This window comes from Nostoc sp., from assembly GCF_036918245.1.
Lineage (GTDB): Bacteria > Cyanobacteriota > Cyanobacteriia > Cyanobacteriales > Nostocaceae > Nostoc.
Map to the genome: position 1 here is coordinate 57672 of NZ_JBALEF010000106.1, position 101869 is coordinate 159540.

The 101869-nt window shown below is 41.7% G+C and carries 93 protein-coding genes, 1 tRNA gene, 3 pseudogenes and 1 CRISPR repeat array (1 of these 98 running past the window's edge); of the genes and pseudogenes, 47 read left to right on the top strand and 50 right to left on the bottom strand.

The window, feature by feature from the left end; translation table 11 throughout:
* On the top strand, positions 1-243 hold the final stretch of the coding sequence (locus tag V7L12_RS30915; RefSeq protein WP_335090247.1) for a hypothetical protein. Its footprint begins 336 nt before the window's first position; only the last 243 of its 579 coding nucleotides appear in the window; its start codon lies beyond the left edge, outside the window; its stop codon occupies positions 241-243.
* A 227-nt stretch (positions 244-470) separates the two neighbouring features.
* On the opposite strand, the gene V7L12_RS30920 is transcribed toward V7L12_RS30915, so the two are convergent.
* Positions 471-668 (bottom strand): hypothetical protein, encoded by a 198-nt coding sequence (locus tag V7L12_RS30920; protein WP_334820076.1) that lies wholly within the window; start codon positions 666-668, stop codon positions 471-473.
* A gap of 700 nt (positions 669-1368) precedes the next feature.
* On the opposite strand from V7L12_RS30920, the gene V7L12_RS30925 reads away from it, so the two are divergent.
* Together V7L12_RS30925 and V7L12_RS30930 are read left to right on the top strand one after the other, a co-directional pair.
* Positions 1369-2628, top strand: coding sequence for a DUF4912 domain-containing protein (locus V7L12_RS30925; protein ID WP_335090249.1), 1260 nt, complete (start codon positions 1369-1371; stop codon positions 2626-2628).
* Between the two features lie 84 nt (positions 2629-2712).
* Positions 2713-3639 (top strand): phosphodiester glycosidase family protein, encoded by a 927-nt coding sequence (locus V7L12_RS30930; RefSeq protein ID WP_335090251.1) that lies wholly within the window; start codon positions 2713-2715, stop codon positions 3637-3639.
* Positions 3640-3925: 286 nt separating this feature from the next.
* Here the strand turns inward: V7L12_RS30930 and crtR are convergent, their stop codons facing one another.
* On the bottom strand, positions 3926-4987 hold the full coding sequence (crtR, locus tag V7L12_RS30935) for a beta-carotene hydroxylase (RefSeq protein ID WP_335090253.1): 1062 nt from the start codon (positions 4985-4987) through the stop codon (positions 3926-3928).
* Positions 4988-5744: 757 nt separating this feature from the next.
* Here crtR and V7L12_RS30940 point away from each other — a divergent pair.
* Entirely contained in the window at positions 5745-6167 is a 423-nt protein-coding gene (locus tag V7L12_RS30940) for a lysozyme inhibitor LprI family protein (protein WP_335090255.1), read from the top strand.
* A 250-nt stretch (positions 6168-6417) separates the two neighbouring features.
* On the opposite strand, the gene V7L12_RS30945 is transcribed toward V7L12_RS30940, so the two are convergent.
* Genes V7L12_RS30945 through V7L12_RS30955 form a run of 3 tightly spaced genes read right to left on the bottom strand, consistent with a single transcriptional unit; the run spans position 6418 to position 9443 of the window.
* A complete protein-coding gene (locus V7L12_RS30945; protein WP_335090257.1) occupies positions 6418-7125 on the bottom strand; it encodes an actin-binding WH2 domain-containing protein in 708 nt (235 codons plus the stop codon).
* 42 nt (positions 7126-7167) lie between these two features.
* Positions 7168-7872, bottom strand: a complete 705-nt coding sequence (locus V7L12_RS30950) for an actin-binding WH2 domain-containing protein (protein ID WP_335090259.1) — start codon at positions 7870-7872, stop codon at positions 7168-7170.
* A 29-nt stretch (positions 7873-7901) separates the two neighbouring features.
* Positions 7902-9443 carry an FAD-binding oxidoreductase gene (locus V7L12_RS30955; protein WP_335090261.1) on the bottom strand — a complete coding sequence of 514 codons (1542 nt, stop codon included), beginning with the start codon at positions 9441-9443 and terminating at the stop codon, positions 7902-7904.
* Between the two features lie 86 nt (positions 9444-9529).
* Here V7L12_RS30955 and V7L12_RS30960 point away from each other — a divergent pair, with 86 nt between their 5' ends.
* A complete protein-coding gene (locus V7L12_RS30960; RefSeq protein ID WP_335090263.1) occupies positions 9530-10099 on the top strand; it encodes a Uma2 family endonuclease in 570 nt (189 codons plus the stop codon).
* 137 nt (positions 10100-10236) lie between these two features.
* Here V7L12_RS30960 and V7L12_RS30965 read toward each other — a convergent pair whose 3' ends face one another.
* Both V7L12_RS30965 and V7L12_RS30970 read right to left on the bottom strand, forming a co-directional pair.
* On the bottom strand, positions 10237-12225 hold the full coding sequence (locus tag V7L12_RS30965) for a pentapeptide repeat-containing protein (RefSeq protein ID WP_335090265.1): 1989 nt from the start codon (positions 12223-12225) through the stop codon (positions 10237-10239).
* Between the two features lie 75 nt (positions 12226-12300).
* Positions 12301-12522 (bottom strand): hypothetical protein, encoded by a 222-nt coding sequence (locus V7L12_RS30970; RefSeq protein ID WP_335090267.1) that lies wholly within the window; start codon positions 12520-12522, stop codon positions 12301-12303.
* 478 nt (positions 12523-13000) lie between these two features.
* Here V7L12_RS30970 and V7L12_RS30975 point away from each other — a divergent pair, with 478 nt between their 5' ends.
* The 8 genes from V7L12_RS30975 to V7L12_RS31000 all read left to right on the top strand — a co-directional run bounded on the left by V7L12_RS30975 (position 13001) and on the right by V7L12_RS31000 (position 19878).
* Complete coding sequence (locus V7L12_RS30975) at positions 13001-13243, top strand: hypothetical protein (RefSeq protein WP_335090269.1); 243 nt, start codon at positions 13001-13003, stop codon at positions 13241-13243.
* Positions 13236-13346 carry a type II toxin-antitoxin system RelE family toxin gene (locus V7L12_RS33420; RefSeq protein ID WP_442947934.1) on the top strand — a complete coding sequence of 37 codons (111 nt, stop codon included), beginning with the start codon at positions 13236-13238 and terminating at the stop codon, positions 13344-13346. Before V7L12_RS30975 ends, V7L12_RS33420 begins: the two co-directional genes overlap by 8 nt.
* Positions 13347-13358: 12 nt before the next feature.
* Positions 13359-13496: a type II toxin-antitoxin system RelE family toxin gene (locus V7L12_RS33425; protein WP_442947936.1), complete on the top strand. Its 138-nt coding sequence runs from the start codon at positions 13359-13361 to the stop codon at positions 13494-13496.
* A gap of 71 nt (positions 13497-13567) precedes the next feature.
* On the top strand, positions 13568-13753 hold the full coding sequence (locus tag V7L12_RS30980; protein ID WP_334848370.1) for a hypothetical protein: 186 nt from the start codon (positions 13568-13570) through the stop codon (positions 13751-13753).
* Positions 13754-14122: 369 nt separating this feature from the next.
* Positions 14123-16000 (top strand): NAD(P)H-quinone oxidoreductase subunit F, encoded by a 1878-nt coding sequence (locus tag V7L12_RS30985; RefSeq protein ID WP_335090270.1) that lies wholly within the window; start codon positions 14123-14125, stop codon positions 15998-16000.
* Between the two features lie 51 nt (positions 16001-16051).
* On the top strand, positions 16052-16765 hold the full coding sequence (locus V7L12_RS30990; protein WP_335090271.1) for a carbonic anhydrase: 714 nt from the start codon (positions 16052-16054) through the stop codon (positions 16763-16765).
* A gap of 206 nt (positions 16766-16971) precedes the next feature.
* Positions 16972-18468, top strand: a complete 1497-nt coding sequence (locus V7L12_RS30995; protein ID WP_335090272.1) for an NADH-quinone oxidoreductase subunit M — start codon at positions 16972-16974, stop codon at positions 18466-18468.
* A 102-nt stretch (positions 18469-18570) separates the two neighbouring features.
* Complete coding sequence (locus tag V7L12_RS31000; protein WP_335090274.1) at positions 18571-19878, top strand: CO2 hydration protein; 1308 nt, start codon at positions 18571-18573, stop codon at positions 19876-19878.
* 94 nt (positions 19879-19972) lie between these two features.
* Here V7L12_RS31000 and V7L12_RS31005 read toward each other — a convergent pair whose 3' ends face one another.
* The 4 genes from V7L12_RS31005 to V7L12_RS31020 all read right to left on the bottom strand — a co-directional run bounded on the left by V7L12_RS31005 (position 19973) and on the right by V7L12_RS31020 (position 24868).
* Entirely contained in the window at positions 19973-21190 is a 1218-nt protein-coding gene (locus V7L12_RS31005; protein WP_335090276.1) for a glutathione S-transferase family protein, read from the bottom strand.
* A 495-nt stretch (positions 21191-21685) separates the two neighbouring features.
* Positions 21686-22906, bottom strand: a complete 1221-nt coding sequence (gene chrA / locus V7L12_RS31010; RefSeq protein ID WP_335090278.1) for a chromate efflux transporter — start codon at positions 22904-22906, stop codon at positions 21686-21688.
* Positions 22903-23343 (bottom strand): beta-lactamase hydrolase domain-containing protein, encoded by a 441-nt coding sequence (locus V7L12_RS31015; protein ID WP_335090280.1) that lies wholly within the window; start codon positions 23341-23343, stop codon positions 22903-22905. The genes chrA and V7L12_RS31015 overlap by 4 nt, the downstream gene beginning before the upstream one ends.
* Positions 23344-23605: 262 nt before the next feature.
* Complete coding sequence (locus tag V7L12_RS31020) at positions 23606-24868, bottom strand: RNA polymerase sigma factor (protein WP_335090282.1); 1263 nt, start codon at positions 24866-24868, stop codon at positions 23606-23608.
* 172 nt (positions 24869-25040) lie between these two features.
* On the opposite strand from V7L12_RS31020, the gene V7L12_RS31025 reads away from it, so the two are divergent.
* Genes V7L12_RS31025 through V7L12_RS31040 form a run of 4 tightly spaced genes read left to right on the top strand, consistent with a single transcriptional unit; the run spans position 25041 to position 26812 of the window.
* On the top strand, positions 25041-25400 hold the full coding sequence (locus tag V7L12_RS31025; protein ID WP_335090284.1) for a YciI family protein: 360 nt from the start codon (positions 25041-25043) through the stop codon (positions 25398-25400).
* 35 nt (positions 25401-25435) lie between these two features.
* On the top strand, positions 25436-25879 hold the full coding sequence (locus tag V7L12_RS31030; RefSeq protein WP_334928426.1) for a YybH family protein: 444 nt from the start codon (positions 25436-25438) through the stop codon (positions 25877-25879).
* Between the two features lie 43 nt (positions 25880-25922).
* Entirely contained in the window at positions 25923-26312 is a 390-nt protein-coding gene (locus V7L12_RS31035) for a VOC family protein (RefSeq protein WP_335090385.1), read from the top strand.
* Positions 26282-26812 (top strand): VOC family protein, encoded by a 531-nt coding sequence (locus tag V7L12_RS31040; protein ID WP_335090285.1) that lies wholly within the window; start codon positions 26282-26284, stop codon positions 26810-26812. The genes V7L12_RS31035 and V7L12_RS31040 overlap by 31 nt, the downstream gene beginning before the upstream one ends.
* Positions 26813-27216: 404 nt before the next feature.
* On the opposite strand, the gene V7L12_RS31045 is transcribed toward V7L12_RS31040, so the two are convergent.
* From V7L12_RS31045 to V7L12_RS31060, 4 genes are all read right to left on the bottom strand, one after another.
* Positions 27217-27657: a hypothetical protein gene (locus V7L12_RS31045; protein ID WP_335090287.1), complete on the bottom strand. Its 441-nt coding sequence runs from the start codon at positions 27655-27657 to the stop codon at positions 27217-27219.
* Positions 27658-27740: 83 nt separating this feature from the next.
* On the bottom strand, positions 27741-28595 hold the full coding sequence (locus V7L12_RS31050) for a DUF72 domain-containing protein (protein WP_335090289.1): 855 nt from the start codon (positions 28593-28595) through the stop codon (positions 27741-27743).
* Positions 28596-28962: 367 nt separating this feature from the next.
* Positions 28963-29634 carry a pentapeptide repeat-containing protein gene (locus tag V7L12_RS31055; RefSeq protein ID WP_335090291.1) on the bottom strand — a complete coding sequence of 224 codons (672 nt, stop codon included), beginning with the start codon at positions 29632-29634 and terminating at the stop codon, positions 28963-28965.
* 166 nt (positions 29635-29800) lie between these two features.
* Entirely contained in the window at positions 29801-30295 is a 495-nt protein-coding gene (locus V7L12_RS31060; RefSeq protein ID WP_334825788.1) for a hypothetical protein, read from the bottom strand.
* An 848-nt stretch (positions 30296-31143) separates the two neighbouring features.
* Here V7L12_RS31060 and aroF point away from each other — a divergent pair.
* Positions 31144-32013 carry a 3-deoxy-7-phosphoheptulonate synthase gene (aroF, locus tag V7L12_RS31065; RefSeq protein ID WP_335090293.1) on the top strand — a complete coding sequence of 290 codons (870 nt, stop codon included), beginning with the start codon at positions 31144-31146 and terminating at the stop codon, positions 32011-32013.
* Positions 32014-32378: 365 nt separating this feature from the next.
* Positions 32379-32681, top strand: coding sequence for a hypothetical protein (locus tag V7L12_RS31070; RefSeq protein WP_335090294.1), 303 nt, complete (start codon positions 32379-32381; stop codon positions 32679-32681).
* Positions 32682-32896: 215 nt separating this feature from the next.
* Here the strand turns inward: V7L12_RS31070 and V7L12_RS31075 are convergent, their stop codons facing one another.
* On the bottom strand, positions 32897-33655 hold the full coding sequence (locus V7L12_RS31075; RefSeq protein WP_335090296.1) for a sterol desaturase family protein: 759 nt from the start codon (positions 33653-33655) through the stop codon (positions 32897-32899).
* 606 nt (positions 33656-34261) lie between these two features.
* Here V7L12_RS31075 and V7L12_RS31080 point away from each other — a divergent pair.
* Complete coding sequence (locus V7L12_RS31080) at positions 34262-34666, top strand: NIL domain-containing protein (RefSeq protein WP_104905189.1); 405 nt, start codon at positions 34262-34264, stop codon at positions 34664-34666.
* A gap of 68 nt (positions 34667-34734) precedes the next feature.
* On the opposite strand, the gene V7L12_RS31085 is transcribed toward V7L12_RS31080, so the two are convergent.
* Entirely contained in the window at positions 34735-35802 is a 1068-nt protein-coding gene (locus tag V7L12_RS31085) for a DUF3616 domain-containing protein (protein WP_335090298.1), read from the bottom strand.
* Positions 35803-36082: 280 nt separating this feature from the next.
* On the opposite strand from V7L12_RS31085, the gene V7L12_RS31090 reads away from it, so the two are divergent.
* On the top strand, positions 36083-37066 hold the full coding sequence (locus V7L12_RS31090; RefSeq protein WP_335090300.1) for a CHAD domain-containing protein: 984 nt from the start codon (positions 36083-36085) through the stop codon (positions 37064-37066).
* A gap of 297 nt (positions 37067-37363) precedes the next feature.
* On the opposite strand, the gene V7L12_RS31095 is transcribed toward V7L12_RS31090, so the two are convergent.
* Both V7L12_RS31095 and V7L12_RS31100 read right to left on the bottom strand, forming a co-directional pair.
* Entirely contained in the window at positions 37364-37897 is a 534-nt protein-coding gene (locus V7L12_RS31095; RefSeq protein ID WP_335090302.1) for a hypothetical protein, read from the bottom strand.
* Positions 37898-37997: 100 nt separating this feature from the next.
* Positions 37998-38459, bottom strand: coding sequence for a hypothetical protein (locus tag V7L12_RS31100; RefSeq protein ID WP_335090304.1), 462 nt, complete (start codon positions 38457-38459; stop codon positions 37998-38000).
* Between the two features lie 1362 nt (positions 38460-39821).
* Between V7L12_RS31100 and V7L12_RS31105 the strand changes: the two genes are divergently transcribed.
* A complete protein-coding gene (locus V7L12_RS31105) occupies positions 39822-41411 on the top strand; it encodes a B12-binding domain-containing radical SAM protein (protein ID WP_334825769.1) in 1590 nt (529 codons plus the stop codon).
* Between the two features lie 246 nt (positions 41412-41657).
* Here the strand turns inward: V7L12_RS31105 and V7L12_RS31110 are convergent, their stop codons facing one another.
* A complete protein-coding gene (locus V7L12_RS31110; protein ID WP_334825767.1) occupies positions 41658-42257 on the bottom strand; it encodes an arsinothricin resistance N-acetyltransferase ArsN1 family B in 600 nt (199 codons plus the stop codon).
* Between the two features lie 95 nt (positions 42258-42352).
* On the opposite strand from V7L12_RS31110, the gene V7L12_RS31115 reads away from it, so the two are divergent.
* The 8 genes from V7L12_RS31115 to V7L12_RS31150 all read left to right on the top strand — a co-directional run bounded on the left by V7L12_RS31115 (position 42353) and on the right by V7L12_RS31150 (position 51522).
* Positions 42353-42508, top strand: a complete 156-nt coding sequence (locus V7L12_RS31115; RefSeq protein WP_334825764.1) for a hypothetical protein — start codon at positions 42353-42355, stop codon at positions 42506-42508.
* Between the two features lie 756 nt (positions 42509-43264).
* Positions 43265-44629, top strand: coding sequence for an LLM class flavin-dependent oxidoreductase (locus V7L12_RS31120; RefSeq protein ID WP_335090306.1), 1365 nt, complete (start codon positions 43265-43267; stop codon positions 44627-44629).
* 233 nt (positions 44630-44862) lie between these two features.
* Positions 44863-46401, top strand: a complete 1539-nt coding sequence (locus V7L12_RS31125; protein ID WP_335090308.1) for an amidohydrolase family protein — start codon at positions 44863-44865, stop codon at positions 46399-46401.
* Between the two features lie 127 nt (positions 46402-46528).
* Positions 46529-47197 (top strand): dienelactone hydrolase family protein, encoded by a 669-nt coding sequence (locus V7L12_RS31130; RefSeq protein WP_335090310.1) that lies wholly within the window; start codon positions 46529-46531, stop codon positions 47195-47197.
* A gap of 151 nt (positions 47198-47348) precedes the next feature.
* Positions 47349-47969: a GDSL-type esterase/lipase family protein gene (locus V7L12_RS31135; RefSeq protein WP_335090312.1), complete on the top strand. Its 621-nt coding sequence runs from the start codon at positions 47349-47351 to the stop codon at positions 47967-47969.
* 166 nt (positions 47970-48135) lie between these two features.
* Positions 48136-49134, top strand: a complete 999-nt coding sequence (locus V7L12_RS31140; RefSeq protein WP_335090313.1) for an aldo/keto reductase — start codon at positions 48136-48138, stop codon at positions 49132-49134.
* 111 nt (positions 49135-49245) lie between these two features.
* Positions 49246-51126: an ABC transporter ATP-binding protein gene (locus tag V7L12_RS31145; RefSeq protein WP_335090315.1), complete on the top strand. Its 1881-nt coding sequence runs from the start codon at positions 49246-49248 to the stop codon at positions 51124-51126.
* A 180-nt stretch (positions 51127-51306) separates the two neighbouring features.
* Complete coding sequence (locus tag V7L12_RS31150; protein ID WP_335090387.1) at positions 51307-51522, top strand: type II toxin-antitoxin system RelE family toxin; 216 nt, start codon at positions 51307-51309, stop codon at positions 51520-51522.
* A 110-nt stretch (positions 51523-51632) separates the two neighbouring features.
* On the opposite strand, the gene V7L12_RS31155 is transcribed toward V7L12_RS31150, so the two are convergent.
* The 9 genes and pseudogenes from V7L12_RS31155 to V7L12_RS31190 all read right to left on the bottom strand — a co-directional run bounded on the left by V7L12_RS31155 (position 51633) and on the right by V7L12_RS31190 (position 60920).
* Complete coding sequence (locus V7L12_RS31155; RefSeq protein ID WP_335090317.1) at positions 51633-51995, bottom strand: hypothetical protein; 363 nt, start codon at positions 51993-51995, stop codon at positions 51633-51635.
* Between the two features lie 20 nt (positions 51996-52015).
* A complete protein-coding gene (locus V7L12_RS31160; protein WP_335090318.1) occupies positions 52016-52315 on the bottom strand; it encodes a tetratricopeptide repeat protein in 300 nt (99 codons plus the stop codon).
* Positions 52316-52924: 609 nt separating this feature from the next.
* Positions 52925-54292: a hypothetical protein gene (locus V7L12_RS31165; RefSeq protein WP_335090319.1), complete on the bottom strand. Its 1368-nt coding sequence runs from the start codon at positions 54290-54292 to the stop codon at positions 52925-52927.
* 358 nt (positions 54293-54650) lie between these two features.
* Positions 54651-55367: a hypothetical protein gene (locus V7L12_RS31170; RefSeq protein ID WP_335090321.1), complete on the bottom strand. Its 717-nt coding sequence runs from the start codon at positions 55365-55367 to the stop codon at positions 54651-54653.
* 768 nt (positions 55368-56135) lie between these two features.
* Complete coding sequence (locus V7L12_RS31175; RefSeq protein WP_335090323.1) at positions 56136-58415, bottom strand: pentapeptide repeat-containing protein; 2280 nt, start codon at positions 58413-58415, stop codon at positions 56136-56138.
* Between the two features lie 9 nt (positions 58416-58424).
* Positions 58425-59432, bottom strand: coding sequence for a zinc-dependent alcohol dehydrogenase family protein (locus V7L12_RS31180; protein WP_335090325.1), 1008 nt, complete (start codon positions 59430-59432; stop codon positions 58425-58427).
* A gap of 126 nt (positions 59433-59558) precedes the next feature.
* Positions 59559-59636: pseudogene (locus V7L12_RS33430) on the bottom strand (IS1 family transposase); the annotation flags it as partial.
* 35 nt (positions 59637-59671) lie between these two features.
* On the bottom strand, positions 59672-60505 hold the full coding sequence (locus V7L12_RS31185) for a hypothetical protein (RefSeq protein ID WP_335090327.1): 834 nt from the start codon (positions 60503-60505) through the stop codon (positions 59672-59674).
* Between the two features lie 292 nt (positions 60506-60797).
* Positions 60798-60920 (bottom strand): hypothetical protein, encoded by a 123-nt coding sequence (locus tag V7L12_RS31190; RefSeq protein WP_335090329.1) that lies wholly within the window; start codon positions 60918-60920, stop codon positions 60798-60800.
* A gap of 78 nt (positions 60921-60998) precedes the next feature.
* Between V7L12_RS31190 and V7L12_RS31195 the strand changes: the two genes are divergently transcribed.
* Together V7L12_RS31195 and V7L12_RS31200 are read left to right on the top strand one after the other, a co-directional pair.
* Entirely contained in the window at positions 60999-61679 is a 681-nt protein-coding gene (locus V7L12_RS31195) for a HEAT repeat domain-containing protein (protein WP_099104155.1), read from the top strand.
* A 75-nt stretch (positions 61680-61754) separates the two neighbouring features.
* Positions 61755-62321, top strand: a complete 567-nt coding sequence (locus tag V7L12_RS31200) for a phycobiliprotein lyase (protein ID WP_335090331.1) — start codon at positions 61755-61757, stop codon at positions 62319-62321.
* 75 nt (positions 62322-62396) lie between these two features.
* Here the strand turns inward: V7L12_RS31200 and V7L12_RS31205 are convergent, their stop codons facing one another.
* A complete protein-coding gene (locus V7L12_RS31205) occupies positions 62397-62900 on the bottom strand; it encodes a 2TM domain-containing protein (RefSeq protein WP_335090333.1) in 504 nt (167 codons plus the stop codon).
* A gap of 330 nt (positions 62901-63230) precedes the next feature.
* Between V7L12_RS31205 and V7L12_RS31210 the strand changes: the two genes are divergently transcribed.
* Complete coding sequence (locus tag V7L12_RS31210) at positions 63231-63947, top strand: ROK family protein (protein WP_335090334.1); 717 nt, start codon at positions 63231-63233, stop codon at positions 63945-63947.
* 734 nt (positions 63948-64681) lie between these two features.
* Positions 64682-65236 (top strand): peptidoglycan-binding domain-containing protein, encoded by a 555-nt coding sequence (locus V7L12_RS31215; protein WP_335090336.1) that lies wholly within the window; start codon positions 64682-64684, stop codon positions 65234-65236.
* Positions 65237-65303: 67 nt separating this feature from the next.
* Here the strand turns inward: V7L12_RS31215 and V7L12_RS31220 are convergent, their stop codons facing one another.
* Entirely contained in the window at positions 65304-67724 is a 2421-nt protein-coding gene (locus V7L12_RS31220) for a sucrose synthase (protein WP_335090389.1), read from the bottom strand.
* Between the two features lie 735 nt (positions 67725-68459).
* Positions 68460-68532 (bottom strand) — tRNA-His (locus V7L12_RS31225).
* Positions 68533-68656: 124 nt separating this feature from the next.
* Here V7L12_RS31225 and V7L12_RS31230 point away from each other — a divergent pair.
* The 10 genes from V7L12_RS31230 to V7L12_RS31275 all read left to right on the top strand — a co-directional run bounded on the left by V7L12_RS31230 (position 68657) and on the right by V7L12_RS31275 (position 78289).
* Positions 68657-69040: a DUF4359 domain-containing protein gene (locus V7L12_RS31230; protein ID WP_292786681.1), complete on the top strand. Its 384-nt coding sequence runs from the start codon at positions 68657-68659 to the stop codon at positions 69038-69040.
* A gap of 288 nt (positions 69041-69328) precedes the next feature.
* Positions 69329-70075 (top strand): sirohydrochlorin chelatase, encoded by a 747-nt coding sequence (locus V7L12_RS31235; protein ID WP_335090338.1) that lies wholly within the window; start codon positions 69329-69331, stop codon positions 70073-70075.
* Positions 70072-70851 (top strand): uroporphyrinogen-III C-methyltransferase, encoded by a 780-nt coding sequence (gene cobA, locus V7L12_RS31240; protein ID WP_335090340.1) that lies wholly within the window; start codon positions 70072-70074, stop codon positions 70849-70851. The genes V7L12_RS31235 and cobA overlap by 4 nt, the downstream gene beginning before the upstream one ends.
* Before the next feature lie 336 nt (positions 70852-71187).
* A complete protein-coding gene (locus tag V7L12_RS31245; protein ID WP_335090342.1) occupies positions 71188-71607 on the top strand; it encodes a DUF1636 domain-containing protein in 420 nt (139 codons plus the stop codon).
* Complete coding sequence (locus V7L12_RS31250) at positions 71604-72344, top strand: cobalt-precorrin-6A reductase (protein WP_335090344.1); 741 nt, start codon at positions 71604-71606, stop codon at positions 72342-72344. Before V7L12_RS31245 ends, V7L12_RS31250 begins: the two co-directional genes overlap by 4 nt.
* Before the next feature lie 93 nt (positions 72345-72437).
* Entirely contained in the window at positions 72438-72932 is a 495-nt protein-coding gene (locus V7L12_RS31255; protein ID WP_335090345.1) for a PEP-CTERM sorting domain-containing protein, read from the top strand.
* Between the two features lie 990 nt (positions 72933-73922).
* Positions 73923-74792, top strand: a complete 870-nt coding sequence (locus tag V7L12_RS31260) for an inositol monophosphatase family protein (RefSeq protein WP_334825718.1) — start codon at positions 73923-73925, stop codon at positions 74790-74792.
* 50 nt (positions 74793-74842) lie between these two features.
* Positions 74843-75820: a 2-dehydropantoate 2-reductase gene (locus V7L12_RS31265; protein WP_335090347.1), complete on the top strand. Its 978-nt coding sequence runs from the start codon at positions 74843-74845 to the stop codon at positions 75818-75820.
* 251 nt (positions 75821-76071) lie between these two features.
* Positions 76072-77562 (top strand): ABC transporter permease subunit, encoded by a 1491-nt coding sequence (locus V7L12_RS31270; protein ID WP_335090349.1) that lies wholly within the window; start codon positions 76072-76074, stop codon positions 77560-77562.
* Positions 77555-78289, top strand: coding sequence for an amino acid ABC transporter ATP-binding protein (locus V7L12_RS31275; protein WP_335090351.1), 735 nt, complete (start codon positions 77555-77557; stop codon positions 78287-78289). The genes V7L12_RS31270 and V7L12_RS31275 overlap by 8 nt, the downstream gene beginning before the upstream one ends.
* A gap of 125 nt (positions 78290-78414) precedes the next feature.
* Here the strand turns inward: V7L12_RS31275 and V7L12_RS31280 are convergent, their stop codons facing one another.
* Complete coding sequence (locus tag V7L12_RS31280; RefSeq protein ID WP_335090353.1) at positions 78415-78666, bottom strand: hypothetical protein; 252 nt, start codon at positions 78664-78666, stop codon at positions 78415-78417.
* 117 nt (positions 78667-78783) lie between these two features.
* Positions 78784-80334 carry a cytochrome P450 gene (locus tag V7L12_RS31285; protein WP_335090355.1) on the bottom strand — a complete coding sequence of 517 codons (1551 nt, stop codon included), beginning with the start codon at positions 80332-80334 and terminating at the stop codon, positions 78784-78786.
* A 182-nt stretch (positions 80335-80516) separates the two neighbouring features.
* On the opposite strand from V7L12_RS31285, the gene V7L12_RS31290 reads away from it, so the two are divergent.
* The gene (locus V7L12_RS31290; RefSeq protein ID WP_335090357.1) at positions 80517-81101 is read left to right on the top strand and encodes an NADPH-dependent FMN reductase; all 585 of its coding nucleotides are present in this window, start codon (positions 80517-80519) and stop codon (positions 81099-81101) included.
* 43 nt (positions 81102-81144) lie between these two features.
* Positions 81145-83183: a CRISPR direct-repeat array (repeat unit 37 nt; unit sequence GTTTCAATCCCTAATAGGGATTTTGATGAATTGCAAT).
* 268 nt (positions 83184-83451) lie between these two features.
* Here the strand turns inward: V7L12_RS31290 and cas2 are convergent.
* From cas2 to V7L12_RS31335, 9 genes are all read right to left on the bottom strand, one after another.
* Positions 83452-83739: a CRISPR-associated endonuclease Cas2 gene (cas2, locus tag V7L12_RS31295; protein WP_322713634.1), complete on the bottom strand. Its 288-nt coding sequence runs from the start codon at positions 83737-83739 to the stop codon at positions 83452-83454.
* A gap of 31 nt (positions 83740-83770) precedes the next feature.
* Positions 83771-84775, bottom strand: coding sequence for a type I-D CRISPR-associated endonuclease Cas1d (gene cas1d / locus V7L12_RS31300; RefSeq protein ID WP_335090359.1), 1005 nt, complete (start codon positions 84773-84775; stop codon positions 83771-83773).
* A 216-nt stretch (positions 84776-84991) separates the two neighbouring features.
* A complete protein-coding gene (cas4, locus tag V7L12_RS31305; RefSeq protein ID WP_335090361.1) occupies positions 84992-85585 on the bottom strand; it encodes a CRISPR-associated protein Cas4 in 594 nt (197 codons plus the stop codon).
* 31 nt (positions 85586-85616) lie between these two features.
* Positions 85617-86462 (bottom strand): CRISPR-associated endoribonuclease Cas6, encoded by an 846-nt coding sequence (gene cas6, locus V7L12_RS31310; RefSeq protein ID WP_335090362.1) that lies wholly within the window; start codon positions 86460-86462, stop codon positions 85617-85619.
* Positions 86452-87072 (bottom strand): 2OG-Fe(II) oxygenase, encoded by a 621-nt coding sequence (locus V7L12_RS31315; protein ID WP_335090391.1) that lies wholly within the window; start codon positions 87070-87072, stop codon positions 86452-86454. The genes cas6 and V7L12_RS31315 overlap by 11 nt, the downstream gene beginning before the upstream one ends.
* Positions 87073-87142: 70 nt before the next feature.
* The gene (gene cas3 / locus V7L12_RS31320; protein WP_335090364.1) at positions 87143-89839 is read right to left on the bottom strand and encodes a CRISPR-associated helicase Cas3'; all 2697 of its coding nucleotides are present in this window, start codon (positions 89837-89839) and stop codon (positions 87143-87145) included.
* A complete protein-coding gene (locus tag V7L12_RS31325; RefSeq protein ID WP_335090366.1) occupies positions 89832-90656 on the bottom strand; it encodes a hypothetical protein in 825 nt (274 codons plus the stop codon). The genes cas3 and V7L12_RS31325 overlap by 8 nt, the downstream gene beginning before the upstream one ends.
* 3 nt (positions 90657-90659) lie before the next feature.
* On the bottom strand, positions 90660-91556 hold the full coding sequence (locus V7L12_RS31330) for a hypothetical protein (RefSeq protein ID WP_335090368.1): 897 nt from the start codon (positions 91554-91556) through the stop codon (positions 90660-90662).
* A gap of 5 nt (positions 91557-91561) precedes the next feature.
* A complete protein-coding gene (locus tag V7L12_RS31335; protein ID WP_335090370.1) occupies positions 91562-93730 on the bottom strand; it encodes a hypothetical protein in 2169 nt (722 codons plus the stop codon).
* 995 nt (positions 93731-94725) lie between these two features.
* Here V7L12_RS31335 and V7L12_RS31340 point away from each other — a divergent pair.
* The gene (locus V7L12_RS31340; protein ID WP_335090372.1) at positions 94726-95595 is read left to right on the top strand and encodes a helix-turn-helix transcriptional regulator; all 870 of its coding nucleotides are present in this window, start codon (positions 94726-94728) and stop codon (positions 95593-95595) included.
* 95 nt (positions 95596-95690) lie between these two features.
* Here V7L12_RS31340 and V7L12_RS31345 read toward each other — a convergent pair whose 3' ends face one another.
* The 5 genes from V7L12_RS31345 to V7L12_RS31365 form a co-directional block, all read right to left on the bottom strand.
* The gene (locus V7L12_RS31345; RefSeq protein WP_335090374.1) at positions 95691-96005 is read right to left on the bottom strand and encodes a DUF5615 family PIN-like protein; all 315 of its coding nucleotides are present in this window, start codon (positions 96003-96005) and stop codon (positions 95691-95693) included.
* Positions 95986-96261 carry a DUF433 domain-containing protein gene (locus V7L12_RS31350; protein ID WP_335090376.1) on the bottom strand — a complete coding sequence of 92 codons (276 nt, stop codon included), beginning with the start codon at positions 96259-96261 and terminating at the stop codon, positions 95986-95988. Before V7L12_RS31350 ends, V7L12_RS31345 begins: the two co-directional genes overlap by 20 nt.
* Complete coding sequence (locus V7L12_RS31355) at positions 96258-96551, bottom strand: DUF433 domain-containing protein (protein WP_335090378.1); 294 nt, start codon at positions 96549-96551, stop codon at positions 96258-96260. Before V7L12_RS31355 ends, V7L12_RS31350 begins: the two co-directional genes overlap by 4 nt.
* Before the next feature lie 20 nt (positions 96552-96571).
* Positions 96572-97435, bottom strand: a complete 864-nt coding sequence (locus tag V7L12_RS31360; protein WP_335090393.1) for a fructosamine kinase family protein — start codon at positions 97433-97435, stop codon at positions 96572-96574.
* 95 nt (positions 97436-97530) lie between these two features.
* Complete coding sequence (locus tag V7L12_RS31365; RefSeq protein WP_335090380.1) at positions 97531-98841, bottom strand: M16 family metallopeptidase; 1311 nt, start codon at positions 98839-98841, stop codon at positions 97531-97533.
* Between the two features lie 302 nt (positions 98842-99143).
* On the opposite strand from V7L12_RS31365, the pseudogene V7L12_RS31370 reads away from it, so the two are divergent.
* Positions 99144-99305, top strand: a pseudogene (locus tag V7L12_RS31370) (IS5/IS1182 family transposase); the annotation flags it as partial.
* Positions 99306-99376: 71 nt separating this feature from the next.
* On the opposite strand, the gene aspS reads toward V7L12_RS31370, so the two are convergent.
* Together aspS and V7L12_RS31380 are read right to left on the bottom strand one after the other, a co-directional pair.
* Positions 99377-101164, bottom strand: a complete 1788-nt coding sequence (gene aspS / locus V7L12_RS31375) for an aspartate--tRNA ligase (protein WP_335090382.1) — start codon at positions 101162-101164, stop codon at positions 99377-99379.
* 366 nt (positions 101165-101530) lie between these two features.
* Positions 101531-101869: pseudogene (locus tag V7L12_RS31380) on the bottom strand (hypothetical protein); the annotation flags it as partial.

Consider the following 101869-nt stretch of genomic DNA (forward strand, 5'->3'; position numbering starts at 1 on the left):
CAAACTCTTGCTGATGTATTATTTGAAATACAACGGCTTCTAAAACAGTTTGAGCAAAATAATCCTACTGCTAGTGAAACGGAGAAAATTGCTTATGTAAATGATGAAACTACTCCTAGTTGGAAGCGTCGTGTTATTGGCGCATTACAGGGACTTAGTGACACTGCAATTGAAGAGTTTTTGGATAATTCTTATATCAACATTGGTAAAGCAATCATTAAAGGCTGGATCAAACCAGATTAAATAGTAATTCGTAGGTTGCGTGAAAATTAGCGAAACCAATATAATCAATTGTTTGGTTTTGCAATCGTTTCACCCAACATACATGAGAAGCGAGCGGACTATATAATTGAGTCAAGTAATGTACTATCCCCATACCATTACACCGAAAGGTTTATGAATAACAAGATTCCCGACTTCTCTAAAAAGTCGGGAATCTGAGCTTTTCAATTTATCTTTTGCAAACCTAATCAATCATCAGCTGGATCGTCAATCATTTCTGGTACTAAAGCTGGGTTACTTCTACGTTCTTGTGGTGATTGCTCTCGAATAACATCGTCTATTCTGGCAGGGTGTTTGATTTTGTCCAATACCTCTGGACTTAATTGTGATGCATCACCTTCTGGATTAGACTTTTCAGCTTGACTAGGAACTGTTTCCTTATTCATAACTATTTCCCTAAACCCTAAACTTATACGCCAAGCTTAAGTTCTTCTATGGTGGGGTACACACTATCTTGGGACTTAATTTCACATACCGATGGGTAAGAAAGGCGATCGCTCAACAAGCAATTAACTAAGTTTGCCCCACGTTTAAGTTTGCGATCCTTTGGAGCCAGTCAATGGACTGGCTCCAAAGGATCGCATTCCTTGCTGCTTCATAATTGTTCACGTATTCCCTGCTAAAGAAGAGGGCGGTGTCCAATCCCTTTGAATCCTACTCGTTTCTTTATGATTGTGGTTTTTGGCTAACCCAGAGGGCAATGTCATGAAAAATTGATATTGTTACCATTGCTCAACACGTAAACAACTAACAATGTCAGGAAAATATGACAATTAGATCCCGGAAGGGCTGATAAATTCGTAAAATAGGCAAAAACCTACTTATTACCCCTTGATCCCTAGATATGCTTAGTGGTTAATATAGACTTAACAAATAGAAATCCTCCGATCCCAAAGAAATGCTGATTTTGGCATCACAAGGAATTGAAAGGATGTTGGCTCAATTTAAAAACAGATTAAAAAACTTAAAAACTGGGCAAAACCAGGAGTCAGGAATAAGAAATTCATCTGGAATGGATGAGATTTTACATAGCATTCTTTAACCAGGGGAAATCATTTACCGCTTAAACTACTGGAGGCCAAATTAATGGCAAAAGAACGCCCGCCACTAGAGGAGATGACCTTACGCCAACTACGCAAAGTTGCTAGCGAATATAGTATCTCTCGCTATAGCCGAATGCGTAAATCACAACTACTGGCATCAATACAAGAAGTCCAGCGTAGCAAAAACTTACTCAGTCCATCTCGTTCATTGGAGGCACAAGAAACCGTGGAAGCTGCAAAGTTTGAGTTAGGTCAGGAAGATCGTACTGGCGGATCTTTAGCTGATATTGATGAAGGACTGGCAGATTTGCCCACTGGCTATGGTGAAAGCCGGATTGTACTTTTACCGCGCGATCCTCAATGGGCTTACACTTACTGGGATATTCCCAATGAACACAAAGAAGAACTGCGTCGGCAAGGCGGACAACAACTGGCACTACGGATTTATGATGTCACCGATATCAATATCGAATACCAAAGCCCCCATAGCATTCAAGAATATCCTGCTGATGAACTAGCTAGAGAATGGTATCTACCAGTTCCAGTTAGCGATCGCGATTATACGATCGATATCGGCTATCGTGCTGCTGATGGTCGCTGGTTAGTACTAGCTCGTTCTAGTAGAGTACACATTCCTCCTGTCTATCCTTCTGACTGGATTGAAGATGTCTTCATCACTGTAAATTTTGAAGAAGATTTGCGTGGCCAGACACAGTACGAACTAGTTCCCCCTGCCAAAAAGGTTGCAGCTACTGCCAATGGTAATACTGTTAATGCTGTGAATGGCAACGGCAACCCTATCTACGACGAAATCTTTGGTTTAGCGGAATCTGCCGAAGCACAACGGGTTGCTGGTTCTATCTTTGGCTCCCAACAAGGTGCAGTGCGTCCTGAACAAGCCATTAGCTCCTACATTTTCCCATCGGGTGTAGGTCTGTGGGCAACTCCTACCGTGTCTGGCTTAACCGCTTCCGGTGCAGGAATGTCAGGTGTTGGCTTCTCGGCCTCTGCCGTACCAGTGCGTCCGCGCAAGTTCTGGTTAATTGCCGATGCTGAGTTGATAGTCTACGGTGCAACTGAACCCGATGCTACTGTAACCATTGGTGGCCGTCCAATTAAGCTAAATCCAGATGGAACATTCCGCTTCCAGATGTCCTTCCAGGATGGTTTAATAGACTACCCAATTTTGGCTGTAGCTGCTGATGGTGAGCAAACCCGGTCAATTCAGATGAAATTTAATCGTGAGACACCATCTCGGAATACTAACACCAAAGAAGAAGCTGTCTTAGAATGGTTTTCTTAAATATTGGCTCTGAGATTGACTCCAAACTGAAATTTTAAATTATTCCCCGCTATAGTAATTCTGTAGCGGTTTTTTTATATTATTATGTCTACAAAAAAATTATTTTTGTTATTTATCTTGATAATCAGTGCAAGCTTATTATCAGGTTGCCAAAAGATTGAGGCAAATTTAGTCCCAAAAGCGTCTAAAAGTTGCCCTGGCAAAGATCCCAAGTTCAGTATTGATTTTTTTAAAACCAATAATCAAGGTAAAAAAAATCCCAAAGGTATTAACAATGTAATTATTTTTGATCCCAAATCAGTAGAATTAGATTTCAAAGTTAATGTTGGTCTATCTCATAAGCTTTACGCCAAAGATAGTAGAGGTAAACTACGTAAAGAATATGTAGCAAAACAGTTTCATGAACTCATCGCTGATGAAAATGCCAAGTTAAACGGACAGCTACCCATTGCCGCAATTAATGCCGACTATATAGATACTGATGATAAACCCCAAGGCTTAAATATTTCTCGTGGCGTAGAGTATTCAGGAGCATTTAAAAATAAACGTTCTTCCTTTGGGATATCAGGAGGTACACCCCAGCAGCGACAGGCTACTATTCAAGCTGGCAGAAGAGAAAATGATATTCTCAATTACAATTTAGTGGGCGGTAATGGCAGATTCTATCGTCAGGGTAAGTTTAAAGATATTTGTCAAGATTTGGGAGAATTTGCTTGTAAAAATGCGACTAATCGCTCTCTGGCAGCTATCACTAATCAAGGCTATGTAATCTTATTAGTTAATGACTTGAAAGCTAATTCAAATATTGAATTATCTCAACTTAATCAAGAGTTACTGCCAGATATGTTTGATAATGTCCTAGAAGGTATTGCTAGCAATAACTGTTTAGGTAAGATTCAAGAAGGGATTTTATTTGATGGAGGTATGTCTCCAGGATTGTATTACAACCAGAAAACTTATGTAGAAAACCTTGGGCCGATTGGTTCAGTTTTTTTGATTTACAAAAAATAAAATAGTTATAATTCCCACAGTAAGTGAACCCCTCCCCGATGCTTTGGCGGGGTGGGGTGATTCGGGTTTAATAAGTCATTAGACCTCTTGCATAAGTCGAATAGACCCCCCTTTATCCCCCCGATATATTGGGGGGAAACTTGAAATCTTGCCCCCTCCCCAACACATCGGGGAGGGTTGGGGAGGGGTGATTCAAGGATTTTTGCAAGAGGTCTATTAAGCGGACATGATATCATTGGTTATTTACAAATGACCAATAACTAATGACTAATTCACGAATTAATGCTTATTTACGACTTTGTGATTCATCTGGATTTTTAGTTTTTTGATGAGAAAAGCGAATTCCTACAAAGATATCGTAAATAAACTCTAAAAAGTCTTTCTTTTGTAGTAACCCTGAAGTTTGATAACAGCCTTTTTCATCTAATAAAGGCTTCATCAGATAGTATGTAGACTGATACTTGTACCAGGGAATACAAGTCCATAAATGATGAATTAAATGGTAGTTCTGACCTAAAATCAGGATGTTAAGAATTGGGTTGGGGTATACACGAGCATTTTTCCAGCGATCGCGTTCAACAAAGGGACGATGGGGTAAATAATCAAAAAACAAGCCCAGTATTAATCCCACTATACCAGAAGGTACAACCCAAAAATTGAGAACGTACATTAAAAAATGATATTGAACTGAGATATAAACAATTGCAACAACAATTAAACGGCTAATGAACCATTCTAATAGCTCATATTTGCGCCACAGTCGCCGTCGAAAGAAAAACACCTCATGGGACAAGAATCGAAATGCAATCAGCCACAGCGGGCCACCTGTAGAAACAAAATGATCTGGGTCATCTTTGGGATGGTTGACATGAGCATGATGCTGCAAATGTACTCGTGTAAACACTGGGAAAACGAACCCTAGCATTAGGGCGCTACCATGCCCTAGCATGGAATTAATTACTCGATTGCGGTGGGCAGATTGGTGACAAGCATCATGAATTACTGTTCCAGCACAATGCAAAGCAATAGTGTTAAAACTAAAACACAGCCAGTCTGGCCATTGCCAAAGCCAGTAACCACAATGAGATGACACCAGTACTGTCACAGATGTAAAAAACAGTATTAGTGTAGGATTGAAATCACCGGGAGGCGCTAACAATTCCTTCGGTGGAGCTTTCAGCAGTTTTTGTGCTTCTGAAGTTACTGTTCTTACTTCTGTATCTACTACGTCTTTAAAGATGACTTCCAAGTTGTTGCCATTTCGCTTTTTATAGTCATCAACGGCTGGGTCGATGATGATTAGGCTTTTGTCCGGAATGTCAAAAAAATTAGGATCTAAAGAGGTCATAATTTTCCTGGTCGTGATTCGTTGATAAAATGAGCTTGAAATCCCAAACTCAGCCAGCACAGAATAGATTTCTTGCCCCGATTAAAGAGATGAAAAGATTGAAAATTTAGCCAATACTCTTCTCTATTCAAATTAGGTATGGACTGTAAGAGATAGGGAATAGGAAAAATTTTGAATTACTTGCTACACTAGATACATAAACAAAATATTTGATTTTTCATTTCGGGAGTGAGTCCTGTTACTCATAATGCCAGCGACAACGGCATACATAGATTTTGGTTTGATATCGACATTTATCGATTTGCCCAGGCAATGTTTTTTCCGATGTGCTGAAATGACACTTTGTTATTGGTTTTGTAAAAAACAATTTTCAACAATATAAAGAATACAGTTATTTGAACGATCAACGCAAGAGTTTTGTCGGAATTTGACGTATAATAAAAATATTTTAGGAATAGATATCATACTTTTAACAAAAATGCATATTTTATTTGCTTAAATAAAAAAATCATCTTTTTCCTAACTGATGCCATAAGTATATATACTAGCGATCGCTTACTCCCCTTCGATTCCTTGCAGTTGCTGTCTTCTTCTTTTAACCAAAACTCTATTGCGGGAGTATACTGGTAGCCAGAATAGAGAAAACTTAGCGCGAACCATAACACTGATTTGTGGAGCATACCACTTCCTAATCTGATTCTGAGTTCGACACTAGCTAAAATATCAAATTTCTATACTTAATAATAAAAGTTTTGCTATGCGTCAATTATTACTAGTTTTGTCCAGTATATTAACTCTTAGCAGTTTCAATACCTCTGCCATAACAATAGCAGGCATAACGCCTGATTTATCTGAGATGCGCTTAGTTCAAAAGCTCAACTGCAATAATCCTCAAACTCAAGCAGCAATTAATGAATGTACGAAGTTATCTTATCAGAATGCAGATAAAAAACTGAATCAAGTTTATCAACAATTGATATCTACATTAGAAAGACCTAGAAAACAGAAATTGATTGCTGCACAACAAGCATGGCTCAAGTTTCGAGATACCAATTGTGAGTTTGAGAGAAGCAAATATGAGGGCGGAAGTATTGCCTCTAGCATTTATTTTGGTTGTTTGGAAAATACCACAAAACTGCGTACCCAAGAATTACAAGAATATCTCAAAACTGACCCATAAGCTTAAGCTGAAAGTCAGTCTAGAACAATAGAGTTAGACTTCTTGCATGAATCAATGAGCTTTCACCCTAAATCCCTCTCCCATGCTTGGGAGAGGGACTTTGAAATTTGTATTTGTGCAAGAGTCTATTGAGTCAGAGACTCAATGAATGCATTCCCAGGTAGCAGCCTGGGAAGGAGGGAAGTTCAAGCTAGGTTTTTATTAACTACTAGTTGTCACTGGGAACTAGACTAATTATCTTTTTCTGAGATTAACGCAAACCTAAAATTTCGGAAATCGCCGCTACAATATCCAAATAAAAGTTGCCTTTCACCGCCCGAAACAATTCAAATTTAGAGTCAGGGGCACCAAAAAATGGTCTGAGAAACCATCCTAACTGCATACCAACAAAGGCATAAAGCAATAACCAGGATCTTAAAATAGTGGTGCGGGTTTTTTTGCCAACTTCATCTTGTTGAGAAAGTAACTGCATTCCTTCATACAGGAATTTAACGCCAAATATGCCTGTAATCCCAAAAATAAACACATTCAACAGTTTAAAAAATTGATAAGAATCGGGTGTAGTAATCAGAAAAAATAGCGTAACTGGTGCCAAGCTGAATAAAAGCACGCTAATTACTGATACAGATGTAAGCAACACCACAAAATGTTGTTGAATACTGCTCCGAGAACCAAACAAAACATTAAAAAAGAACAAAGTTGGGAAACAAATAATTAGTGTTAATAAATAAAATGCCGGAAGCTTAATCGCACCCGATAATGCCTGTCCCCAACTGTGGGATGCACCGATAATTGCTCCATAAAGGGCAAAGAAAATGGAACTAGATACGAACAGAGAACTGATTTTATTTTGTAATCGCACTCCCTGACGAATTTCTTCTAAGAATGACTGACGATCGCGCAGTAAATTAATCAAAACACCAAATTGTTGAATTCCGCGATTTTGCTTTCCCAGCATAATTTTATCTGTTGTATATTTTGTGAAATTACTAATGACTAATTAACGAACTCCCAAGAGATAGCCAATAGATTTAATGACGCTTAAATAGAAATTACCTTCTCTTTCCCGGAATAGTTCAAAGACAGAACCAGGTGTGCCAAAAAACGGTCTGAGAGTCCATCCTAACTGACTGCCTACGAAAGCATAAAGAAATAGCCAAAATTGTAAAATTTTCTGGCGTGTCTTGCTACCTTCATTATCTTGTTCTAAAACTAAACTTGTGGCTTGATATAAAGACGAAACACCAATAAATCCAGTTATGGCAAAGATAAAGACATTTAACAAAATCAAAAACTGGTAATTATTGGTGGTAATCAAGAAAAACAATGTGATTGGGGCAAAGCTAAATAAAAGTACGCTCGTGACTGAAACCGCAGTTAAAACTAATGCTAAATGCTGGGCAAAAGTCCGCTTTGAACCAAAAATAATATTAGCAAAGAACAACGTCGGTATACAAATCAAAAGTGTGATTAAATAAAGGGCTGGAAGTTTAATGGCAGAAGACACAGCTTGCATCCAGCTATGGTATGCACCAATGATTCCGCCATAAGCAGCGATAAATAAGGAACTGCAAACTAGCAAAGAAATAATTTTGTTTGGTAATCTCGTACCTTGACGAATTTCCTCTAGAAATCCTTGGCGATCGCGCAGGAATCCAATCAGCACTGCAAAGTATTTGATTCCTGATGATTTCCGTTCAATCATGTTATCCTCACACCGATGAAATTCTAAGTTTAATCTGAGTAATCACCGCCAGAACCATACTTCCAAGCATCAATCAAACGATGCCAATAATATTGTTGTTCATTCGGTTGATTCTTAATCCATGTTTCTAGCATTGGACTTAACGAAAGCAAGGCAGTGTATACACCTAAATTACTGTAATGTAACATCCAATCTAACAAACTTGCCAAACCTACTTGCGGAATTATCTTGGCAACTATTCCAGGATAATATAAACCAGTTTTTAACAGTGTTTGCGTTAGTGCCGAAAACTGCACTATATCTTGTAAAAATGGTTTTAACACTGGTGTACCCAACTGTTGCATTTCCTGAAATACTGCCGAGAGTAATTGGTTAATTTGATCTGGGGCAATTTTCTGATTTACACCAACACTCATCGCCCTTTGAAACAACCAAGTGACAGTCAAACTTGGCTGATAAGGTTGCAGCAGTGTTAACGCTTTTGCAGATAATTGTTCTGTTTCTAGCGCTTCGTAAATGCCAGAAGTTAAACGCTTCAGGTGACGCACCATTGCCCCAAAACCACCAAAACTTAAAGGAGATTGACTACCACTGCTATCTCCGGCTGGTAGAATGCGATTCCAAGGGGTTTTTAGCGGACTTTGGCGATAGGTGGGAAAGAAACCAAATAGTGCCCGTTGAAATTTCAGTTTGCTCAATTCCACTCCCTGATATTCTGGTAAAAGACGCAGATATTCCTCAAATAGAGCTTCTAAACTCAAGCGTTGAGGATGTGCATCCATGTAGGTAAATAAATAAGTGGTTCTGCCATCCCTAGCTGGAAAGGCTTCCCAGAAGTACTGGCATTGATTCTGCAAAGATGTGAATGATAATAATAAATCGCCTGAGTTATTTTCTGGAAAACCTTGGGCACAACTTCCTACAACCAAGCATAAAGCGTCTGGTTTTTTGCCTTGGCGTGCTTGTTGGGTGATCGGTGAAAAATGTCCCATCGCGTCGATTAATAAGCGAGTTTTGAATTGGTTATTTACCATCACCGCGTCGGGATGAACCACTGCTTCGCTAAAAGGTGTGTTTTCTAACAACTTTCCCCCGGCGGCGAGAAATCGGGTTTTCAAGGTAGCTAGTAGATAAACTGGATCTACGCCGATATTCAAGACATCCTCTACCCAAACTTCTGTACCACCAGCAAAACTAACTCGCGCTGGGTTATATTGAGTAGCGATCGCACTTGCTAATTCTTCCTCACTCAGCAAGTTCAATTCCACAAATACATCTAATTCTTTGCGAGAAATATTCCATTCTTGTTCCCTTCCCCGCAAAATTCCCCGTTCCAACAACGCCACCCGCAACCCCTTCACCACCAAGGCGCAACCAATTAAAATGCCCAAAGTGCCACCGCAGATAATTACATCGAAGTCTACAACGCCTAAAGGCTGTTGACTTTCTTTAACTAGCGTTGGCACTGGTGCGGTGTTTTCGCGCAGAGATGTGAGGATGCGATCGCCTTGGCGCAATCCTCCTAAAACATCGCCGGGTAATTGGGAAAGAATTTCTTCAGTTAAAGACATTTTGGAAAAACTAAACTCTACATTCCAAAACTACCTGAGAATGAAGAAAGTAGATATGATTATGGCCAATTACGAATTACAAGAGTATGTCTACGACAAAACCTGTAAAACGTCTGTATACTTTTGAGGAATATCTCACCTACGATGACGGAACTGACAAGCGTTATGAACTTGAGGATGGGGTACTGCTAGAAATGCCTCCAGCCTCAGATTTGCATGAAGCTATCATTACTTTCTTGTTGATCCGCTTCTATCTGGAAATCCAACGACTAGGGTTAGACTGGCAGGTTCGCCCTAGTGGGACTGGCGTTCGTACCTCCGTCAAAAAATCCCGTCTCCCTGACTTAATTGTGATGACTGAAAAACAGCGACAATCTATTCAGGGTAAATCGGCTGTGCTTGAGTTACCTCCACTGTTGACAATAGAAGTGGTTAGCGCTGAGTCTGTGAAACGAGATTACGAAAGGAAACCACTTGAATATGCAGCCTTCTCTATCCCTGAATACTGGATTGTTGATCCTCTTGAAGCAAAGGTGACAGTCTGCTTGTTGAATCAGGGACGTTATAACCAAACAGTATTTACAGGAAACCAGCAAATATATTCTCCGACTTTCTCTGAGTTAGTATTGACAGCACAGCAGGTGTTAACGGCTTAGAAATTGTTTATCGAATTAGTTGAATCAAAAGACCTCTCCCTGGTTTTACTACGCAAAACCGTCCCTCTCCGACTCGGAGAGGGACAGACTTGAACTTTAGTTCAAGGCAGGGAGAGGTTTATCGAACTTATGTTAAATTATCCCAAACCGAATAGTTTAGAAATCGCAGGCAATAATTTATTAGTCGCTTCAACTAGAGAAGCAACAGCAGGTAAGCCTGTAAATATCCCTTTCAACATGGTGATTGCAGTTTTCGCCGTCTTCTGCTTGGTGGATTCTTGAGGATTTTTACCCGCTTCTGCCAAAGTGTTCACCTGTTCTAGGGCTTCGGCTTTGTCTTCTTCTGGCAAATATGTGGATTGGATGATTGCATCTTGCAACTGCGACAATAATTCTTTAATTCCTGGTTTCTCGGCATCGGTTGCATCAGGTAACTGATTGAGGGCAATACTCACATTACCGCTAATGGTTCCCAGATTAGCAATAGAATTATTGCCAGCGATACCGCTGACATTACTGCTGCCTTGAATATTGATGCCTCTGATATCAGACATATTTGTATCTCCTTGTGTATAAAATTTCGGCTGCTTGAGAGCAGTATCTACCATATTTTCTAAACTAATAATGCGCTTATCTTTTTCTACAAGCAATAATTGCTGACTCTGCGATAAAGCTTTGAGTTGATTATAGTTATCAAAATATTCTGCACTCAGTTGAGATTTATCGGTACCTGCTGCGGTTTTGGCTCTGAGCAAGATTTTATCATCGCCGCGCTTTTCCATTGCCACGATTTCTAACTCGGCTTCGGGATGGTTTTCGGCAAGGTTTTTGAAAGCTATGGCAACAGCGCGGGGGTCAACGCCTTGATTGTGGTAAAGGTCGAGGGTGTCAAAAATTGGCTGGATAAAGTCGGCAAAGTCGCCGTCTGTAAATATCTCTTGTTTATTATCAGGTTTGCGGAGGGGATCGGGGTCTTCTTTTGTGGGTAAGCGCATGAAGACATATTCACACCTCACCCCATGCAATTTAGTTGTATTTGTAATGCCCCAATCTTCAATGTACGCGCCTGTGAGTGTTGCACCTGTTAAATCTGTGCCGTCTAGTTGCGTTTGCTTCAGCTTTGCTCTTGACAAATCGGCATCTTGCAAGTTGGCTTCACTGAGATCAGCGCCAATAAAGCTGGCATCTGCTAGATTTGCTGATTGTAAGTTGATACCCCGCAGGTCTTCACGGTAAAAATTCTTATCCTGTCCCTGTCCTGTAATCAGCAGTTGACGTACTTGTGAGTTTTGCAGATAAGTTAAGCCAGGGCGAACACGGTCAAGCATTTTGGCTTGATGCCAACGGCTACAGATAAGAATAGTGTTTCGCAAATCTGTACTTTTGAGTGTCGCTTGGGTGAAATCAGCATTGGTTAAGTCAGCGCCACGAAAACTTGTACCTCCCGTTGCAGCAAAGGCGATCGCAATATTGCGAATTAAGGAGTGTTTTTGATCTCCTTTCATGGCTCGCCAGCTGATGTAGATACTAAATAACGTTCCGACTCCGGCTCCGGCGAAGGCGACGGCGAAGGCTCCGGCTCTGGCGAAGGCGAAGGCGAAGGCGAAGGCGACGGCGAAGGCGAAGGCGACGGCGAAGGCGACGGCGAAGGCGAAGGCGACGGCGAAGGCGACGGCGAAGGCGACGGCGAAGGCGACGGCGAAGGCGACGGCGAAGGCGACGGCGACGGCGACGGCGAAAACGACGGCGAAGGCGACGGCGACGGCTCCTAAACCAGCTATTATTCCTTGGCGAATCGTGATGAAGAAAAAGGCAATCAATGTGATTAGAGCAGCCCAGCCCACAATCTGGTTCTCACTGGATGAGCTAAATATCAGCGACACCAAGTAACCATTGAAAGCCCAGAGAAATCCTGACAGTCCCGACAATAAGAATGAGATAATAACTAAACCAATTGCCCAACGTCGTTGCAGTCCAGCTTTGGCATGGCTGAAGTTTGCCCCTGTCAGGTTGGCGTTGGTGAAGTTTGCGCCTCGGATGTCGGCATAGCTAAAGTTTGCAGCCGCAAGGTCTTGTCCTTTGAAGTTGCGTCCTCGGAGATTTTGACCGGAGAAGTCTATAGCCATGTTCCACTTTACGGAGGTGAGCAAATTTTACTACACGCTCACCCCTGTAAATTCAGGAATGGTTAGATATATTTGTTAGTTGAGGATCAAAGGTGCAATTTCGAGGTTCAAAAGTGCAATTTCGAGGTTCAAAAGTGCAACTTCGAGGCTCAAAAGGTCAACATTGAGCCTCAGAAGGTCAACATTGAGCCTCAGAAGGTCAACATTGAGCCTCAGAAGGTCAACATTGAGCCTCAGAAGGTCAACATTGAGCCTCAGAAGGTCATCGTCGAGCCTCAGAAGGTCAACATTGAGCATCAAAGGCTCATTTTTTGCCCTTTTATATTAAAATGCGATGTGCAACTTAATATTCTCACTTCTTTCCTAAAAGGCTACGGTGTACACACAAGTCAAATTACCCCCCTTAATCCCCCCTTATAAAGGGGGGAAACCAGAAAATCCAGTTCCCTCCCCTTTCTAAGGGGAGGGTTAGGGTGGGGTAAAACTGACGTTTCTGCTCCAAACAACAGTTTTGCAACAACAGGTAATGGCAGGACAATTGTTGGCAAGGCTATCACTCTTGCAACTGCGTAGCTTGCCGCCGTAGGCATCGCATCACCGTTGAGATAGCGAATAGCAATCTAATTCCTACTCAAAATTCTATAACGGTTTACAGGTGCGATTTCTGTTATTTTAGCGATCGCCAACTCTAGGGCGATATCTGACGACAAGCTGCCCTTAGCATATAAAGGAGGGAGTAAATCGACAGTGAAAAACATTAGCTATAGAAATAACTATGGAATCAAAGCAAGATGACATTACTATTCTTCAGGAAGCTGAGAAGCGTTTACGGCGACTGTCTCCAGAAAAGCTGCGGGTAGTGAGTGATTTTCTGGCGGATCTAGAAGAAAGAGAAGAAAATGAGGCGACAACGGAACTTTTGAATGTCCCTGGTTTTGAGCAAGCTTTGCGTGAAGCTATGCAGGAAGCTGAGGCTGGGGAAGTGGTGCCATTTGACAGTATTCGTCGTCATGTATGAACTGGTACTAACTCGCAAAGCACAGAAGTTTTATCAAGAAGTAGATGCATCACTAGCCCAACGACTAAACCGTTGTTTTGACCAACTGCGACAGAATGCTTAGGAACATCCAAACATCAAGCGGCTCAAAGGTGATTTCGCAGGTCTTTTTCGCTATCGAGTTGGCGACTGGCGAGTTGTTTATCAGGTGGATGAAGAACAGCAATTGATTACTATTTTACTAGTAGCTCATCGGAGCGATGTATATCGGTAAGTGTGTGGTGTGTCTCAAGTATTAATGTGGATATAGGCACTGCACAATAACTTGCATTACAGGAAATACTGATGGAACGCTCGAAAATAATTGCCATTCTTACAGGTGCGATTTCGATCATTTTAGCGATCGCCTACCTCATCCTAGTCCAACTCCTCGACTACCGAGACATGAAACCTGCCCCCATCAGCCAAGTTGTCTCGCCACCTGCCATTACTATCTCTCACTGGCAAGTTGACAAAATCACCCAAATATAAATTACATTTAGTCGATTTGTAGAGACGCAATCAACCGCGTCTCTCGTCATTTATATCAATTGATAAAACTAATGATAACTATTGATTTATCCCTGAACCAATGTATAGATAAGAATAAATACTTATATTCTTTGCTGGAATAGTTGATTATATAAGAAATAATTAGAGTAGTTATCTCAAATTTATTTAGATAAATTAATTCAATTTGGACAGATATAACGGTAAGCTATTTCTAAGAAAATTAAATAAAGATAAATTTGCTGTTCTGCGACGCCAAATAGCGCGTCGTGGACATCGTTAGGTTAACTGGGATCAACGTCAGTTGATTTAAAACCCATAATTTTTGATGACAATAATAGAGGTGAGTTGATGGCTCAGTTTCTACTTGAGACTGTTTGGCTAGTTCCGTGCTATGCCTTAATAGGTGGCTTGTTAGCCGTGCCTTGGTCGCCGGGGATCATTCGGAAAACAGGGCCAAGACCGGCGGGTTATGTAAACTTGGTGATGACATTTTTGGCATTTGTACATAGTGCGATCGCCTTACAAGCAACTTGGAATTATCCAGCCCAAGAAGTATTTATTCCGTGGTTATCTACGGCTGGTTTAGACCTGACTATTGCTTTGGATATATCCTCAGTCAGTGTCGGCGCTTTGGTTGTGATTACCGGCTTGAATTTGCTGGCGCAGATTTATGCGATCGGCTACATGGAAATGGATTGGGGTTGGGGACGCTTCTATTCTTTATTGGGATTATTTGAAGCGGGATTATGTGCCCTTGCTTTGTGTAATAACTTGTTTTTCAGCTATGTAATTTTGGAAGTCCTGACGCTGGGAACTTACTTACTAGTTGGTTTATGGTTTAGTCAGCCGTTAGTAGTTTCAGGTGCAAGAGACGCTTTCTTAACCAAGCGGGTGGGAGACTTATTCTTGCTGATGGGCGTGTTGGCATTATGGCCTTTAGCTGGAACTTGGAATTACACAGAATTAGCTGAATGGGCGGCTACTGCTAACGTCAACCCGACAACTATGGCACTGGTAAGTTTAGCTTTAATTGCTGGGCCGATGGGTAAATGTGCCCAATTTCCCCTGCATCTCTGGCTAGATGAAGCGATGGAAGGCCCTGTTCCCAGTACGATTTTGCGGAACTCGGTAGTAGTAGCTAGTGGTGCATGGGTGCTAATTAAATTGCAACCTGTGTTAACCATCTCGCCCATAGCTTCCTCGGCGATGGTTGCGATTGGTGCGGTGACAGCCGTGGGTGCTTCTTTAATTGCGATCGCTCAAATCGATCTTAAACGCTGCCAATCCTATTCTGTCAGTGCATACATGGGCTTAGTGTTCATTGCTGTGGGGGTACAGCAAGACGAAGCAGCGCTGTCGTTAGTCTTTAGCAACGCCATATCCGCAGCATTATTGGTGATGAGTACTGGCGGAATTATCTGGAATAGCATCACCCAAGATGTCACCCAACTTGGTGGACTGTGGACACGCCGCCCAATTTCCGCAATCGCCTTTATTATTGGAAGTTTGGGGTTAATTGGTTTTCCACCATTTGGTGGCTTTTGGGCGCTGATGGAATTAGCAGATAGGTTGTGGGAAACCCAACCTTGGTTAGTGGGAGTATTAATAGCAGTAAATGCTTTAACAGCCGTGAGTTTAACTAGAGAATTCGGTTTAATCTTTGGCGGTAAACCTACACAAATGAGTCAGCGATCGCCTGAAGCCCACTGGCCGATGATTCTACCAACAATGATTTTACTTGGCGTAAGCCTACATCTTCCTTTAGTGTTGCAAAGCTTATCACTTTTACCCGATTGGGCAAGCCTAAATAAAGATGTCGCACTACTTTTAATTATGTCGAGTATTTTCAGTTGCGGCATCACTGGCGTAATTTATTTAGGCAATATTCCTAAACCAATTCGTCTCCCTTGGCAAGGATTACAAGATTTACTGGCATACGACTTTTACACCCCCAAACTCTATCGGATGACGATAATTTTCAGCGTTGCCAAAATCTCGCAACTTGCCGATATGATTGACCGCTTTGTGGTTGATGGCATTGTTAATTTCGTTGGTTTATTTTCGCTATTAGGAGGCGAAGGTCTTAAATACAGCACCTCTGGACAAACCCAGTTTTATGCATTCACTGTTCTTCTAGGAGTGAGTCTTTTAGGAATATGGGTAACTTGGCCATTTTGGGGAGTACAGTTTTTAAATTTGGTTTTTCAAATCTCGACACTTGGGTAGCAGTAACTATCCGACTAAAAGTTAACAGTTTAATATTGTGAAGATAATTCCATGAGTATACAACATCCGCAGATAAATCTTTCCAGAAGAAGTTTATTCAAGTTTGGTGCAGGTGCGATCGGTACAGGTGTATTGACAGCCGGACTTGGTTCAAACTTACTTGCAGCCGAAAAAAAACCAGTAGAAGAAGATATCACGCCCGATAAGGCACTGCAAGAGTTATTAGATGGAAATGAAAGATTTGCCAAAAGAAAACGTCGTAATCCCGACCAAACATATTCACGTTTAGTCGAAGTTGCCAAAGGTCAAAAGCCCTTCGCTTCTATTCTCGGTTGTGCAGATTCACGAGTACCTTCAGAGATTGTCTTTGACCAAGGGCTTGGAGATTTATTTGTCTGCCGGATAGCTGGTAATATTGCCACAACACAGCAAATTGGTAGCTTAGAATTTGGCAGCTTAGTATTAGGCTCCAAAGTCATCATGGTAGTAGGGCATGAAAGATGTGGGGCGGTAGAAGCGGCGATTAAAGGTGCTCCAGTACCAGGACAAATTGGAAGTTTGCTTGCAGCAATTAAACCAAGTGTAGAAAGCTCAAAAGATAAATCAGGAGATAAGTTAGAAAATGCTTGTAAAGCAAATATTTTGGCGCAAGTTCAAAGATTGAAATCATCGGCAGTTTTATCTGAGTTAATCAAGGCAGAAAAGCTGAAAATAGTCGGTGGTTATTACGATTTAGATACTGGAGAAATTAGTATAGTAAGTTAGCTTTTTTGCCCTTTATCATTAGTCATTGGCTAAGAGTAAGTCATAAGGGACAAAAGACAAAGGACGAAGACGTAGGTTGGGTTGAGGAACGAAACCCAACATTATCGAGACTTTGTTGGGTTACGCTATCGCTCAACCCAACTTACTATTTTCTTAATCCAAGCGTATTGAGTCATAAAGGACAAAGGACAAAGGACAAAATTCCCATGTTAAGTGTTTTGATTTGGCTGCCAATTTTCGTTGCTATTTTCATAGCAGTCTTACCTGTAAGTATTCCTAAATATCGCATTCGTTTAATAGCATTAATTTTTTCAGGGATAGTTTTCTTCTGGAACCTTTTTATCCTGCTAAAATTTGATATCAGCAATCCTGGAATGCAATTTCAAGAGTATTTACCTTGGAATGAAACCCTTGGCTTGAGCTATCAATTAGGTGTTGACGGGCTTTCTATCTTGATGTTGGTGTTAAATAGCCTGCTCACCTGGATTGCTATTTACAGCAGTAGTAAAGAAACTGAACGCCCCCGGCTGTTTTACTCCATGATTTTATTAGTTAGTGGAGGAGTTGCAGGTGCTTTTCTTGCAGAGAATTTGCTGCTATTCTTCCTATTCTACGAACTAGAATTAATCCCCTTCTACTTACTAATTTCCATTTGGGGAGGGGCAAAACGAGGTTATGCTGGGATTAAATTCTTGATTTATACTGCTGTTTCGGGAGCATTAATTCTGGCGACATTCTTGGGTATGGTGTGGCTGAGTGGTTCTACTAATTTTGCTTTTGATGCAGTCTCTACAGAAAACCTGTCAACAACAAAGCAAATCCTTTTACTAGCAGGAATAGTGTTAGGTTTTGGAATTAAAATTCCCTTAGTTCCCTTCCATACTTGGCTACCCGATGCTTATGTTGAGGCTTCAGCACCAATTGCCATTCTTCTCGGTGGCGTGTTAGCAAAGCTGGGAACCTATGGACTGCTGCGATTTGGGTTGGGTATGTTTCCCCATGCTTGGAGTATTATTGCACCGACTTTGGCAATTTGGGGAGCAGTCAGCGCCATCTATGGGGCAGTAATTGCGATCGCTCAAAAAGATATCAAGCGCATGGTAGCATACAGTTCCGTTGGTCACATGGGCTATATCTTGCTAGCTGGTGCTGCTAGTACTCCCTTAGCACTCGTTGGTGCAGTCGCCCAAATGTTCAGCCACGGTATCATCCTAGCCATTCTTTTCCACTTGGTAGGAGTTGTAGAAGCCAAAGTCGGTACACGCGAGTTAGATAAACTCAATGGTTTAATGAGTCCCATACGCGGTTTACCCTTAATTAGCGCCTTACTAGTTTTAAGCGGTATGGCTAGCGCAGGTATTCCCGGTTTAACAGGATTTATCGCGGAATTTATCGTCTTTCAAGGCAGTTTCTCTATCTTTCCCCTCCCGACAATTTTGTGTATAGTCGCTAGTGGATTAACCGCAGTTTATTTTGTCATCCTCCTTAACCGCACCTGTTTTGGCAGACTGGATAACTTCGCCTACTATCCCAAAGTTCTTTGGTCTGAGAAAATCCCAGCTTTAATCTTGGCAGCTTTCATCATCTTTTTAGGAGTACAACCCACTTGGTTAGTACGTTGGAGTGAATCCACAACTACAACAATGGTGGCTGCAATTCCTTCTTTGGAAAAAACTGTTATCTCTGAAGTGGTAAATAATTAAGAGTTTTTAAACGCAGAGGAACGCAAAGTTTAACGCAAAGTAGGGCAGAGTTTTTGAATTCTATTCGCTAGAAGTTTACGCAATTGAGTAAATATCATTACCATGACTGCAATTAAAACAGCAATTAAATTACCTCCTTCCAAGCACGAATTTGCTGACGTAATTCATCGTCTAGAAGCAGGCGGTGCAATGTTACCCGATACTCCAGAAAATTTGATGCAAATCATCGGTTTGTACAAAGCTTATGCTGTGCCGATGGATTTTTACTGGCGTGACCTACTTTATGTTGCCGAACGCGAATTTTTAAACCCGTTACCATTCTTTAAATATTTTTTACCCAAAGAGTATTTAGAACTGCATAATCATTACGCTGGCGATGATGCCGATTTAAGAATTTGGCGCGGCGAAGCTACTGCACATCCAGAACTTTTGGCATTTATTGAGAAGGGTGAAACTTTCAAAATGCCGAAGTTGTTGCATCACTTGTTGCACGATCGCATTAACATGGAATTTGCGGAAGCTTGTTTGCGGGCGATGTTGTGGCACAGAGGGATGGGTGGACAATTTGACCCTTACCTAGATTCAGACGAATACAAAGCCAACGCTGACCGAGCAATTAAAGCTTACTTCCAAGGAAACCCCGTAATGCTGGGACTTTACAAGCTGTTCCCCGATATGTTTTTGGAACAGTGCCGCCAGATGTCATACTACGCTAATCTGGGCTTATTCTGGGAAGTTATGGCCCCAGTATTCTTTGAAATGTCCGATCGCTATGACGAAGGCACCATTAGCAGCGTCCCAGAGGCGATGAGCTTCTTAGTTAATGGTATATTTGCGATCGCAGGTCGTCCGATTTACCATCACGTTTATATTCGTGGTGAATGCTACGAAATTGTCCCCAAATCCAAGGGTTTCATGTGGCTATATGAAGCCGCATTACCTTATGTAGAAGCAGTTTTCTACCGTACTGCACCCTTTAGAGGAACAAAATCTTATAATGCTCAAGCGCGTCAAGTACCGGAAGACCAGAAAGACTTTCACTATGGTATTCTTTACGCTGATGTATTTCCAGTGGGTACTGCTGGCATTCCCCCGACATTATTAATGCAAGATATGTTGCATTTTTTGCCACCATATCTTGTTGATTATTACAGCCAACATTGCCGGGGTGAAGAAGATATGTTGATTCAGTTAGGAGTTAGTTTTCAACGATCAATGTACTGTGTCACTTCTGCGGTAATTCAAGCCTTGCGAACTGCACTTTTATATCCTTTAGATGACCAAAATCCCAAGCATTTACAAGCCAATCGAGAGTTTTTTGAAATGCAGCTAAATCGCTTTACCCGTGCTGACTACAATATTCGTGATGCTGCTCGTTTGGGGAGCATTCAAAGTCAAGATTATCGATAAGATATCTCCATCTAAAACCTTTGTAGAGACGTATCACTGCTACGTCTCTACATTCTTTTATACCAGATGTCTAATGTACCTGGAAATGCGATCGCTAATAAAGAGATGCCAACACTTTATCTGCTGCTCCTCGGAATGCAGTTGCAGCACCAGCACTCATATCCCGTGGCGCACAGATGCGATTTCTCACATAGGCGAGTGTGATAGCACCAATCGCGGCCGCAGTCGGGTCGGCATTATCTTTACCACCCACGCGTCCCCACGGTAATGCTGCACCATTGCCATTGATGAGATAGTCAGCCAGTAATCTGAGGTGAAAATCAACCACTTCTTTAACGGCTGTTGTGTCGCCATTGACCGCCAATGCTTGCACCCCGGAGTTTTTTAGAATATCTCCTAAAGCAACTTCTCGGTTATCAGTCAACCTCTCAGCCGCTTCTGCCCGAAATTGGATTTCTTGGCTAACAGCTGGGTCAGGGGGTAAGGGATTGCCGATTGGTGTCACGCCCCATCGACGACGCAAAAGTAAATTGTTGGTGGTATCATCCGATTTGACGCGGTGATAAGCGGGGCGCTGTTTGAGCGCTTCAAACCAAGCATTGATCTGAGGATACCGGGGATTTCCCTTGAGTTGATATCCCCGATAAACGGGTAAGTTAGCTGCCAATCTGTCTAAATGGGGACTATAGGTAATATCTACGACGCTAAATGTTGACAAAAAGTAGGGTCCAGGATATTTTCCGAGAAGTTGCTCCAGTTCGTCTAATTTCGCTTCAAAAGCTGCCTGTAAGCTTGCTAATTCATTCGGATCTTCCGGGGCTTGTCTGAGAAATTTGTAAGCGATATCTCTCACACCATTGGTTTCAGCATCCTCAAGCCACTGCCTAGCAACGGCGTTTTCCTCTGGGTCTTCAGGGAGCAAGGTTGGCCCAAATCGTTCTTCTAAGGCTAACAGAATCTCTTTGGATTCATAAACTAACTTGTCCTCAATTTTCGCTGCCGGGACAAGGGTTGTGGGAACTAAATCGGTATACCATTTAGGCTTGTTGCTCAAGTCGATAAACTCTGTTGCAAAGGGAATTTCTTTTTCTTCGAGAGCAAACCAAACCCGTTCGCAAAATGGACACCAAGAGTTAGTATCGCGGTAGAGCAGTACTGGCGGTTCTGTATCTGGTGGCAGTTTATGAAGACTGCCAGGGATGGGAGCAGTAGAAGGAGATTGTCCTGGTCTACGCACCCGTCGAGCCGGAGTATTTTTTTGGGCAATTTCTAACAGTTCTTCCCAATTAGGTACTGTGTCTTGAATTGACATATTTCACCTTAGTTTAAGTTAACTTTATTTGAACAAATGAGTCAGGAGTTAGAAGTTATATCATTGATTATTAAGTTTCTTATCTCTTGAGGATAGTAATTTAGACAGTCGAATAGAAATATAAAAATTGGCATGAAAAATTTATCCGTCACTGTTTATAAGTTCAATCTAAAGTATGCATATATCTGTGCTATAACGCAAAGCAGCAAACTTTTTCTAGATAGCAGACTTCAGGCTATAGACTAGTATGTTTACAGCTTTTAAATAGATAACAATCTGAGCTTTTGAACTTTCATTATAAGTAGGTGGGCGTAAATATTTGTCGTTGGGATAAAGCAGGAGGCAGGAGGGAAGAGGGTTTTAGCCTCGTTCATTTTTGTTAACATAGTTTGGTTTTATTCTGCCGACATACTTAAGCTACGGTAAATACATAAATTTACCGGAGTTAATGGTAATTATCACATGAAAATAGTTTGAAAGCAAGATTTTGCAATTTTATCGAGTGTAGCCCAAGAGTGAAGCACCCCATCCAATGAAGGCGCTACCAAAGACTAGCCATGCAGCATTGATGCGAAAGTGAATAGCTAAAATAGCTGAGACGATCGCGATCGCTAAACCGAGAAAATCTACAAATGGGTGTTGTGGTAATGTTAAAGTCGCTGCCCCCAGTTGCAGAGTAGTAACAACCATTAGCGCTACAGCACTAACATTCACAGCATCCAAAAATGCTCTAGTCCAAGAAGAGGCTCGTAAGCGGGGGATTAGGGGATTTAGGGCAGCAACGAAAACAAAAGAAGGTAGAAAAATTCCAATGGTGGCAACAATTGCGCCAGGTATGCCAGCAATTACATAACCGATAAACGTAGCAGTGGAAAGTACTGGCCCAGGGGTAAATTGGCCAATTGCGATCGCATCTAATAATTGCTGTTGTGTCAGCCAGCCGTGTTCTTGAACTAATCCCCCTTGCAGAAAAGCTACTAAAAGGTAGCCACCACCAAATAAGACACTACCGACTTTGAGAAAAAACCAACCCAATTGCCATAAAGAAACGTTGTTTACAGTAGATGCAGTAGCTAACGATGCCGCAAGTACAGTTGATGCTTTCAAAGTTGCACCTGTGCTGAGACTAGCAATCAGAAAGTTGGCTTTATCTCCTGGTTTGTCGTTTTTCTCGCCAGAATGTAACCAAACCATACCCAGCAATCCCCCAATTAATAGGGCAATTACTTCATTTAATTTAAATAACAATGTCAGCAATGCCACAGCGAAAGCGATTACTAGTAATTGGCGAGTTTTCACAGCCTTTTTTGCCAAGCCCCACAGGGCATTGATAATGATTGCTAAAACAGCCGGTTTAATGCCATAAAGTAAAGGAGCTACTTGGGGTAGAGTGCCGTAAGCAACATAAACCCAAGCAAACCCACCAGTAATGAGAACCGCAGGTAAGACAAAACAAACGCCTGACACAATCAGCCCCAGCCATCCTGCATAGATGTATCCTATATGAATAGCCATTTCTGTAGAATTTGGCCCAGGAATTAGGTTAGTAGCGCCCAGCAAATCCAGAAAATGCTCCCTTGTCAACCACTGACGCCGCTTAACCACTTCATCTTCAATCATGGCAATATGGGCAACCGGGCCCCCAAAGCCGATAACACCCAGTTTAAAAAATAGGTTGGCGAGTTCACCCAAACGACTTGGTGCTGAATTAGTCATTTTTGCTTGGCAATATACTTTTCAAGTAGGAATTGCTTGAGGTGCGGTTGTTCTAAATTTAAACCAAGCTCTTGAGCTTTCTGACTAATTTTCTCATAGGTCAGACCTTCACTAATAGCATTGGCAATCAAGGCAATACCACCAGCCCTTGCTCCAGCAGCACAGTGAATTAAGATTGGTTTAGGTAAGTTCTCAATCTCCTGAATTGCTAATTCTGTTTGCTCTTGATTTGGTTCTGAAGGCTTTAATGGGACATTGGCATATTGCAGTCCAGCCGCTTGAGCTTGCTGCTGTTCGTCACTGAGAAAACCTGCTTCATCGGGAGAACGTAGGTTCAGCACTGATTTAAATCCCTCTTGGGCTGCCTGTTTTAACTCTTCTGAAGTGAGTTGTCCAGCGGCGCTCAAATCATCACTAACTTTTTTAGTGTTGCTCATAATCTTTAAACACACTTTTTCGATAGTTTTATCGTAGTTTATTCTGTAATGGCTGGCTATATGCCTACTGGGTGCGATCGCGTGAAAAATACTGACCGACAGCAAAATCTATAACAACGGTTTAATGTTGCTACACTTGAACCGAGCAGACTGGCATCATGAAAGTGCGATCGCATCGCAGTCGGGCATAGCCAGCAAAAGCAGAACGTTTTCGTCAATATAGTAAGTAAATAATTCTTCGCCTGTCCGGTGATGCTGGACGTTAGGGCTGAACTTGGCGCAGCCGACGCTCCAGAAAGCGGCGTTCGCTGTCATTACTGACTAGCATGAGCGCGAGCGCGTAGCTCTGTGCGGCTGACGCTGAGGCTCCGATGCGGCGCAGCATCTCGGCACGGGTGGCGTGAAATAGATGGTAGCCATTAAGTTGGGGAGCAAGCCCATCAATGAGTTCGAGGGCCGTCTGAGGAGTCTCTATCATTGAGATCGCCACCGCCCGGTTCAGCGAAACAATCGGCGAGGGCTGCAAGCGTTCGAGCAAATCGTAGAAGCGGACAATTTGTAACCAGTCTGTTTCTTCTGCTTGTGCTGCCTGACAATGTAGTGCCGCGATCGCTGCTTGCACTGCAAACGAACCAATCTCGCCCCGCAATGTCTCTTCAACGAGCGGTAGCGCCTCAGCAATCTGCTGTTGGTTCCAGCGACGACGATCCTGATCTTCGAGCAACACCAGATCGCCTGCCTCATCCAAACGGGCATCGCGCCGGGAGTCGTGCAGCAACATCAGCGCCAAGAGTGCAGTCACTTCTGAGGGCGGTTGCGGTGCCATCAACGTCCTCACGAGGCGACCCAGCCGAATCGCTTCTGTGCAGAGGTCAGCCCTCACCATCGTCTCACCTCTAGTCGTCGCGTAGCCTTCATTGAAAATCAGATAGATCGCCGTCAGCACTGCGTCTACCCGCACAGACAGATCGGTTGTGTCCGGCACTTTATAGGGAATACCTGCATCCCGAATCTTGCGCTTGGCACGCACCAGCCGTTGCGCCATTGTTGCCGTGGGCACGAGAAACGCCCGCGCAATTTCATCTGTCTCAAGTCCGCCCAACAGCCGCAGCGTCAAAGCAACCTGCGCCTCGATCGCCAGTGCTGGGTGGCAGCAAGTAAAGATCAGCCGCAACCGATCGTCTGGAATTTCGTCTGTGTCATAAGTTGGCTCCTCGCGGGTTGGAATCAACCCGGAGGCGGCGTACCATTCCAGTTTTTCCGTCAGCCGTGTTCGCCGTCGCAAGCGATCGATGGCTTTGTATCGGGCTGTTTTGATGATCCACGCACAGGGGAGATCGGGCACGCCGCTGGACTGCCATTGATTCACGGCGGCTATAAAGGCTTCCTGTACCGCTTCTTCAGCCACGTCGAAATCCCCCACCAACCGGATGAGGATGGCGACGATCCGTCCCCATTCAGCCCGGTAAAGGGAGGCGATCACTTGGTTTACGTCTGTTTTTGCGTTTGGGATTATACCTGACATAAAAAATTTTTGGCGAGGTGTCGATTTGAGTCAGCACCGTTCGACTTACTAACAAAGGGAAACAACGGAGGTATACCCCAATCGTACTAAATGATAAAAATTTTTGGTGGAGTGTCGATTTGAGTCAGCACCGTTCGACTTACTAACAAAGGGAAACAACGGAGACAACCCCATGAAATATTTGCTGCTGATTTACCTGGAGGAAAATGCCCTGAGCCAAACCGAACGGGAACATTGTTATGTAGAATCCGCGCAACTGGCACAACAACTCAACTCGAAGGGGCAGTATCTTGCGACCGCCCCGCTCCACCCTGTCGCAACTGCAACCAGCATTCGGGTGCGCGATGGCAAATCGCTAGTAACTGACGGGCCGTTCGCAGAAACCCGCGAACAATTGGGCGGTTTTTTTCTGATTAATGCTCAGGATCTCGACGAAGCGATCGCGATCGCCGCGCGGATTCCAGGCGCGCGCTTCGGCACCGTTGAAATTCGACCTGTGATTGAAGTTGCTGGCTTGCCAGAGAATTCGTAACTGCACTCAACCTCAACCCAAAAGGAGAGATTCCCATGACAACCAAAAGCACGATCGCAACTAACGAAGTTCAGATTCGCCAACTAATTGCCGAGCAACAACGTGCCATCTGTACCAAGGATGTTGAGCAAATCATGTCCCATTATGCCACTGAGGTCATCGTCTTCGATGTTAAACCTCCCTTCCAAACCCAAGGGAAAGATGCTTGGGGTCAAGTGTGGTCAGAATGTTTGCCTTACTTCCCCGACACCTTTGAGATTGAAACACGAGACCTCAAGATTACCGTCAGTGAAGACTTAGCGGTTGCACATTGGCTATTTCGCTTCACAGGAACTCAAGACCATCCAGCAATGCAGACGTGGATGCGCGTCACAGCTGTCTGCCAGAAAAATCAAGGCGAATGGCAGATATTACACGAACATCTCTCGGTTCCATTCGATCCAGAGACTTCTCAAGCTGTATTCACGCTAAACCCATAAGCTAATCTACTGAGCCAACGCCATGAAACTCAATCCTTATCTTATGTTCAACGGCAACTGTGAAGCAGCGTTCAAGTTCTACGAACACTGTCTTGGCGGCAAAATTGTCATGATGATGACCCACGGAGATGCACCCTCAGCCGAGCATATACCTGCCGGATGGCATGACAAAATCATGCACGTCTGCCTCGATCTGGGCGATCGCCTCTTGATGGGATCTGACAGTCCGCCTGGATATTTTGAAACACCCCAAGGCTTTTACGTGCAAATCAGCGTTGACGAGCCAGCGGAGGCAGAACGCATTTTTCATACCCTGGCAGAAAACGGAAAAGTGAAGATGCCGATCGATCAAACCTTTTGGTCTGTCCGCTTTGGGATGTTGGTCGATCAATTCGGTATTCCGTGGATGGTCAACTGCCAGAAGACTGCTTGACTTGTGGGGAGGCGCTTATGGGCGTCTTCCCTGTAAAACCTCAGCGCTTTTTCGCCGATCTTTCACTGTGGAATAATTCAAAAGAAGAACCCATGAGTACTCAAATTTTTGTTAATCTGCCAGTCAAAAACCTCAATCAATCGATCGAGTTCTTTACTCAACTTGGCTTTGAGTTTAATTCTCAATTTACTGACGAAACTTCCACCTGTATGATTGTGTCCGAAAACATTTTCGTCATGCTCTTGACCCATGAGAAGTTTAAGACGTTTACTCCCAAAGAAATTTGTGATGCCACAAAAAGCACAGAAGCGCTTGTGTGTTTATCTTTTGATAGCCGAGAACAAGTTGATGAAATAGTTCGCAAGGCTGTCGCCGCTGGTGGAACAACCTACAATGAACCGCAAGATCACGGTTTTATGTATGGACATGGATTTGCTGACTTAGATGGCCACATTTGGGAAATTATCTACATGGAGCCAAGCGCAATAAGTCAAGGTTGAAAATGCAATGTTTAAGGAATTCCCATTCCGATGCTGTACAACGTTATATCGCATCTGAATGGGAACCGCTATAGCTGTAATCATTGGTGTCAACTTAACGTGAAAGCCAGCCTATAAGAAGCTTTTAGATATTGTCTCGTTCCCAGTCTCCGACTGGGAATGCCATCCTAGAGGCTCTGCCTCCCTTGCTGGCGGCAGAGCCATCAGGAGCAGCATTTCCAGCCAAAGGCTGGAAACGAGGTTTTAAAGGAGTTTCAGCTTACAGCTATTTTCAGGTAAATAGACCACGCGGTAGGGGCGCAAGGCCTTGCGCCCCTACAACAAATGTGGTTCAAATATATGAAAACTGCTGTAAGTTGACACCTATGAGCTGTAATACAAAAATGCAAATACTCCTACCTTCTTCAAATAGCTCTTTGCCGCACATGTCGCCCATCAAACCCTTGCTTAATCCAATTCAGACATTCATATTCAGATTTGAATAACTTTGGAGCTGCAATATTATTCAATAACTCTGGTGGGTAATGGTCATAAAAATATTTATCTCCTTCTTGGAAGATGATAATCAAATTGTTCCGATAAATGTAGCGAGACTTAAAACTATCCCCTCGATGAACAAACTCGGAATTTTGATCGATATGCTCTTTAGCAATATCAATGATATTACTAACGTCACTACCACAGATTCCTGCTGGATTTCCTGCTTTGTGAAATTGGCTTCTGTGCCCAATTTCAGATAGCATTTTATACGAATAAATTTCGTAATTATCCGCCTTACCAAAAACAAATGGAATTATGAGATATCCTTTATATGAGACTGATTTTTCATAAAGAAGACGACTCATCTCAACCTCCTTTTGTGGAATTGCTCTGAAAAAATTCGCTTTAACAGAAAAGTATTACAACACCAATTGTCTACTAAATACGATCACCATAAACTGAGCTGATTAGGGGGATGCTCAAGGTTATTCCAAGGTAGGGGTAGAACTAGTGTACCACTTTGTTCCAATAGCTGTTGGAAGTGACGGGCTGTGTTGGGCGATCGCGCTTCTATTGGACAATGGACAAAGAAATAAATTTGCACTCCCATCTGTAACCATTGCTGAATCTGCCTCACCCACTCTTCCATAAATGGCTGATTCACTGATAAATTCGGATGAGAAATAAACCGAATCAGAGTAAAAGGTGCTGTTACACTCAATTGCAACGGTAATTTAGGTTTGCGTCGTTCCGATTGTAATTGGGGATTGTCATCTCCAGTATAAATGGGGCGCGAGTCTAACAGTACCCTTCCGACACCTAACTTTTCTAAAAGCGCCGTCAAATTACTAGCATGGGGTTCCTTGAACCAGTCGGGATGGCGAACTTCCACTGCTAGGGGTGCTTCTGTACGTGGCCAAGCTTCCAGAAAGTTGGACAAATCGTCAAGTAATGCAGGTGCATAGCTGGGTGGTAACTGGGCAAAGATTGGGCCAAGATGCTTACCTAAAGGGCGCATCCCCTCCAGAAATTTTAAAGCAGCTCGGATATAAGGTTTCAGCAACCCTTGATGGGTAATATCTCGCGGTAATTTTAGACAAAATTCAAAACCTGCTGGTGTTTCAGCAGCCCAACGGGTTACAGTTTCTTGGTTAGGCACGGCATAAAAGGTGGTATTACCTTCTACAGTAGTGAAGCGACGACTGTAGAGATGGAGAAAATCGGCAGTGCGAGTACCTTGGGGATAGAGTTCACCTACCCAACCTTTATATGCCCAAACAGCACAACCGATAAAAAAGTTCACAGTGCCTACAACCCTTGATGTATCATATTCAATTTTACACGTAGGTTGTAGGGATGGATGAAGCGAGGTCAAATTCCCGACTTGTTAAAATCACAGATTTTTTTCTCAAAATGCTTGATTGCTTTCTCATTTCAGTAGATTTAGCAAGCAAAAAGGCATATTGCTTTCTCTTTTCAGTAGATCGCGTATTCATTTTAGTGTTTTAGGCAAGCAAATAGGCATATAGCAGTTTTCAATTGCATTGCATAGGAGTAATTTATGCACCAATACGTTTCAGTTAAGGGTTATTGGTGTAGATAATAGGTTTTTTAAGACGCGATAAATCGCGTCTCTACATGAGGATTTTGGTGTTATGGCCCAACCTCACTTATTGATAAATTGAACCATCAGGCATAATTGCCCCTGCTAAGTTAGTACCAACTAATTTAACCAGAAGACGCTCACCAGAGCGAATCCGCGCTCCCGTCAAGTCGGCTCCTCGCAAGTCGGCCCCACTGAGATCCGCTCCAATCAAATTAGCTGCGCGTAAATTCGCCTCCCTGAGATCGGCTAAAAGTAGGTTTGCCCGAAATAAATTTGCTTCAGATAAATTTGCACCTCTGAGGTTGACTTTGTGCATAAAAGTATCACTGAGATTAGCACCACTCAAATTCGCATAACTCAGATTTCTGCCAGATAAGTCTTTATTGCTCAAATTTGCCCGACTGTAGTCTTTGCCGCTTAAATCTGAGTTTTGTTTTGGTGGTCGCTGGGTTGGTTGAGATGGTTTTTCCTGTTGAGGTGACGGTGAGTTCTGTGTGGTTTGATATGTAGTTTGATGTGTGGTTTGAGGTTTGGTTTTTAAAGAGCGCAACTTTTCACGAGCTTCATTTATAGCTTTCAGCTTGTCTTGTGCTTTCTGCTGTAAACGGAGATTGTCTTTGGGAATGCGATCGGGATGCCAAACAAAGACTAAATCTTTGTAAGCCTGGTTCACTTCTTCAAGTGTTGCTCCAGGCTCTAATTCCAAAACTCTATAGTACTGCTCCAGATCGCTCATACGATATTTTGGTGGACAATCAACTTAATTATGAGTGATGGAGTCATCTATACGCTGCATGATTTGTTATGGATTATGGGGCATGGGGAAATAGGAGGCAGGAGGCAGAAGTTCTTTAATTTTGAATACTTCGACACGCTCAGTACAAGTTTTGAATTTATTTCTCTCATCTTCCCATCTCTCCATTTCTCCATCGAGCGATCGCTCTAAAATATGCTGCAACTGGAATCTGATAGACTTCAATATAAATCCAAGCAATAATTGATAAATGTGATAAGAAGGTTAATATTGTCCAAATATATGGCATCCAGGTAATGGGTTCCTTCAGATTAGCAGGAAAATAGTAAGCTACTATGCCAATTAGAGTAGTGGGAAGAATTATAAAAATTGCTGCTGCTAGTCCATAACCCCAACCTAATTCCACACCTTCCAACTGGCCTTCTGCCCAACTCAACCCATTCCAACGCCAAGTTAAAGGTGGTTGCCTAGAAGGCATCTTGATTTGCTGTTGTTCTAAGTTGACTGTAAAAATCTCTTGGCAAAAGTCACAAGCCATAGCTTCCATCAATGGCATGTGAGAAATCTTACCTATTCGACAGACTGGGCAGGGGTAAGCTCCATAATAGTCGAAAGATTGGGTTAAGATTTTGGAACTGGGCATAATGAGACAGATGATCCTAAAAAGTTGATCTGGTCAATGAGGACTTGGGTAAGAATAATGTATGGCGGTTGTCAATTCCCTGCAATAAGCTTTCGCAAGATGAAGTCATAAGTCAGGAGAATTATATATTTTAACTTCTCAATCCTGGCTTTTTAAGCTTCTGAGGTTATATAACTATCGTGATGTCTAATGACAAGCCGCTTTTTTCGTCTACGCAAATAAGTAACTAGTACAATCAGAACAGGGCGTGATTTTGAATTGTGCAAAGCGTTATTAGTCTTAATCCCCAGAGTTGTACTGAGTCTATCGCTTTTTTATAGTTTGTGCAGGTCTTGACAAAGCCTCCTCTTCCTGCTAATTTAACGTTAGATAGGTATATTTCTTAAGTTTTCCAGCAAAAACGCCGCAAATGTTTAACACAAATTCTTACTTTTATTTTTGGTTTAGGGTGGTTCACCGGGAGTGAATTAAGTTTCCTAATGGAAACCGCCCGGTGAACCGCAGAGCAAATTCTGCGGTTTTTGTTTTTTTAAGGAGAATTTCATTGTCATGACTTATTTCAGTAGTTGGTTTTATGGTTTTTACTTTTGGCCCAGAATAAATTCCGGGTAAATAGCGTCATGCCAATGAATTCAGAACGCGCCCGGAACTTTTAAAGGTTTCGGGCTTTTTTGTTATTTGGAAATGGGAATGGGGTATGGGGAATTGACGGACAAGGGAGGCAAAGGAGACAAGGGGAATAACCAATGCCCAATACAACTCTTGGAGAGGCTGCGCCAACGACTTTGCTCAATGCCCAATGCCCAATCCCCAATACTTAATACTTAATTTTTCAGGAGAATGTAACCATGATTAATGCCAAACTTGCTGTACAATCCCATTTAAATCACCAGACAATCGTTAAAATCTCGAAAGAAGTTGCTTTCGGCGGTAAAGAATTGGTAATTATCGGCGGTCCCTGCACTGTTGAAAGCTTAGAACAAATGGAGATAGTCGCCCAAAAGCTATCTACTGCATCAGTACAGGGGTTGCGTGGCGGTGTCTACAAACCCCGCACATCTCCCTACGCTTTCCAGGGTATGGGAGAGTCAGGATTAGAGATTTTAGCCAGGGTGCGATCGCATTACAATATGCCAGTTGTTACGGAGGTAATGTCAATTTCTCAAATTGAAGTAGTCGCCGCCCACGCTGATATGCTTCAAGTTGGTAGCCGTAATATGCAAAACTTTGACTTGCTCAAAGCTTTGGGACAAGCCGGTAAACCAATACTACTTAAACGTGGTTTAGCAGCGACTATTGAAGAATTTGTCATGGCTGCTGAATATATCCTTAGCCACGGGAATCCTGATGTGGTGTTGTGCGAAAGAGGTATTCGCAGTTTTGATGATTACACCCGTAACGTCCTAGATTTAGGGGCAGTGGCAGCACTCAAGCAAATAACTCACTTGCCTGTAATTGTAGATCCTTCTCATGCCGTCGGGAAACGGGAATTGGTCGCACCTGTGGCTAGGGCTGCGATCACTTGCGGTGCAGATGGATTAATTATTGAATGTCACCCAGAACCAGAAAAATCTGTTTCTGATGCCCGTCAAGCACTTTCTTTAGAAGATATGGTGCATTTAGTTAATAGTTTAAAGCCTGTAGCAACAGCCGTTGGGCGTAGTATATCAGATGTCGGGGCGGGTTTGGAACCTGCCCCAATTTTTTGGGCTGCTTAAATTTCATACAAGGCGATTGCTTGAATGTCTCAGTCAAAATATTTCTTTTGGCTTAAGTACAAATAGCGATCGCCTTCATAAAATAAACTTGTTACTTCAGCTATTCCATTTGTTCTCAAACAATTTTTGCAACACAATCTTCTATATATAAATCTAAATTATCATTTTAACAAATAAGACTACTTGATTTTATTCCCCAAGTCGTTTTATTCTGAAATCAGTAGATATTTTAACTTTTGCTAAATTGCCTAAAACAGTTTTGAGTATACCGAACTTTCAACTTTGAGAACCTAAAGAAGGACAATAACTAAATGCTAGAGCAGCAGATTGATTGCCCCATCAAACCTAAGACAAGTGCAATGATTATGAAACTTTTTCAAATCACTATAGTGGTCTTAGTACTTTTGATTAACTTAGCAATTGCTTTCCCCTCTTGGGCAGAAAGTACGCCTTCTTTAACGAGCAATTCTGACAACTTTCAAGTTGGGCAAAAAGTCATTTGGCTTTACAAGCCCCGCACAGATTCTGGCGATGTCCAAAAAATTCCTGCCGAAATAGTCAAGTTAAGTTCCAAGCAAGTGCAAATCAAGATTTACAAACATAACAACGAATTTGTCAATCGTTGGGTGAATCCAAACAAGCTTGAGAATTCGACAAAAGTTAAATAGTCAGTACTCTAGAATTTCGCTAGCGGGACTTAAACATTTTTGATGCATAAACAAGACTCAAATCCATACAAGGCAAGGAAAATACACCAAACGCTCAAGAATGCTTGAAACCCAGATATATCAAGAAAGTAGGCAAAACGATGTCAAAGTCTCTCTGCATATAGATTTAAGGCTCTTTTTATGGCTATTTTTTGTCTAAGTCCCACTAGATGGAGTTAAAACTCCCTTGTGTGGGTTTCGTTTTCATAATTAGGATCTTCAGTACCAAGCAGTTTGTCCCAGAACGTAAAATACAAACCGTAGTGTACTTTATACTTGCGATGATGTATGGAATGATGCATAGAACCAATAAGCCACCTTCCAATCCAGTAACTTTTAGATGAAGAAGGAAATAGCTCAAATCCGAGATGGGTAAACACTGCCCATACTGTCATAGTTATAAGTGCGGCAACTAAGGTGACGAAATGTAGCGGAACTATGAAGCTTACACCTACAAAGAAAAGTGCTTGTACGATCGCTTCTGGTAAGTCGAAGGCAGAGGAACTCCAGGGTGTTGGCTCGCCTGAACGGTGGTGTCCATAATGCATCCATCTAAAAATTAGAGGGTGGTGAAACATCCGATGGATAAAATAAAAGTAAGTATCCTGAAGAATTAGCACTGCAATAAAGCTAACTATTAAATACCACAGTCCGTATTTCCAGATGTCAGCGTATAACAGCGTTGCTCCCAAATTATACTCTGAGATCATAAACGCTCCAGAAATAGCAAAAACTACTGTGGAGATTACTGATAATTCAATATCCTTTTTAATCGAACAACTCATCAACGGTTTCAAACGCAAACTCTTGTTAGCGAGAGACTTCCCTAAAACTAAATAAAAGAGCAAGTATGCTCCCCCAGCAATCAGAAAGTATCGGGCAAGAGTGATACCGAAGAAGAAAAAGCAATAATACCAAAATGAGTGGTTCGTCAATTAGACCCATCCGTAATATTAATTCAGTGAAATGAAAATGCTGATTATGTCCAATTTTTTTGGTCTTGATTACCAAAAATAACCAAATTAAGATTTAATTTGTTAATCGACAAAATCCATTGCTTATTTTACAGCATCAAGTAGTTCAGATAATATATATTAACTTTTGTTAAGAAAAATTAAACTAATTTTATTGCATATATAAATATAAATTACTACTATTCATAAAAAAAACGTTCTTGGTTAACTTAAATTGTAGTAAATAGCTAATTTTGCAACTAGGTTACAATTTATTTAAGTCGTCCGTTTATATGATGTATTTGAACAACAATTGAATTGATTTTTACCCATTGTGTTTTTTAACACCTAAAAAAACTTTTAAATCACTTTTCCCTACGTCTACTTTTGATAAATTAATTTACTATAGATTTTGTTTTACTTTTCTAGACTCCAGCCCAACGCTACGGCTACTTCAGCAGCTAATTCTAGAGGATTGAATGGTTTAGCGTGTCCTTCTCTTGCCTTGTTCGTTCGTGCAACTTACCGTAGGGAAGGACTGATAAAACTCTCAATACGCTACAACAGAAAAAATCTTCTGCTAAACCTGTGAAAAAACGAGTAACACTCACCTTCCCGAAAAGGGCCGTGCAAATGCCAGTCACTTACGTACTGGCCAAAGAGTTCAACGTCGCCGCTAATATTATCCGCGCCCAAGTTGCCCCAAATCAAATTGGCAAACTGGTAGTGGAATTATCGGGAGACATCGATCAATTAGATGCGGCGATCGAGTGGATGCGATCGCGTAATGTTAATGTTTCTTCTACATTAGGCGAAATTGCGATCGACGAGGATGTGTGTGTCCACTGTGGCTTGTGTACTGGGGTTTGTCCTACCGAAGCCCTCACCCTCCACCCAGAGACATACAAGTTGACATTCACGCGATCGCGCTGTATTGTCTGCGAACAGTGTATCCCCACCTGTCCCGTACAAGCAATCTCTACTAACATTTAAAATTATCGTACACACTACAGACAATTGCCCATCCAACTTTCTCAGCAATCCAAAATCTAAAATTGAAGTTACCCCAACTTAAACACATCCGCGATTACCCCACCATCACCAACCAGCCTACTTTTTGCTGGAGAGTCATAAACTACCAATAGCGAAGGTATGCCAGCTACATCCTGAAACATCGTCATACCCTCAGCGTGTTCTTCTCGATTTCCATAAGGAATATCTTGCACAAAATCGGGATTGCTGAAGACATTTTCTCGTAAATTAACGCCATTTATCCAGCGATAAACTTGCACGGATCCATCTAAATCCATCGTTGGCCCGGCTAAAATCAACAAATCTTTATCATCTATATACAAATCCCGAATTCCCAAACCATTCAACCAGATAAAATGCTTTTTATATAACTCCTTTAATTCCCCAATTTGCTTTAGTTTCATAAGTCCAGGGGTAGAATCTTCTAACTCTATTTCCAGCACCACAGCCCAACCCCGCAATACAGGGCCCCGCAAACCCAGAAAGACGCGGTTTTGATAAATGCCTATTCCTTCAATATCAAAGCCATTATCCTTTCCGGGAATTCCTGCTTGAATAAACAAGCCTAAATGGGCATCATCTGCTAAAGCTGTGATCAGCAAATTACCCTGATTCGTCACTTCTAGTTTAGCGGCATTCAATTGCACATCTGGCTTTTCGGGGTGTGGGCAAGATGAGAATAGCTTACCGTCTATCAGAGGAATTCGTCCTAAAATGTAACGGTTAGGTTCCGATTCAATTTTTGCTAGCCTTTTAGAGTTTTTGGCATCTGTATTTTCAGGTTTGAATTTTTTGCGTTTGTAACTGTGAGAACCAACAAACCATAAGTAATTATCAGCGTAAGCCAGTCCTTCTATATCAATTTCTTCCTCTTCTGGTGCAGGTAAATTGATAAATTCTGCTACTCTAAATTGTTGATGTTCTGTAAATTTATCAGTATCAACCAAAGATAGACGCTCAATAGTTGAGGTTTCATCTGACCCCAACCATAAATACTTCTGATGTGTTAGCAGCAATGCTGATAAGTCTTCTCTATGTTCTTGAAAAGAATCTACAAAAGTCAATAAAACTTGATTTAGCAAATGTAAGTTTGGCATTTTGAATCATATTAAGAGTTCCAAAAACATTAGATATGCTATTATAAGATGTGATTTGATTTTCTAAAAATATTTATCTCAAAACTATAACTTATATCAACTTGACGGTGTGAAGTACCCTTGACAAATATTGCATATTTATAGCAGATGATGCAACTATCAATCGTCATAAGCATAGTTGAAAATCCTCATACCATAAAAAATATCGAAAGTAGATGCAAATTTTTAAATAATATTGTTATTATGCAATAACTTCATGAGGTAATCATTCAGACCCATTATGAAATTAGCTACACAACCTACAGTAAAAACTCTTGGTGACTACGCCTACCAAGCGATTGAAAAACACTGTAAGAAAACCTTTAAGTGGGAAAAATCAGTAAAGAAAGATGAAGACCCAGAAGCGCTGCACCAAATGCGAGTGGGAATGCGCCGCCTACGGACAGCGGTAACTCGGTTTGGGCTAGCAGTGAATGTGTCGAAACCAGTCAGCGATAAAAATATTGGTAAAATAGCCCGTCGTCTTGGTAATCTGCGAGATTTAGACGTACTCAAAGAAAGTTTGGAAAACAATTACAAACCAAACTTACCCCGCAAAGAACAGGAATCTCTACAAACAGCTTTTATAGCTTTAGCGAAACAACGTGAAGATGTACAATCGAGTGTGCAGAAAACATTAAACGATGAATCTTACAAGTCTCTAAAAGATGCATTAGATAAGTGGTTAGAGAAACCCAGTTATCAACCTTTGGCATCTATTGCCATTCAGCAAGTGCTACCAGACTTACTTTTACCAGAACTGAGTAACTTCTTACTGCATCCAGGTTGGCTAGTTGGTACTGAAGTTGTAGAATCAGAAGTGAAAATCCAGAAAAACTGGAAACCAAAAAAGATAGAAAAACAATTGACAACAGAAGGTGAAAGTCTTCATAGTTTGCGAAAAGAAGCTAAACGTATACGCTATCAAATGGAGTTGTTTACTGACTTATATGGCGATTCTTACGAAGCTTATATTACAGAAGTGAAAAATATCCAAGAAATTTTGGGTACGATGCAAGATAGTGCCGTTTTAACTGACTGGCTTGCAGATGTATACAAGTCAGAAATTCAGACTGAGTTGCCCATCCTTGCTAATTTGTTAACTGAAAATCGTTACCAGTCGTGGCAGCAGTGGCAACCTTTGCAAGAACGGTATTTGAAAACTGAAACCAGACATAGTTTTCATTTAACAATATTGCACCCGCTTTCAGGAGTAATAAGTTAAAAGTTACTCTTTATTGAGAAAGCATTGGACTAACGAACAGATAATTGAATAGGAGCTTCTAGAGACAAAACATAAACACTGCTCTAGGGAATTTATACAATACGAGTCTTTTCGGCGGAACCCAAACCTGAAATTAGTCTAATAGTGCTTTCTAGTATTGCTCCTTGCTCAGTTTGACCGGGGAGCGCCTTGGCTGAAAAAGTTCAAGGTGCTTCCACCAATCCTGCCCCAAACAGAGCCATTCTTGACGGCTTTATCATTAACTTGCATGAATTTAGATGAACTTAATATCTGAATCTAGCGGTATCTAGCAGTTCCCTTAAGTGGGAAAGTCTCATATAATTGTAGTTGCCCAAATATTGGTCTTCGGATTAATCCTGATGTTTTTTCGGTAATGAGAATTGCTTGAGTTTGGACAGGAGTTTCTCTATCACTAATAAGTAAGTTAACAGTGGGTAACAAAAAACTGAGTTTGACTGTATTGCCTCCGACAGTAGGATTTGGACTGCTAATAATTACTGTAATCAGTGTCCCGATATCAGTAGTTAATGTCTTAATGTCATCGCCACTGAAATGAAGGGAAGTATTTTGAGTTTTGTAATCAAGCTGTGAAACTTCGTTAAAGATAGAATACTTAATCTGAGTACCATTGCCATTAAGTGTAAACTCATTTGGTCGTTGCACAACAATTGCTTGTGCTTTTTTCGTAGATTTGGTCATCAACAAAGATACTAGTGATGTCGTAGTTAAGCCAGTCACAAAGGTGAGAGCAGCTTTGAGAATTTGACGGCGGGGCAAATTTGAGGATATATCTTTCAAGTTAGGATTCATAGTTTTTTCTTCTGATGCTGATTGTGACTTGTTGAAAGCTACCTAATTTTATTGCTTTATTTTTGTGATTGTTTTTCGTCTTCTTTACACCCTCAAACGGTTACAAATTTTTAGAAGTTGAAAAGTTCAATTCCTCTTGAATACTTTTAGCGTCATTATACAAATTTGTGACTTTAGAATCATTACTTGGACAGCTAATATCTGGAGATTTCTGCCCAGAATAATTGACTTGAGTTGATGTCCCGAATGAAACAGATTTCGGACACGATCTATATGGTAATTTTGACAGTGGTTTAGCTGCTGAAATATCATTGAAAAGTTTAGTAGCTGTGTTCAGTTTAATTTCACCTGTACCTTTTGTATTGCAAACAGTGTAAGTTGCCTTTCCTGATGGCAATACGGAAATGTTATACTTGCAAGTATTCGTAGAACCGCTATTAATAATAATAGCTGGCTCTTGAAGAATTGCAGCTTGTGCAAGTATTTTAAGAGAAAAAATACATAAAGGTGTAGTTAGTAAAACTGAAGCCAAGCTAATTTTATAGGATGCAAAAAGTTTCATTATCACCTCACATTTATTTTTTTAGTTATTTAGACTTATTTAACTGCTTGAAAAAAAAATTACAAGAAAATTATCCAATAGTAATTTTTTGGTTAATGCTTGATTAAGAAAAACTAGATTCATAAGTAGCACAGTGTGAAACAGAAATTATAGATAATATTTAAAACTATAGTTTACTGTATACTTTTTAGATATGTCATTATTGTGTCAACTTTGTGTCAGAAAAATATCTGATTTTAATCTGGTATCCCTATTAAATATATGCTTAGGGCTTTGCAGCAAAAAAATTCAGTGACGTAACTTTGACAGGAATGCTGCACAGTTGAACCCTACGGTTCTCGGTAGATGCTGACCTCTGCTTTGGGGTACAGGACTTTTATTTGTGTAAAAAAATTCTCTCCGAAAGCGGATTGTTTATTTTCAAGTTTGATAAATCGATACAAGACAGGCGTGATATCATGTCCGCATAATTAGTTATGATTCCCACAGCCATTGCACCCCACCCCGCCAAAGCTACGCTTTGTCTCCCCTCCCCGATGCTTTGGGGAGGGAGGGGATTAAGGGGTAGGGTTCTTCGGGTTTAATAAGTAATCAAGCGGACATGATATGAGATTGTTGGCTGGATGATTGGTAACTTTTTTCATCATATATACTACTATCATAAAATACATATAAATAGATATCTGAAACTGTTGGTTAATTAGTTTTTCAGATAAAAAATCTGTCGGCATTAACTCGACAGTGTAAATTTTATCTGCGTCTACCTCATAATCAATAACAACACCACGAGAACTTTTCCTTCTTAGACCGGGAAACAATAATTTATAAGATTTAAAAAAGTCTGGCCATAAATAAAGACGGGTTGCAGCCCGTCTAAATAGCTTGAAAGTGCAAATACACCTTGTATAGGATTGAAAATAACACAATTGATTTTCTCAGAGTTGCCAATTTGCCAATTTATAAAAAAACATCTCCATAAATTAAATATACGTTATCCAAAACCTTTGTAAAGACGTAGCAGTTCTACATATCTATATTTTTTTCACTCATATCTATTCTATAAAGAACAGATGTTAGAATCGTCCTAAAAGTCTTGGTATTTGCAGCTAAATCATTTATCCATACATATTTGAGGCTTTTTAGAAATTCCGATTGCACTCCTCACACTCATGAGCAATTTTCAGCTACTCCCTGCTCTCAAAACAGTAATAATCGCCCTAACAAGATATTGCTATGTCTAAATCAGTCATAGTAGAAGTTACAGCTAGTGGATATAAAAGCTCCTCTAATGTGTTATGACGACTGGTTTAGTTTGACATGAACTCAACCAGCAACAAAAATCAAGGTTTATAACCATCAAATATGAACGTTTTACTTCTATACCCCCGCTTTCCAAAAAGTTTTTGGTCTTTTGAAAAAACACTAGCTTTATTAGACCGTAAAGCAATGCTACCGCCTTTAGGCTTGGTAACTGTAGCAGCGATTTTACCGCAAGAATGGGATTTCAAGCTAGTAGATCGAAATGTTCGTGTCTGTACAGAAGCCGAATGGGCTTGGGCTGATTTGGTTATTATGTCGGCGATGATTGTGCAAAAAGAGGATTTGCTCTCTCAGATATTGGAAGCAAAGCAGAGAGGTAAGCAAGTCGCTGTGGGTGGGCCTTTCCCGACAGCGCTACCGAATGAAATGACATCCGCAGGAGCTGACTATTTGATATTAGATGAGGGGGAAATTACCCTACCCTTGTTTGTAGCAGCGATCGCACGCGGCGATCGCACTGGCATCTTTCGCTCTGACGGTGAAAAACCAGATGTCACCAATACTCCAACTCCTCGCTTTGACTTGCTAGAGTTTGAAGCCTATGCAGAGATGTCAGTGCAATTTTCCCGTGGATGTCCCTTCCAGTGTGAATTTTGTGACATTATTGTGCTATACGGTCGCAAACCCCGCACCAAAAACCCAGAACAACTATTAGCAGAACTTGATTATCTCTACAAACTGGGTTGGCGGCGCAGTATTTTTATGGTGGATGACAACTTCATCGGTAATAAGCGGAATGTGAAATTATTTTTGAAGTCCCTTCTACCCTGGATGGTGGAGCATAATTATCCCTTTTCCTTTGCCACAGAGGCTTCAGTTGATTTAGCCCAAGATCAAGAACTGATGGATTTGATGGTAGCGTGTAATTTTGGAGCCGTTTTTCTGGGAATTGAAACCCCCGATGAAGAAAGTCTTACTTTCACTCAGAAATATCAGAATACCAGAGATTCACTCAGTGAGGCGGTGAATAAAATTACCCGTTCCGGGCTGCGAGTCATGGCAGGCTTTATCATTGGGTTTGATGGCGAGAAAGTAGGAGCCGGCGCCCGAATTGTCAAGTTTGTGGAGCAAACAGCAATTCCCACAGCCTTATTTAGTATGCTGCAAGCACTTCCAGATACAGCCCTCTGGCATAGATTAGAAAAGGAAGGACGACTCCGCAATAAATCTGCCAATATCAACCAAACCACGTTGATGAACTTTGTCCCAACTCGACCTTTAGAAGACATCGCTCGTGAATATGTGCAGGCGTTCTGTGATTTGTATGAGCCAGAGCGGTTTTTGGAGCGTACATATAAACACTTCCGGCTTTTGGGCGAAGCAACCTACCCGAAAAAGGGCAAAGCTGCTAAAAAACCATTGAACTGGAAAGTACTCCGAGCCTTTCTGATTATTTGTTGGCGTCAAGGTGTACGTCGTCAGACACGCTGGCAATTCTGGCGCAACTTGTGGAACATGTATCAGCATAATCCGGGTGGGGTGAGTAGCTACTTAGCTGTTTGTGCCCAAATAGAGCATTTCTTGGAATATCGCCAAATTGTTCGGGATGAAATTGAGGCTCAAGTAGCTGAATTTCTGGACGCAGAAGCTAGGGTAAAACCGCAAGCAGAAGTGATGGAAGTATACTCGTAGCATTTAGAGCAAGAGTTTAAGACCTCCACTGAATAGACATCTTGCAAAAGTACTTTTGCAAGATGTTGGGGAAAGTTTAAAGGGTGAATGGCACTAAGAAAACGTGAGTTCGACGGGTTAAAAAGGTGCCTTATACCTACTTACCTAACAAACCGTCTATTGATATTTACCCTAAAGGACTGCCTGCACTACCTCCTGCCCTTTTTTAGTCCCATCGAACTCACGTTAACTAAGAGCAACACCAAGTTAAACGCGAAGTAGCAAGAGTCCACTTCTTAAAGCTTGATTCCACAGAGATAATTTTTGAACTTCTGGCAAAGAAAGAGGCTGATTTACTGATAGCGGTGGCTCTTGTTGCAGAGATAGTTGCCACCAACCGACATTGTGCCACTTACTAAATTTATACCCAACTCTGTAAAATACACCTACAGGGGAAAAACCGACAGCCTCATGCATGGCTACACTTGCTGGGTTGGGTAGAGCGATCGCAGCAAAAACGTTATAAAATCCTTGGAGTCGCAGCAACCCAAAAAGGGAAGTGTACAAAGCTTTGGCAACTCCTTTTCTGCGATATTCAACATTTACGTACACAGATGATTCTACAGACCATTGGTAAGCGGCACGAGTCCGGTAGGGAGTAGCATAGGCATAACCTAGAATCTCATCGTTAATTTCACACACTAGCCAAGGCATCTGCTGTTGATAGTTATTGATGCGTCCTTCAAATTCCGTTTTGCTGGGAGGCTCTATCTCAAAGGAAATTGAAGTTTCCCGCACAACTGGTGCATAAATTGCCAGCATTTTTAAGGCATCACTTTCATTAGCTAGTCTGATTACAACATTCACAACAGATTCTTTTTGGGTCTTAATAATTTCTTGCTAGAAACGAGGTTTGAAAAGGATTTTGGCACAGAGGGAAAAAAGAGATTTTACGAGTCACCTTGAAAGGGCTGGTTCTGAAACTTAGCCAAAATCGCAGTCATTCTGACCAGAGTAATGTTGTAGATGCTTTGCTACAAAGTACAGAGCCAACTATTCATGCCATCGGTGCTGCCATGAAACATAATCTTGAAACCAATGAACAATTGCCAGAATGAAAACCAGCGCTTTCTAGTACAGGTCGGCGGAAATAAACCTACCATTATTCAAAACAGCCAGAAAGTCCAAAATTTAAGCATACGTGACTTTTGACTTCCGCTTTGCGGTACTAGAGCATTGTTTAACAAGCCTTAAGTATCATATATAATTATTTAGCGAATTAATAATTTGCAATACTTAATGTTCGGTTAGCTAATAATTAGTAATTCATGATATTGTGATTTCCAACACATCTTTTTTTGGATTGATCGTGTAGGCTCATATCTGCTGGGTAAAATTACTAGATAAATTTATGGTAATTCAAGCACCAAGCAGCAGAATCCTTAATTCTGCTGTGGTATTACACTTGCTCACAGTTCGATTATTTGATTTTTGAGCAATTAATAAGCAACTGAACCGCAAGTTTGGTTGTTAGAGAGCATTCCATGATTACATTCAGTGTGTAGCACAGGGTGAATGCCTGAGTGCCTGACACGAATACCTCAAAGTTTTATGAGGAAAAGATTTTGTCGATATGCTATCCGAGTATTTTTTGGACTTATATCAGCGGTTAAAACCCTAATGCTGTCGTCTTGTCATCAGTCACTTGCCATGTAGGCATCTGGATTTGAGCTAGATGTGTCAGGCATTTGAGCAATTAGGAATTAGCCAACCTATCGTAGCAGCAGTCAAATAATAACTGACGTAGCTATATACAAATCAGCGATACCAACCTTAGAGCTACTGCTAAGGCAATTTTAAGAAAAGAAAAAAGCATGAGTACAACACGCAAAATTCGTTTAGGTGCATTTATTCAAGCTACCGGACATCATGTTTCTGCTTGGCGACACCCCGATACACAAGAAGATGCTGGACTGAATTTCGAGCATTACAAAGAAATTACCCAAACTGCTGAACGCGGCTTATTCGATGCAGTTTTCTTGGCAGATAGTCCAGGAGTCTGGGGCGGCGCTCCAGAAACTCAGCATCGCAATGGTAAAATCGCCCATTTTGAGCCTGTCACCCTCTTCTCGGCCTTATCCTCTGTAACCCAAAAAATCGGCTTCATTTCCACCGCTTCGACCACTTATGAAGAACCCTACACTTTGGCACGTAAGTTTGCTTCCCTAGACTACTTGAGTAAGGGCCGGGCGGGGTGGAATGTAGTCACTACAGGCAATGAAAATGCTGCACGTAATTTCGGCCTTGAGCATCACCCGGAACACAGCCAGCGTTATGAACGCGCTGAAGAGTTTGTGGAAGTGGTGAAAGGTCTATGGGATAGCTGGGAAGACGATGCTTTCATCCGTGACAAAGAGTCTGGTATTTATTTTGATCCAGACAAAGTGCATACATTGAACCACAAAGGCAAATATTTTTCTGTAAAAGGCCCTTTAAACGTCGGTCGTCCGCCCCAAGGTTATCCGGTGATTGTTCAGGCTGGAGCCTCGGAATCGGGACGGGACTTAGCCGCACGCACTGCCGAGGCGATTTTCACTGCCAATCAAACCCTAGCTGATGCCCAGGAATTTTATGCTGATATCAAAGGTAGGCTAGCACAATATGGGCGATCGCCAGACGATCTAAAAATTATGCCTGGTGCTTTCCCAATCATTGGCCGTACCGAATCAGAAGCTCAAGAGAAGTACGAATTTCTGCAATCGTTAATCCATCCCGATGTCGCCTGGGAGATTTTAAAAAACTATTACAAAGGTGTGGATTTGTCGAAATATTCTTTAGATGATGTAGCTCCCGAACTACCCAGCGACACCAACACTAACAAAAGTCGTCTCAAACTAGTCAGAGATTTGGCTACTCGTGGCACTCTCACGCTGCGTCAGTTGTATCTTTCTCTTGCTACTGCACGAGGTCATCGTACCATACTCGGTACTCCTGAAACCATTGCCGACCAGCTAGAAGAATGGTTTAACAACGGTGCAGCAGATGGCTTTAATATCATGCCACCAATCCTTCCCACAGGATTAGATGACTTCGTTAACCTAGTCGTTCCCGTCCTCCAAAAACGCGGACTGTTCCGTACTGAATACGAGGGCAGTACCTTGCGTGAAAACCTGGGATTGCGTCGTCCGGCCAATCGTTTTGCTGCTAAACAACTAGCTGAAAGATTGGTGTTGGCGTAAATAATTTTTCATATCTGCACTGTGCTTATAGTGCTGTGGCATAAATGAATTTTTCACGGATGCTTAAGCCATACTTTTTAAATTGCACCTTCTGTAGATCGCCGCCTTACAGAATTTGAAAATTGTCGAGAGACGCGATAAATTGCCGTCTCTACGGGAAATGTATTTGTTAATAGCAGCATTGGATGCTGAAAAAAACCCTGTAATTTTTGTGCCGTAGGCAAGGAAAAAATATGACTGAATATAGCCGATTAAAGACCTCACGTTCTGCTGCAATCAGAGCAACCCTTGATTATCCGGTAATCGACACCGACGTTCACACCAATGATTTCACCCCAGCTTTTGAGGATTACATCGCTAAGTACGGCGGTGTGAAACTTGTAGATGAGTTACGCAAGACTGAAGCCTCGCGCCTCAACTCCAAGAGCAACGGTAAAGACTGGTATCAACAAACTCCTGAAGAACGTCAATACAACCGCACAATTCGATCGCCTTGGTGGGCTAGAGTTACCAAAAACACATTGGATCTCGCTACTTACACCCTCCCCGGACTGCTCTATGAGCGTCAGGCGGAGCAAGGGTCAGACTATTCAGTGTTGTTTCCAAACAATGTTTTAGCACCGGCTGGAGCGAGTGCAGAGAATCGTCAGGCCCTGCAACGCGCAGTCAATCACTATCATGCTGATATCTACCGGAAATATAGCGATCGCTTGACACCGGTAGCTGGTATCCCATTAACTACTCCTGAAGAAGGCATTGAGGAGCTAGAGTTTGCTGTGAAAACACTGGGCTTAAAGGTGATTAATATCACTGGCGGTGTGAAACGGCCAATCAAAGCGATCGCTGATAAATATCCAGCCGATAAATTTCCCGAAATCGCCAAGTATGCTTCTTATATCGACTTCTACGGACTAGATAGTGAATACGACTACGATCCTTTCTGGGCTAAAGTTGTGGAACTGGGAGTACCCGTCACCACCCATTACGGCAGTCAGGGCTGGACTGGTCGTTCCTCCATCAGTAATTACATGAACAACCATATCGGTCACTTCGCCGATGGTTCGGAAGCATTTGCGAAAGCGCTGTTCTTCGGCGGTGTTACCAAGCGTTTTCCACAGTTGCGTGTAGCGATGCTGGAAGGTGGTGCAGATTGGGGTGCCCGTGTCTACATCCATTTAGTAGATCGGTTCTCCAAGCGCAATGTCAAGGCACTGCAAAACTACAATCCAGCATTGACAAATGCCGATGAGTTGTTTGAAATATTTGAGCGCTACGGTGCAGAAATTACTCAAGGACATTCCCTCGATAAAGATGAATTGACCAAGACTGTACTGGGAGCTTCATTCAGCCGTTTTAGCCGTGCGCCCATTGATAGCGAATTGGATGATTTTGCCGCCGCAGGCATTGAAACCATTGAAGATATCCGCGATCGCTGGGTGAACAGTTTCTTCTTTGGTTCCGAGTCCGACGATCGCACGATCGCTACGGCATTCAATGACAAAGCTAATCCCTTGGGAGTCAAGATCAACGCCATCTATTCCTCCGATGTTGGTCACTGGGATGTACCAGACTTGACTTCACCCTTGGCTGAAAGCTGGGATTTGGTTCAAGAAGGCGTTATTTCCGAAGCCGACTTTAAATCCTATGTATTCGCTAATCCCTACAAGTTTTACACCCAAGCTAACCCTGAATTCTTCAAGGGTACAGCGATCGAATCTAAAGTAGGTAACACCGAATTTAAACAAGTGGACAAGAACCTAGTAGTGGCATAAAAGGCGAGATGAGGAAGTAGGGCGACATGAGGGAGCAGGGAAGAAGTTGCAGTAAGTTTTTCCCCTCTGCTCCTTTCTCCCTGCGCCTCTTGTGCCCAATCCCCAAATCAAATTAGGAGTCACAACAATGCCTGTCGAACAACGCTCTCATGACACCAACAATGGTTCCTTGCCTTATCTTTTCTCGCCTGTTTCTGACAATGCCAACAAACCTGCACCCTTAGTACTTTTTCTACACGGAGGACGCGATCGCGGGACTGATCTGAATGTGCTACTGAAATGGGGTCTACCTCGTTTCGTAGATTTATCCGACTCCTTAGCTTATGTCTTTGCTGCACCCCAGATTCCGGCTGAACAGACTTGGGCAGATCGAGCAGATGATGTGCTTACTTTGCTTGATGAACTGATCGTTTCTCAACCTGTCGATCCAGCGCGGGTGATATTGGCTGGGTTCAGCTTAGGCTCGGCGGGTATCTGGCATCTCGCTGCTTTACATCCCGATCGCTTCGCAGCTCTAATACCTGTGTCTGGACGTGTACCCAAAACATTAGTAGAAAGCGAACTAGCTGCACTCAAAAGCATTCCCGTTCAGATATTTCAAGGTGGACAGGACAAAAATCTGCCGATTGAGGATACAGAGAATTTTGTTGAGCGCTTACGCAAAGTAGGTGGGAAAGTTGATTTGACAGTGCTGCCGGAAGGCGATCATTTTATTGCAGATGAAGTATACGGCGATCCGAAGTTACAACAGTGGCTAATTTCCCAGAACCGTCGTGAAATTTCTGTAGTCGCTTGAGGTGAAATGTTCAAAAACTAACTTGCAATATTCTCGGAGGTAGGCATCCTGCCTGCCTAACATAACAATATATTAATATCTTCTAGAATCATGAACAGAATGCTTCTTCTCAAGTCAAAACCGAACTTTTTCGCCAAAATCCAGTTGACTTATGTCAGATTCTCGCAAAGAAATCAGAATTTGCTTTATTGGTGAATCCTTTGTCAATGGTACAGGCGATCCAGAGTTTTTGGGTTGGACAGGTAGAGTGTGCCGGAATGCTGAGTCAAGAGGATACGCTATCACCCATTACAATTTGGGGGTGCGGGCAGAGACAAGTCGGTATCTCAAACAACGTTGGTACTCGGAAGTCTCCTATCGTCTCCCAAAAGAATCCGATGGTCGAGTAGTGTTTTCCTTTGGGGCAAACGATTCAGGATGGGCGGGTAAACAGCAAGGAATCGAACTTTCAGAGTCGATCGCAAATGCTCGCAGTATCTTAAGCCAAGCAAAGCAACTCTATCCGATCTTGATGGTTAGTCCGCCACCCTGTGGTGATGTCGATCAAGAAAAAAGAAATCAAATTCTCGCAAATCTCTCAGAGGAATTCGCATTGGTTTGCGATCAGCTAGATGTTCCGTATCTTGATGTATTTTCTAGTTTGGTAAAGTCACCGATTTGGCTAGCAGAAGCAAAAGCCAATGACGGCGCTCACCCAAAAGCTGATGGTTATGCCGAATTTGCCGCGATCGTCCAAAACTGGGAAGCTTGGTTAAATTGGTTCACACCTTAAAAATGCCGAAATCGCGCTAATCATAGCTTAGTTAATATGTCCTATAGGTTTTTAGTTCTGCGTTAGCGTTAGCGAAGCGGTAGCGACGTTAGGAGCGTCAGCGGGGCGGAACGCACGTCGCATTTTATTTAAAAATTTCCACACTTTCTCAATTAACAACATCTTTATGACCTTACCAACCACTAATCTCGGTAAAACTGGATTGACCGTTTCGCGCCTCTGTCTCGGCACCATGACCTTCGGATTGCAGACCGACGAAGAAACTTCCAGGGACATCCTCGACACTGCTGCTGATGGCGGGATCAACTTTTTGGATACAGCCGACGTTTATCCCCTCGGCGGCGGGCTTGCTACTGCGGGACGCACCGAAGAAATCATTGGGCGCTGGCTGAAAGGCAAACGCGAACATTTTATCTTAGCGACCAAGTGCGTCGGTCGAGTTGGCCCTGCACCTTGGGATCAAGGGGCTTCCCGGAAACATATTTTGGATGCGATCGATGCTTCCCTGCGGCGGCTGGGAACTGATTATATCGACCTATATCAATTACACTCCGACGATGCCTCCACCCCCCTTGATGAAACTCTGGAAGCGCTGGACGCAGTGGTTCGTGCTGGCAAGGTGCGCTATATAGGGGTTTCTAACTTCTTAGCCTACCGACTCGCCCGCGCCTTGGGTCGTGCCGAGACGCGCAATTTAACCAAGTTCATCTCAATTCAACCCCGCTACAACCTGTTGTTCCGTGAAATTGAGCGAGAACTGTTGCCTCTGGCGAAAGAAGAAGGACTGGGTGTAATTTCCTACAATCCCTTGGCGGGTGGTCTACTTACTGGCAAACATATTCTCGCTCAAGGCCCCACATCAGGTACACGTTTTACGCTAGGTGCTGCCGCAGAACGTTATCAAGATCGCTACTGGCACGATCGCGAGTTCAATACTGTCGAAGATTTACGCACAGTAGCGGATCTCGCTGGATTTTCCCTCACCACCCTAGCAGTGGCTTGGGTTTTGTCTAATCCCATTATCACTGCCCCCATCATTGGCGCTAGCCGTCCAGAACAACTTGCTGACAACCTCAAGGCACTAGAACTAAAACTTGACGATAGTTTGAAACAAAAGTTAGACGACCTAACCGCCGAATACCGAAGGGGAGATTCTCTTCGTTAGTTTCTATTTATAAAAAATGATTTTCATAATTACGAATTACGTTAGCGCAGCACTAGCGATGTCGGAGCGTCATTACGAATTGGTATTAGACGTTTGCAAACCGGAACTTTCATGACAAAAAAGACCAGACAATCCAAATTTTTTCAACGTGCTGCTGATGCACCAGATTTGCCATCAACTCCATTCAGGTTCATTTGCTATTTCGTTAACCAGTTTCGCTGGTGGTATGTGCTAGCAGTTCTCTTGGAGATTATACACGCAACCTGTGGCATTATGTTGCCTTATGCCATTGGCGAGATCGTTCGGGGTGTAACGCGATCGACGGGCGACAGCAAACCCATTTTTGATGCCATGAAGCAACCCCTGATGCTGTTCATCGGCTTGAGTGTGGGTGAAGTGGTATTCGGGCGATCGGCTGGACTCTTGCAGACGATTCTCCATCCGATTCATCGACAGCACATTGTGCGATCGCTATATGCCTACTTGCAGCACCATTCGCATCGCTACTTGAGCAGTAGTTTTTCCGGGGCATTGGCACATCGGATTAGTGAAACTTCTCTGGGTGTTACCCAGACGATGCAAATGATGATTACTGAATTTATGCCAGTAATTGTTGTGTATACCGTCGCTACAACGATACTGTATCGCGCCTATCCTCCGCTAGCTGCACTTGTGGGAATATGGGCAGTTCTCTTCATCAGTATTTCGTTCTGGCTGGCAACTCGCTGCCGATTTTACTCCCGGAAAGCCGCAGCGGCAAGAAGTGAGACAACTGGGATCATCGTAGATGCGGTAACAAATCTCACTAGTAGCCGACTATTTGCTCGCTTTGGTTTTGAACGACGCTATTTGAATGAGCAATTAAGGCGCGAAATTAAAGAGGTAAGAAAGTCCAACTGGTACTCGGAGCGAATTCGCTGGTTTCAATTCATCTCAGCAGCCATTCTGAAAATCAGCACCCTGTATTACTCGCTCTCCCTTTGGAGTCAAGGAAAGATCGCTACTGCTGATTTCGTTGTCGCAACCAGTCTGTCGCTGTTGATTATTAGTGAAGCCCGCAATTTGAGCCGCCGCTTTCTGGAATTTTTTGAACATGTCGGTAATGTCGCCAATGGTGTCTTTATCATCATTCAACCGCACGAGTTGATCGATCGCGATCAGGCGATCGCCCACTCAATCACTCAAGGTAAGATTGAGTTTCGACGGGTGAATTTCAACTACACAGAAGAGAAGAAAGTTTTCAACAACCTTTCTGTCACCATCCAACCCGGACAGCGTATCGGATTGGTGGGCTTGTCCGGCTCTGGAAAATCCACCTTTGTCAATCTGATTCTGCGTTTGTTCGACCCACAATCTGGAGAGATTATCATTGATGGGGTCGATATTCGAGACATGACTCAGGATGCCTTACACGCTCAGATCAGTTTGATTCCTCAAGATCCGTCTCTGTTTCATCGCACTTTGCTGGAAAATATTCGTTACGGACGCTTAGATGCAACTGATGAGGAAGTAATAGAGGCTTCACGAAAAGCTCATGCTCACGATTTCATCGTCCAAAGTAAGGATGGTTACAATTCTCTCGTGGGCGAACGTGGTGTCAAGTTGTCTGGAGGACAGAGACAGCGCATTGTAATTGCGCGGGTAATCCTCAAAGATGCGCCGATTCTGATTTTGGATGAAGCCACCTCTAGCCTCGATTCAATCACCGAAAAAGCGATCCAAGATACCCTCGATTTAGCAATGAATGGGAAAACGGTGATCGTGGTAGCTCATCGATTATCTACCATCGTCCATCTAGATAGGATTCTGGTGTTCGACAAAGGTCGGATTATCGAAGATGGTTCCCACGCCAAACTACTAGCACTCGGCGGCGCTTACTACAGATTATGGAAAATGCAAGCAGGTGGATTTCTCCCGGAAAATCTTGACGAGGAACGCATACGCGAGGTTCGTACTGGCACAGATAACGTCGAAGAGGGAATGATCGCTTGACATTTGCCGCTACTTGAGGTTTATTTGCAAATTCAATTCAAGAATTGTCCGGGAAAGAGTCCACAAAACTAAAGTAATGTAATTGAAGTAGGGTGTGTTATCGCGTAGCGTAACGCACCAAAGTCTTCAGATGGTGCGTTATGCCTCTGGCTAACGCATTCTACGAAGTAACTTAAAAAAATACTGTCAGAACTTCAAGAACGTATACAAATTCAAATTGATGATTTAGCTACAGAACCACGTCCAAATGGGGTTATAAAGCTAAAAGGTGAAGAAAATACTTACAGAATTAGAGTCGGTGACTATCGCGTTATCTATGATATTTTCGACGATCTTCTAGTGGTGAATGTTGTGGAAGTCGGACATCGTAAAAATATTTATAAAGATGAAAGTTGAGAAGCAAGAAAAACTTAGAGCGATCGCACCTCCACAAACCCAAACGCGATTCCTACTGTAAGCTTTATAAAGTATAAATTTCCCCCACAAATAACGTATCAACAAAGATTTTATTTATCACTCTCATCCCCAGCTAGATAAGAATCAAGATTGCTAGCAAAATCCTCTGGAGCATTTATCTTGATTTGTTTCAATTTTGACATGAAACTCGGTTTTTTCAGATGTTGTTTAGATTGGGCAAAATCTTGGATTAAAAGATATAGTTCATCTAGATATTCTTGGTTAAGGCTATCAATTTCAGCGTGAATTTTGTCTTTTGCAGTCATTTCTGCCTTTCCTGTAAATACCATACTCATTGTAACTTTTAAGGATAACTGGAGAGCGATCGCTCTGCCAAACCAATCAAGCAAACGCGATCGCCCTTCCCCACAAAACCCAAATGCGTAGACGCAACGCGGCTTGTCGTTAGACATCGCACATCGCCCATATCCCCCTACTCCGGTAAACCCTCTAAATTTTCTCGCGTCAACGTAGCCATATATTCATCCTGATACTCAACATATATCTCCAACGCTGTCTGTAAATTAGCCTTAGCCTTTGCGTAATTCTCCTGCGTTTGTGCAAGCAATCCTAATTGTCCGTAAGTGCTAGCACTCGAATAGCGATCGCCAAATTCGATATCTATTTCCAGGGCTTGTTGATAATAATCCCGTGCCTGGTCGTATTCCCGCAACTCTTGGGCAACCATTCCCAAGTTGTGGTAAGTCCTAGCACTCGAATAGCGATCGTCCATCAAATTTAGCAAATACAGCTATAGCACTCATAAAACTCCGCGCGCAAGGAAAGGAAATTAGTTATGATTCCTACAATCATTGCACCCCAAAGAGCCAAAGCTATGCTTTGTCTCCCCTTTCCTTGGTATCAGCACTCGTAACTCGCTTAACCCTGAAAACTAGTTGCCAAAATTAAAGCGTTTGCAACAATTGCTCCTTCATGTATAAGAAAGGTTTAAGTATTTCCAAGAAAGGTATAAGCAGTTGCTGCAAATGCTTCATGCTTTGCAACAATTACTTGTTCATGTATAAGAAACGTTTAAGTATTTCCAAGAAAGGTATAAGCAGTTGCTGCAAATGCTTCATGCTTTGCAACAATTACTTGTTCATGTATAAGAAACGTTTAAATCATTGCAGCAATCGTTGTAATTAACTTATCAGTTGCTCTATAGTGCGTAGGCGTAGCCCGCACTTCGGCAAGCTCAGTGACCATCGTAGACATCGCAAACCGTCTCCATGAGGATGGCTTGGTGCACACAGCATCAATTCTCGCTAATTACTGCTGTAAGTTAACCTGGTAAAGAAACAGAAAGTGCGATCGCAATCAGCTTAGAAGGATTGAATTTACCTTAACAGTGCTGTTGTTTTTTGAAGAGTGACAACAGCAAACACACCAGTCCCATTACTACCAACGACACTGAAGAAGCAGATTCTGGGACAGGTTGAGGGTTTTGCACAGGCTGATAATTGATGAAATTTCCTTGAATTGGGCTGAGTGATGCCAAAAGTTGCTCAATATCCTTAGATATATTAGTGTCATTACCAACACTTTTAGAAGAGATGAGGCGGTTAAAGGTTTGGCTACTTGATACATCAAAATCTCCTGTAAACCCAAGAAAATTTTGACCTATTTTACCTATAAGAGAGTCAATCAGATTGTTGACATCAGTTTTGATCCCTAATGAGGATAACTTTAAACTGCTGGTATTGTTGACGTTTCCAATCGTTGTGTTGTCAGTCTTCGTTAACCAATTGCCATTACCAATAATTTCATTTCCATTGGTAAAAACCCAGTTACCATTACCAATAATTGTGTTATCAGTGCCGAAATCCCAATTGCCGTTTCCAATGGTTGCATTGTCACTGCCGAAGTGCCAATTACCATTACCTAGTGTTGAATTCTTACTTCCGTTGTCCCAATACCAGTTGCCGTTACCAAGGGTTGTGTTATCCTTTCCAAATAGCCAGTTGCCATTACCAATCGTTGCGTTGTCATTATTAAAGTTCCAGTTACCATTCCCAATGGTTGCACTGTTACTGCCATAATCTGAGTTAAAATTACCAATAGTTGCGTTATTATTACCAAAATTCTTGTTACCATTCCCAACCGGTGCGTTGCTCTGATTAAAGGTTTGGCTACCTGAATTAGATGTATTCCCAGTGTTACTAAAGGGTATATTGTTACCAAGGACTTCTTTCAACGGATCGAAAGGCGATTGTTGAAGCAGACTTCCAGCACCTGCAATCGGATTACTGTTACCTGCAAAAGGGTTGGTAGCCCCACCTGCGATCGGATTGCTGTTACCTGCAAACGGATTGGTACCCCCACCTGCAATCGGATTGCTGTTACCTGCAAACGGATTGGTAGCCCCACCTGGAATGGGATAACCACTGCCTGCAAACGGGTTACTACCTCCTGCTAATGTGTTATCAATACCCTTGAAATAGTTATCACCCACAACTAACTTTAATCGCTCAAAGATTAATTTCTGAAGCCCACTGCCACCATCACCTGCAAACGGGTTAATACCGCCACCTGGAATCGGATTGCTACCGTTACCTAATAACAGATTGCTACCACCCGTCAACAGGCTGCCCTTAACAGCAGACAAACTGTCATTGGCAGCAAAGGAATTACCGCTATATAGGTTGCTAGCGCCACCTGCACTTAAGGGGTTAACTCCACCATTAATAGGATTGACAGCAGACGCTTCCATTGGCACTAATTCTCCTATTTATTAGTTAAAAAATTATGGGGTCTTCAGTACTTCTTATACAAATTATGAATTTGTTAAACCCAAAATCTCTCTAAAATAAAGGCTTTAATCATCTTACCGTCAAACTAACAGAAAATATTGCTTAAATCTTTACCTGTAAAGAGTTCTAGGGCGTAAAATAGCAAACTAGTACAATAAGGCAGAAGGCACATCACCAATAATACACGCTTTTGAGCTTTATCGAATGGTATGTTTATTCGTGCCAAACCGTACTAGCATACTATGTACTGAAGAACTCATTATTGTTGCCTTTATTTATCTGCTGATTTTTGCAATAATTCTATTAAGCAAACGGGATTTATTGACCGCCAAATGGTAAGGTTTGACCACCGCCAAATGGGGAGGTTTGTCCCTGTCCACCACCAAATGGGGAGGTTTGTCCATCACCACCAAATGGGAGAGTTTGTCCTTGTCCGCTACCAAATGAGGGGGTTTGTCCTTGTCCGCTACCAAATGATGGGGTTTTTCCATCACCCAGTTCCTTGTCAAGCTTTGAGTCAACTATCTTGTCAATAGTAACCCTCAAATCGAACCCGTTCGGTATTTCACTTGTGCTAATACCATAGGTCTGGCTACCAGCACCAGTCAAAGGATCGCTACCACTACCTTGGTTACTACCACCTGCGGGTGGCTTACCACCGCCTGCGAATGGGTTACTACTGCCACCAGCACCGGTCAAAGGGTCGCTACCACCACCTGCGGATGGGCTACCACCACCTGTGGATGGGCTACCGCCGCCTGTGGATGGGTTTACACCGCCTGCAAAGATATTCCAGAAGTTATCGCCAGCGAAAGGATTACCACCGTAGGGTAAATCAGGCTGACTGCCACCGCTACCGGCACTACCACCAAATGGGCTACTGCCACCTTCTCCATTACCAACACCACTGAATAGATTTTTGACGCCTTCTTTACCGACAACTTCTTCTAAGCGACCGAAGGGTGATTGTCCAAGCGGATTGTTCCCACTAGTAGAGGAGTTACTGCTACTACTATTACTCAAATCTTCTGCCATTAGGATTAATCCTTCTATTATTTTGATGAAAATTTTGCTAGCATCGCAACATAAAATAGACAAAATATAAGTTTATTTTGTGACTTTATTATTGTTTTTTTGTTAGCAAAACTAGTCAGTAGCTATTAGATTATTTGGTTATCTTTATTAAGTGGAGATAATCAACTTTTTCTCAAAACTACTTACACTTTACAATGTATATGATTGAATTTTTAAGGACAATGAAAAATATTTTGATATATTTATCAAATTTGTAGATATTTTAAGACAATAGACCTCTTGCATAAGTCGAATAGACCCCTCTTAATCCCCCCTTATAAAGAGGGGAAACTTGAAATCTTGCTCCCTCCCCTTCACAAGGGGAGGGGTGATTCAAGGATTTTTGCAATAAGTCTAATGATTTAAAAAAATAACTAAATTTTTTGGATAATAAAATTAAATTTGGATTAAGTATTATATTGCAATGAATAATCTTTTGATAAATTTACCAAATTTTTAGATATTTAATTTATCTGTATTTATCCAACGTTATAGCGCAAGACTGATAACAATAAATAGCACAGTTAGTTATAGCTTACAATAATTAATTCGGCACAATAAAAGCAAACTATGTGAATAAAAGCAAACAAGGTTGAAACGCTTTTTATCCTTGCCCTCTGCCCCTGCTCCCTACCTTATCCCAACGATAATTATTTACGCCGACCTAGTTACCTTGCATCATATTAGCACCACTACGAAGTGCAGCGAAAAAAGGTTCAGGTACAGGGATTACTTCAGATAAATCAGCAAATTCAATCCCGGAATTGTACGCGAAAGTGTCCACAAAACTAGGGTGATGTAAATTGAACCCAAACTCCATTGATACCAAGCAAGTGCAGAGATGATACCTGGTAAGTGTTCGTCTCGCAGGCGGATGTCGTTAAATCCTAATTTAACTAGGTTGTTGAGGCTAAAATCATAGTAGTTGAGCCAGTTCCAACGCCGATCGCACAACAAGGGCATATATCGTTCCCGAAATGTCTCATTCCTTGGTATGACTGGCAAACGTCCAATCAATAATCGTAACTGGCGAAATGTGCCGTCTTCTGTGAAGTAAGAAACGTCCATTAAGTCATGATAACGACCTTGTTGGTAAAGTCGGATTAATAAAGCCATTGGGACGGGGACAATAATTATTAACAGACATCCCAATGTCAGCCAAGGTTGTTCAGCATTGCGAAAGATCGCTAGTAAGCTGAAGAATTCTAAAACGCTAAAACTGACTAATATCGAAATGGTTTCGTAAGATGTGGGAATAATTGGTATGGGATGCAGGCGACGATAACGATCCACCAGCCAAAATAGTAGGCCGAAATAAGCGATCGCTAATCCTCCCACGCCAAAGACTAACCAAAAATTTGTCCCATAGCCACTCAACAACAGCAATACACTCAACGCCAACCAACTCCAAGCTTGCAGTAACCACCCAACTATAGAAAGGGTTTCGCCAACAATTAAGCGATCGCTTAGTTGGGTATATTTTTCTAAATCGATGTCTGCTATAGTGAGTAACTCACTGCTGTTGCGAAAAGATTTTACCAGACGACGCTGGGCGATCGCTTCAGCTTGAGTTGCAGAAAAACCCAGGTTAATCAAACTTGCAACAGAAGCACTATTAATATTTGTAGCCGTCAAACGATGGCCAAACTCTATTAATCGCAGTCGTTGTTTTGTGTATTCCAGTTCATTAGCATCGGCAACTTGCTGTTGCTGACGGAAATTTTGCCCCAAATTCCGCAAAATGTTTTGATTACCTTGCAATGTTGGGATGCAGAACATCTGACCAATCTGACCGGGATTACCTAAAATTTTCGCTTGGTTAGAGTTAAAAGTTAAACCAGGTACGCTTAAACAAGCCTCTTTAGAAAACCTCGCATCACTAAAATCTGCTTGGTTCAGAATGTTTGCACCTTGCAAATTTACTAATTGGTTAAACTCCGCTTCTCGAAAGCTTACAGCTTGTTCAAAAGTCGCTTCTGTTAAAAGGAGAAACTGATTAAAATTTGCTTTAGTAAACTGGGCTTGATTGGCAAAATACACTTCTGAAAAATCAGTATTTCCTTGCCATTGGACACTACTGAATTTAGCCAACTGTTTAAAAGTTGCTTGGTTGAAGTTTGCAGTTTTCTCAAAGATACTACCTTGAAAATCAGCGAGTTCCCGAAATTTAATTTTTTTAAAATTAGCTTTTTCAAAAAATATACTGCCCTGAAAATTGCTTGGTTGTTGGAAGTTAGCACTGGTGAAATTAATGGGACGAGCAAATCTGGTTTCAGTCCAGTTAGTGGGTTGGAGAAAAGTTGCACCTTGGGCATCCACAGACTGAAGAAAAAATGTATTGGAAAACTTCACTTCGCCGTTGAAGCGAGTTTGCACCAGTGTTAAGACACCACGAAAGACGGCGATTTCAGTGTATGGAGTTGACTCTGTTCCCAGAAGCGCTCGACAATCTTTGGAGTTGGGTAAAGCGTAGGTGTAGCCCGTCGTAGACATCGCGAGTGACTCTAGACAAACGAAGCGCAAACGTTCTAGTTTTTCTTGTTCGGTAGCGGTGAAAATGGGTGCAATGGCTTTTGCATACAATGGTGTTCTTAAACCCAAATCGCTGCCGACAAAATCCCCCAAAATCAAAGCATTGCTGAGGTCTAAACCTAGAGGTTTTGTACCGAGTTCTTTTCGCAGTAGTTGGTAAAAAGCATCACGAAAGCTGGCGTTTTCTGGGCGCAAATCAATCGCCATTTTCTGCAAATCTATGGTCAAATTTCCTTCGCGGAGTATGGGTGTGCGTAGTCGTTCTTGCAATAATTCTAGAGTTAGAGGTGTGCGTTCTGGTTGTGTTTGTGCTGCCCAAGCAGGTAGGGGGAGGAAGAGGAGAAGTAAAACGCAAAGGAACGCATTCGCAAAGCGTCTCGCAGAGAAGGGAAGCGCAGAGGTACGCAGAGAAACTCCTCTGTGTACCTTTGCGTTTAACCTCTGCGTGCCTCTGCGTTTAAAAGATAAATTATGCAAATTGTTCGATCATTCGTCGCTAATCAGCAGAACAATTTTACCTGCCACAGACCCGTTTTCAATCAGCTGGTGGGCTTTAGCTGCTTCTTTTAAGGGAAATTTGTGACTCACATGGATTTTTAACTTGCCTTCATCGATCCAGGTGGCAGATTGTTCGAGAATTTCTGCATGATGCTGGAGACTCTCTTGTAATCCTAGCAAGGCTGGTGCCAACATGAATTCTAAACCAATGCGGAGGTTGCGAGTTCTAGCAGTTTTCCAAACAGTATTGGCATCTGGTTCGAGAATGGTAACAATATCACCATAGACTCGCACTGCGGGGAAGGTTTTGTGAAAGGTTTCGCCGCCTACGGTATCAAAAGCCAAGTCTACGCCTTCGCCGCCAGTCCAATCTAATACCGCTTGCACAAAGTCTGTTTGTTTATAAAAAATTACACTATCCGCACCAAGTTCTTTGACGAAATTAGCTTTTTCCTCAGAACTTACTGTGGTAGAAACAGTAGCACCTTTAAGTTTCGCCAATTGAATTGCTACATGACCGACACCACCCGCACCCGCATGAATCAAAACCCGATCTCCAGGTTCTAATCGTCCGCGTTCATATAAAGCTTCCCAGGCGGTGATTAATACCAAAGGCGCTGCTGCTGCTTCGGCAAAGGAAATAGAGGCGGGTTTACGTGCCACAAACCGCTCATCCACAACGGTATATTCAGCGTAATTTCCTTGGTGTGCGCCCAAGCCACCATAGCAAAAATATACTTTATCACCTACGTGAAAACGCTGGACGCCAGCACCCACTGCTTCAACAATACCTGCACCATCACATCCTAAAATTGTTGGCGTGCGATCGGGGTAGAAACTGCCTCGACTACGAAGTTTAGTGTCAATGGGGTTAATGCCAGCCGCCACCAAACGTACTAAAAGTTCAGTATTCCCTACGGGAACAGCAAGGTTTGGCACATCCTGTACTTGCAGAACTTCGGGACTGCCAGCTGCTGTCATCAAGACTGCTTTCACAACTCTTTCCTCCTGGCTTTAGATGCACATTCTTATGCAACTTTAGCGCAAGAGGGTAGATACAGATATGTTTCTGAGCCAAAACTGCAATGTCTTCCACAGGCGTTGCTGAATCACAATATGAATACCGATTTGTTTCACCCAATAGATTACCGTTGTGTTATGCACTTTTTTTACTCTTTCTATGGCACGGAAACCAGAACCATAATTCAGTGCTTAGACAAGTATCAGAGGCTCCCCTAACTACTGCTAGTTTTACTAGTTTGTAATAAAGTCAATTCTGAACGAAGTTTTGCAATATCTAGCTGAAGTTTCTGATTTTTTATTTGTAGTGCTTCTACTTGTGCTTTATAAGTATCACGCTCTGCTACCAATTTTTGCAGTTCATTCTGTTGAAGTGGAGAAGAAAGTGGCAGATAATTAGTGTTTGTTTGTTCAATACTAGAAACCTTAGCCTTGGGTAAGACTAATGCCTCTACTTGATTTGTATCTCTCTGCTGACTAACTGAAGAGGCTTTTTGTTGCTGTTCTTTTACTGTTTTAGGAGTTTTATATTTTTTAATGAGATTTTTAACAACCTTTGGATCAACTACTTCACCTGTTTTCAAAATATTTATTGCTTCATCTATAGCAGCTTCAGATGTACTAGGAGCGGCTAGTTTATAGAGAGCAGTAGGAGTAATACCATTAATTAAATTTCCGATAATCGGAATTCTGGACTCAAATGCTCTAGCAACATGAATAAACTCATAGGCTGAAGTTTTTCCCATTCCGAACTCCTGTCGTAACCAAGGTAAAAACTCACCATGTCCGCTAATTTTTTGAGCTTCTAACAAGTTGACACCAATGCAATAAATGTCCATAGCACTTCGTTTCAGCCTACGTCGTGTGTCTTCTGCTAGAATAGCTAGACGTTGTTGTTTTTCCTCTTTATTCTCAAAGTCTGAATTGTTCTTAGATTCTGAAGGCTGATCAATAATTTTCTCTGACTGTTTAGGTATTACTTGGATTTCTATAGGAAAAGCTGTTGACTCATGCTTACTAATTTTCATACAATCTATTCCTGCTAGCATTTGTATTTTTCCCAGAGATATTTTTGCAAAGCAGTTTTTTAGGCTTGTGATTTTATGTTTAAGGGAACTTATATTAAGTTACTCAAGTCAAGCTAATAACTTTACGCAACTTCTTGTTATATCTTTACAAAAATACATAATCGACTACTACCCCAAATACTATTTTAAAAACGCTAATATGTTGTTATTCGCCAGTTTTGCGGCTTTTTTGCAATCGGCAGAACTACTCGTACCAATTCACGATGAAGATGTACTTAATATTTATTAAACGAATTGGTAAGTACGCCTTCTCTTAGAGAGGGCTATGGATGCGGGTGATTTTCCCAATTGGTAGACGCTTTACACCGACTTCCTTCACTGGTATAAGCGCGATCGCATTTTTATTCATAATTGAGCCATTTTGTAAAGTCGCCAAACTCCTACTTCACTATGGCGACAGCCTGATCAACAAATCGGGTAAATTAAGATAAGTAAAGAAAACGCTTTGAACTAAATGGCAGCTCTAAGCTTACAAGAAATTTCTACTCAGCTAGAAAGTCCGAATTTACGCGATCGCATGGTAGCCCTTGCTAATCTGCGTCACGTTGCAGCTGAGGATGCAGTACCTTTGATTAAAAAGGTACTAGACGACGAATCTTTGCAACTGCGATCGATGGCAATATTTGCTCTGGGAATCAAGCCAACACCGGAATGTTATTCTATTTTGGTAAAAATTCTCGAAAATGACCCTGATTATGGTATACGCGCTGATGCTGCTGGTGCTTTAGGATATTTGGGTGATGCCAGAGCCTTTGAGGTACTTTCACGGGCATTTTATGAAGATACTGATTGGCTAGTACGTTTTAGTGCAGCCGTTTCTCTAGGTAATATTAAAGATCCCCGTGCCCGTCAAATTCTTCTTCAGGCATTGGATAGCAAAGAAGTAGTATTACAACAAGCTGCAATCTCTGCACTGGGAGAAATTCAAGACATTGAGTCTGTAGACAAGATCCTGCGCTTTGCCGAATCAGATGATTGGTTAGTCAGGCAGCGTTTGGCAGAAGCCTTGGGAAATCTTCCCACTCCCAAGAGTGTCTCAGCTTTAAAATACCTGGAAAAAGACAATCATTTCAACGTTGCTGAGGCAGCCAGAATTGGCCTCAAAAAGCTTGAGGAAATAGGCAATCAAGCTTAATATTAAAGCTTCCTGCTACCTTTTAATAATAATTAAGTGGGAATTTTAGCATTTTGATGCAGGGTAATTTCATTCATGAATATTGAAGAGTTTTTTCAGTTAAGTGCTGGTAAATGGTTTTCTCATCGTACTAGTCAACATTTGGCTTTTAACCAATCGGAACATAGCAAGTCAGATATTATCATTGAGGCGCTGGCAGTAGATCATCCAGAAGCAGTTAAGCTGTGTCAAAATTACAATATTAATCCTAGTTCTGCTTCCTGTGCTACCAAAATTACCTGGAACGGCACAATGGACAAGGATCAAGCAAAACATAGTGGTTCAACTGTGTTAGTTTCGGTACCTGATGCGGATAATCCGGCCCAAGGCAGGTTACTGAGAGAAATAGTTGATGCCAATAAAACTCCAGTTGCCGGACGCTATAAAACTGACAGTGATGGTGCTTTGATCCTAACTATAGAGGATGAAACCATCTTCTCAGAGGAACGCCTGTGGTTTGCTAGCCCCAATTTGCGAATGCGGGTAAATGTCCTCAAGAGTTTTGGTGGATTTAGCATCACTTCCTTCACTTCTGAGATTCGTATGGGTGGCTTTCCACCAGCCGAGAAGGCTTCTGAGGCGGCTAATTCAGTATCTAATTAAGTTCGATCGCAAAACATTCCCCCCAGAAATGGGGGGAATTAAGTAGAGATGGGTTAGGGTTAGGGAAAGTTTTGATTAAGCCTGTAATACCTTAAACCACTTATTCAAAACTGTGCTGATAGTTTTCTTAATCTGATGGTTACGACTCCACTTTTGGAATGCCATTTCATACTCTTCGCCTTTAATTTGAAAGGTATTCCAGATATCAAGCGCTACAGGCAATCCGCAGAATAGCAAAATGTACAGCGACCAAGAAATTCCGCCACCGGTGATTAAATCAAGCAGTATAAAAAAGCCATTGAAAATTGCATATTTGCTTAAACGCTTCTGAAATCTTCTGATGCGGTAGGCGTCAAAAGCTTTTCGCTGTTGAACTTGGCCCTGTTGTAATACCCAATCGCGTTCTGCTAATTTTAAAGACTCAGGTGAAATTTCTAACTCAGCAGCAATTTCTAATATATGCTCATAAGAAAATTCTGTGTCTTTATCATCTGCTTGACGAGCGATCGCTAAGTGCAGAATTTGTTGGACATCTTCTTGGCTATACGAGCGGATGCTTTGAGGTTCAAACGCCGTCATAATTCTTTCTCTTATATTACTTTCAATAGAAATTTGCTGCCCGATAGATTTTAAGCAGCTACGCCAGTACTATCTCTATTATTCTTAGATTAACAAATCTAGATGTTGTCGGCATCGAATGTATGGGATTTTTAACTTTGGGCATGGGGCATGGGGCATTGGGCATTGGGTACAAGAGGCAGAGAGAGGTGCGGAGGGGAAAAACTTACTGCAACTTCTCCCCTGCTCCCCCACTCTCCACCAATATAAAGACTCTCCAAACATCCAGATATTATCAAATGCAGCAGAGCATAATAACGAAATAACAAGTATTAACAAGGATGTAACTCAATGGTTGAAGAAAATGGATCGATTCGTACCCTATCAGTTGATATTGGCGGTAGTGGCGTTAAGGCTATGGTTTTGGATATTACGGGGAATCCTGTAACAGAAAGAGCGCGTTTAGATACACCGCAACCTGCGACACCGGAGGTTGTAATTAATGCAATTGTGGTGTTAGCCAGCGCTCAAGGTGAATTTAATCGCGTTTCGGTCGGTTTTCCTGGTGTGGTGCGGTCTGGAGTCACGGAAACAGCGGTAAACTTACATCCAGATTGGATCGGATTTGATTTGGAAACAGCATTATTAAAACACTTAAACAAGCCTGTACAGGTGATTAATGATGCAGATATGCAGGGTTTTGGTGCGATCGCAGGTAAAGGTGTCGAATTGGTGATTACTCTGGGTACGGGGTTTGGTTCGGCTTTATTTGTAGATGGGAAGCTAGTACCAAATATGGAAATGGGACATCATCCGTTTCGCAAAGGGGAGACTTTTGAGCAGCAGTTGGGGCGTGCAGAGTTAGAAAAAATTGGTGAGAAAAGATGGAATAGGCGTTTAGAAAAAGCGATCGCATCTTTGCAACATCTGTTTAATTATGACTACCTTTACATTGGCGGTGGTGAAGCTGTGAGAGTGAATTTCCAGCTACCATTAAATGTCAAACTCATCCCCAATATCACTGGTTTATTAGGCGGTATTGCTTTGTGGCGAGATGAAAAAAGGTAAAAAGTTTTTCAATATCCACAACTGGGCGTACTAAGCGATATCTAAGGGCGGCCTACGCCTACATCCTTTTTGATTAAGGTGCATCCTTTCTCAAAGTTTCAAAATGATATAAAAATTAACACAGATTAGACAAGAGAATTGCACAAACATTATGTTCAGTGCCCCTGTGTAATTTTGTCATGTAATATCTAAACTTTAACTCAAATTTAATACCGTACAACAAGGTTGTGCGGTTTCATTCTTTTGAGATTAAAGTGTGCGCTTTCCGAGAATAGGTTGAAAGAGCGACATAAGTTGTGATTGATAAAAAGTTTATAACTTCCTGTAAAATAGGAAAAAGTGTTGGAAATTAAGAGCTTTTAATCAATAGTTAAAAAACTGACTCGATGAATTCAGTAGTATTTTTAATGGCAGTATAAACATGATAAAAGCAACATCAGCATACCAAGCACGCTCCAAATATAACTGGGTAAATTTGTTTGATGACATTCCCAGATGATCGTATAGTATGTTATTGTCTAAACCATTGATTTAGATAGTATGTCTGATAACTTGATGGCTTGATTAATGATATTAATCTGATTAAATGGAATCGGAGGTGAGCAAACATGAACATGAAAATATTATCTGGAAAAATTAGTACATGACTTTTTTGTTTGGTCAGTATGTACTATCCCAAACAACAACAATGTTGTTGGTTAAAAGAAATGTTGGTTGAAGTAAAATAAACTAAAATGACTGAAATTGGCCTGATGATGACGGGCGTGTTAACAATAAGACAAGCATCTGGGAGCAATTTGCCACAGCAGCAATTATTTCAAATGGAAAATGACGTAAACCAGTCAAAACAGAGTCAGTTAGAGATAACTGCTAAAGTTACACCACCTGAATTCATGCAGACAGATGGTATTTCCCAGGCTTCTCTCTCAGCGCTGAAACTAGAAAAAGAACACATACTTCAGAAAATCAGCAAAAAGAATCTGGGACTAGTTTCTTCTAACTTAGGTAAGCCTAAGAAGTCTTTTCAATCTGGAGGTAAAGTCCGTACAAAGGCTACAGGAAAGTTCCAAAAGTTTAGTAGCCAACCTCTACCGACTCTTTATTTCGGTAGTTCTGGTATTGCTGTCAGAGCCTTACAACAGCTATTAGTGTCTAACGGTTATGCTGTGAGAGTGGATGGGATTTTTGGCGCACTAACAGAGACTGCTGTCAAAGCCTTTCAAAACCAGCGAAATTTAGGTGTAGATGGAGTAGTTGGTCAACGAACATGGAGTGCGTTGACAATTTAGTTATTTGTTTATTCTCCTTAGTCATTTGTCTTTAGTCTTTAGCTAATGACAAATGACAAATGACAAACTAACGGTACTTATGCTGCTCTAATAACTGTTGCGCTCTTGGCTTGTAAATTAAATAAAACAAAGCCTCGATATAACGCAATAAATCTTCCCGATTTTCCTTTGAGGTAAAGTTCCAGAAGCCATAAATTCGTGCTAATGATAATAGCTTGCTAGTGTGAATTTTCCAAGTATAGGTGCTGTAAACTCGGTCAATTCCTCGCTGGGAAATTTCATTCCAATAGTTAGGATTTTGTTCGGATTTAGTGATAAATTCCACAATTTTGGTGGCTGTCTCCTCTAAATTTGTCGGGTTAATCAAAAAGCCATTCACCTTATTTTGAATAATCTCCAATGGCCCACCAAACTGTGTGGCAAAAGTCGGTAATCCTGAAACCATCGCTTCTAAAATTGTCAAACCAAAAGCTTCAAATAAAGCTGGTTGTACAAAAATTCCCTGATGATCGGCAATGACTCGGTAAATTTCACCGGAATCAGTTTTGGTCAGGCGCACACCCAGCCACCGAATCTTCCCGTGGAGATTGTACTGGTCAATTATTTGGTAGAGTTTGATAATTTCGTCACGTTCTTCGTTGTCGCCTGATTCTTCGACGCGCAATTTACCCGCTACCAAAATTAAGTTGCAATGCTCTTGTAATTCTTTACTTTGACCATAACATTCAGCTAAACCTGTGAGGTTTTTGATGTGGTCAAGACGCGCCATTGAGAAGAGAGGGCGTTTGTTAGGATCGTCAAGTTTGCCAAAGATTTGTGTGGGGTCTTCCAGAGTAAAGAGTGTTTCTGCAAGGCGTTGGCGATCGCTCTCCACCCGGTCTTTATTCCGGGTGTAGGGGAAGTAATTATTTTCGTTTACTCCAGGCGGTACGACATTAAATTTGGGACTAAATAATTCAATGCCATTGGTCACATGGTACAACTCTGGCATGGTGAAGCACTTATAAGACTCGTACTGTCCCACACTATCCGGTGTTCCCACAATTTCTTGGTAGGTGCTGCTAATCACAAAATTAGCAGCATTCATCGCAATCAAATCAGCAGTGAATTGCAATGAAAAATGATATTTCTCCTCTAATTCTTGCCAGTAGAGGTTACTGAACAAGTATTTAGATTTTTCTAAAGCATGGGCAACATTGCATTGAGTAACTTTTAGCCGTCGCGCCAGCAAGAATGCAACTAAATTCCCATCAGTATAGTTTCCAACTATTAAGTCAGGTGTGCCGTGAAATTCTGCCCGTAGTTCTCTTTCGGAATCAATCGCGAAAGTTTCTAGATAAGGCCAAAACTCAAACCGAGAAATCCAGTTTTGAGTCATGTTAGGGTTAAAATCCCGTAAAGGCACTCGCAAAATCCAGGCATTTTCGGTACCAAAGACTTTTTCTAGGCGTTGATTACAAAGGGTTCCATCACTATTGGGAATCAAGCGGGTGAGAATAATCACCTTTGGCTCGACATTCAATCCCTCTAAACCGGCCAGCAGAGCATCTTCTTGTAGCTGCTTCTCTAGGCTCTTTGCCTGGTCAAGGACGTAAACTACCTGACCGCCGGTATCGGGACGCCCTAAAACTCCCTCTTGCCCAAACCAACCGTGAGCTGACACCAAGACGATTTTAAAAATCATCGGAACACGAGAAATGAAAGCTTCTAGGGTCTGAGGATCGGCAGAATCAATCAATTCATCAAGAATATTTAAGGTTTCCCGCACTCGCGCTGCGGTGTTACCCCAACCCGGCTCAAAACCCATTGTTTGCAATTGGAACCGGAATTTTTCGTAGGGTTCATCATCGGGGCGATCGCTAACAAATGTTATGGCTTTTTTAACTTGCTGGGAAAGTTGCTGCTGCGATTGAATGCGATCGTTGAGCAGCAGTTGAACACCGTTGTAGTGGTGTAGGCGCAAGAAATTCAACAAGCTGTCCAGCAATTGTTTAGAGTCTTGAAATAGTTGGCTGGAAAGATAGCGGTTGAGGTATTGTACCCCTTTACCAATATTTTTTGGGTCGCGGATGACTGGGGAGTAGTCATAAAACGGGCCGAAGTCCAATTCTAGCAGGCCGCCCTCGTTAGGATGATATTTGTTCACCAAGCGATCGCGCAGATCCAACAAATCCTGCACCGTCATCGGCTCAATGCTTAAGTCTGATGTCAACCAATAAACTTCTTGGCTGGCAATCTTAGAACGGATGATAAAACAGAAGTTTGAGTCCTCCTGAATAATTTCCTGAGTATAGTAAATGAGTTTGCCTAACTCCGAGGAAGTGTAAAAAGTCTCAGGTTTCTGGGACTTGGAGCAATACTCACTATATACATTGAGTATGTCGTTCCGCAGCAAGTACTTCTTTTCTTGTTGGCGTAATTCACTAATAAAGGAACGTAAATCACTTCTTTCTTCACTATCTAAGACTGCTTGAAGCAATTCAGACATAGCAACTCCACTAAATGACGATGTTTGCATTGTTAACTTTTTAGGCGAGACAAATAAGCCTCCACCTTTTCTGAGATACATATAAACACGAAACAACACAGATAAATTATATTTATCTGTGTACATACAAGTATCAACTTTTCAGTAGGCACTTATATCATGTTCTACTTTACTTAAAGTATCTATGACTCAGTATTTTTGGATCTCACTAAAGGAATACAATTTTTATTTCTTTTGATAGATGTTAGTAAATAACTGCATCATGATATTTTGGGCACAAATTATCACGCCCTCAACTGCTTGATTTAATCTTTACAATATTATTGACCATTCTTCTAGGCATTTTTTAACAGTTAAATGTGCGTTCAAGAACTTCTGACACTCAAATTCCCGACTTTTCTAAGAAATCGGGAATCTTAATATAAATAGCTCATGCTCCAGAGAAGTATGAGCATCTGCTTAGTTCGATAGCATAGTAACAGGTTCTCTATCCTTAGCCAGTATCGTAGAGAAGTAGCTGATCATAAGACATTGCACACCTAATTTTCATTTAGAAAGTAGATTTGCTTATAAACATCAACTTATTGATAAAATAATGAATTGTCGTAGGTTTGTAATCTTTCCAAGTCTATGAACTCGTAGACGACAGATCGTTGCTAAAGTAATGGTTATGAATGTTCAGAACCACAACCGATCTTTATATAGGAATCTATATATCAATATGAAACTATCTAGGGCGAACGATGGGAATTGAACCCACGAATGGTGGTACCACAAACCACTGCCTTAACCACTTGGCTACGCTCGCCATTCAACAATTTGAATTATAGCAATAATTTGGCAATCGATCAAGAGTTTTTGTTCAAGGAACGGACTTAGTTGATTTAGAGTCTCTGGAATCTAACGATTACAATGAATTTTACTTGGGAAATATGAAACCATTGACCATCATCGCGTATACTGGAGCAGCAGTAGGCCTCGCCGCCTTGGGTGTGACAATGGCGAAAACCAATCCCGGTCAGGTTGAATATGAAGAATATGCAGTTCAACGCCTGACAAAATACTTAAAAACTGATGTATGTAAAAAAACTACGAATATTATAGAAAATTTAATCCGTTTTAATTGCGATAAATTGGTTGACTCGGCTAGCCCGCAAATCCAAGAAGTTATTGCCAAGACTACAGAAAGACAAAATTACGTTATTTTTAGTGTTTATCGTACAGATTTAAAAATAAATTCTTGGATACCTTCGTACAAATTTGAAACGGTAGGAGCTTTTAATCAATTTTATACTTACACTGCTGAAGAACAATAAGGTAAGCAGTAGGGGAAGAATATACAGCAGAATTCAGGAGCAAAGCCGGAGACTCCGAAGCTCCGGTCAGAATGGGCTACGCCCCGTTGCGCTAACAGAAGAAAAACAGGCTTTATACCCGGTTTTGAAACGAATAGGTGTGTAGTTTACAACTTGTAATCCGCTGTCAAAGTGATTAAGAATACTTCTGTTTAGTAATTGATAATAGTTTCAATAATTACCAGAGTACTTATGAACCCCAGCTTAATGTTAAGTAAGATATAGTAACTGAGAGTTCAAGCTTTGCCGATGTCATCTGCCTATCTGCTATTATCTCACGGAAGTCGCGACCCGCGCCCAGAAATTGCTATGCAGCAACTAGCTAGGCTGGTATGTCACAAATTGCCAAAAAATCACAACTCAGTAAATAGCGAACATTTGGTTGGCATCGCTGCTTTAGAAATGAGTCCTCAGCCTTTACACGAGCAAATTCAACAATTTGCTAAAAGCGCTTTTGGCGATTGCCCACTGTCTCAAAATGAAAATCGCCTCAAAATTGTACCGCTATTTCTACTGCCGGGAGTGCATGTGATGACAGATATTCCCGCCGAAGTAGCACTAGCACAACAGGCTATTGGTCAAGATATGATCATTGAGTTGCAACCATATTTAGGTTCTCATCCTAATTTAGAGAAATTGCTGGCAAAACAAATAGCTGCTATAAAAGCAGAAGCATGGATTCTCTTAGCTCATGGTAGCCGTCGCCCAGGTTCGCAAAAAACTGTGGAAGCAATGGCGGCGAGTTTGGGAGCCGTGACTGCTTATTGGGCTGGGCCTCCTAGTTTAGAATCACGGGTGAAAGAGTTAGTAACTGCTGGTTATCGGGAAATTGCAATCTTGCCATACTTTTTATTCGCTGGTGGAATAACCGATGCGATCGCCAGCTCAATAGAGGAGCTAAAATTACAATTTTCTGCGGTGAATTTCCAATTGGCAGAGCCACTGGGAGTAAGTGCAGAATTAGCCGAGCTAATTTGGGATTTAACAGATAGATGAACCGCACAATAACAGAGAGGAACAAGTATTTGGGAAAGGTTTATTTAGTAGGTGCGGGGCCAGGTGATCCAGGACTAATAACTCTGAAGGCGAAAGGTTTGTTGGAATGTGCAGATGTAGTCATCTATGATGCCTTGGTGAGTCCGGCAATTCTGGCAATGATTAATCCCCAAGCAGAGCAAATTAATGCTGGTAAACGTGCGGGGAGACATTCGTTGTTGCAGTCAGAAACAACTCAATTGCTGATTGATAAAGCGCAGGATCATGCAATTGTAGTGCGCCTAAAGGGTGGCGATCCGTTTATTTTTGGTCGCGGTGGCGAAGAGATGGAAGAATTAGTCAAAGCTGGAATATCAACGGAAGTAGTGCCTGGTATCACTTCGGGAATTGCAGCGGCAGCATACTCAGGTATTCCTTTGACTCATCGGCTCTATAGTTCATCAGTGACATTTGTCACTGGTCATGAGGCGGCGGGTAAGTATAGACCGATTGTAAATTGGAGTGCGATCGCTCACGGTTCCGAAACCATTGTAATTTATATGGGAATTCACAATCTGCCTTATATTGTGGAAGAATTAAGTGCAGCTGGGTTGAATTTAGAAACGCCGATTGCTTTGGTGCGCTGGGGTACGCGACCAGAACAAGAAGAATTGATTGGTACTTTAAAGACAATTGTCAAACAGGTAGAGGAAACTGGATTTAGTGCGCCTGCGATCGCAGTTATTGGACAAGTAGTGAATATGCACAGTATTTTATCTGGCTGTCGCCCAGTTTGATGGTTAGCGCAAAGCTTGTTGTTTCGTATTCTCCGATAACCCTAGTGTATGATCGATAAGGTTATTCGGTTCTGGTGGGAGTCAGCTACCAGGGGTAACTCTTAAAGTTCGGTGCAAATCCGGCGCTTGGGAGCAACTGTGAACCAATTTGAGATTAACGGGACTTACAGCTATTTTCAGGTAAATAGACCACGCGGTAGGGGCGCAAGGCCTTGCGCCCCTACAACAGATGTGGTTCAAATACTTGAATTCTGCTGTAATCGAAAATCTCAAATTGAGTGAGTCAGGATGCCCACCGAAATAGATTTATTAGTTTCACATATCTGCGAGGTACAGATGACTACTACTGTAAATATTTCCCCAACTAGTCCTTTGGGTGTTACTGAACATACTTTATTTGTTTGCAAAACCTGTGCCAGTGTTTGGCAAAATGGAAAACGCTTAGGTGAAAGTGGTGGTGAAAAACTTCTACACGAACTTCAGCAGCTTGCACAAGATTGGGAATTACGAGATCAATTCCCGATTCAGGAAGTTGAATGCATGAGTGCTTGTAATCGTTCTTGTGTAGTCGCCTTTGCTGCCAAAGGTAAATTAACATATTTATTTGGTGATTTAAGCGTTGATGGTAGTGCCTCTGCGGTACTGCAATGTGCTAGTCAATACTATGCCAAAGCAGATGGTTTACTGCCTTGGTCAGAACGTCCAGAAGCAATGAAAAAGGGCATTTTAGCAAAGATTCCACCTTTATCTAAATGATCCGCGTTTTGATTCTGGGTGGGACGGGTGATGCAGCAGAATTAGCTGCCAAAGTTACGACTATCCAAGGGTTAGAAGTAATCACCTCTCTAGCTGGTCGCACCCGTGAACCATCAGTACCGTTGGGCGATTTACGGGTTGGAGGCTTCGGTGGCGTGGCTGGATTGGCTAGCTATCTGCGAGTCATGCAAATCGACTTATTAATTGATGCAACCCATCCTTTCGCTACTCAAATTTCTTTTAATGCAGCAGATGCAGCAATGGAAGTTAGAGTACCCCGTCTGATGTTAATCCGTCCGCCTTGGGAAAAAGTAAGTGGCGATCGCTGGATTGAGGTTGATAATGTTGCAGCCGCAGCAACAGCCCTGCAAAACCAGGCACAGCGGGTATTTTTGACAGTTGGTAGACAAGAACTCGCTGCTTTTGCTCACTTGGAGAAAATTTGGTTTTTGATGCGGATGATTGACCCTCCTGGCGATGATGCTTTAGTACCGCCGGGGATGGTATTGTGCGATCGCGGGCCCTTTACCCTCAATAATGAGAGACAAATTCTGATTCAGAATAACATTGATACCATCGTCAGCAAAAATAGCGGTGGTGATGCCACAAAGCCCAAGATTATTGCAGCGCGAGAACTGGGCGTAAAGGTTGTGATGGTAAATCGTCCAGCCATACCGCCAGGGGAACAGGTTAGTAATGTTGATGCTGCTTTAGCGTGGTTATTCGATCGCTACTAAGTAAATAGGCAAGATTGATAATACGATCTTTGTTAATTTCCGTATAATACACCGGAACCTTCTACAAGAAGCGCGATCGCACTAACGAGTTCCATGAAAAATCTAGCTCTATCTGCCATAGCCCTCGCCACCACATCTGGATTAGTTTTCGGGACAATGCCAGCAGCTTCTGCTTTAAGTTGGAACTGGAATTATTCTGGTACTGGCATAGAGGCGAACGGTACTTTCACCACTAATGACACCCCTAACAATTTGGGTTTTTACCTGATTACTGGAATTACTGGTACACGAAATGGTGAAACAATTACTGGTCTGCAACGCGCCGGTACTCCAATACCAGGAAACGAACCTTTTAATGTTGATAATTTAATTAGTCTTAATACTCAGCAGTTAACGGGTGACGGTTTTGGGTATTCCACTTCTGGAGGAAATTATTCAAGTCCATTTTTCGCGAGTTTTTTGCCGACACCAGGATATTTAGAGGTATTTTCTGCGCCGCCAATGATACCAGGTTTTGAAAGTTTGGGATTGGAAGATAGTGAGTTACCCATTAATTTTTCTGCAACTATATCTAATCACCGTTCCTAAACCCACTTCTATCCTTAGCTTACTTATTCTTGGCACTCTTGGCACATTTTCAGTACTCAAAGGCCACAAGCTATCCAAATTTACTCAGAAGAAGCTTGAAAAAGTTTCCTAAAACCATCAATAACAATTCTAGGACTTACGCACAGGTAACGGAAAACGAACCACAGAGAAGCCAGTGCGTTAGGCGGGTTTCCCGACTTGTTCGCGCAGCGTCTCCCCTTGGGAGAAGCAACTGGCGCGACACAGAGGTAACAGAGAAATGAGAGTTTGAGAGGGTTTTTGCGTAAGTCCTAAATTCAAAATTGTACCCTTACAGGAAAACAAGCTACGCGTAGCGTCTTGTAGAGAAGAGAGTTTCAAATGGGAATTTAAAGCCCGATTGTAGCTTGCTTTTTGTATGGTAAATTTTACTAAGTATAGTTTTGCGTAAAAGCGTAGCGTTTTTAATGCAGAGGAACGCATTAACAATGTAAGCCGCCGCATTAACAATGTAAGCCGCCGCATTAACAATGTAAGCCGACACATTAACAATGTAAGCCGCCGCATTAACAATGTAAGCCGCCGCATTAACAATGCAATCCTACACATTAACAATGTAAGCCGACACATTAACAATGCAATCCTACGCATTAACAATGCAAGCCGACGCATTGGCATTGTAGAGTATTGCCTTTCTTTAATTCGCTATGAATTAATGAAATGCTGTACTACGTGTTGACGTTCGGTCTTAAACCCTTACAGCAGTTTTCATGTATTTGAACCACATCTGTTGTAGGGGCGCAAGGCCTTGCGCCCCTACTGCGTGGTCTATTTACCTGAAAATAGCTGTAATTTTACTTGCGATTTTTCCATAGGCTCTTTGAGATACACGGGTTAAAGTAATATAGCAACGGTGGTATCATTGCATCCAAATGATACCGTGATTTTGTCTAGAGATAAAATTCTATCGCCTTGTCAACGGTAGATTATTTATAAAAGGAGTTTGCTGCAATGTCCACAACACCAACTACTCGATTAATTTTAGAGACTTTACTCCCTCATCTCAAAGTAGCAGCAGCCTATGCCCATTTTCTACAACCAAAAATTGCTGCACTTCCTGCCAAACAACAAGGAAATAACTTTTTTAGTGCTGCACTTACTGATGCAGATGTGGCTATTCAAAATCTGGTAGAAGTAGTATTACTAGGCACTTTTCCCGATATTCGCTTTTATGGTGAAGAATATGAAAGTTCTAACAACACCAAATATTTTCGCGCTACCGACCTTGGTTCAGAAGGTGATTACTTAGTCACACTCGACCCGATTGATGGCACAAAGTTTTACATGGATGGACATTCTAATTACCAAATTATTCTCAGTATTCTAAATTCGGATGACTTTGAAGCAGTAATTGCCATTTCTCCTGCCCAAAACGTTTATTTTTATGCCCTTCGAGGTGAAGGTGCTTTTAAAGGGACGCTGGAGATGAACTTAGCAGCTTGTGCCCCATTAGATATAACATCCGCCAAACCTGCTATTTTGTTGGGATGGGGAATGAATTCCATCGCACATTTACTAAAAGATAGATATAAAGTAATCGATATAGCGAATGATTACTCTAGTGATATTCAAATTCCCAATCTCAATGGTATTCTCAGTGGCGACTTGAGTGGAGCAGTGATCAAATCGGGCAAATTTATTGATGGTGCTGCACTCGCTTTTATTGCCAGAGAAGCTGGCTGGATTGTAACTACTCTTGACGGTTCAACTTTACCGCCACTGCATACTTGTGAAAATTATAGTCTGCCTGGATTGATAATAGCTGCCTCAAAATCTATTTATCAAGACCTACTGAAAGCGATGCAAAGCGTAACTGTTTGATGTAAAAGCAATTGGATACCGTCTTCCACGACTCATATTCTTTTGACAAAATGAAAATCTGTATTGTTGGCGCGGGTGCGATTGGTGGATATTTAGGGGCAAAACTGGCACTAGCAGGTGAAGAGGTGATACTGATTGCTCGTGGTTCTCATTTGGAGGCAATTCAAAGAAATGGGCTGAAGTTGCTCATGGCAGATGGTTCCAGCCAAATTGTTACTCCGTTGGCAACTAGCGATATTCAGTCAGCGGGGACGCAAGATGTAGTAATTTTAACTGTCAAAGCTCACAGTGTACCTGCGATCGCACCTCTTCTACCTGCACTCTACAATCCTCACACGATGGTGGTGACAGCCCAAAATGGCGTTCCTTGGTGGTACTTTCGCAAGTATGGCGGTGAGTATGAAGGTACGTGGATTCAATCTGTTGATCCAGATGGGATTATTGAAGCTAGTATCGGTGCTGAACGTGCTATTGGTTGTGTTGTTTACCCAGCAACTGAGATAATTGCACCAGGTGTAATTAAACATATTGAAGGCGATCGCTTTACTCTTGGTGAAATCGACGGTGCTAAAACAGAACGTATCCAATTATTAGCACAGACTTTAAAACAGGCAGGATTCAAAGCACCAATCCGCAATCAAATACGCACGGAAATTTGGATCAAGTTGTGGGGAAATGTGGCATTTAATCCGATTAGTGCCCTGACTGGTGCGACTCTAGAGGATATTTGCCGCTATCCCCTCACCCGTGAACTAGCGTGGCAAATGATGACAGAAACCCAAGCGATCGCAGAAAATTTGGGTATAAAGTTTGGCATTACTTTAGAACAACGAATTAATGGGGCAGAAAGTGTTGGTGCCCATAAAACCTCAATGCTACAAGATATTGAAGCTGGACGCGCTACGGAGATAGACGCTATTGTTGGCGCGGTGGCAGAATTGGGAAAACTTACTCAAATTCCTACACCTTATATTGATGCGATTTATGCCAGCGTCAAGTTACTGGAGGCAACCAAAGTCAGAATTTGACAGTCGCTAATTACAACATTTCATTAATTCATAACAAATTCTCTGCGTACCTCTGCGCTTACCTCCGCGCTCCTCTGCGTTTAAATTTCAACCCTCAATTCGCCACATTTTACGTGTTTACAACTATTTTCAGGTAAATAGACTATGCGGTAGGGGCGCAAGGCCTTGCGCCCCTACAACAGATGTGGTTCAAATACATGAAAACTGCTGTAAGGTGCGGAATTTAAATTATTTATATAATGATCAAGTTTATGAAGAAAAAGAAAGTATGGCTATTAACGATACTGGTTCTAACAGTAATAGGAATCAGCATCATCACAGGACATAGTAATTCTCTAAAAGCTGCTTCATCTTTAGGCAAAGACACGCTGACGATGATTACTTCCCCAGATTATCCTCCTTATGAGTTTTATGATACTAAAGGAGGCGATCGCCAAATCGTTGGCTTTGATATAGATATTGCCAAAACCCTTGCTGAAAAACTAGGGTTTAAACTTAAAATAATGGAATCCGATTTTAATGGATTAATTCCTGCACTCCAAGCAAATCGTGCTGACTTTGTAATGGCTGGGATGACTCCGACTCCAGAACGTCAGAAAAATATTGATTTTTCAATTATTTATTACGAAGCCAAAGATACAATTGTCGCTCCTAAAGGTAGCAACCTGAAGCAGCCCCAAGACTTATCAGGAAAAAAGGTTGGGGTACAACTAGGAACTATACAAGAACAAAATGCTCAGAAAATTGCTAAAAAAGTTGCAGGTATTCAGCTAAAGCAACTCAACAAAGTGCCGGAAGTAGTTCAAGAAATCAAATCTGGGCGAATTAATGCAGCAATTGTTGAAGATACCGTCGCCAAGGGATTTGCCCAAGCTAACCCAGATTTAGAATTTAATATAATTCCCTCAGAGGAGGCAAGTGGATCGGCGATCGCTTTTCCTAAAGGTTCTTCTTTTGTAGAACCGTTTAACAAAGTCCTTCAACAAATGAAAGACGACGGCACATTGAATAAGTTTGTCGCCAAATGGTTTTCACAGAATACTACCGCCAATCCTGCATCTTCAACTCCTGCCAAAGGCGGATTGAATCTTGACTTCACCAGAATTCTTGGAGATATTCCCTTTATTCTGCGGGGAATCCCTTTAACTTTGTTGTTCACGCTATTATCCGTATCCTTGGGGTTAATCTGGGGAACAATACTGTCTCTATTAAAAATTCTCGGCATCAAGCCGCTTACCTGGGTTGCTAACGCCTACACCTCTGTTTTTCGAGGTACACCTTTGTTATTACAGTTGGCGTTGGTTTACTACGCAACACCTCAGCTTACAGGCTATGACATTTCTGCATTGGAAGCTGGGGTGCTAACTTTTACCCTGAATTCTGGCGCTTATATGTCGGAAACCATCAGGGGTGGGATTCAGGCGGTAGATAAAGGGCAAAGTGAAGCGGCGATGTCTATGGGTGTTCCCTATTGGTTGATGATGTGGGATGTGATTTTGCCCCAAGCATTAAAGAACATTCTCCCCGCATTGGTAAATGAAACTATCGGATTGCTCAAAGATTCCGCGCTGGTTTCAACGATTGGGGTAGTGGAAATATTACGCAGCGCCCAAATCGTTGGTGCAAATAAGTATATTTATTTTGAACCACTGCTATTTGCAGGATTAATCTACTATGTTTTGGTAATGGGTATGACCTTGGGTGCATCCGCTTTAGAAAGGAGGTTACGGGAAAGTGAGTAATGTAGTAATTCGCACGGAATTCTTATCTAAATCCTTTGGCAAACTCGACGTACTCAAAGATATTTCCACTGAGTTTTATCAGGGGGAAGTGGTTGCTATACTAGGCCCTTCTGGTTCAGGTAAGTCTACCTTTTTACGATGCATAAACTTACTAGAACAACCCACCAGAGGCAGAATCTACTTTCACGAGCAAGAAATTACCAATCCCAAGGCAAACATCGCTAAAGTACGTCAGCATTTGGTGATGGTATTTCAACATTTTAATTTGTTTCCCCACATGAATGTGCTGCAAAATGTCACCTACGCACCCATCAAGGTGAAAGGAATAAACAAGCAAAAAGCAGAAGAATATGGCTTAGAATTGCTTGCTAAGGTAGGTTTAGAGCCAAAAGCTAATGTGTACCCATCCAAACTATCTGGGGGACAGAAACAGCGAGTAGCGATCGCTCGGGCATTAGCAATGGAACCTGAGATGATTTTGTTTGATGAACCCACCTCTGCCCTAGATCCAGAAATGGTCAAAGATGTGCTGGAAGTGATGAAAGCTTTAGCGCTATCTGGAATGACAATGGCGATCGTTACCCATGAAATGGGCTTTGCCAGAGAAGTTGCCAATCGGATTATGTTCCTCGACCAGGGAAGTTTAGCAGAAGATACTACTCCTGACGAGTTTTTTCAAAATCCTCAGTGCGATCGCGCCAAGCAATTCTTAGAAAAAATGCTTTAGAACAATTGAAATTTGCCGCTTTTCTTGTATTCTTGAACTTACGCATTGACAAAAAATGCTAAATATACATAAGTTTCAAAACTACATCTTTTCGCAAGGGCACAGCATTCCTCATTGGTGTCAACTTAATGTGAAACCCTGGCAATGGCAATGAATGCGTTGGCTTGCATTGTTAATGCGTTGGCTTGCGTTGTTAATGCGTTGGCTTGCGTTGTTAATGCGTTGGCTTGCATTGTTAATGCGTTGGCTTGCATTGTTAATGCGTTGGCTTGCATTGTTAATGCGTTGGCTTGCATTGTTAATGCGTTGGCTTGCATTGTTAATGCATCGGCTCGCATTGTTAATGCATCGGCTCGCATTGTTCTAGCCGTAGTCACACAGATTAGGACAGTATTGATTGCTCAAAGTTTTGAAACAACTGGGTTTTGACTCAGCACTCAGCTATAATGCATCTCAATGCAATGCCAATGCGTTCCTCTGAAATGGTATTATCCCTACTTTCTCAACCGAAAGCGCACAGGCATTCTATCAGGCGGATAAATCAAAAGGTTTTGCTGTAACTGTTCCAGAGATGATCGACCGTTGACTAACTCCCAGTCAAAGTAGTGAAGCAGTAGTGCCAGCATCATCGTTCCTTCCAGCATTGACAAATGCTCTCCCAAGCAACGATGAGAACCTGAGCCAAAGTCTAGCATTGGCAGTTGACTACTTTCCTTACTTTTGTCTAACCAACGCTCTGGCAGAAATTCATCGGGATGAGAATAGACTTCTGGATCTCGTCCAGCAGCAAGCATTGACCAGAATATTTTCGTGCCACGAGGAATAACCGTACCCTCAATAACAGTGTCACGTTGAGCCTCCAATGAAGTCGAGCCGGAAGCGACTGAATAAAGGCGCAAAGTTTCCTTGAGAATAGCGCGGATGTAATTCAAATCCTTAAGGCTTTCTCCATTAATACTGCCTTGACTTTCCCAAGCTTGGTCAACAACGGACTGTGCCTGCTGCAAAACCCTTTGATTTAAGGTCAACTCTCCTATTGCAAAGGATAAAGTATGGGCCGTGGTATCAGTACCAGCGATTAAAAGTTCAATAACTTCTGCTATCAGTGTTTCCCGATTGTATTTTGGTTCTTTGGCAGCTATTTTCACTAACATTGATTCCTGGAACAAAGGACTTACCTGTGGTAAATCGGTCTGATTTTGTTCTCTCATCTGTAAAGCTAAGTCTACACGGGGAGTAATAAACTCCTCTAAATCTCGCCTTGCTGCCCAATAATCTCGTGAGTTCTTAGTTGGCAGATATTTCATCCATATCTTCTCGCCAGTAGCTACCCGTAGGAACCGATAGCCGACAATAGCCATCGCCTCATACACCTTGAGAACATCAAGGGGTTGTCCTTCATGACTAGTAATGTTTCTATCCACAGGAATGCCCAGTACTAAAGAGCAAATCACCCTCATTGTTAGTTCTACAAACAGAGGATCTACCTGAACTTCTGGTGAGGCAGCTGACTGAATTTTCTCAATTACTTGTTCGCAAGCTTGGCTAATAATTTCCACATATTTGGAGAGACCGCTAGAACTGAATTCAGGGTTCCAAGCCTTGCGTCTGTACTGCCACTCACTTCCGTTTTGACCTAAAAGAATGGGCCCACTAATGTCGTTCCAAGCTTTGCTCGCTCGCTGTGACCTAATTAGGCTACCGTCTCTCATCCCATTAACAATGGTGTCTTCAATAACTTTTGGCTTACTCAAAACGAGAACTGGCTGGCCAGTCCAGTAAACATACATTGGCCCTAGCTGCTGGCTCCAATCAAACAATAATTGGAAGAATTTCTTCTCTTTCACTGCTGCTAATACTTGAGGAATATTTCCTAATAGCCAGTGTCTCTTAGGAGAGGGAAAGGACTGTAGAGATTTGTAAGTATTTTTTTGTTTCCACCACCGCCAACCAAATATTCCCGCTGTGCTAGTAATGCCTAAGACTGTAACTAAATATGGAAATGAGTCAGAAAAAGCAATTTGAGCAGCAATCTCTTGGAACATAAATCCGCCTTTGCCCAACAAAACTTAGGTTATTCAGATACTACCGTATTGTTTCTAGATTGGTTCAGCGCGGTTCTCAGTTGAGTGGTTTCTAAAGAAAATCTAAAGGTAGCAAATAGCGATCGCCTGAAAACAGGATAATGCAGCTGAACAGGTTAATCCTTCCCATTCAACCTAGAATTATGGCGTCTACACCCAAAATCCTCGCCTTTGCCGGCAGCACCCGGATTGATTCTTACAATAAAAAATTGGTAAAAATCGCGGCAGCTGGCGCTAAGGCAGCAGGCGCAGAAGTGACTTATCTAGACCTCCGCGATTTACCTTTACCTCTGTATGATCAAGATTTGGAAGCTCAAGAAGGACTACCTGCCAACGCCCGCACGTTTAAGGACTTGATGATTTCTCATCAAGGATTGCTGATTGCTTCGCCGGAATATAACAGTTCACTCACAGCAGTTTTGAAGAATGCCATTGACTGGGCATCTCGTCCATCTCCAAATGAAGCACCTTTGGCTTTGGCTGCTTTTGCAGGGAAGGTTGCTAGTATTATGAGCGCTTCCCCAGGCGCTCTTGGTGGTTTGCGGGGGTTAGTTCACCTGCGGTCTATTTTGGGAAACATCAAAGTTTTGGTACTTCCCGACCAAGTAGCCGTACCCAAAGCTTATGAAGCCTTTAATGCTGATGGCACATTAAAAAATCCGAAACAGCAAGAATCTATTGAGCGGTTAGGCGATGGCTTAACAAAGATATTGCTGAAGCTTAACTAAATTCTTCAGGTGTTCAGTAAATAACGAACACCTATAAGTAAATGTTTGAATTCCTAATAGGGATTTTGATAAATTGCAATATCCAATATTGGGTAAGAAAGCGAATTTGCTTATCGTTTCAATCCCTAATAGGGATTTTGATAAATTGCAATGAAAATCATAGCCTGTGAGTTTTTCTAATTCGTCGTTTCAATCCCTAATAGAGATTTTGATGAATTGCAATCTTTAGGATAAGCATCTTTCTTACCACGCCACGCAAGTTTCAATCCCTAATAGGGATTTTGATGAATTGCAATTTGGAGGCAGAATATTGCCCCCTGTGGCCTCAGTTTCAATCCCTAATAGGGATTTTGATGAATTGCAATCTTCAGGGAGGATTAGCAGCAGCAGTAATCCACGTTTCAATCCCTAATAGGGATTTTGATGAATTGCAATTCGCTTGCAAAAATTTCCAATGGGATTCTTATTTGAAGTTTCAATCCCTAATAGGGATTTTGATGAATTGCAATCCGGTTTGCCCAAGTCGAAATCAACCTTAAACCCGTTTCAATCCCTAATAGGGATTTTGATGAATTGCAATCCGTGCCGGAACCCAGATGGAGGTGATCGAGTGTGTTTCAATCCCTAATAGGGATTTTGATGAATTGCAATTAAAGCACAGACACCAACAGCCTCTGATGAGTCGTTTCAATCCCTAATAGGGATTTTGATGAATTGCAATTCAACAGAATTCATCTCTGATGAATCATTGCCCGTTTCAATCCCTAATAGGGATTTTGATGAATTGCAATAGGTTTCGCCATTTCCTCAATTGGCTTTTTAGGGTTTCAATCCCTAATAGGGATTTTGATGAATTGCAATTAGTGCAAGCATGATTAATAATCGTCGGGGTCAATGTTTCAATCCCTAATAGGGATTTTGATGAATTGCAATAGCTCAAAACGCGGTCAATGACGATTAATCCAGGTTTCAATCCCTAATAGGGATTTTGATGAATTGCAATAAATATCCTGGTCTATTGTCCGGTGGTGGGGCCGTTTCAATCCCTAATAGGGATTTTGATGAATTGCAATCTTACCGTTCCTATCAATCGGAAAGCGATCGCCAGTTTCAATCCCTAATAGGGATTTTGATGAATTGCAATTCTGATTGCGATTTGCTGATTACTTTATCAAAATCGTTTCAATCCCTAATAGGGATTTTGATGAATTGCAATACCTTCAAGCCACAAGTTAAACTGTACTTTTTAGGTTTCAATCCCTAATAGGGATTTTGATGAATTGCAATTCGGCGATTCTTCTATCACTGTTCCCAGTATTAAGTTTCAATCCCTAATAGGGATTTTGATGAATTGCAATTATGAATGTGAAGGCACACCGGATGACTGGGCAGGTTTCAATCCCTAATAGGGATTTTGATGAATTGCAATTGGGATGCCAATTCGATTGGCGATCGCTTGGGCTGTTTCAATCCCTAATAGGGATTTTGATGAATTGCAATAATGGCTAATGCCTGGGCTTAATAAAGGTGCGATCTCGTTTCAATCCCTAATAGGGATTTTGATGAATTGCAATTTTTGTAATTGGCACTGTTTGTGATTTTGGTACTGGGGTTTCAATCCCTAATAGGGATTTTGATGAATTGCAATTTGAAATATCCTGGTCTATTGTCCGGTGGTGGGACAGTTTCAATCCCTAATAGGGATTTTGATGAATTGCAATTTTGCATAATGCTTATATGCTTTCTGCTAATTTGGGTTTCAATCCCTAATAGGGATTTTGATGAATTGCAATTGGGCAGATGCACTTTTACGCACTGCGGTTGACAAGTTTCAATCCCTAATAGGGATTTTGATGAATTGCAATTTGGAGTTGAGGATAAACTGAAAATCCCAATTTCAAAGTTTCAATCCCTAATAGGGATTTTGATGAATTGCAATAAACTGGAATCTGCTTCAAAATCAGCATTTTCACGTTTCAATCCCTAATAGGGATTTTGATGAATTGCAATTTTGTCGTTGAGAAACAGGAGTTGCCTATGAAATAGTTTCAATCCCTAATAGGGATTTTGATGAATTGCAATGGCGGTAGCCTGAAAGCCAAGCTGTATTTAGTTTTCAAGGTGCGGTTGCGCGATTCAAAAGCAATCATAGCATTAGAGAATTCGTTTGGAAAGAGCGCCAGGAAAATTTAAAGGCTGAAATCGTATTTTGATAAGCATTTCAGAGATTGCGCGGATGAGGATTAGGCGACTAATGGCTTGAAAGCCTTACTGGAGTTGGGATAGAAGCACTTTTTTATGGCTGTGAAATTTCTACACCTACCCCTCCGCGCATTTGAGATGCAGGAACCTAGCTAGAAGGAGACTCAGCAAAGAAAATTGTTTCGTCCCGTGGCTGTTCTCCGCCAATGCGTTCGACTTTTCGTTGACAACAGCCACAGAGAAAATAAAAGCGAACGCTGTCTGTGTCGGGTTTAATCAATTTAGCTAAACGCGATCGCAGTTTAGCATACTGAGTGGAAGTGATATCGCACTCAAACACACTCAGTTGCATCCATTGTCCGTAAGACTTGAGAACCGAATGGATTTTAGTCCGACGCTTATCTTCTGGAATGTCGTAGCTGACAACAATATACATGGAAAAATAGGGGAGAGGGATAAATGACTAATTACTTGAGAATTAAAGGAGGATATTTATCGATTTCGTTCATCAGGTACTTACTTAATAATCTCGCTTGAATTTCAAAGGATTCTTGGTAAGTGCATTTGTTTCCCATGACTGGATGCTTGAAACTCGATTGTTTCTTTTGTTCGTAGGCGCGAAGAAATGTATGCAGTCCTTCTTTGGTTAAAGACACAGCACCACTGAGCGGTTCGGTGGTAAAGTCAGTTAGAGTTAGCGATCGCTTGTTAATCAGCGACAACACTACAGCATCCACTATTAAAGGGCGAAATTCTTCCATCAAGTCTAAGGCTAGGGAAGGTCTACCATAACGCTCGACGTGTAAATATCCTAGATAGGGATCGAAGCCAACAATATTTAAAGCACTTTGCACATCATGACGTAGCAATGAATACCCAAAACTCAGCAGGGTATTAACTGGATCGGTTGGTGGGCGGCGGCGTCTGGCTTCAAATCTAAATTCTGAGGTTTTGATTAGCTGTTGAAAGCAACCAAAATAGGCTGCACTACCGGCACCTTCTAAGCCTCTGAGGGAATCTATACTGTTAGTTTTTTCTATTGGTGCGATCGCGTGTTCCAATCGAGTGATGTTATTATTCAAATCAACATCAGGATGTTCTCGCTGAGTGCGAAGTAAGCTATGGCGGTAATTTTTCAATTTACCCCGTACAAATCCTCTGACTAAGTGTATTGCTGGTTGTGATTCTCCCACAGCTTGCCATTGGGCTTTACGAACAAAGATATTTTTGGTAACTTCTGGTTCTAAACGTCCTAAATATCGGCCGTTTTGTGTGAGAAAAGTTAAACAAATGTGACGTTCTAAAAGTTCACTGACAACGGAGGGGGAAACGGTAGCCCGACCTAGTACTACAATTCCCTCTATTTTAATTAAAGGGATATCCAAAATTGTTTTTTGTTCAGCTTTGACGGTGAGACGTTCGTCAACTTTACCGATAAAAGCATCGGCTTGTGTTACGTAAACTGTTCCCATGATTTCATCCTTAATTAATTGAAAGTTATCAAACTCAATACAATACGGTTTGGTTAGCTTGTTTACTGCGCTAAGATCCCCCCAACCCCCCTTAAAAAGGGGGCTTATCTTCCTCCTTTACCCCCTTTTTAAGGGGGTCGCCACAGGCGGGGGGATTTTATTTAAACAGTGTTGAAAGTCAATACATGCTCAAACTAGAAGTTACCAGAGTATAATTTAATTAACTTCTTGATAACTTTTGACTTTATCAGTTGCTTTAGGCAAACATTGCGAATAAAGACTGCATCCTTGGCAACGTTTGCTATAAACTGGTTTTGGCATTGTTCCTGTTTCTAGGAGATTTGTGACAGATTCAATAGTTGCGATCGCACTTTGCCTTAACTCTTGATTAATCTCTACTAATTGCCGTTGATGGGAGTGGGCATAATAGATATATCCAGTGTTAACTGGTTGTCCTGTCATTTCTTCTAAGCATAAGGCTTGAGCGCAGACTTGCAACTCATCGTTATCCCATTCGCCTTTGCGTCCACGTTTGTATTCCACGGGATAAACTTGACCTGATTCGGCCTCAATTAAATCAGATTTTCCGATGAGTTTGTATTGCTCAGACTTTAGCCAAATTGCCCGAATTTGCCAAGTTTCTCCTCGTTGTACATCGCTTGTAGTGTGGACGCGATCGTGTAAACTTGTACCTTCAATGGTGTATTGATTATCAGTAAATTCGCCTGCACAAAACATCCGCCAACAGCGATGCGGACAATAGGCATATTGGTTCAATGCCGCAATGGAAATATATTCGGTTTGATTCATAACTGAGGTGGTTTTTAAATGATTATTAGAATTATGGAGAATCTAGCCGCCGTGTCATTCCCATTCCCATAGTTGTTTTTCGACCAATTCCTGCATACAAAGCAAAATCAGCTAAAGCATTAAGTTGCTTAATTTGGATTGGTTCAATTTGTCCCAAAATCTTATAGGTAACTTCGCCAATAATGCCAATAAATTTACTGCGGGAGTCGGTTAATATTTCTGTGTGAATATTGACAAATGAGGGAAATATTGACTCGATCGCAATATGAGATAATTCTATACCACTGTATTTATTCCACCGCGAAAGTAGGGAATTAAAAACAGATTCTCTGGTAGGAAGGGTAGTATCATACTGTCCTTGACGGAAGGCGGTAGGTGTGCAGAAGCTAAGGTTAATGGAAGAATTACGCTCGCTAGCTTCTTCGTATAATTGAGCATAAGTACTGGCATTTGCCCAAGGTTGAATAGATTGGGGTGTGCCTTGAATGCTGGTAATATACAAGTCAGCCGGGCCAAGATGCCAAGGGCGATTGGGATTAAGATTTAGCCAGAGTTGGGTAAGTTTGCCAAATAGAGTGTCATCTAATAAAGAGATGCGCCACCAACAAGGTGTTCCGGCGGGAATGGGTTGTTGATGTGAATATTGCAATTTAGATCCCCCCTTACCTCCTTTCAAAAGGGGAGAGTTTGTATTGCTAATTTGTAGAGGAGAGAGGGTGAAAGCTTTGTCAGCAGTGGAATCGTGCAAGCGATCACCTAATGTGGTATCTACAGAACTAACAAGGGTGAGAAATAGGGCGTGGAGATGTCTACCTGTGAGATACTGGGGTGGAATGGGCGATTGAGGTAGCAAATTCAACACTAAACTATGAGGCATACTTTCTCTTTTTGGTTGTAGACTGAGTGCTTCTTGACTCTACAGTGAACTCAGGGATTTCCTGGAGTTCAGGTTCACTCAAACTATACTGCTCACAAACTAAACTTAGGCGATTTCCTGGGGTTTTGACAGCGTTAACCGAATGGGTTAAATCACCTTGAAAATAAACTAAAGTATTGAATTGGGGCTTAATTTGCCCAAGTTGGCGTTTGTGCGATCGCAATACCAGTTCTCCCCCTTCCATATCCGCAGGTACGCGCACATAGAGGACACTGACAACCGCAGGCGGTTCAATGGTTTTGGAGTAGGAACGTAAGGAGCGATCGATATGCGGATCGACGCGGGAGCCTTCTTTCAGCAGTAAAGGATTGAGGTAAAAAGCATTACAGTTAGGCTGGAGAGCCAAATCGAGGTAAGGTTTGAAGTAGGGAAACTGCTGTTTTACTTTTGCTAATCCAGAACGCTGAAATACTACGGAAAATCCTTTAGTGGCGACAAAATCGCGGTTGAGGTTGTTGATAGCAAAGTAAGGACAAGCTTGGATTTCTCCCCACAAGTTGTTTAGGTAGTCGCTGGGGAAGGCGTTGGATTGTTGTTGATAGTGTTTCACAGTGGATGTAGTGGGAGAATACTTCAAGACTTCATCAGGTTAAATAGTATAAGGGGAAGTAGCTTAAGAACTAATCAGTATTTAAAGATTTTGTATATGTTATAATTGACGATTTCTTGTCATTATGCTGGTAAAGTAACTTTTCCTCAAAGTCAGATGTTTTTAGTTTAATAAAAACTCCTGGTAATTCAACAAAACCCAATTCTGGGTTATACGGATATTCATCTTTACCATCAAACGTCCCTGCACCTTGGTTATTGGGTGAAATTTCAATAAATATATCTTTTAAGTACGCAGAACCCCACCCTATATCTCTCAACTCCCATCGTGTATTTTCATAATTGTAGTAACGCTCATAGACATAGGTATTAGCATATTGATTATTTTTATTTTTGACTAGACGATCAATAGGAACTGTAATTTTTTGTTCTTCGCCTGTACTCTGATCTTTATAAATCAATGTTGCTGATGGCTTCCAGCTACGAGTAATTACTAAACCCTTTTCATGAGCGGGTTGACAAGTTAAGTCTGCTCCATAAACATAGTCATGCAGCATTGAAAAAAGTTCTACTACTCGATAATCATCTACTTGTTGGGTTATAGAAATACATTTAGCAATTAGTTGAGTATCAAAATCTTCTAATGATTGGAGAGTTTTTTGATATTTTCGCCATCCAAAAGAATCTAAGCTATTGGCAAAATCGGGAATTTCATCACCTACTAAAATTACTTTTGCATCTGAAATATTTCCTTTACGGTTACAGCGTCCTGCTCTCTGAATCAAATTTTCAGGTGGGCAAATTTGAGATATCAACACCTCAGCATTCAAGTCACAACCAACTTCTATTGCACTGGTTGTAACTAAAATATAAGGCTGACTGTTTGCATTCCGTTCTTGTATTTGTTTGTAGATAATTGGCCTAATTTTGTCAGCAATTCTACCGTGATAGAGAAATATAAATCGTCCACAAGCATCAGTATTAGAACCAACATTTTTAATTAAATACTGGTAAATAGCTGCTGCGTCTTTAACAGTTTCAACTACAGCAATAATTCGGCGATTAGCTTTTGATTGCCATTCCTTAAGAATAATTTTCGCAATCTCATTTTGGAACAGTTCAGGATTATCTTGGTCAAGTTTAAGATGACTATGCCATTCAAAAGCTTTTTTATTGAGATGAGGTTGCTTTAAGGTTTGCTGCTGAAATTGATTGAGTTCTTCTAAATACTGAGAGTTATCTACAAAATCAATTAAATCTTCTAAATAGTTAAATCGCTCATAATGCTCTATTGGCATAGTAGCTGTCATTAAAACAAGAGAGCGTCCAGCTTCATAGAGAGACTTGACCAAGCTTTGAAAGTTCGTAAATGATATTTCATCATAAGTATGAGCTTCATCAAAGCAAATTAAAGTGTTTTCTCGATGAATCCTTAAAGGGAAAATGAAAGACTTTTGTTTATCACCAAAAGCAAAATAACGATATAGAAACTTATCCAGGGTTGTTAATATAACATCCCCTTTATATAAATGACGGCGAGAATTGATATTTAGTGTAGAAGCGATATCTTCCCCATTGCGATAAACGCATCTGTACATCTGCGCTCCTGTGTCCACAACCAGAGATATTTCACGTTCTGGTTGTAATTTTGAAAATATCTTAAGATATTTCTCAATTCTCTCTTTCTGGTCTTCTAATAAACTACGAGCAGGTAAAGGTAGAAACAGACGATATCCTCTCGCTAATGCTGGAAATAAAATAGCTTCCATTTTCCCAGAACCCGTAGGAGATTTCAGCAGAACTGCGGGATGGTCATTATTAGCTATAGCTTTAAATACTCTGTCTTGCATAGGATTAGGAACAAAATTTTCTCCTCCCAATGCCTTATAAAAAGAGTTGCAATTCCAATCTTTTAACTTATCATCTGATTTATAGGCACTCAGGGTAATTGATTTAGGCTCTGATTTTTCAGGTTTTCCATGCTGAGACTGCCACCAGTTCTTAGCAATTTGATTTAACACTTTACCTAAGTTATAATCTTGTTCTGTATTTAGACAGTTTTGCAAACTATCTTTATCAGCTTGGCTAAGTTCCATTGACCAATATTCAAAGGTAAGTGGAGTACTACTTTTATTAAAAGGACAAGGATCAATCAAGTAAATCTTGTCATCTAACTCAGATTTTGCAGTTGTATAATCCATAAAAGCACGAGATTCTGCTTGCTCGTCATCTCCAATCACACGACAAGCTAATTCTGCTTCTATCTGGTCGCACATTTCTAAAATGTAGAGTTCACGAGCATAAGTAAGTGGGTCTTTGGCTAGAATGTCAGCATAATATTGAGATTCTTGCTTTAACTTGTAAGTATCTCGACTAATATCATTTACGGAAAAATCATGATGTCCTATAGCTAGAGTTTTTGCCCAAATATCCGAGCTATTAGCTGCAAATCGATGCCCTTTAAATGAATAAATATATTCTTTAAATTTTCTATATTGAGTAGTTTTAACTTCAAGATTAAACTTCTGAGGTTTACCCATATCATGAATGTCAGCGGCTTTTAGAACTCTCTGAAACGATTCTTGACGTTCTTCTAGTGTTGCATCTGGGAAGTCGTCGTCAAAATTCCAAGCTTTGACTAGTCTTCTAACGTTACCTACATGATTTCCCAACGGCTGAAAGTAAACCCTATTAGGTATAGGGTTAGATTTTTCAGGAAAGAATACTCGACCAAAATTAAATGGATGTTGACGCTCTGACTTAGACATAGACTTCTCCTTTCAACAGATTTATGAGAGATACAGGAATATGAATTTTTCCGTTGGTGTAATAATCTAAAGTTGGAGGATCACCAATTGGATGAGCAAAATAGGCAGTAACAAAAGGGACAAACCCATTTACCTGAGTGGGGTTCTGATCTAAAAAACCCTCCCCTTCTGACACAGGTTGAGTATTTGCTGACCAGTTGTAGCGATACAGGTTATAGATATCGCAACCTTTAATAAAGTGATTGCTTTGTAATAAGTCTTCCATTGGGACAATTGTTGATGGGTTAGCCGCAATTATTTTACGTTCCATCTCAATTAATTCTGAAACTTCTTTAACTACGGCATAACCTTCTTTACCTAATTTGCAGCCGTAGCCTTCCAATTTTTGAAAGTATTCTAGACCTGCTTTAGATTCGCTGATTACATAACCAACTAATTCTTCTGCAATGAAATATTCCCATGTGTGAAGTTGAAAATTTGCCTTGTCTTCATCCAAGTAAAGCCTAGAGAAAGAATCATGGTTAAACTCTCGCATTCCCTTTCGATAAGTCCGATGTACTCCGCTCCACTTTCCTGAAACTGGGTATGCACCCAAAGCTATATAACTAGGTGGTAGAGCATAAATTGGTGGATTTTTGTTGTTCACGCGAGTCTCAGGAATCTCTAGCTCGACGCTCATCATACCGAGTCTGCGTAAAAATCCAGATAGAGTAGTTGGCGGTACAAAAGGATAAGTTGCAATGTTAAGAATTGACCCAGGCAGGATGCGAAATGTCATCGCTGCCGTAGGCTGAATTGTTAATTTGAGGCAGTACATGACTTATGCCTGTAAAACGTTATCAACGAAGTTGCTAGAATATTCCTGCAATTTTTCTAGAGCCGCATCACCAATCCACCGCTCAAAGTGTGTTTTTTGAATATGATCAGTTGCATCTTCAGGTTTTCTAGAAAGTCGGATAAATTCTGCGATCGCTTCTTCTGGATTATTGATAGCAGGAGATACGATTGGACGTTTACGTTTTGGTACAAGGTAGCGATCTACTACTAGCAATGGTTGCCTGTCTGAGGACTCAGCGATCGCAATTCCCTTCGGATTACCAGAACCAATACGAGGTAAGGAATCAAGAAACGCATAAGCAACAGCAGCAAATTCACTATCCTTTATACTCAATGCGTGGTTTAAGACTGGATAAAGAATACCTGGTTGGTTATATTCTCGTTTGAAGGGAATTGGCTTTTCTTCCTTTTTAGATAAATTATTGGAAATTATTGCTGGATGCATTGCTCGCTGCTTTTCTACTGCAAACATTTCTTGCACTGCAACACCTCCACCATGTGTCACACGACCAATTAATGTTTTCTTTCCTGTTATTAAACCACCATAAACTGCACAAATTGGACATTCTGGTATAGCGCAGGTATTAGGAATACCACAGTCTTGTTTATCTCCTAATAATTCCCCTGTTGCTACTGGTGCCCAAATTAAGCAACGTCTTTCTACTCCCTTTCTTTTAGTTGGGGAAAGATAACATTTTTCGATTGAACGAGCTTCGCTAGAGAGATCATCTTTTATTTTGAGCTTAACTGTTTCAACTAAATTGACATTGACCTGTACTTCATGTCCAAAATATAGTTCTTGTGAACCTTCGAGCATTGCATAAATGTCAAAATGTACGCGAGGGTTATTTGCATCAGTTTTAGGAAGTCCACTTGCCATAATTATTACTCCTTTGTAGATTTTTGTTTGCGAACTAATTCAGGAAAACGAGTGTAAAGAGATAGTTTTAGTTGATATGTCAAATCTTTCCATTCTTTTTCTTGAGAATATGCCTTATTCTCTTTAAAATGCTGATAAATATTTAGAATATCGTCAGCATATATGCTAAGGTATTTTTTACCTTTTTCATCTTGTATTTCCCTGTTAGATAGTTCTAATCTATCTAATAGTTCCTTGGCTTGATCGTAGATAAAATAGTTTTCTGGATTACTGTAAAGTCGAGATTGAACACTTCTTTTTGTTTCATCTCCCAGTGTTGCGTAATAGCAGAAAGCTACAGGATCATCAACTTTTTCAATTAATTTACTTACTTCTCTTTCTACATAATCCTCTCCTTTCTTTGCTTGTCTGGCTGTAATTTCTAGAGATTGAGCAAAAGCGTAAGTTATACCTGTTAATGCAGCAATATCTATATATAACCTTGCTTTTGGTGCTGGTTGTTTATCTGAATCCATATCGACTCCTTTTGTTTTTAAATCATTTTGTATTGCCTGCCAATACATTTCACGGATTTGTTCTAATTGGTATTTATTAGACCTACTCGCAACTTTAATGAGAGTATAATCAGCCAAATAAGGTAAATCTTGTTGGATATAACGGACTGCATCAGCTAAAGGAAGATTTACTTTTTGCTGATTTTTTTCTTTGTCGATAGTAATAATTGATTGTCCATAGCTATCGATCAATCCCTTAATAAAAATTAGATGTCTGCTACTTAAGGTAATTTTTTCGCTACCTTGGATAATTAGTGAAAATTTAAAATCTGCCAACACCTCAACAGGAAAATTTTTGGCTGTTTTTACTATTGCATATTGTACTTGACCCATTTTCTGAGATGCTAAATCTCCTGTGCTTGTCTTATCTTCATTAGAATTCAAAATCAAATAACGGTCTGCACTCAGATGCATCTCTTTATTTGTCAGCATTCTGAGATAATCTTTGATTTTTAGTTTTTTTAGCTCCAAATCTGTACCATCATTTGCAGGTTCAAGCATCAAAACAACACTTTCATCTGTGACTTTCAATGGAGATGCAAAAGCTAAAGCAGAGCATGAAGAACAAATATATGGTCTACCTTCACTTGATGCTGACTGACGACGTTGAGAAGGACGCTCAAACATAAATCTGAGAACTTGCCAGCGTGCGGTTTTTGCGTCAAGTTTAACACCGCAGGAATAGCAATATTCTTTACTATCATCTCCAGGCGATCGCATTTCTCCTAAAATAGCTTCTTCTGTCAGTAACGGTTGTGGTAATGGGTCATTTAGCTGATTTTCTTCTAGCAGCCGATACATCTCAGATATACATTGAGTGAAAATATCGCCACGAGTTGAATTAATTTGGTCTGTTGCAGTTTTGGTAAAGTATTTGGAAATTCCACGAATTTCGCTAAATCTCTTAGGATTATTTTTTTCATCTAGTTTAACAAACTCAAAAGGTTCTCCTTTAGATTCATTAAATATTTGCAACTTCTGCTGAATTGATTTTTGAGTAAAAATGACTTCAGCCCTTAAGTTTTCTTGCTTTTTTTGCAGTTTATTCTGTTCTGATTTAGTCAGTTTAGCTACCGATATTTGAGTTTCTATTTGTCCCAAGTCTTGCCATGCAGCATATTGTTCTTTTAAGCTTTTACCAAAAGATTTTCGGAAATATTCAGTATATTTATTAGCTTCCTTGATTTGCATTGCTTTCTTGTCTTGCAACTCTTTTATTTTGGATTTGTCCGTTTTATCATCCAAATCAGATTCAGCAAGTTCTTTTTCTAATGCATAAATCTGTCTTTGGCGGTTATTTTGACGTTCTCCAACATCACGTATAACCGCAAAATACCAAGCTGCTAATACATTCGATTGCTCTTTCGTCAAAATTGGTACATCCAAAGTGCTAAATCCCCGTCCAGAAAGAGTAACGGAATTTAGCATCTGAATGAAAGTCTGTACTAATCCTGGTAATTGATGTTTTGTATTGCCATAATCAGAAAAAGCTACTTTTTCTAGAAACTCTTGCCAAAGTTCTGCAAAGCTCGATATTTGCTTGTTAGGAATGAAAACTCTCACATGGCGATCGCTCTCGTCAAGCACAACAATTTGATGCAGCTTTTGCAAGTATTCCAAAAATCGGTCAATTGCGCTTTCAGTCGCTAACCTTGCTTGCAATTCACCAGGTAAGGGAGATTTGTAGAGAATCTGAACTTTACCAATTTCCTGACTTTGGTAAATTACTTTATGTGCATCCAACTCAATCTGTAGTGATACCCCTATCGTTCGATTTGGCTTGGCTAAACTTAACTCTCGCTTGAGCCAAGGTGAGTCAAATTGTGATGCAAGAGCAAATGTCTCAGCTTTACTTGCTAATGTCGAAATTAAAGCCTTGGAATCTGGTAAAGGCACTTTCGCAGCAAGCGCAGCTGTTAATATCTTCAGGTTAACAGCCGTGTTCATGATTTTAAATTTGAGCAAATTTCATTTGCAGGAGCAGGTTTTGATATACCCACTCCCGACAGTTATAACCTTCTGAAACTAGAAGTTCCAGTTAGCAAAAGAAATTACGTTACCCTCGTGATCACAGATCCAAAGACACATCAACTCTGCAATCCATCGCCTACGCTTTTGGATTTGCATTGTGAAGTCATTTATCTCATCCTGATACTGGGCTATCTTCCTTGCAATCTCATTAGGATCGCAGTCCATATATTCACCTCCTCTAGCGACAAGAAAATCGCCGGAGGACATCTAGCTGTGTTACCCTAGAAACTGCGAGTTTAAAGGATATAACTGGATTCACCTCCGGTTATATTTAACACTACCAGAAATTTTCATTGTCTTACAGATATAGATTAAAAAAGCCTCTTTTGGACTATAATATCTATTAGCCTCTAAATTCCCCTAATCCCTTATCAGGGATTGAAATTTACAGGATATAGATTATAGAGGTTGAAGGTTTTCCTTCTATTCAAAACTAATCCCTATCAGGGCTTTCAAGCTAGAGCGTTGCTCTGGCTTTTTTTATACCTCCATTTTTGTCACTGCATTTAAGAAGAAAGCTTTAATTGCATTTACAATTTAAATATTGACATATATATTTCTAAATTGCAAGTACATTTTGGAGAATGCCAAGAAAAAAAGACACGATTACACTGTCAATTCCGCCAGGAACTAAGGAGCAACTAGAAGCGATCGCTCGCCAACTCAATATCACTTGGGGCAAAGAACCCAGTATTTCGGGCTTAATAGTGGCGATCGCACAAGAGTCTATAGAAGTCGGAAAGCCTTTCACTCTTGACTCAAACAAAATTAACGCATTACACAAAGCTATCAAAGCCCTGAGTGATGCAGGTCAGATAGGGGAAGCTCAAACTGTACTTACACTTTTGTTGGAGCGTAGTAATCTTGAAGCTCCCTTGCGTCAATCGCTGATGAAACAACTGAGTCAACCTGCTCCTGCGTGGCGAATTCAAATTGAAGAGTTAATCAAGAGACAACAGCCTTTCTACCTTGTCTATCAAAACTCTCAAGGTGATGAACTAGCATATACAGTTCGCTATGCTGAGGTTCGTTTCTTTGACAGACGTTTTTACTTAATGATTTGGTGTGAAGAAACTCAAGACGTAGAAAACGATATTCCTGATTTACCAGAATTATGGCACAATCGCTGCTTGCGCCTAGACCGCATCGAATCAATGGCAACTATACCTGCCAGTGGGAATTGGCGCAAAGAACTAGATTATCTAGAAGTGTACTTACATTTACGTAGTGGCTTGGTGAAAGCCTATCAGCCTAAAGAAGATGATATCAAAGATGAAATCATTGGAGATGTGCGCCAGGTGGTGCGGCGAGTAGTCAACGATTTCTGGTTGATTCGAGAAGTATCACGTTATTGGGAAGATTGCGTGATTGTATCACCTGAAAGTCTGCGCGATCGCCTCAAACAAAAACTCCTCACCCTATGCCAGTTATACGATATCGAAACCAGGAGTTAAGTCTTGTGGGGTAGGCCGGAAAGCCTGCCCTCAATCATACATCTGGCTCAATCTGTCGATATTCCTGAATGCTTCCCCTCTGAATCATCCACAATTTACCAGTTACTTCTGCGGCATTTAGCCCCTGAATCAGCGTCTCTATTAGCTTCTTGCCAAAATGTAAAATTAGGACGAGAAGGTAAGCGAATAATCACAATTCCTGGATAGTCAGAGGGATTGTATTTTAAACGATTTCCAAATCCGCGATCGCAACTAACTAAACATCTACCTTCACGGCGGCAAATATCAATAACTTCTCGATCGAGTGCAGAACTTAAACCTTGTCCTGGGACTGTTGCAACATCGTGTCCTGCTAATTGCAATAAAGTTACAACACGTAAGTCGATATTTTCATCTAGCTTTAATTTCACGCACTTGCTTCCTTTTTTTTGTCAAAGGAAGTTCCACAAAAACATCCCGCGCCATCTCTGCACCATAGGCGATACAAGCCAGTACATCTTCTCTTTCTATACTTGGATAAGCTTCAAGAACTTCTTCAATTGTTGTACCACCGGCTAAATAGTCCAAAATTAGTGATACCCAAATACGGTGTCCGCGAATGCACGGTTTACCGAAACAAATGTTCGGATCGATGGAAATGCGAGAAAGCAAATCATTGTTACTCATACAGCTTTACTTCCAGAATTTAATTCTTCTTCGTGCTGTGCGTAGTATGCCCATGCAGCCGTTAAATCATCTTTGGTGAGGGTGGGATAATTACGCAGCAATTCTGCATCATCTGCTCCTTGCTGGCGGAAAGCTACTAGTGTCCACACAGGAATGCGTGGTTGTCCACCGCAAACACCTGGAGTTAATTGAATTGTCAAACTATTGAGGCCTTCTTGTAGTAAAAGACGTTCTTCCAGAGTGAGGGAGGTGATGATTTGCAGCAGTGAATCGACCAATCGTATGTTCATGTATTTCTGCAATCCTCTACTTAGCGCAAAATCTGGTCAATCATCCGGTTTGCTTGGGAAGCATAACCGCCACCAAATAAATTGAAGTGATTCAAAATGTGATACAGGTTATAAAGCGTTTTTCTCCGTTCGTAGCCTGCATCTAAAGGAAACACTTCGTTGTAACCCTTATAAAACGCTGCTGGGAACCCACCAAACAATTCTGTCATGGCGATATCAACTTCGCGATCGCCAAAATAAGTTGCTGGATCAAATATCACTGGTTCCCCCGATGCAGTACACCCAGCATTTCCGCCCCATAAATCGCCATGTACTAAAGAAGGTTGCACCTGATGATCCGCCAATAGTTCAGGGATAGCTGCTAATAACTTGTCTTGTTGGGTAAAATTACCTCCCTGTCGCCTTGCTAACTGAAATTGATAACCCAAACGATGTTTAATATAAAATTCCGTCCAGTCTGCTGTCCAAGTATTGATTTGAGGTGTGGAACCAATGGTATTGTTAATTTTCCAACCAAAACCTTGACTGCTGCTAGCTTTATGCATTGCTGCTAACTTGCGCCCCATCTCTTCCCATGAATTGCTGTTACCGCTACCAAGTTCTAACCATTCTAGGACGATGTAGCTAGAATTATCAGCAGTACCCCAGCAAATTGGTTTGGGGATGCGAATACTAGCTGTTGCTAGCATTTGCTCTAAACCCAACGCCTCAGCTTCAAACATCGCAACTTGGGATGCAAGGTTTTGTTTGACGAAGTAGGTTATCTCACCATTAGAGACAGCATAACCTTGGTTGATGCACCCGCCACCAACCGATCGCCTTTGCTGACTTTTAAATTTTTCGCCAATCACTTGGCTAATATGGGTGTCGATTTGAGTCCACATCATGCAATTTTGGATTTTGGATTTTAGATTAGTAACTGGGCATTGAAGTACTGGTTATTAATTATCTTCCCCATGCCCTATTCCCAATTTTTAATTTACGGCTTGACAAAAACTACACCATAAGCATCTGGAGATAGATACTCTTTGGCTGCTTGCATCAAGTCTGTTGCATCTTGGCTCTGAATGATCGCGGGGTAGTTAAAGGCGGGTTCCAAATCTCCCACCAAAGATTGATAATAACCATACAACCCAGAGCGCTCGCTTGGTGTTTCGTTACCAAATATAAATCTGTTAGCGACTCGCCGCTGCACACGAGCTATTTCTGATTCTGTTACTAACTCTGTTTGTATTTTGCCAATGTGTTGAGCGATCGCATCCTCTACAACTGGTAAATTTTCTACTGCACATTTGGCTGAAATATAAAATATCCCTTGTAGCTCGTTGCTCATGTTGCTCACAGAAATCGAAGAAACTAATCCTCGTTCTTCCCGTAAATCTCTCACTAATCTTGATGTCCGTCCGTGTCCCAAAATTCCGGCTAAAACATCCAATCCATAGGTGCGATCTAACTGGGTCATTCCTGGAACCCGCCAAACCATCACTAGCCTTGCTTGCTGTAGACTTTCATCGATAAATTCTCGACGGACAACTTCTGTAAATGGTGACTCAGGGCTGAGTGGAAAGTGGGGAGTAGCGAGTGAGGAAGGTGGGATACTCTCTGGGGATAAGGGGGAATGGGGAGTTTTATTAGCTTTTGTAAATCCTTCAGCAACAGTTGCAATTAATTCTTCCACAGGCAAATTGCCCACAGCCACAGCAGTAATTGACTGGGGTTGATACCAATTAGCATGAAAATCTCGCATCTGCTGGGGTTTAAGTCCGGCAATCACAGATTCTGGCCCCAATACCGCACGGCGATAGGGTAGATAATCAAAAGCTGTCTCCATCGCCCGCCGAAATGTACGCCGCTGGGGATTATCCTCTGAACGCCTAATTTCTTCCAAAACTACCAATCGCTCACGTTCAAAGGCATCATCAGGAATACTCGCATTCGATACTACATCTATTTGTAGTGGCGCAAGCTCGGCAAAATCTTTGGGGGCAGTAGTTATATAGTAATGAGTATAGTCTTGGCTAGTAGCGGCATTGGTGACAGCACCCCGTTCTTCAATTCGACGTTCAAATTCGCCACTAGCCAGTCGTTCTGTTCCTTTAAAAATCATGTGTTCTAAAAAGTGAGCCATGCCGTTAATGGCATCAGGTTCTACAGCAGAGCCAACTTTTATCCATAAGTTGAGGTTTACGGCTTCAACTGGCATTTGCTCGGCAACGATTGTCAAACCATTGGGCAACTGGTGCAGCGTCGGAGCATTGAGACGGGGAAATTTCCGCAGGGTTGAGGTCATTGCTACTTGTGTGTGAGGAGCATGTTACTCTTTTATCTTATCTGCGACTATAAAATAAGCACTGCGATCGCTTCTCCTGTCGGAGACGCTTCTCTACGAAAGGAGAAGCGATGGCATTAGCAAGAGACGCAAAGAAGACTTGACAGGGCATCTGCCTTAAGTTGACGCTAATGGGCAGTGCCGTGCCCCTACACTCGTGATGTAATGTTGTACCGCATCTGAATAGGAACCGCTATAAGCCTGATTTTCTGCGATCGCTTGCAGTATTCGACAGTCTGCAGAAGGTAGGTTATAAACTTTGCCGTTGGATTATACAAGTAGCACTCCAACCCAAAGAGCGCAAAGGGTTTGTTTTGTTTCCAAAACACTGGGTGATAGAGCGCACCTTGGGTTGGCTTGTTTGGTGTCGGCGATTAAACAAAGACTACGAACTACTCCCTGTAACGGCAGAGACATTTGTCTAGCTTGCCATGATCCAAATTATGGTGAGACGATTGACATAAAATTTTACCCTTTATAACTTTTCAAACATTTTCTAAGACTTTGGTTTATAAGTCGAAGCAACGTATAATTCTTTCAACTGTTTAGCATCTACACTCGAAGGCGCATCTGTTAACAAACAACGTGCTTGTTGTGTCTTTGGAAAAGCAATAACATCCCGAATAGATTCTTCTCCAGCTAGCAACATTACCAAACGATCTAAACCGTAGGCGATGCCACCATGCGGCGGTGTACCATATTCAAATGCTTCTAAGAGAAAGCCAAATTTACTTTGTGCTTCTTCAAGAGATAAACCGATCGCTTCAAACACTTGCTGTTGAATTTCTCGCTGATAAATCCGCAGACTTCCGCCGCCAACTTCTACGCCGTTGAGTATTAAGTCGTAAGCTTGGGCGCGTGCAGTCTTTAAGTCGCTCAAATCATCAGGATGGGGTGCTGTAAATGGGTGGTGCAGTGCTTCTAGACGCTTCTCGTTACCATTCCACTCGAACATCGGGAAATCTGTAATCCACAGCAAGTTGATTTTTTCTGGATCGATTAAGTTAAATTCTCTAGCGATCGCTTGCCGTAATCTATCTAATGTTTTATTAACTGTAGCAGCATCACCAGCCCCAAACAACAGCAAATGTCCAGCTTTCGCACCTGTACGGCGTAAAATTTCTTGTTTTTGTTCAAGGCTGAGGTTGTCTTTTATCGCCCCAATGGTGTCAATTTCGCCATCATCCCTGACGCGGATAAAAGCTAAACCTTTAGCACCGGCTTCACTGGCTTCTTTAAATAAGTCGCCACCCGGCTTAATACGGACATTAGAAATTACATCGTTACCGTTGGGAATGGGGAGAATTTTGACGATACCACCATTGGTAACAGTGTCCCGAAAGACTTTGAAACCAGAGTCTTTGACAATATCTGAGATATCAACTAATTCCAAACCATAGCGTGTATCTGGTTTATCACTACCATAGCGTTCCATCCCCTCAGCATAAGTGAGACGGGGGAAAGGGCGCTGTAACTCAATGCCTTTAACTGTTTTGTAGATATGGCAAACTAAATTCTCATTTAGTTCGATAATTTCTTCTTGGGACATGAAGCTCATTTCCATGTCCAACTGGGTGAATTCTGGTTGTCTATCAGCGCGTAAGTCTTCGTCACGAAAGCAACGGGCAATCTGATAATATCTATCTAAGCCGGATACCATCAGCAATTGTTTAAAGAGCTGAGGTGATTGCGGCAAAGCATACCACTCACCAGGATTGACGCGACTGGGTAGAACGTAATCCCGCGCCCCTTCTGGGGTAGAACGGGTAAGAATTGGGGTTTCGACTTCGATAAAACCTTCCAAATCTTCTAGATAACGACGCATGGCTTTGACAATTTGATGACGCAGTTGCAAATTTTGCGCCATGCGTTCGCGTCGCAAATCCAAATAACGATATTTCAGCCGTAAGTCTTCCCGCACTGTTTCGGTGTCAGCTACAGAAACTTGGAAAGGTAACTGTTTGCGAACAGCATTGAGTAGTTCAATTTTATCGGCGTAAATTTCCACCTCGCCTGTGGGGATGCGGGTATTCAACGATTCTTCGGGACGTTGTGTTACCCTACCAGTGATTTTGACAACATATTCATTTCGCAGGGCATTTGCATATTCGTAAGAATCTGGGGTGCGTTGCGGATCGCTGACGATTTGGACAATTCCAGAGCGATCGCGCAAATCTAAAAATATCACACCACCATGATCGCGGCGACGGTCTACCCATCCGTAAAAGGTAACAGTTTCTCCAATATGTTCTTTTCGGAGTTCGCCGCAATAGTGAGTTCGCATAAGTCTTAGTTATTGTTTCCGGGCTAGATTGGCAAGAAAATGTCAAAGCCTTCCCATTATCTAGCATCAATAGTAATTGTAGTAGTTCTGGTGAAAGAAAAAATCAAATAATCTCACACTATATATACAGCAGTTTTCTTTTGGAGGCAGGAGGCAGGGGGCAGGAGGCAGGAGGCAGAAACTCTTTATATCTGACTTGGATGTACCGTGGCGCAGATATCTATATCTTTGTTTCAGGGGACAGTGATGTTGTTGGTGATGTCTCTTTTACTAGCGATCGCAGGATTTACAGCAGTTTATCATGTATTTGAAGCACACCTGTCGTAGGGGCGCAAGGCCTTGCGCCCCTACTGCGTGGTCTATTTACTATTTTGGTTGATTAGGACGATTTTCTTGAGGAGAGGCTCCGCCATCGCCAGGAGGATGAGGTGGAACACCTAATGCGTCGATTAACTGTTGTTCAGTGACACCCAGCTTTGCTGCTGCGGCTTTCAAATCAGGTCTGGGTGGGCGTTGATTGCGATCGCCTGGATTTGGAGGATTGGCAGGAACTCCCAATGCCGCCTTTAACTGGGCTTCTGTAACTCCTAACTTTGTCGCCGCCGCTGCAAAATCAGGTCTGGGTGGGCGTTGATTGCGATCGCCTGGATTTGGAGGATTGGCAGGAACTCCCAATGCCGCCTTTAACTGGGCTTCTGTAACTCC

Excerpts from the sequence above, each read along its gene's own strand:
- V7L12_RS30950 (WP_335090259.1), bottom strand. The coding sequence starts at position 7,872 with ATGATTGAACGGAAATCATCAGGAATCAAATACTTTGCAGTGCTGATT.
- V7L12_RS31085 (WP_335090298.1), bottom strand. The coding sequence starts at position 35,802 with ATGCCAAACTTACATTTGCTAAATCAAGTTTTATTGACTTTTGTAGAT.
- cas4 (WP_335090361.1), bottom strand. The coding sequence starts at position 85,585 with ATGAATCAAACCGAATATATTTCCATTGCGGCATTGAACCAATATGCC.
- V7L12_RS31140 (WP_335090313.1), top strand. The coding sequence starts at position 48,136 with ATGACCTTACCAACCACTAATCTCGGTAAAACTGGATTGACCGTTTCG.
- V7L12_RS31160 (WP_335090318.1), bottom strand. The coding sequence starts at position 52,315 with ATGGACGATCGCTATTCGAGTGCTAGGACTTACCACAACTTGGGAATG.
- V7L12_RS30995 (WP_335090272.1), top strand. The coding sequence starts at position 16,972 with ATGTTAAGTGTTTTGATTTGGCTGCCAATTTTCGTTGCTATTTTCATA.
- V7L12_RS30940 (WP_335090255.1), top strand. The coding sequence starts at position 5,745 with ATGCGTCAATTATTACTAGTTTTGTCCAGTATATTAACTCTTAGCAGT.
- V7L12_RS31260 (WP_334825718.1), top strand. The coding sequence starts at position 73,923 with ATGTCCACAACACCAACTACTCGATTAATTTTAGAGACTTTACTCCCT.
- V7L12_RS30945 (WP_335090257.1), bottom strand. The coding sequence starts at position 7,125 with ATGCTGGGAAAGCAAAATCGCGGAATTCAACAATTTGGTGTTTTGATT.
- cas1d (WP_335090359.1), bottom strand. The coding sequence starts at position 84,775 with ATGGGAACAGTTTACGTAACACAAGCCGATGCTTTTATCGGTAAAGTT.
- V7L12_RS31270 (WP_335090349.1), top strand. The coding sequence starts at position 76,072 with ATGAAGAAAAAGAAAGTATGGCTATTAACGATACTGGTTCTAACAGTA.
- V7L12_RS31070 (WP_335090294.1), top strand. The coding sequence starts at position 32,379 with ATGAAACTTTTTCAAATCACTATAGTGGTCTTAGTACTTTTGATTAAC.
- V7L12_RS33420 (WP_442947934.1), top strand. The coding sequence starts at position 13,236 with ATGTATGAACTGGTACTAACTCGCAAAGCACAGAAGTTTTATCAAGAA.
- V7L12_RS31095 (WP_335090302.1), bottom strand. The coding sequence starts at position 37,897 with ATGAATCCTAACTTGAAAGATATATCCTCAAATTTGCCCCGCCGTCAA.
- V7L12_RS31130 (WP_335090310.1), top strand. The coding sequence starts at position 46,529 with ATGCCTGTCGAACAACGCTCTCATGACACCAACAATGGTTCCTTGCCT.
- V7L12_RS30955 (WP_335090261.1), bottom strand. The coding sequence starts at position 9,443 with ATGTCTTTAACTGAAGAAATTCTTTCCCAATTACCCGGCGATGTTTTA.
- V7L12_RS31090 (WP_335090300.1), top strand. The coding sequence starts at position 36,083 with ATGAAATTAGCTACACAACCTACAGTAAAAACTCTTGGTGACTACGCC.
- cobA (WP_335090340.1), top strand. The coding sequence starts at position 70,072 with ATGAACCGCACAATAACAGAGAGGAACAAGTATTTGGGAAAGGTTTAT.
- aspS (WP_335090382.1), bottom strand. The coding sequence starts at position 101,164 with ATGCGAACTCACTATTGCGGCGAACTCCGAAAAGAACATATTGGAGAA.
- V7L12_RS31215 (WP_335090336.1), top strand. The coding sequence starts at position 64,682 with ATGACTGAAATTGGCCTGATGATGACGGGCGTGTTAACAATAAGACAA.
- V7L12_RS31360 (WP_335090393.1), bottom strand. The coding sequence starts at position 97,435 with ATGTGGACTCAAATCGACACCCATATTAGCCAAGTGATTGGCGAAAAA.
- V7L12_RS31125 (WP_335090308.1), top strand. The coding sequence starts at position 44,863 with ATGACTGAATATAGCCGATTAAAGACCTCACGTTCTGCTGCAATCAGA.
- V7L12_RS30925 (WP_335090249.1), top strand. The coding sequence starts at position 1,369 with ATGGCAAAAGAACGCCCGCCACTAGAGGAGATGACCTTACGCCAACTA.
- aroF (WP_335090293.1), top strand. The coding sequence starts at position 31,144 with ATGATTAATGCCAAACTTGCTGTACAATCCCATTTAAATCACCAGACA.
- V7L12_RS31255 (WP_335090345.1), top strand. The coding sequence starts at position 72,438 with ATGAAAAATCTAGCTCTATCTGCCATAGCCCTCGCCACCACATCTGGA.
- V7L12_RS31285 (WP_335090355.1), bottom strand. The coding sequence starts at position 80,334 with ATGTTCCAAGAGATTGCTGCTCAAATTGCTTTTTCTGACTCATTTCCA.
- V7L12_RS31100 (WP_335090304.1), bottom strand. The coding sequence starts at position 38,459 with ATGAAACTTTTTGCATCCTATAAAATTAGCTTGGCTTCAGTTTTACTA.
- V7L12_RS31165 (WP_335090319.1), bottom strand. The coding sequence starts at position 54,292 with ATGGAAGCGTCTGCTGTCAATCCTATTAATGGTGGAGTTAACCCCTTA.
- V7L12_RS30970 (WP_335090267.1), bottom strand. The coding sequence starts at position 12,522 with ATGCTCAATGTTGACCTTCTGAGGCTCGACGATGACCTTCTGAGGCTC.
- V7L12_RS30930 (WP_335090251.1), top strand. The coding sequence starts at position 2,713 with ATGTCTACAAAAAAATTATTTTTGTTATTTATCTTGATAATCAGTGCA.
- V7L12_RS31250 (WP_335090344.1), top strand. The coding sequence starts at position 71,604 with ATGATCCGCGTTTTGATTCTGGGTGGGACGGGTGATGCAGCAGAATTA.
- V7L12_RS31005 (WP_335090276.1), bottom strand. The coding sequence starts at position 21,190 with ATGTCAATTCAAGACACAGTACCTAATTGGGAAGAACTGTTAGAAATT.
- V7L12_RS31185 (WP_335090327.1), bottom strand. The coding sequence starts at position 60,505 with ATGCTAGCAGGAATAGATTGTATGAAAATTAGTAAGCATGAGTCAACA.
- V7L12_RS31205 (WP_335090333.1), bottom strand. The coding sequence starts at position 62,900 with ATGACGGCGTTTGAACCTCAAAGCATCCGCTCGTATAGCCAAGAAGAT.
- V7L12_RS31170 (WP_335090321.1), bottom strand. The coding sequence starts at position 55,367 with ATGGCAGAAGATTTGAGTAATAGTAGTAGCAGTAACTCCTCTACTAGT.
- V7L12_RS31105 (WP_334825769.1), top strand. The coding sequence starts at position 39,822 with ATGAACGTTTTACTTCTATACCCCCGCTTTCCAAAAAGTTTTTGGTCT.
- V7L12_RS31030 (WP_334928426.1), top strand. The coding sequence starts at position 25,436 with ATGACAACCAAAAGCACGATCGCAACTAACGAAGTTCAGATTCGCCAA.
- cas2 (WP_322713634.1), bottom strand. The coding sequence starts at position 83,739 with ATGTATATTGTTGTCAGCTACGACATTCCAGAAGATAAGCGTCGGACT.
- V7L12_RS31210 (WP_335090334.1), top strand. The coding sequence starts at position 63,231 with ATGGTTGAAGAAAATGGATCGATTCGTACCCTATCAGTTGATATTGGC.
- V7L12_RS31020 (WP_335090282.1), bottom strand. The coding sequence starts at position 24,868 with ATGTCAGGTATAATCCCAAACGCAAAAACAGACGTAAACCAAGTGATC.
- V7L12_RS31120 (WP_335090306.1), top strand. The coding sequence starts at position 43,265 with ATGAGTACAACACGCAAAATTCGTTTAGGTGCATTTATTCAAGCTACC.
- V7L12_RS31025 (WP_335090284.1), top strand. The coding sequence starts at position 25,041 with ATGAAATATTTGCTGCTGATTTACCTGGAGGAAAATGCCCTGAGCCAA.
- V7L12_RS31015 (WP_335090280.1), bottom strand. The coding sequence starts at position 23,343 with ATGAGCAACACTAAAAAAGTTAGTGATGATTTGAGCGCCGCTGGACAA.
- cas3 (WP_335090364.1), bottom strand. The coding sequence starts at position 89,839 with ATGTCTAAGTCAGAGCGTCAACATCCATTTAATTTTGGTCGAGTATTC.
- V7L12_RS31330 (WP_335090368.1), bottom strand. The coding sequence starts at position 91,556 with ATGGCAAGTGGACTTCCTAAAACTGATGCAAATAACCCTCGCGTACAT.
- V7L12_RS31355 (WP_335090378.1), bottom strand. The coding sequence starts at position 96,551 with ATGAACATACGATTGGTCGATTCACTGCTGCAAATCATCACCTCCCTC.
- V7L12_RS31035 (WP_335090385.1), top strand. The coding sequence starts at position 25,923 with ATGTTCAACGGCAACTGTGAAGCAGCGTTCAAGTTCTACGAACACTGT.
- V7L12_RS31290 (WP_335090357.1), top strand. The coding sequence starts at position 80,517 with ATGGCGTCTACACCCAAAATCCTCGCCTTTGCCGGCAGCACCCGGATT.
- V7L12_RS31220 (WP_335090389.1), bottom strand. The coding sequence starts at position 67,724 with ATGTCTGAATTGCTTCAAGCAGTCTTAGATAGTGAAGAAAGAAGTGAT.
- V7L12_RS31325 (WP_335090366.1), bottom strand. The coding sequence starts at position 90,656 with ATGTACTGCCTCAAATTAACAATTCAGCCTACGGCAGCGATGACATTT.
- V7L12_RS31155 (WP_335090317.1), bottom strand. The coding sequence starts at position 51,995 with ATGTCTAACGACAAGCCGCGTTGCGTCTACGCATTTGGGTTTTGTGGG.
- V7L12_RS30960 (WP_335090263.1), top strand. The coding sequence starts at position 9,530 with ATGTCTACGACAAAACCTGTAAAACGTCTGTATACTTTTGAGGAATAT.
- V7L12_RS31000 (WP_335090274.1), top strand. The coding sequence starts at position 18,571 with ATGACTGCAATTAAAACAGCAATTAAATTACCTCCTTCCAAGCACGAA.
- V7L12_RS31365 (WP_335090380.1), bottom strand. The coding sequence starts at position 98,841 with ATGACCTCAACCCTGCGGAAATTTCCCCGTCTCAATGCTCCGACGCTG.
- V7L12_RS31195 (WP_099104155.1), top strand. The coding sequence starts at position 60,999 with ATGGCAGCTCTAAGCTTACAAGAAATTTCTACTCAGCTAGAAAGTCCG.
- V7L12_RS30920 (WP_334820076.1), bottom strand. The coding sequence starts at position 668 with ATGAATAAGGAAACAGTTCCTAGTCAAGCTGAAAAGTCTAATCCAGAA.
- V7L12_RS31350 (WP_335090376.1), bottom strand. The coding sequence starts at position 96,261 with ATGAGTAACAATGATTTGCTTTCTCGCATTTCCATCGATCCGAACATT.
- V7L12_RS31055 (WP_335090291.1), bottom strand. The coding sequence starts at position 29,634 with ATGAGCGATCTGGAGCAGTACTATAGAGTTTTGGAATTAGAGCCTGGA.
- crtR (WP_335090253.1), bottom strand. The coding sequence starts at position 4,987 with ATGACCTCTTTAGATCCTAATTTTTTTGACATTCCGGACAAAAGCCTA.
- V7L12_RS31200 (WP_335090331.1), top strand. The coding sequence starts at position 61,755 with ATGAATATTGAAGAGTTTTTTCAGTTAAGTGCTGGTAAATGGTTTTCT.
- V7L12_RS31265 (WP_335090347.1), top strand. The coding sequence starts at position 74,843 with ATGAAAATCTGTATTGTTGGCGCGGGTGCGATTGGTGGATATTTAGGG.
- chrA (WP_335090278.1), bottom strand. The coding sequence starts at position 22,906 with ATGACTAATTCAGCACCAAGTCGTTTGGGTGAACTCGCCAACCTATTT.
- V7L12_RS31235 (WP_335090338.1), top strand. The coding sequence starts at position 69,329 with ATGTCATCTGCCTATCTGCTATTATCTCACGGAAGTCGCGACCCGCGC.
- cas6 (WP_335090362.1), bottom strand. The coding sequence starts at position 86,462 with ATGCCTCATAGTTTAGTGTTGAATTTGCTACCTCAATCGCCCATTCCA.
- V7L12_RS30965 (WP_335090265.1), bottom strand. The coding sequence starts at position 12,225 with ATGGCTATAGACTTCTCCGGTCAAAATCTCCGAGGACGCAACTTCAAA.
- V7L12_RS30985 (WP_335090270.1), top strand. The coding sequence starts at position 14,123 with ATGGCTCAGTTTCTACTTGAGACTGTTTGGCTAGTTCCGTGCTATGCC.
- V7L12_RS30975 (WP_335090269.1), top strand. The coding sequence starts at position 13,001 with ATGGAATCAAAGCAAGATGACATTACTATTCTTCAGGAAGCTGAGAAG.
- V7L12_RS30980 (WP_334848370.1), top strand. The coding sequence starts at position 13,568 with ATGGAACGCTCGAAAATAATTGCCATTCTTACAGGTGCGATTTCGATC.
- V7L12_RS30990 (WP_335090271.1), top strand. The coding sequence starts at position 16,052 with ATGAGTATACAACATCCGCAGATAAATCTTTCCAGAAGAAGTTTATTC.
- V7L12_RS31340 (WP_335090372.1), top strand. The coding sequence starts at position 94,726 with ATGCCAAGAAAAAAAGACACGATTACACTGTCAATTCCGCCAGGAACT.
- V7L12_RS31060 (WP_334825788.1), bottom strand. The coding sequence starts at position 30,295 with ATGCCCAGTTCCAAAATCTTAACCCAATCTTTCGACTATTATGGAGCT.
- V7L12_RS31245 (WP_335090342.1), top strand. The coding sequence starts at position 71,188 with ATGACTACTACTGTAAATATTTCCCCAACTAGTCCTTTGGGTGTTACT.
- V7L12_RS31045 (WP_335090287.1), bottom strand. The coding sequence starts at position 27,657 with ATGAGTCGTCTTCTTTATGAAAAATCAGTCTCATATAAAGGATATCTC.
- V7L12_RS31145 (WP_335090315.1), top strand. The coding sequence starts at position 49,246 with ATGACAAAAAAGACCAGACAATCCAAATTTTTTCAACGTGCTGCTGAT.
- V7L12_RS31230 (WP_292786681.1), top strand. The coding sequence starts at position 68,657 with ATGAAACCATTGACCATCATCGCGTATACTGGAGCAGCAGTAGGCCTC.
- V7L12_RS31135 (WP_335090312.1), top strand. The coding sequence starts at position 47,349 with ATGTCAGATTCTCGCAAAGAAATCAGAATTTGCTTTATTGGTGAATCC.